At 61.5% G+C, this 113587-nt stretch carries 110 protein-coding genes and 4 pseudogenes (1 of these 114 cut by a window edge); 64 read left to right on the plus strand and 50 right to left on the minus strand.

Going from position 1 to position 113587, the window contains the following annotated elements; genetic code table 11:
- Positions 1-171 (plus strand): transposase (locus BMX92_RS14920; protein ID WP_143066796.1); only part of this gene is annotated, 171 nt, incomplete at its 5' end.
- Between the two features lie 72 nt (positions 172-243).
- Here the strand turns inward: BMX92_RS14920 and BMX92_RS14925 are convergent.
- Positions 244-1113 carry an AraC family transcriptional regulator gene (locus BMX92_RS14925; RefSeq protein WP_093017898.1) on the minus strand — a complete coding sequence of 290 codons (870 nt, stop codon included), beginning with the start codon at positions 1111-1113 and terminating at the stop codon, positions 244-246.
- Positions 1114-1265: 152 nt separating this feature from the next.
- Between BMX92_RS14925 and BMX92_RS14930 the strand changes: the two genes are divergently transcribed.
- Both BMX92_RS14930 and BMX92_RS14935 read left to right on the plus strand, forming a co-directional pair.
- Positions 1266-1736 (plus strand): nuclear transport factor 2 family protein, encoded by a 471-nt coding sequence (locus BMX92_RS14930; protein ID WP_177185063.1) that lies wholly within the window; start codon positions 1266-1268, stop codon positions 1734-1736.
- 37 nt (positions 1737-1773) lie between these two features.
- Positions 1774-2301 (plus strand): NAD(P)H-binding protein, encoded by a 528-nt coding sequence (locus BMX92_RS14935; RefSeq protein WP_177185064.1) that lies wholly within the window; start codon positions 1774-1776, stop codon positions 2299-2301.
- Here BMX92_RS14935 and BMX92_RS14940 read toward each other — a convergent pair.
- From BMX92_RS14940 to BMX92_RS14950, 3 genes are all read right to left on the minus strand, one after another.
- Positions 2285-4579 carry a TonB-dependent receptor gene (locus tag BMX92_RS14940; protein WP_093017904.1) on the minus strand — a complete coding sequence of 765 codons (2295 nt, stop codon included), beginning with the start codon at positions 4577-4579 and terminating at the stop codon, positions 2285-2287. The two genes, BMX92_RS14935 and BMX92_RS14940, sit on opposite strands and share 17 nt — an antisense overlap.
- 102 nt (positions 4580-4681) lie before the next feature.
- Positions 4682-5146, minus strand: a complete 465-nt coding sequence (locus tag BMX92_RS14945) for a cupin domain-containing protein (RefSeq protein ID WP_177185065.1) — start codon at positions 5144-5146, stop codon at positions 4682-4684.
- 53 nt (positions 5147-5199) lie between these two features.
- Positions 5200-6591: an NAD(P)/FAD-dependent oxidoreductase gene (locus tag BMX92_RS14950; protein WP_143066798.1), complete on the minus strand. Its 1392-nt coding sequence runs from the start codon at positions 6589-6591 to the stop codon at positions 5200-5202.
- 340 nt (positions 6592-6931) lie between these two features.
- Between BMX92_RS14950 and BMX92_RS14955 the strand changes: the two genes are divergently transcribed.
- From BMX92_RS14955 to htpG, 3 genes are all read left to right on the plus strand, one after another.
- The gene (locus BMX92_RS14955; protein WP_177185067.1) at positions 6932-8350 is read left to right on the plus strand and encodes an aminotransferase-like domain-containing protein; all 1419 of its coding nucleotides are present in this window, start codon (positions 6932-6934) and stop codon (positions 8348-8350) included.
- Positions 8351-8589: 239 nt separating this feature from the next.
- The gene (locus tag BMX92_RS27370; RefSeq protein ID WP_177185068.1) at positions 8590-8745 is read left to right on the plus strand and encodes a hypothetical protein; all 156 of its coding nucleotides are present in this window, start codon (positions 8590-8592) and stop codon (positions 8743-8745) included.
- A gap of 280 nt (positions 8746-9025) precedes the next feature.
- Positions 9026-10912 carry a molecular chaperone HtpG gene (gene htpG / locus BMX92_RS14960; protein ID WP_093017912.1) on the plus strand — a complete coding sequence of 629 codons (1887 nt, stop codon included), beginning with the start codon at positions 9026-9028 and terminating at the stop codon, positions 10910-10912.
- Positions 10913-11148: 236 nt separating this feature from the next.
- Here the strand turns inward: htpG and BMX92_RS14965 are convergent, their stop codons facing one another.
- Positions 11149-12210 carry an SDR family oxidoreductase gene (locus BMX92_RS14965; protein WP_093018118.1) on the minus strand — a complete coding sequence of 354 codons (1062 nt, stop codon included), beginning with the start codon at positions 12208-12210 and terminating at the stop codon, positions 11149-11151.
- Between the two features lie 104 nt (positions 12211-12314).
- On the opposite strand from BMX92_RS14965, the gene BMX92_RS14970 reads away from it, so the two are divergent.
- Positions 12315-12695 carry a winged helix-turn-helix transcriptional regulator gene (locus BMX92_RS14970; RefSeq protein WP_093017914.1) on the plus strand — a complete coding sequence of 127 codons (381 nt, stop codon included), beginning with the start codon at positions 12315-12317 and terminating at the stop codon, positions 12693-12695.
- 450 nt (positions 12696-13145) lie between these two features.
- Here the strand turns inward: BMX92_RS14970 and BMX92_RS14975 are convergent, their stop codons facing one another.
- The 3 genes and pseudogenes from BMX92_RS14975 to BMX92_RS28410 all read right to left on the minus strand — a co-directional run.
- Complete coding sequence (locus tag BMX92_RS14975) at positions 13146-14174, minus strand: IS110 family transposase (protein WP_093017916.1); 1029 nt, start codon at positions 14172-14174, stop codon at positions 13146-13148.
- A gap of 105 nt (positions 14175-14279) precedes the next feature.
- Positions 14280-14732 carry a hypothetical protein gene (locus BMX92_RS28040; protein WP_256213444.1) on the minus strand — a complete coding sequence of 151 codons (453 nt, stop codon included), beginning with the start codon at positions 14730-14732 and terminating at the stop codon, positions 14280-14282.
- 300 nt (positions 14733-15032) lie between these two features.
- Positions 15033-15218: pseudogene (locus BMX92_RS28410) on the minus strand (J domain-containing protein); the annotation flags it as partial.
- A 307-nt stretch (positions 15219-15525) separates the two neighbouring features.
- Here BMX92_RS28410 and BMX92_RS14985 point away from each other — a divergent pair.
- Both BMX92_RS14985 and BMX92_RS14990 read left to right on the plus strand, forming a co-directional pair.
- Complete coding sequence (locus tag BMX92_RS14985) at positions 15526-16194, plus strand: hypothetical protein (RefSeq protein WP_143066799.1); 669 nt, start codon at positions 15526-15528, stop codon at positions 16192-16194.
- Between the two features lie 120 nt (positions 16195-16314).
- A complete protein-coding gene (locus tag BMX92_RS14990; RefSeq protein WP_093017922.1) occupies positions 16315-16749 on the plus strand; it encodes a hypothetical protein in 435 nt (144 codons plus the stop codon).
- Positions 16750-16950: 201 nt separating this feature from the next.
- Here BMX92_RS14990 and BMX92_RS14995 read toward each other — a convergent pair whose 3' ends face one another.
- Positions 16951-17505: an SOS response-associated peptidase family protein gene (locus BMX92_RS14995; RefSeq protein WP_256213445.1), complete on the minus strand. Its 555-nt coding sequence runs from the start codon at positions 17503-17505 to the stop codon at positions 16951-16953.
- Between the two features lie 847 nt (positions 17506-18352).
- Here BMX92_RS14995 and BMX92_RS15005 point away from each other — a divergent pair.
- Positions 18353-19134 (plus strand): IS5 family transposase gene (locus BMX92_RS15005; RefSeq protein WP_218145789.1). Its coding sequence is split into 2 segments (ribosomal slippage): positions 18353-18677 and positions 18677-19134, totalling 783 coding nucleotides; the frame shifts between segments, so codons are not numbered across the junction.
- A 148-nt stretch (positions 19135-19282) separates the two neighbouring features.
- Here BMX92_RS15005 and BMX92_RS15010 read toward each other — a convergent pair.
- From BMX92_RS15010 to BMX92_RS15020, 3 genes are all read right to left on the minus strand, one after another.
- Positions 19283-20926, minus strand: coding sequence for an IS66 family transposase (locus BMX92_RS15010; RefSeq protein ID WP_093017927.1), 1644 nt, complete (start codon positions 20924-20926; stop codon positions 19283-19285).
- Positions 20927-20991: 65 nt separating this feature from the next.
- Positions 20992-21345 (minus strand): IS66 family insertion sequence element accessory protein TnpB, encoded by a 354-nt coding sequence (gene tnpB / locus BMX92_RS15015; RefSeq protein WP_093017929.1) that lies wholly within the window; start codon positions 21343-21345, stop codon positions 20992-20994.
- A complete protein-coding gene (locus tag BMX92_RS15020; protein ID WP_093017931.1) occupies positions 21342-21791 on the minus strand; it encodes an IS66-like element accessory protein TnpA in 450 nt (149 codons plus the stop codon). The genes tnpB and BMX92_RS15020 overlap by 4 nt, the downstream gene beginning before the upstream one ends.
- 119 nt (positions 21792-21910) lie before the next feature.
- On the opposite strand from BMX92_RS15020, the gene BMX92_RS15025 reads away from it, so the two are divergent.
- From BMX92_RS15025 to BMX92_RS15085, 13 genes and pseudogenes are all read left to right on the plus strand, one after another.
- Positions 21911-22453 carry an SOS response-associated peptidase family protein gene (locus tag BMX92_RS15025; protein WP_093017933.1) on the plus strand — a complete coding sequence of 181 codons (543 nt, stop codon included), beginning with the start codon at positions 21911-21913 and terminating at the stop codon, positions 22451-22453.
- Positions 22450-22917 (plus strand): DUF1810 domain-containing protein, encoded by a 468-nt coding sequence (locus BMX92_RS15030; RefSeq protein ID WP_093017935.1) that lies wholly within the window; start codon positions 22450-22452, stop codon positions 22915-22917. The genes BMX92_RS15025 and BMX92_RS15030 overlap by 4 nt, the downstream gene beginning before the upstream one ends.
- 52 nt (positions 22918-22969) lie before the next feature.
- Complete coding sequence (locus BMX92_RS15035; protein ID WP_093017937.1) at positions 22970-23764, plus strand: ImuA family protein; 795 nt, start codon at positions 22970-22972, stop codon at positions 23762-23764.
- Positions 23664-25487, plus strand: coding sequence for a Y-family DNA polymerase (locus BMX92_RS15040; RefSeq protein WP_093018120.1), 1824 nt, complete (start codon positions 23664-23666; stop codon positions 25485-25487). The genes BMX92_RS15035 and BMX92_RS15040 overlap by 101 nt, the downstream gene beginning before the upstream one ends.
- The gene (locus tag BMX92_RS15045; RefSeq protein ID WP_093017939.1) at positions 25484-28765 is read left to right on the plus strand and encodes an error-prone DNA polymerase; all 3282 of its coding nucleotides are present in this window, start codon (positions 25484-25486) and stop codon (positions 28763-28765) included. Before BMX92_RS15040 ends, BMX92_RS15045 begins: the two co-directional genes overlap by 4 nt.
- Positions 28766-28793: 28 nt before the next feature.
- Entirely contained in the window at positions 28794-29063 is a 270-nt protein-coding gene (locus BMX92_RS15050; RefSeq protein ID WP_143066800.1) for a hypothetical protein, read from the plus strand.
- A 61-nt stretch (positions 29064-29124) separates the two neighbouring features.
- Entirely contained in the window at positions 29125-29694 is a 570-nt protein-coding gene (locus BMX92_RS15055; RefSeq protein ID WP_218145790.1) for an alpha-ketoglutarate-dependent dioxygenase AlkB, read from the plus strand.
- Positions 29691-30026, plus strand: a complete 336-nt coding sequence (locus BMX92_RS15060) for a hypothetical protein (protein ID WP_093017945.1) — start codon at positions 29691-29693, stop codon at positions 30024-30026. The genes BMX92_RS15055 and BMX92_RS15060 overlap by 4 nt, the downstream gene beginning before the upstream one ends.
- 379 nt (positions 30027-30405) lie before the next feature.
- The gene (locus BMX92_RS15065) at positions 30406-30735 is read left to right on the plus strand and encodes an ArsR/SmtB family transcription factor (protein WP_093017947.1); all 330 of its coding nucleotides are present in this window, start codon (positions 30406-30408) and stop codon (positions 30733-30735) included.
- 10 nt (positions 30736-30745) lie between these two features.
- A complete protein-coding gene (gene arsC / locus BMX92_RS15070) occupies positions 30746-31159 on the plus strand; it encodes an arsenate reductase (glutaredoxin) (RefSeq protein WP_093017949.1) in 414 nt (137 codons plus the stop codon).
- Positions 31156-31692, plus strand: coding sequence for a GNAT family N-acetyltransferase (locus BMX92_RS15075; RefSeq protein WP_093017951.1), 537 nt, complete (start codon positions 31156-31158; stop codon positions 31690-31692). Before arsC ends, BMX92_RS15075 begins: the two co-directional genes overlap by 4 nt.
- Before the next feature lie 5 nt (positions 31693-31697).
- Positions 31698-32726, plus strand: coding sequence for an ACR3 family arsenite efflux transporter (gene arsB, locus BMX92_RS15080; protein ID WP_093017953.1), 1029 nt, complete (start codon positions 31698-31700; stop codon positions 32724-32726).
- Positions 32723-33030 (plus strand): annotated as a pseudogene (locus BMX92_RS15085) (NAD(P)H-dependent oxidoreductase); the annotation flags it as partial. The gene arsB and the pseudogene BMX92_RS15085, both read left to right, overlap by 4 nt.
- Positions 33031-33307: 277 nt before the next feature.
- On the opposite strand, the gene BMX92_RS15090 reads toward BMX92_RS15085, so the two are convergent.
- The 7 genes from BMX92_RS15090 to BMX92_RS15120 all read right to left on the minus strand — a co-directional run bounded on the left by BMX92_RS15090 (position 33308) and on the right by BMX92_RS15120 (position 39579).
- A complete protein-coding gene (locus BMX92_RS15090; protein WP_093017955.1) occupies positions 33308-35005 on the minus strand; it encodes a GMC oxidoreductase in 1698 nt (565 codons plus the stop codon).
- A gap of 9 nt (positions 35006-35014) precedes the next feature.
- The gene (locus tag BMX92_RS15095) at positions 35015-35659 is read right to left on the minus strand and encodes a gluconate 2-dehydrogenase subunit 3 family protein (RefSeq protein ID WP_143066801.1); all 645 of its coding nucleotides are present in this window, start codon (positions 35657-35659) and stop codon (positions 35015-35017) included.
- Positions 35660-35667: 8 nt separating this feature from the next.
- Positions 35668-36036 carry a c-type cytochrome gene (locus BMX92_RS15100; RefSeq protein WP_256213446.1) on the minus strand — a complete coding sequence of 123 codons (369 nt, stop codon included), beginning with the start codon at positions 36034-36036 and terminating at the stop codon, positions 35668-35670.
- Positions 36037-36099: 63 nt separating this feature from the next.
- The gene (locus BMX92_RS15105; RefSeq protein ID WP_093017961.1) at positions 36100-37011 is read right to left on the minus strand and encodes a polysaccharide deacetylase family protein; all 912 of its coding nucleotides are present in this window, start codon (positions 37009-37011) and stop codon (positions 36100-36102) included.
- A complete protein-coding gene (locus BMX92_RS15110; protein WP_093017963.1) occupies positions 37008-37934 on the minus strand; it encodes a polysaccharide deacetylase family protein in 927 nt (308 codons plus the stop codon). Before BMX92_RS15110 ends, BMX92_RS15105 begins: the two co-directional genes overlap by 4 nt.
- On the minus strand, positions 37934-38593 hold the full coding sequence (locus BMX92_RS15115) for an isochorismatase family protein (RefSeq protein ID WP_093017965.1): 660 nt from the start codon (positions 38591-38593) through the stop codon (positions 37934-37936). The genes BMX92_RS15110 and BMX92_RS15115 overlap by 1 nt, the downstream gene beginning before the upstream one ends.
- 20 nt (positions 38594-38613) lie before the next feature.
- Positions 38614-39579, minus strand: a complete 966-nt coding sequence (locus BMX92_RS15120) for a hydroxymethylglutaryl-CoA lyase (RefSeq protein WP_093017967.1) — start codon at positions 39577-39579, stop codon at positions 38614-38616.
- Positions 39580-39667: 88 nt separating this feature from the next.
- Between BMX92_RS15120 and BMX92_RS15125 the strand changes: the two genes are divergently transcribed.
- On the plus strand, positions 39668-40837 hold the full coding sequence (locus BMX92_RS15125; RefSeq protein WP_093017969.1) for a CaiB/BaiF CoA transferase family protein: 1170 nt from the start codon (positions 39668-39670) through the stop codon (positions 40835-40837).
- Positions 40838-40850: 13 nt separating this feature from the next.
- Here the strand turns inward: BMX92_RS15125 and BMX92_RS15130 are convergent, their stop codons facing one another.
- Positions 40851-41639 carry a GntR family transcriptional regulator gene (locus BMX92_RS15130; RefSeq protein ID WP_093017971.1) on the minus strand — a complete coding sequence of 263 codons (789 nt, stop codon included), beginning with the start codon at positions 41637-41639 and terminating at the stop codon, positions 40851-40853.
- Positions 41640-41733: 94 nt separating this feature from the next.
- Here BMX92_RS15130 and BMX92_RS15135 point away from each other — a divergent pair, with 94 nt between their 5' ends.
- A complete protein-coding gene (locus BMX92_RS15135) occupies positions 41734-43146 on the plus strand; it encodes a 3-isopropylmalate dehydratase large subunit (RefSeq protein WP_093017973.1) in 1413 nt (470 codons plus the stop codon).
- On the plus strand, positions 43143-43751 hold the full coding sequence (leuD, locus tag BMX92_RS15140; RefSeq protein ID WP_093017975.1) for a 3-isopropylmalate dehydratase small subunit: 609 nt from the start codon (positions 43143-43145) through the stop codon (positions 43749-43751). The genes BMX92_RS15135 and leuD overlap by 4 nt, the downstream gene beginning before the upstream one ends.
- A gap of 92 nt (positions 43752-43843) precedes the next feature.
- On the opposite strand, the gene BMX92_RS15145 is transcribed toward leuD, so the two are convergent.
- The 5 genes from BMX92_RS15145 to BMX92_RS15165 form a co-directional block, all read right to left on the minus strand.
- Entirely contained in the window at positions 43844-45241 is a 1398-nt protein-coding gene (locus tag BMX92_RS15145) for an FAD-dependent oxidoreductase (protein WP_093017977.1), read from the minus strand.
- A gap of 22 nt (positions 45242-45263) precedes the next feature.
- Positions 45264-46682, minus strand: a complete 1419-nt coding sequence (locus tag BMX92_RS15150; protein ID WP_218145791.1) for an MmgE/PrpD family protein — start codon at positions 46680-46682, stop codon at positions 45264-45266.
- The gene (locus tag BMX92_RS15155) at positions 46675-48006 is read right to left on the minus strand and encodes an MFS transporter (RefSeq protein ID WP_093017981.1); all 1332 of its coding nucleotides are present in this window, start codon (positions 48004-48006) and stop codon (positions 46675-46677) included. The genes BMX92_RS15150 and BMX92_RS15155 overlap by 8 nt, the downstream gene beginning before the upstream one ends.
- 75 nt (positions 48007-48081) lie before the next feature.
- Positions 48082-49020, minus strand: coding sequence for a sugar phosphate isomerase/epimerase family protein (locus tag BMX92_RS15160; RefSeq protein ID WP_143066802.1), 939 nt, complete (start codon positions 49018-49020; stop codon positions 48082-48084).
- A 63-nt stretch (positions 49021-49083) separates the two neighbouring features.
- Positions 49084-51222 carry a TonB-dependent receptor gene (locus BMX92_RS15165; protein ID WP_093017985.1) on the minus strand — a complete coding sequence of 713 codons (2139 nt, stop codon included), beginning with the start codon at positions 51220-51222 and terminating at the stop codon, positions 49084-49086.
- Between the two features lie 324 nt (positions 51223-51546).
- On the opposite strand from BMX92_RS15165, the gene BMX92_RS15170 reads away from it, so the two are divergent.
- The 4 genes and pseudogenes from BMX92_RS15170 (at position 51547) to BMX92_RS15185 (ending at position 55694) form a co-directional block, all read left to right on the plus strand.
- Entirely contained in the window at positions 51547-52800 is a 1254-nt protein-coding gene (locus BMX92_RS15170) for an MFS transporter (RefSeq protein ID WP_093017987.1), read from the plus strand.
- Entirely contained in the window at positions 52797-53849 is a 1053-nt protein-coding gene (locus BMX92_RS15175) for a sugar phosphate isomerase/epimerase family protein (RefSeq protein WP_093017989.1), read from the plus strand. The genes BMX92_RS15170 and BMX92_RS15175 overlap by 4 nt, the downstream gene beginning before the upstream one ends.
- Before the next feature lie 22 nt (positions 53850-53871).
- Positions 53872-55026, plus strand: coding sequence for a Gfo/Idh/MocA family protein (locus tag BMX92_RS15180; RefSeq protein WP_093017991.1), 1155 nt, complete (start codon positions 53872-53874; stop codon positions 55024-55026).
- A 317-nt stretch (positions 55027-55343) separates the two neighbouring features.
- Positions 55344-55694, plus strand: a pseudogene (locus BMX92_RS15185) (glycine zipper 2TM domain-containing protein).
- Between the two features lie 170 nt (positions 55695-55864).
- Here BMX92_RS15185 and BMX92_RS15190 read toward each other — a convergent pair.
- Positions 55865-57385 (minus strand): Y-family DNA polymerase, encoded by a 1521-nt coding sequence (locus tag BMX92_RS15190; RefSeq protein WP_093017993.1) that lies wholly within the window; start codon positions 57383-57385, stop codon positions 55865-55867.
- Complete coding sequence (locus BMX92_RS15195; protein WP_093017995.1) at positions 57300-58061, minus strand: ImuA family protein; 762 nt, start codon at positions 58059-58061, stop codon at positions 57300-57302. Before BMX92_RS15195 ends, BMX92_RS15190 begins: the two co-directional genes overlap by 86 nt.
- Positions 58062-58143: 82 nt before the next feature.
- Here BMX92_RS15195 and BMX92_RS15200 point away from each other — a divergent pair, with 82 nt between their 5' ends.
- The 3 genes from BMX92_RS15200 (at position 58144) to BMX92_RS15210 (ending at position 60205) form a co-directional block, all read left to right on the plus strand.
- Positions 58144-59031 carry an SOS response-associated peptidase family protein gene (locus BMX92_RS15200; RefSeq protein WP_256213447.1) on the plus strand — a complete coding sequence of 296 codons (888 nt, stop codon included), beginning with the start codon at positions 58144-58146 and terminating at the stop codon, positions 59029-59031.
- A gap of 22 nt (positions 59032-59053) precedes the next feature.
- Entirely contained in the window at positions 59054-59611 is a 558-nt protein-coding gene (locus BMX92_RS15205; protein ID WP_093018122.1) for an alpha-ketoglutarate-dependent dioxygenase AlkB, read from the plus strand.
- A gap of 63 nt (positions 59612-59674) precedes the next feature.
- Positions 59675-60205 carry an SOS response-associated peptidase family protein gene (locus BMX92_RS15210; protein ID WP_256213448.1) on the plus strand — a complete coding sequence of 177 codons (531 nt, stop codon included), beginning with the start codon at positions 59675-59677 and terminating at the stop codon, positions 60203-60205.
- A 452-nt stretch (positions 60206-60657) separates the two neighbouring features.
- On the opposite strand, the gene BMX92_RS28310 is transcribed toward BMX92_RS15210, so the two are convergent.
- On the minus strand, positions 60658-61587 hold the full coding sequence (locus tag BMX92_RS28310) for a MucR family transcriptional regulator (protein WP_305728187.1): 930 nt from the start codon (positions 61585-61587) through the stop codon (positions 60658-60660).
- A 211-nt stretch (positions 61588-61798) separates the two neighbouring features.
- Between BMX92_RS28310 and BMX92_RS15220 the strand changes: the two genes are divergently transcribed.
- The gene (locus BMX92_RS15220; RefSeq protein ID WP_093017999.1) at positions 61799-62671 is read left to right on the plus strand and encodes a non-homologous end joining protein Ku; all 873 of its coding nucleotides are present in this window, start codon (positions 61799-61801) and stop codon (positions 62669-62671) included.
- Complete coding sequence (ligD, locus tag BMX92_RS15225; RefSeq protein ID WP_371262388.1) at positions 62668-65175, plus strand: DNA ligase D; 2508 nt, start codon at positions 62668-62670, stop codon at positions 65173-65175. The genes BMX92_RS15220 and ligD overlap by 4 nt, the downstream gene beginning before the upstream one ends.
- A 121-nt stretch (positions 65176-65296) precedes the next feature.
- On the opposite strand, the gene BMX92_RS15230 is transcribed toward ligD, so the two are convergent.
- The 5 genes from BMX92_RS15230 to BMX92_RS15250 form a co-directional block, all read right to left on the minus strand.
- Complete coding sequence (locus tag BMX92_RS15230; protein WP_177185070.1) at positions 65297-65476, minus strand: hypothetical protein; 180 nt, start codon at positions 65474-65476, stop codon at positions 65297-65299.
- 5 nt (positions 65477-65481) lie between these two features.
- Entirely contained in the window at positions 65482-65712 is a 231-nt protein-coding gene (locus tag BMX92_RS28050; protein WP_093018003.1) for a DUF5818 domain-containing protein, read from the minus strand.
- 24 nt (positions 65713-65736) lie between these two features.
- On the minus strand, positions 65737-66549 hold the full coding sequence (locus BMX92_RS15240) for a S1/P1 nuclease (RefSeq protein WP_093018005.1): 813 nt from the start codon (positions 66547-66549) through the stop codon (positions 65737-65739).
- 142 nt (positions 66550-66691) lie between these two features.
- Entirely contained in the window at positions 66692-67204 is a 513-nt protein-coding gene (locus BMX92_RS15245; RefSeq protein WP_218145793.1) for a group II intron maturase-specific domain-containing protein, read from the minus strand.
- Complete coding sequence (locus tag BMX92_RS15250; RefSeq protein ID WP_093018007.1) at positions 67176-67685, minus strand: TonB-dependent receptor plug domain-containing protein; 510 nt, start codon at positions 67683-67685, stop codon at positions 67176-67178. The genes BMX92_RS15245 and BMX92_RS15250 overlap by 29 nt, the downstream gene beginning before the upstream one ends.
- A gap of 346 nt (positions 67686-68031) precedes the next feature.
- Here BMX92_RS15250 and BMX92_RS15255 point away from each other — a divergent pair, with 346 nt between their 5' ends.
- Together BMX92_RS15255 and BMX92_RS15260 are read left to right on the plus strand one after the other, a co-directional pair.
- Positions 68032-69762: a GMC family oxidoreductase gene (locus BMX92_RS15255; RefSeq protein ID WP_218145794.1), complete on the plus strand. Its 1731-nt coding sequence runs from the start codon at positions 68032-68034 to the stop codon at positions 69760-69762.
- A gap of 47 nt (positions 69763-69809) precedes the next feature.
- Positions 69810-70700 (plus strand): transporter, encoded by an 891-nt coding sequence (locus tag BMX92_RS15260; protein ID WP_177185071.1) that lies wholly within the window; start codon positions 69810-69812, stop codon positions 70698-70700.
- 54 nt (positions 70701-70754) lie between these two features.
- Here the strand turns inward: BMX92_RS15260 and BMX92_RS15265 are convergent, their stop codons facing one another.
- The gene (locus BMX92_RS15265) at positions 70755-71690 is read right to left on the minus strand and encodes a LysR family transcriptional regulator (protein WP_093018011.1); all 936 of its coding nucleotides are present in this window, start codon (positions 71688-71690) and stop codon (positions 70755-70757) included.
- A 135-nt stretch (positions 71691-71825) separates the two neighbouring features.
- Between BMX92_RS15265 and BMX92_RS15270 the strand changes: the two genes are divergently transcribed.
- The 3 genes from BMX92_RS15270 (at position 71826) to BMX92_RS15280 (ending at position 76269) form a co-directional block, all read left to right on the plus strand.
- Positions 71826-73307: a benzaldehyde dehydrogenase gene (locus tag BMX92_RS15270; protein ID WP_256213449.1), complete on the plus strand. Its 1482-nt coding sequence runs from the start codon at positions 71826-71828 to the stop codon at positions 73305-73307.
- A gap of 33 nt (positions 73308-73340) precedes the next feature.
- Entirely contained in the window at positions 73341-74945 is a 1605-nt protein-coding gene (locus tag BMX92_RS15275; RefSeq protein ID WP_093018013.1) for a GMC family oxidoreductase, read from the plus strand.
- 259 nt (positions 74946-75204) lie between these two features.
- On the plus strand, positions 75205-76269 hold the full coding sequence (locus BMX92_RS15280; RefSeq protein WP_093018015.1) for an aldo/keto reductase: 1065 nt from the start codon (positions 75205-75207) through the stop codon (positions 76267-76269).
- A 383-nt stretch (positions 76270-76652) separates the two neighbouring features.
- On the opposite strand, the gene BMX92_RS15285 is transcribed toward BMX92_RS15280, so the two are convergent.
- The 4 genes from BMX92_RS15285 to BMX92_RS15300 all read right to left on the minus strand — a co-directional run bounded on the left by BMX92_RS15285 (position 76653) and on the right by BMX92_RS15300 (position 84448).
- Positions 76653-77576, minus strand: coding sequence for an alpha/beta hydrolase (locus BMX92_RS15285; protein WP_256213450.1), 924 nt, complete (start codon positions 77574-77576; stop codon positions 76653-76655).
- A 112-nt stretch (positions 77577-77688) separates the two neighbouring features.
- Positions 77689-80763, minus strand: coding sequence for an alpha-L-rhamnosidase (locus BMX92_RS15290; protein ID WP_093018019.1), 3075 nt, complete (start codon positions 80761-80763; stop codon positions 77689-77691).
- 41 nt (positions 80764-80804) lie between these two features.
- Positions 80805-82109 (minus strand): glycoside hydrolase family 1 protein, encoded by a 1305-nt coding sequence (locus BMX92_RS15295; protein WP_256213451.1) that lies wholly within the window; start codon positions 82107-82109, stop codon positions 80805-80807.
- Between the two features lie 11 nt (positions 82110-82120).
- Positions 82121-84448, minus strand: coding sequence for a TonB-dependent receptor (locus BMX92_RS15300; RefSeq protein ID WP_093018023.1), 2328 nt, complete (start codon positions 84446-84448; stop codon positions 82121-82123).
- 191 nt (positions 84449-84639) lie between these two features.
- On the opposite strand from BMX92_RS15300, the gene BMX92_RS15305 reads away from it, so the two are divergent.
- Positions 84640-85281, plus strand: coding sequence for a TetR/AcrR family transcriptional regulator (locus BMX92_RS15305; protein WP_093018132.1), 642 nt, complete (start codon positions 84640-84642; stop codon positions 85279-85281).
- Positions 85282-85296: 15 nt separating this feature from the next.
- On the opposite strand, the gene BMX92_RS15310 is transcribed toward BMX92_RS15305, so the two are convergent.
- The 8 genes from BMX92_RS15310 to BMX92_RS15340 form a co-directional block, all read right to left on the minus strand.
- Positions 85297-85767, minus strand: a complete 471-nt coding sequence (locus tag BMX92_RS15310) for a hypothetical protein (RefSeq protein WP_371262405.1) — start codon at positions 85765-85767, stop codon at positions 85297-85299.
- Between the two features lie 206 nt (positions 85768-85973).
- Positions 85974-87389: an NAD-dependent succinate-semialdehyde dehydrogenase gene (locus tag BMX92_RS15315; RefSeq protein WP_093018025.1), complete on the minus strand. Its 1416-nt coding sequence runs from the start codon at positions 87387-87389 to the stop codon at positions 85974-85976.
- Positions 87390-87425: 36 nt separating this feature from the next.
- On the minus strand, positions 87426-88166 hold the full coding sequence (locus BMX92_RS15320; RefSeq protein ID WP_093018027.1) for an SDR family oxidoreductase: 741 nt from the start codon (positions 88164-88166) through the stop codon (positions 87426-87428).
- 54 nt (positions 88167-88220) lie between these two features.
- Entirely contained in the window at positions 88221-88988 is a 768-nt protein-coding gene (locus BMX92_RS15325; protein WP_093018029.1) for an alpha/beta fold hydrolase, read from the minus strand.
- Between the two features lie 67 nt (positions 88989-89055).
- Positions 89056-90204 carry an alkene reductase gene (locus tag BMX92_RS15330; protein WP_256213452.1) on the minus strand — a complete coding sequence of 383 codons (1149 nt, stop codon included), beginning with the start codon at positions 90202-90204 and terminating at the stop codon, positions 89056-89058.
- A gap of 122 nt (positions 90205-90326) precedes the next feature.
- Complete coding sequence (locus BMX92_RS28055; RefSeq protein ID WP_256213453.1) at positions 90327-90461, minus strand: hypothetical protein; 135 nt, start codon at positions 90459-90461, stop codon at positions 90327-90329.
- 10 nt (positions 90462-90471) lie between these two features.
- Positions 90472-90765 (minus strand): putative quinol monooxygenase, encoded by a 294-nt coding sequence (locus BMX92_RS15335; RefSeq protein WP_093018031.1) that lies wholly within the window; start codon positions 90763-90765, stop codon positions 90472-90474.
- 71 nt (positions 90766-90836) lie between these two features.
- Complete coding sequence (locus BMX92_RS15340) at positions 90837-91637, minus strand: type 1 glutamine amidotransferase domain-containing protein (protein ID WP_093018136.1); 801 nt, start codon at positions 91635-91637, stop codon at positions 90837-90839.
- A 115-nt stretch (positions 91638-91752) separates the two neighbouring features.
- Here BMX92_RS15340 and BMX92_RS15345 point away from each other — a divergent pair, with 115 nt between their 5' ends.
- The 7 genes and pseudogenes from BMX92_RS15345 (at position 91753) to BMX92_RS27375 (ending at position 95899) form a co-directional block, all read left to right on the plus strand.
- Positions 91753-92655, plus strand: coding sequence for a LysR family transcriptional regulator (locus BMX92_RS15345; RefSeq protein ID WP_093018033.1), 903 nt, complete (start codon positions 91753-91755; stop codon positions 92653-92655).
- A 295-nt stretch (positions 92656-92950) separates the two neighbouring features.
- A pseudogene (locus BMX92_RS28060) lies at positions 92951-93118 on the plus strand (IS110 family transposase); the annotation flags it as partial.
- 291 nt (positions 93119-93409) lie between these two features.
- Positions 93410-93709: an antibiotic biosynthesis monooxygenase family protein gene (locus BMX92_RS15355; RefSeq protein ID WP_093018037.1), complete on the plus strand. Its 300-nt coding sequence runs from the start codon at positions 93410-93412 to the stop codon at positions 93707-93709.
- A 16-nt stretch (positions 93710-93725) separates the two neighbouring features.
- Positions 93726-94625: an NAD-dependent epimerase/dehydratase family protein gene (locus BMX92_RS15360; RefSeq protein ID WP_093018039.1), complete on the plus strand. Its 900-nt coding sequence runs from the start codon at positions 93726-93728 to the stop codon at positions 94623-94625.
- 45 nt (positions 94626-94670) lie between these two features.
- Complete coding sequence (locus BMX92_RS15365) at positions 94671-95255, plus strand: carboxymuconolactone decarboxylase family protein (protein WP_093018041.1); 585 nt, start codon at positions 94671-94673, stop codon at positions 95253-95255.
- A 267-nt stretch (positions 95256-95522) separates the two neighbouring features.
- Positions 95523-95729: an AarF/UbiB family protein gene (locus tag BMX92_RS15370; protein WP_093018043.1), complete on the plus strand. Its 207-nt coding sequence runs from the start codon at positions 95523-95525 to the stop codon at positions 95727-95729.
- Between the two features lie 17 nt (positions 95730-95746).
- Entirely contained in the window at positions 95747-95899 is a 153-nt protein-coding gene (locus BMX92_RS27375) for a hypothetical protein (RefSeq protein WP_177185074.1), read from the plus strand.
- Positions 95900-96167: 268 nt separating this feature from the next.
- Here BMX92_RS27375 and BMX92_RS15375 read toward each other — a convergent pair whose 3' ends face one another.
- Positions 96168-97016, minus strand: a complete 849-nt coding sequence (locus tag BMX92_RS15375; RefSeq protein ID WP_093018045.1) for an oxidoreductase — start codon at positions 97014-97016, stop codon at positions 96168-96170.
- Positions 97017-97065: 49 nt separating this feature from the next.
- Here BMX92_RS15375 and BMX92_RS15380 point away from each other — a divergent pair, with 49 nt between their 5' ends.
- The 10 genes from BMX92_RS15380 to BMX92_RS15425 all read left to right on the plus strand — a co-directional run bounded on the left by BMX92_RS15380 (position 97066) and on the right by BMX92_RS15425 (position 105447).
- Positions 97066-97665: a TetR/AcrR family transcriptional regulator gene (locus BMX92_RS15380; RefSeq protein ID WP_093018047.1), complete on the plus strand. Its 600-nt coding sequence runs from the start codon at positions 97066-97068 to the stop codon at positions 97663-97665.
- A 177-nt stretch (positions 97666-97842) separates the two neighbouring features.
- The gene (locus tag BMX92_RS15385; protein ID WP_093018049.1) at positions 97843-98142 is read left to right on the plus strand and encodes a hypothetical protein; all 300 of its coding nucleotides are present in this window, start codon (positions 97843-97845) and stop codon (positions 98140-98142) included.
- 79 nt (positions 98143-98221) lie between these two features.
- Positions 98222-98935, plus strand: coding sequence for an SDR family oxidoreductase (gene bdcA / locus BMX92_RS15390; protein ID WP_093018051.1), 714 nt, complete (start codon positions 98222-98224; stop codon positions 98933-98935).
- A gap of 269 nt (positions 98936-99204) precedes the next feature.
- Positions 99205-99708: a sigma-70 family RNA polymerase sigma factor gene (locus BMX92_RS15395; RefSeq protein WP_093018053.1), complete on the plus strand. Its 504-nt coding sequence runs from the start codon at positions 99205-99207 to the stop codon at positions 99706-99708.
- Complete coding sequence (locus tag BMX92_RS15400; protein ID WP_093018055.1) at positions 99698-100339, plus strand: NrsF family protein; 642 nt, start codon at positions 99698-99700, stop codon at positions 100337-100339. The genes BMX92_RS15395 and BMX92_RS15400 overlap by 11 nt, the downstream gene beginning before the upstream one ends.
- Positions 100340-100450: 111 nt before the next feature.
- On the plus strand, positions 100451-101032 hold the full coding sequence (locus BMX92_RS15405; protein ID WP_093018057.1) for a DUF308 domain-containing protein: 582 nt from the start codon (positions 100451-100453) through the stop codon (positions 101030-101032).
- Between the two features lie 61 nt (positions 101033-101093).
- Positions 101094-101519: an organic hydroperoxide resistance protein gene (locus BMX92_RS15410; protein WP_093018059.1), complete on the plus strand. Its 426-nt coding sequence runs from the start codon at positions 101094-101096 to the stop codon at positions 101517-101519.
- An 81-nt stretch (positions 101520-101600) separates the two neighbouring features.
- Complete coding sequence (locus tag BMX92_RS15415; protein ID WP_093018061.1) at positions 101601-102986, plus strand: FAD-containing oxidoreductase; 1386 nt, start codon at positions 101601-101603, stop codon at positions 102984-102986.
- Positions 102986-103717: an aspartate/glutamate racemase family protein gene (locus BMX92_RS15420; RefSeq protein WP_093018138.1), complete on the plus strand. Its 732-nt coding sequence runs from the start codon at positions 102986-102988 to the stop codon at positions 103715-103717. The genes BMX92_RS15415 and BMX92_RS15420 overlap by 1 nt, the downstream gene beginning before the upstream one ends.
- Positions 103714-105447 carry an alpha/beta hydrolase gene (locus BMX92_RS15425; RefSeq protein ID WP_256213454.1) on the plus strand — a complete coding sequence of 578 codons (1734 nt, stop codon included), beginning with the start codon at positions 103714-103716 and terminating at the stop codon, positions 105445-105447. The genes BMX92_RS15420 and BMX92_RS15425 overlap by 4 nt, the downstream gene beginning before the upstream one ends.
- Here BMX92_RS15425 and BMX92_RS15430 read toward each other — a convergent pair.
- A complete protein-coding gene (locus BMX92_RS15430; RefSeq protein ID WP_093018063.1) occupies positions 105431-106291 on the minus strand; it encodes a LysR family transcriptional regulator in 861 nt (286 codons plus the stop codon). The two genes, BMX92_RS15425 and BMX92_RS15430, sit on opposite strands and share 17 nt — an antisense overlap.
- A gap of 252 nt (positions 106292-106543) precedes the next feature.
- Here BMX92_RS15430 and BMX92_RS15435 point away from each other — a divergent pair, with 252 nt between their 5' ends.
- The 4 genes from BMX92_RS15435 (at position 106544) to BMX92_RS15450 (ending at position 109266) form a co-directional block, all read left to right on the plus strand.
- Positions 106544-106843 carry an EthD family reductase gene (locus BMX92_RS15435; protein ID WP_093018065.1) on the plus strand — a complete coding sequence of 100 codons (300 nt, stop codon included), beginning with the start codon at positions 106544-106546 and terminating at the stop codon, positions 106841-106843.
- Between the two features lie 106 nt (positions 106844-106949).
- Positions 106950-107774, plus strand: coding sequence for an oxidoreductase (locus BMX92_RS15440; protein ID WP_093018067.1), 825 nt, complete (start codon positions 106950-106952; stop codon positions 107772-107774).
- A gap of 93 nt (positions 107775-107867) precedes the next feature.
- A complete protein-coding gene (locus BMX92_RS15445) occupies positions 107868-108674 on the plus strand; it encodes an alpha/beta fold hydrolase (protein WP_256213455.1) in 807 nt (268 codons plus the stop codon).
- Between the two features lie 61 nt (positions 108675-108735).
- Positions 108736-109266, plus strand: coding sequence for a VOC family protein (locus BMX92_RS15450; protein ID WP_093018071.1), 531 nt, complete (start codon positions 108736-108738; stop codon positions 109264-109266).
- Between the two features lie 284 nt (positions 109267-109550).
- On the opposite strand, the gene BMX92_RS15455 is transcribed toward BMX92_RS15450, so the two are convergent.
- The gene (locus BMX92_RS15455) at positions 109551-109742 is read right to left on the minus strand and encodes a hypothetical protein (RefSeq protein ID WP_093018073.1); all 192 of its coding nucleotides are present in this window, start codon (positions 109740-109742) and stop codon (positions 109551-109553) included.
- Complete coding sequence (locus tag BMX92_RS15460; protein WP_177185076.1) at positions 109739-110491, minus strand: Crp/Fnr family transcriptional regulator; 753 nt, start codon at positions 110489-110491, stop codon at positions 109739-109741. Before BMX92_RS15460 ends, BMX92_RS15455 begins: the two co-directional genes overlap by 4 nt.
- 391 nt (positions 110492-110882) lie before the next feature.
- Here BMX92_RS15460 and BMX92_RS15465 point away from each other — a divergent pair, with 391 nt between their 5' ends.
- Both BMX92_RS15465 and BMX92_RS15470 read left to right on the plus strand, forming a co-directional pair.
- On the plus strand, positions 110883-112985 hold the full coding sequence (locus BMX92_RS15465) for a catalase (protein ID WP_256213456.1): 2103 nt from the start codon (positions 110883-110885) through the stop codon (positions 112983-112985).
- Between the two features lie 72 nt (positions 112986-113057).
- On the plus strand, positions 113058-113587 hold the 5' end (the start) of the coding sequence (locus BMX92_RS15470; RefSeq protein WP_093018075.1) for a glycosyltransferase family 4 protein. It continues 625 nt past the right edge of the window; the window shows 530 of its 1155 coding nt (coding positions 1-530); its start codon is at positions 113058-113060; its stop codon lies beyond the right edge, outside the window.

The following is a 113587-nucleotide window of genomic DNA, read 5'->3' on the forward strand; positions in this document are numbered from 1 at the left end:
CGGAACAAGGCCGTCAAACACGACAAGCGCCGCTACAAACGGCGCAACCGCATCGAGATCATGTTCGGCCGCCTCAAGGACTGGCGACGGGTCGCGACGCGCTACGACCGATGCCCCAACGCCTTCTTCTCGGCCATCGCCCTCGCTGCCACCGTCATCTTCTGGCTTTGATCAGTGAGTCCTGAGCCTAGTGTCGATGGGGGCATGCGGCAGGTCTGACGGTTGGGCGGCCATTAGTGAGTTCTATCGGCGCAACGAAGCGGCATCGCGAACGGGCGCGATGCCGAACGCCCGCTTATACTCGCGACTGAACTGCGAAGCGCTCGCGTAGCCGCTGGCAAAGGCAGTTCCCGTCACATTGTCCAGCCCGGATGCCAGCCGGCGTCGCGCGTCCAGCAGACGGATGTGACGCTGATATGCGAGGGGGGTGTGTGCCGTCACCGCCTTGAAGTGGCGATGGAACGAGGTGACGCTCATGCCCACATGCGCAGAAAGCCATTCCACGCTCATGGACTGATCGGCATTTTCGGCAATCCATTCCGCCGCCATCTTGATCTGTCCGAACCGGGCACTGTGGCCCCCAGCCTGCCGCAGCCTGGACCCGAGCGGCCCGGACAGCAGGCGATAGTAGAGCTCGCGCTCGACCTGCGCGGCGAGCACCGAAATATCCGACGGCGTGTCGAGCAGCCCTAGCAGCCGGCCAAGCGGGTTAATGATCGATTCGTCGATCTGTTCGATCGAAAGCGCGCCAGACTGCCGCTCCTCGCTTACTGGGCCTGCAGGAAGGTCGAGCAGCAGGTTTGCGAGGAGACCCGCATCCAGTTTCATTTCCACACTGAGATAGGGCAGCATCGCGCTCGCTTCGATCACTTCGCTCGTGAACGGCAGTCCAACCGACGCCACCGCGCAGGTGCCCGGCTCGACCTCGAAGCTGGTGCCGCCGATCGTCATACGCTTGGCGCCCTGCAGCAGCAGATAGAATTTGGGCTCGAACAAAGCGGGGATCGGCCCCGTCGGCGCCACGGCTGACCTAACGACTAGCCGTGGGATTGCGCTCGGCGCGCCGGTGGCAGAGCCGTGGCGCGCAGCAATCTCGACAAACTTCGCCAGCATGACCGTCGATCCTTCTTGATCGCTTTATTGCTGGCCGGAATAACGTGATTGGCAGGATCAGGCAAATCTCTGGTGGCATCGAGGATGCGGGACCGTGTCTTTGCGCCGATATGCGGTGTCGAACAAAACGCACGTTAACCGGAGCAAAATCGATGGCCGACCAGCAAGCGCTCTTGCAGCAGTTCATGGACGAAGCGTCCATCCGCAACACGATCGCACGCTTCGCCGACGCCGCGACGCGCGCCGATGCCGCGATGTTCCATTCGGTATGGGCAGCGGACGGCGAATTCATCATTGGCGCAGGAACACACTCGACGGGCGCCGACGAGAATGTTGCGCTGCTGCGCAAGCTGCGCGCGGGAAAAGAGTTCTTTGTGCAGTTCGCGCTGCCCGGCGTGATCGAGATCGATGGCGACGAGGCCACCACGCGCACCTTCGTCCACGAATCCGCGCGCGGTCCCGGCGAGAAATATTACCGCAACCATTGCATTGCGTTCGACCGGTTGCAGCGCTCGGGCGATGGTTGGGTCTTCAAGAGCCGCTCGTTCCAGTATCTCTGGCTGGACACGGACCCCTTTGCCGGAAACGGCTTCCCGCTCTTCCCGGATGGCTCGGCAGCGTAAAGCGCACCGCGCGGCACGCTTTCAAATCGGAGTAGCTATGTTCTTCCTATCGGGAATCACCGGTCAGATCGGCGGCGCTGCGGCGAATGGGCTGCTCGCTTGGGGCAAACCGGTCAGAGCGTTGGTGCGGGACCGGGCCAAGGCGCAGCACTGGGCTGATCGGGGCGTGGACCTGCACGAAGGCGATCTTCGCGATCCGGACGCGCTGGCAGCGGCGCTCGACGGCGTCGCCGGGGCCTTCCTGATGCAGCCCACCCCGATGGGCGTCATCCGCGACTTTCCCGAAGCGCATGCGATTACCGATGCGCTGGTCACGGCGCTCAACCGGGCGCCGCCGCCGCGTGCTGTCGTTCTGTCCTCGGTGGGCTCCGAGCAGGCGAGCGGGCTCGGCAACATCACCCAGACCCACCTGCTTGAGCAGTCGCTCGCCGCTTTCGACCTGCCGCTCGCGATAGTTCGCGCCGCCGCGCTGCTGGAAAACACTTTGCACAGCCTGCAGCGCGCGGCGAAGACGGGCGTCCCGCGAACAACGCGCGGGACGCCATTACTCAGAACCCGGCCTTGAGATTCAGGCCGATGTTACGCGGGCGGTTGATAGCCAAGGCCCGATTGGTCGGAAGGCTCACGCCTGTCGAGGAGAATGCGTTGCCAGTCGTCGCATGCTCATTGAATAGATTGTCCGCAAACAGCGCCAGGCTCCAGTTGCCGGTCGCATGTCGCACACCAATCCTCATATCGACGATTTCGTAGGCCTTACGCTTTTCCCACATGCTGGTGTCGTCATATTCGGCCAAGACGTTCGACACATGGCTCGCATCGGCAATGAAGAAGCCGGTGAGGGCGTCGTTGATAGGATGGCTATAGTCGATCGACGCGGAAACGGTGAATTTGGGAACATTGAGAAGCCTGTCGCCTTTCTCCCCCGGCGTACCAGGAACGCTCTCTTTTAGGTAGGCATCGGTGTAACCGGCGTTGATGCCCAAAGTCAGGTCGTCGATGGGACGAAAGCGGGTCTCCAGTTCCAGGCCTCGACTAACGGCACTGCCGAAATTGCCCGTAAAGCTGAAGCCACATTGCAGGGAGACCTGCTGTTGAATACGGGACCAGTCGATATGATAAGCCGACGCATTTACAGTAATGCGGCGGTTAGCAAATTGCGATTTTACGCCAGCCTCATAGCTCCACAACGAGTCAGGTTCATATTGCGTGGGAGACGCGGAAAGCCCAAGTGCGGCCAGATAGGTGCCGCATACCGATTGTGGAACTGGATTAACTGAACCGCCGGAGCGAAAGCCTTTCGTGGCGCTAGCGTAGAGCATCACGTCCTTGCTGACATCAAAATCGGCACCAAATTTGGGTGTTACGCCGCTTGCGGACGATTTGCCGCTGCTACGCGTCTGACCGCCATTATAGACACCATCGGCAATCGAGTTGAAGCTCTCCTTGATGTTGAATTGGCGAAGGCCGCCGGTCAGGCGCAACCTGTCATTGACGTGCCAGATAAGCTGTCCGAACGCGGAAATCTCCTCCGTGCGATTACGTCTATTGCCGCTGAAGAGGACATCGAAACCAGGAAACGGAGTATCGAAAGCCTCATTGTAGGCGTCGGTCAGAGGCATCTGATTGCGCCGATGCCTCTTTGTCTCCTGATAAAAGCCGCCGACGACGAAGTCGAATGCGCCGACCGTCCCGCCCAGACGCAATTCCTGTGTGAATACCTTCGTCCTGATGCGCTGCGTCTCGGAACTCGGAAATGCTGTGGGCTGCACACCTGACGACTGGTTAAGGATATAGACGACACGCGATGTGTCCTCGGTATCGAGAAAATTGCGAATGAAATAAGAGGATGAAGAGGTCAGTTCCAGATCGCTGCCGAACTTGTTAGTGGCTGTCAGATTGTAAATCTGCACATCGTCGCGGGCCGTATCAGGGACGAAGCGCGCCTGAATAGGGTTGGAGTAGGAGCCGGGCGGATCGTCGAAGGAAAAGGCCCCATCCTGGGTTAGCTTCTGATAGTAGACGGACGGCGTGATCCGTAGGTTGTCGGTCGGCGTGATGCCAAGCGCTGCGCGGACACCCCAGAGCTGATATGAGTTGACGTTCTTCTCGGGTTCCTTGGTCGGATCGATCGCCAGATAGTTGTCTGGGTCAATTGCATAGCGGTCTATGTATCCGTCTTCCGACTTGTAGAAGCCTACTACGCGCAGAGCCGCCAGGTCGCTCACGAGCGGGAGGTTGATGACAGCATTGCCAGCATAGTTCGTACCGCCACCCTTGGTATCCGACAAAGTGAGGTCAGCTCGCCCTTCCGTCTTCGTCGTGTCGGGCTGATTAGAAATATATTTGACCGCACCGCCCATCGATGCCGATCCATAGAGTGTGCCCTGCGGTCCGCGCAGCACCTCGACGCGATTGAGATCGAACAGCGATCCCTCGATATTGTCCGATACCGCCGAGATCGGCACCTCATCAAGGTAGTAGCCCGTGGTGGGCTGCGAACCGGTTACCGATGAGATGCCACGAATGATGATCTGGGTGCGGCCCGGCCCGGTCGACGAGACTGCTACGCCCGGTGTAAGCCGAGCGATATCGCTGGTGCTTTCAATGCCATGAGTTTCGAGGGTATCACCGGCTATGGCGGCTACGCTCAAGGGTACATCCTGAATGCTGGCGGCTCTCTTCTGAGCCGTGACGATGATCTCGTCCCCAGGGCCCGCACGATCGGTGGAGACAGCGTCCTGATTGGTTTGGGCCGCGACTGGAATGGCCGTCGAGAATGCACCGCAAAGTGCGATGGTCATCGCGCCGCGGCTGAGCTGAACATGTAGGCGATTGGTCTCCATCTAGTTTCCCCCTGGTATGAATTCTTACGGGCAAACGTATCCCGCGTGCGTAAGCACGCTCGAGACGCTGGCGTTAAACTGGTGTGGATTGGCCGAGCGAACTCAGCAGTTCTTGGGATCTTTGTCGCCGATTGGGCACCGTGAGACATCGACCCAGGACACCTTCTTAAGCGGCTGCTCGACCGTGATCTCCGCCGGCGTGGCAGCAGGCGTGGTGATAATCACGCCGGGTTCGAGTACATGCTCTCCATAGCCCTGAATCCAGACCTTGCCCCTGCCCTCGAGCACGACGAAAACCTCTGGTCGTGCACCTTCGCTCCGATAGACCCCCGGTCCCGCTTTCCAGATGCCGTAATACATGCCCGTTATGCCCGGAGGGGCCTTGAGCGGCCGGCCGAAGGACTGCGAAGCGCCATCTTTCGATTTCATCCGCGGTATGAAGCCCTCTTCCCCCTTGGCCGATACATAAGGCTCGAAGTCCGGCTTCGTGCTCTGGTCCTGCGCGATTGCAGCAGCTCCCAGAAGACTCGAAGCCATGACAGCAATTGCAATAGGCGTGATACGCATGTTCATTCCCCTTTTGTGTATGTAATCTCTGAACGCGGCAGCCTGTTTTGAGGCTACATGATGCGATCCTTTATGTCGTAATAGGCAACCGCGCCCGGCACGAACCAGTCGCTGCCGTTGACATATCCCGGGAAATTGGGCGGCGGCCCTTCAAGCGCGAAGACCGTTTCAGCGCCAGGCAACCCCATCATCTTGAGCGCGACCTTATTGCCGCACCAATGCATCTTGCCGATGCCCGAGCCATTGTCTCCAGAGAGGTAATGGACGCCCTCCTCGTCCCGGAAGATATGTTTGCGCCCGTCGTACGTCATTCCAAACGTGCCCTCCCAGACATGGGTGGCGCGGATTTCGCCCAATTGTGGAAGCAGTTCCATCGCGACGCGGCACAGATCGACCGCCATGGCCTCATGCGAAGCATAGCGCACGCCGGTCCGACCATTGATTAGCAACTGGGTCTCATCAGGCGTGGGAATGACGATGTTGAAGTTGGTCTTAGAATTATGCAGCGAGAGCGGCCGTTCCCAGACTGACTGCATCTGTGCTTTGGTCAGCTTCTGTGTCGCAATGAGGTAGGACTTGACCGGAAGCACGTCGCCAAGAGCGGAGAAACCCGGCGCGCCATAGCCGCCGACCGCGACCAATACCTGCCTGGCATGGACCTTCCCGCGATTGGTTGAGACCAGATATCGGCCGTCGGCCTGCTTCTCAATGTCCACAACCCGCGTCCGCCCGACAAAATGCGCGCCTTTGCGTACAGCGGCCAGATAGTTGCCATGAGCAAGCCTTGCAGGTTGCAGATAGGGAGAGTCGGGGAGAAATATCCCGCCATGGACCGCGGTGGGCGAATTGAAATATCTTCTCTCTTCCCCCGGTGCCACCACCTCATAACGGTAGTCGAACGAGGCCTTTGTCGCTTTGGCATCGGCCACCATCTTCTCGAAATGCCCCTTGTGCGAAGCGGCACGGAAGCGGCCATGACGGATGACGGCGTTGATCCCGTCTTCCTTGACGAGTTGCGTGAGGAAATGGTTGCTCGCCAGATACTCATCAAAATAAGCTGCATGTTCGGGCGTCGAGCGGTCGCCGCCATTTTCAAACGCCTGCCCGAAAAATCCGCAATTGCGAGAACTGGCTCCAAAAAATGGTTTCTCAGCATCCACGATCATTACCTTGCCGCCATGCTGTGCCAATGTGCGGGCCGCCGTCAGCCCGGAGAAGCCGGCACCCACAACGAGAAAATCGACATTGTCGATGAGCTCGGCCTGTGGCGGAGCGGCAACGCCCAGTTCGTCCCACCAGAAGGGCACATCGCGGAAATTCTCGGCCAGCGAGGCCTCGATATCGGCCTGGGAAGCAGATTTGGGGATGCTCAGTGCGCCATAGCCACCCGCCGCTGTGGCGACGAGTGCCGCTCCTCCGCCCATGAGAAGCTTGCGGCGGCTCATCCGGGTTGCGCTGCCCGCTTGGCTTTCTTCACTTTTGGCTGTCACCTGATCTCACCCCCGGTTGCGATGCGGACGCATGGAAGGCTCCGGGCAAAGCTGTCCGGTTCATTCATGGTCACAGATCGCTTGATGTGGCGGAGCCTCGGCAAAACTAAAAAACGGCTTTATGAACCATAGTTTAGCTTTGTTTGACTTCCCCCTGTTCGTCATGAAAACTATCTTGCACGGGTCCCAACTCGGCAAGTGACAGTTTTTTGCGTTTTCTATAGGCACAGTTGAAGGCGGCGGACGCAGAGGACAAGACATTGGGATCATCTGCTGAGCAATGCAGGGCAATCATATGAGCCGGGAAGCAGCGCTGCCCAAATATCTCGCGCTTGCAGAGACTCTGCAGAAGCTCATCCTAGGAGGCGATTTCGCGCCTGGGGCCAAACTACCTAGTGTCAGATCCGCGATGCGTCGCTTTGGCGTCAGCAAGAACACGCTGATCGCCGCCTACGCCTATCTCGAGATGAACGGCGCCATCCACGCGAAAGATCGCTCAGGTTACTATGTATCCCAGGAGCGGGAGGACGAGACTGTACGGCTTCCCTACCTTATCGATCACCCGCTTTCCCTTGTCGAGCAGAAGGGGCAGGATATCCTCACTGATCTGGAGGCTCTGCGTAGCCGTCAGGGGTATGACTTGCTCTCACCGATGCTAGACCCGAAGCTACTGCCGCAGGGAATTGTGGCCCGATTAGCACGCAAGATCCTGGCGGAGGATCTGCGCGCCTGTCTCACCCCGGATTTTGGACCCGGCTATCGTCCGCTGCGTCACGCGCTGGCAGGATATTATCGGGCGCGAGAGATCGCCGCCGACGATCGCGACTTCGTAACGACGCTAGGCTGCACACATGCGCTTGTCGCTGCAGTCGAAGCTTCGACGGCACCGGGCGATACCATCGCGATCCGGACGCCTACATTCTATCCCCTGCTCAGAATCATCCACAGCCTCAACCGCAGGATCATCGAGATTCCAAGCACAGCCAACAGGTCACGAGATCTCGAACGTCTTGAAGAGGCGATAGAGCGTTTCAGCGTCCGCGCCTGCTTCATCTCGGTCTCCCTGCCCGATCCTTACGGCGCCGGTCTCTCTGACGACGCCAAGCGGCACCTCCTCAACCTGGCGGAACGGTACGATCTGGCGATGATTGAGGATGACGTATTTGGACATGTGTCGCTGAGAAACCATGCGATGCGCCCGTTGAAGGCCTTCGACCAGACCGGCCGAGTGCTGCACTGCTCCTCCCTTTCCAAGACCCTTGGCAGTGGATTGCGGGTCGGCTGGTGCATGCCAGGCCGATACGCAAAGGCAATGCAGAATGTCCGCAGCATCGTCGCGCCGGCGATGCCGGTGTTCGAACAGGCGCTCGTCGCAAGATTGTTGGAGAGCGCCTCTTTCGCAAGACATGTCGGGGACCTCAAGCTCAACGTTCGCCAGAACCTCCAGACATTGCAGCACGCCCTTGGTGAGGGTCTTCTGGCCGGATCGAGTCTGACGTCGAGGGATGGCGGTCTGCTAGCGTGGGTGCGGCTGCCAGAGGGAACCTCCGCAAACACGGTCTACAAAGCTGCGCTCGAAAGGAACGTCGCCGTAGCACCTGGGGGCATATACTCTCTCGCCGATCGGTTCGACGATCATATCAGACTGTTCCTGGGGATCGAAACGCACAACTTCCGCCGCGCAATATCGATCCTGGCCCGTAATCCCAGCTAGAAGTACATTGTGTAGCACCCAGCAGCCGCAACGCTGCCGACGATCCATCCAGTGTGATAAACGGCAGGTTTATCCGAAACCTGACACGAACGGTCGTGCACATGAATGGCGGCTTTGTCCCAGGTCCCGCCCATCACAATCGACCCTGATCGGACGCTCAGCCTGAAATTTTTGCTCCTCAGCTGCGGTCGGTCCGGTTTGTTCTGCGTTTCACTCCAAGACATGGCGCAATGCGGACGATGGCGATTTGGGAAGCGACGGGCACCCGCCATGGTTTGATGAAGGATACGGGATATTTGATTGGAACGGACAGCGCAGGCGTGGCCGATATCGTGACTTCGACCTTATGGACCACAATGGCGGAACGCTTTTCCGGACGTCGCCAACACCTTTGACAAGGGAGCGCAGCACGTCGCGTCCATCGCAAGAAATCCTGCGCTGGGGTAACTGAACAGGGCGTCCATCCGGGAGTATGGCGATGCCTATTGTGGCGGTGAGATCGAGAAATCCCTACGCAGGGTTGCTGTGAAACAAAGGTAGCGAGGAAATGCCGGCCGGCACCGCTGTTGACAGGCAGGGCTAAGAAGGGGGGCTTTCAAACCCACCTCTTGAATAGAAATCGCATTCGATCCATCTGACCGTCGCACAGTCTGCCAAATGAGAGAGCGAAGACCCATGACGACCGACACCGTGAGCGCCCCTGAAACTCATGCCTTTGAGGCGGATGTTTCCAAGTTGCTACACATGATGGTGCATTCGGTCTATTCCGACAAGGACGTATTCCTGCGCGAGTTGATCTCCAACGCGGCCGACGCGTGCGAGAAACTGCGCTATGAGGCCATTTCCAATCCGGCCCTGTTCGGCGAAGATCCGCAGCTGCGCATCACGCTGACACTCGACAAGGAAGCCGGTACAATCGTCGTCGAGGACAACGGTATCGGCATGAGCGCCGCCGACATGGGGGAAACGCTGGGTACCATCGCGCGGTCGGGGACCAAGGCCTTCATGGATAAGCTGACCGCTGACAAGAATGGTGAGGGCCAGCAATTGATCGGCCAGTTCGGCGTCGGCTTCTATTCCGCTTTCATGGTGGCGGGGAATGTCGATGTCGTGTCTCGGCGTGCGGGAACTGATGAGGCCGCCAGATGGTCGTCAGATGGCCTCGGAACGTACACGATCGCGCCCGTCGACACCGCAGAGGCGCCAGCGCGCGGCACGCGGGTGACCCTCCATATGCTGGACGACACGAAGACCTATGCTGAGCGCTTCACGGTCGAGCGGATCGTGAAGGCGCAGTCGGGCCATGTCCCCGTGCCCATCTTCATCAGAGAGGTGGGCAGCGAGGAGGAAGAGCGCCAGGTCGCTGATGGGGCGGCGCTCTGGACCAAGGCGAAGTCGGATATCAGCGAAGAGGATTATGCCGACTTCTACCGCAGCGTCGCGGGCCAACTCGACAAGCCGGCGCTGACCCTCCACTATCGCGCGGAGGGGCGGCACGAATATTCCGTGCTTACCTTCATCCCCGAAACCAAGCCGTTCGACCTGTTCGATCCCGATCGCAAGGGACGGATCAAGCTCTATGTCCGCCGCGTCTTCATCACGGACGAGGCGGAAATCCTGCCTCGCTACCTGCGCTTCGTGCGGGGTCTTGTCGACTCCGCCGACCTGCCGCTCAACATGTCGCGCGAAATGATCCAGGACAGCCCCGTTTTGTCTGCGATTCAGAAGGGCGTGAGCAATCGTATCCTGTCGGAACTGGACAAGATCGCAACCAGCGATGTTGACCGCTATGGCGCGATCTGGGAAAATTTTGGGGCGGTGCTCAAGGAAGGCCTCTACGAGGATTTCGAGCGGCGCGCGCAGTTGCTGGGCCTTGCCCGGTTCAAGACCAGCACGTCGAACGGCGATTGGCGCTCGCTCAAGGACTATGTGGCCTCCCTCAAGGACAATCAGACCGCGATCTATTATGCGACTGGGACCGATCTCGATCGCATCGCCCAATCGCCGCAGCTCGAAGGTTTCAAGGCGCGCGGGATCGAAGTTCTGTTGCTGCCCGACCAGGTCGACAGCTTCTGGACGACCGTTGGTGTGGATTATGACGGCAAGCCTTTCAAGTCAGTGACTCAGGGCGCGACCGACCTCAGCCTGATTCCGTTGGCTGAAGGCAGCGCAGCGGCGGATGCTCCCAACGAGGATGTGAACAGCTTCATCAGCTTTGCCAAGGAAGCTTTGGCCGACCAAGTGTCCGACGTTAGGGTTTCTGACCGTTTGACGACCAGCGCCGTGTGCATCGTCGCATCGGAAAGCGCGATGGACCTGCAACTCGAGCGGATGCTGGCAGCGGCCGGACAGGCGCCCGAACGGGCAAAGCCTATACTGGAGGTTAATGCAGGCCATGCGCTCATCGCCAAGCTGGGACAGACCGGAGCCAGCGACGAAGAGCGGAGCGACCTCGCCTTCCTGCTCCTCGACGAAGCGCGCATCGCCGAAGGTCAGCCGCCCGCCGATCCTCGCGCTTTTACAGAGCGACTGGAGCGGTTGATGGCGAAATCGCTGACCTGACGCATCATGTCTCGACAGCGCGCTTAGTAGTTGTTCAGTGCCAGGCCATGGAAAGCTCGGCCGGAGGCGAAAATAGGGTGCCGATCGTTTGGCCCGTGAATGGGGACGGTCGGCACCGGCAGTCATGGCAGCGTCAAATGCCAGACCTGACCCTCTGACGACCCTCATCGGCTGTTCAGTATACGATTTCGACTTCTTGAGTGCGGAACGTTCGCTCCTCCTTCACGCGTGCAGCACTACGGAATGAGACGATCCGCGCGGAGCCGTTCGAATAGCGCGTAAAAAGCCTCGTCGGTCGACTGATATGCTGTAAAACCGAGCCGCCGGCTTTTTGACATGTCCGTAACCACCTCGATCGGTCGGCCAAGATCAGCATCAGTATGCCAGGGAGATGCAAGACGTGAGAAATTCGGTTCGATCAGACCTTCACGCTCGGCTATCTCCCGCCAGATCTTAAAATCATCCGCCATCTGCTCGTCCAATGGGCGGACGGTTCCATCAAATGGCTCTGCCTCGATGTTAAACCAGTCTGCTATCCGGCTCCACATCCACTGCCAACGGAATATATCGCCATCCACAACATTAAAGTCTTCGTTATGGGCAGCTTCCGTCTCCGTCGCCCACAGCAAATGGCGCGCCAGCTGCCGGGCGTCGGTCATATCGGTCAGACCGTTCCATTGTGTAGCCGAACCAGGAAAGGTGAACGGCCGACCGGTATCTCGGCATAAGGAGGCATAAACCGCCAAGGTCGTTCCCATGTTCATGGCATTGCCGACCGCCTTGCCGATGACCGTATGGGGGCGATGAACGCTCCAGGTAAAACCATCGCGCTGAGCCGCGGCGAACAGTTCATCTTCCTGAGCATAGTAGAAGTTCTGGATATCAAGCCGACCTAGCTCCTCACGGAAGGGCGTCTGGGGCAAGGTACCTTTTCCATATGCCTCGAACGGACCCAGATAATGTTTGAGCCCGGTGACCAGCGCGACATGGCGGGGGCCTGAAGCCTTCGGCAAGCCGGCGAGCAGGTTGCGAACCATCGCGGCATTGACCCGGATGTTCTCCGCTTCGCTGTCTTGGCGTAGCCATGTGGTGATGAAGATTGCCCCAAGATCGATATCCGCGAGTGCTGCAGAGGTAGCCTCCGCATCCTGCAGGTCAGCAACGATGGGTAGTACGCCTTCCTGCTCGACCGGACGTCGGGACAGCCCATAAACCGTCCAGCCCTCCTCGACCAGCAATGCGGCCGTCGCGCTTCCCACTATGCCGCTCGCGCCTACTACCAACGCTGTCTTCGCCATGATCATTGCCTTTGTCTCTTCTGGGAGCAACTCAACTAGGCACGACACGCGTTCGATTCTAGACGGCACCAAATAGGTCACTAGGCACCAAAAGGTAACCAGTCATGCTCCCCGGTACCGCCGAACAAGAATGGCGAGAGGATTGCGCGCCCCGTCGGGTTCTTTCGCTTTTTGCAACCAAATGGACCAGCATGGTTCTGCATACCTTGCATGCGCGCCATGGTGGCGCATGCCGCACCGGCGCGTTGCAACGTAGCCTTCCCGGCATCTCAAAGAAAATGTTGACGCAGACTCTGCGCGATATGGAAAAGATGGGTTTGATCAGCCGTCATGTCCAAAGCAATATTCCACCCGCTGTCGAATACCGCCTAACCGGGCTGGGCGTGCGTTTCGTTGAGCCGGTCGAATTGCTCTATGCATGGGGACGGGACAATCCCGATGCGCTGGATCAGCTTGGCACCAGATCAACGAGCAGAAGATCCTGACAACCTCAGTTGCGGATTGTCCGAAGTCGTGACGGTGGCCGCAGATCGGAAATCATCGTAGTGCGACAGGCCGACTTCCTTGCCAGGACCGCTGAACACCTTTGCTATGCGGTTCCTGCGAGCCATCGGGTATCGACCCATGCCAGACGCTCAGCGCCTGATTTTCGATCCCCAGCAGCGGACGTTCCTCTGTGGATGGCTCCCGCGTTGCAAGTGAAAAGTGATGATCTAACGTTCCGTCGGGTGCAGTCGTCTGTCCGGCCTGTTGATGCAGTCGGTGTAGACTGCTGGCCCTGATGGTGTCCGCGAACAAGGTCCTATCGGCTTTACAGGCTACTACGCCTAGGAACGTCCTTGGGTTGTCCTTGCTCCCGGTCCGACCGGTTTTGCCATCACATCCTTCGCTCTCACAACCTCGTGAAGCTGATCTCCTCAGCTAAGCTCTTGGTCCTATGCTGCCGCCAGCATTGGCGCATGCCCGCGTTCGAAGACGCCGCCGCGCGCCATGACCGCCCATGCGATCCGCGCCATCTTGTTGGCGATGGCGACCGAGGCGACGCGCGCGGGCTTTCTGGCAAGCAGAGCGACAAAGCGCGGATCGACCGTGCCGGGCTTCTCCTTGGCGTATCGGACCAGCGCGGTGGCGCCGATGACCAGAAGCTGCCGCAGATATCTGTCGCCCATCTTCGTAATGCGCCCCAAGCGTTCCTTGCCGCCACTCGAACTTTGCCGCGGGGTTAGCCCGAGCCAAGCGGCGAACTGGCGCCCTGACGAGAACTGGCTTGGATCGGTCACCGATGCGGCGAGCGCGGTCGCGCCGATCGGCCCGATACCAGGGATCGTCGCCAGGCGCCGGGCCCGCTCGTCGCTCCGTTGCAAAGCGGCGAGCCGCAGATCAAGCCTGCGCAACTGCGCGTGAAGCTGGAGCAGTTGCCCTGCGAGCGTTTCGACAACGTTCGCCGCTTCGGCTGGCAAGTCGAGCTGGGCCTCCCCGTCGACGATCTCCCGTGCCATCTGCAGTGCCTTCACGATCCCGACCGGGATGGCAATACCCAGCTCGGCAAGCACGCTGCGCATCATGTTGACCAGCTGCGTGCGCTGTTTGATCAACAGCTGGCGCACGCGGTGCAGTGACAACGCCGCCTGCTGCTCGCGCGACTTGATGGGCACGAACCGCATCGTCTGACGTGTGATCGCTTCAGCGTCGGCGGCATCGTTCTTACCGCGCTTCACATAAGGCTTTACGTAAGCCGCCGGCATCAGCCGCACCTCATGACCCAGCTTCGTCAGTTCGCGTGCCCAGTGATGCGACGTCCCGCAGGCTTCGGCGCCGACAAGGCATGGCGGCAGCTTCTCGAAGAACGGCAACATCTGCGATCGCCGCAGCGCCTTGCGAATGACGACCTCTCCGGTCGCGCTGATACCGTGAACCTGAAAAACGTTCTTGGCCAAATCGAGGCCGATCGTGCTAATCTCCATGGCGGGTGGCTCCTTCTCGGGTTGCATGACAGCAAACCCATCTTGGCACTTAGATGCCGTGAGCGGGAGCCATCCACCTCATCCGCTTTATGGCAGGGTGTTCGGCTAGAGACAGCCTTCGCCATATTCGATGCTGGGCGAACCCACCGAGATGCCAGTGACTTTCCCACCGTTGATCGAGAATTTGATGCCGCGTTCTCCGCCTGGTTCATAGTAGAAGAGCTTTTTATCAGGCGGCTCGGAGTAGATGTCCGGCAGCTGGTTGAGTCCGGCATAGGCCTTGCGCACCGCCGCCTCAGGATCGCCGAGCTTCACTCCACGGTCAGTCGTGAAGATCGGTGCGTGAGGATCGAGATAGGCCTCGACCGTCGTCACCACCCCGCTTTCGACTAGCATCTGCAGATTCTTGGGTCCTCCGATCACCTCATAGGCAAGGCATGTCCCGTCGCCCGCATCGGTGTAATGGCCGTCGTCGCGGATTTTAAGGCCTGATGCAGCCTGCGCGCTGTCTGTCGTTACTCCGGCCTCAATCCCGCCCCAGCCAAACGGCGTCAGCACGCGGCAGGTCATGCCTTTGCAAGCTGCGAGCGTCGTAGGTGATGCCGATGGCGACGGCGCTATCTTCGCAACTGGCGAAGGCGCGGGCGCGCGGGCGACCGTTGGCGTGGGGGCGGTGGCTATGGGAGCCGGTGGCGGCTGTCGGTTCGCATAAGCGAGAACCGCTATAACAGCAGTTATAGCCAATCCACCGATGAGCAAGCCCCGGTGCCGGGCCGAGGGCGGGTTTGGATTCGCTAATGCCTGTCTAACTGGCGCAGTTTTTGGCGCTGCCGGCCCGAGCGTCTCGTCGTAGGCGTGGCGACGCCCAGCATCGCGCAATGTAGCATACGCTTCGTTAAGTTGCTTTGCGCGGCGCTCTCCCTCAGCCTTCGACCCGGAAAAGGTGTCAGGATGATATCGCCGCATCATCGCCCGGTAGGCGGCGTCGATGACCTCCTGCTCGGCGCTCCGATCGACCCCTAGAATCTCGTAATAGTTTGGCACTCCGCCCCCCCATTCAAGAAGATGAAACGAGAGGCACGGTCGAAGCAAGGCAAAGCTCAATCATACGGTGCTATTTCGACCGAGAAGCCGATGACGCTAGCACCCAAAACAGGCTTCTTGGGAGCCGCCGGCGTGGTAGCAGCCGTTGCTGCGGTCGACCCTTATGAGACGCTCAGGGATCAAATTTCACCCCTTAGGTGCTGACCGTCCGCTATTTAGGCAGCGGTCGACCCAGGAGCGAGCGTCTGCCAATCGCCCCCGGCGTAACCCACTCGACAGCCCGAGCCGGAAGCGCGAAGACAAGCGCATGGATTTCATGAAGGTCATAGAGTCGCTTGATGAGGCGCTTTACAGCGTCATGAGCTGGCTGGTTTTCTATCCGATGACCCTTTGGCGAACGGTCGTTCAACCTCAGAAGATGATGGACTATGCCGATCGCGAAGTCTCCGATCGGCCGGACGAGCAATATGACGACGCGATCCGCCCACCTCTTTTCCTGTTCCTGACGTTGCTCATTTCACACGGCCTCGAAGTCGCGACGGTTGCGCGCAATCCGCTGCTGTCTGACACTCACGGCCTGGCGGCTCTGGTCGACAGCGACCTGGCGCTGCTGGCACTCAGGATGCTGCTGTTCAGCCTATTTCCCTTAATGATGGCGGTCCGCCTGTTGCGTCGCCAGCGCACACGCTTGACCCACGCCAGCCTGCGCCGCCCCTTTTATGCCCAGTGCTACACGGCCGCCCCTTTCGCCTTGATGTTGGGGATAGGGACCCTGGCTCCGAATATGCCGTTCGCAGGCGCACGCACCATTTCGGCCGTAATAATCGGTGCGGGCATGCTATGGTATTTCGCCGCTCTGGCCCGCTGGTTTGCGCGTAAATTGCATGTGTCCCTTCTTGTCGGCGTCGGCGACGCGTGCGTTGCCTCCTTCTACAGCATCACCTTGTTCGTGTTCGCCGCAATCATCGTCCACTAGGCGAAGGCTGGCCTATCGTGGGCAGTTCTGACATCATCCTGGCAGGGAAGCGGGAGAATTGCGATGTATGTGATAATCTTAGCGGCGTCCGCATTGGCCGTTATGAGTGCGGCGCCGGCTATGGCGCAGTCCGATTCCGGCGACACGATCAACCTGATCTGTTCGGGTCAGGGCGAGAAGCTCGGCTCCGGCTATGTGAATACTCTGGAGTGGGATCGGTACGATCACAAGTATCGGACGCGCAGTGGCGTGCAAACAGAGATGCAGAGCTTCTCATCAGCGGTGACCCTCCAAATCTATGGCAATGACGGCCGCATCCGCTTGCCAGAGAAGTTGATTCCCCCGCTCAATTCGGGCGGCGATCATCAGCACTGGTGGCAGCTGAACGATCTGATTGTTGGCGCCGACCAGATTCGCGCCAGCTATCGGCTGAACGGGCTGAACAAGCCGAAGCTAAAGATCGACCGCCGGACCGGAGAGATCAGTATCAAGGGCACGGGGCAGGACTTTTCCGGCACTTGCGACAAGGTCGATCCCGGACAGAAACGATTTTGATGGTCCTCGCTGGGCTTGCCTGGACCGACCCATTCTTGACGTTTAGCCGTGGAATTCCGATGCCAAGCTGCGGTCCGTCCGCTATCCGGCAGGTCGCGACCAACTCAAGCGGTTCTCCGAGGAGTGCCTGAACGGCCGCTCCTGCCGGAACCTGCCATTTCATCCATTGAGTCCGGTGTCGCCAAAACCCACCATTGCGGCTCATGCTCGTGAATGACGGGTTTTTCCCACAGACAGACTAAAGGGCGAAGCTCGCTTGCTTCGGCAAGTCGGCATCTCTTCGACGTGGAACCTCCCAAAGGGCGGCGTTACGATCAGGTCCTTTTCTGGCACGGTATGGCTCAGCCACTTCTGTGCATCCCGACGTTCGATCATTGCTCCATGCCGCGCTTGATAGCGGATGATCTCGGGATTGGCGTCGACCGTGATGATCCGGTAGCTGACCGGCCAGTCGCCCATGGCTGGTTCCCAAATCGCGGCGAGATAGAAGAAATTGCCGTCCTCGCGAAACGCGCGAAATTTCTTCTCGCCATTCCGGATATGAACCTCCGACGCTGCAACGAGACAGCGGTTGGTGGGAAAGTTTTTGCCCTCTGCCCTGATAAATTCGTAGGTCACCCCGTCACTGAAGTGCGGATTGGAACCCCAGGCCGCTTCGATCATCTCGATCTCTTGTAGATTATCCGGGTTGCGCCGAATGATGGCGCGGCGGCTGGAAACAGCGTTTGTGTCAAAGGGTATGGGTTTCGAGTCCATGTCCAGAACATACAGGGAACGATTGGTAGGAGCAAGCAATGTGCAATGACTACCGGCTACTGGTCGATCTCGCCTCCATTGCCGAAGACTTCGACAATCTATGTAAGCGTCCGATGGATCACGTCTGACGGATTTCGCTCGGTCGTTTACAGAGAGGCGACCGGAGGATGTTTTTTAGGATCTAAGCGCTTTCCATAGATGCCATCATAGCGATCTGTCCGCGATCGCCCTTTATGATCGACGATGGTGACTTCGAACGCTCTTCCGGCGGCCGTTTTGATGTACTTTGTCCTCAATTCCGCAAATAACCCGGAGGACGCGTCGTGTCTGGCGCAGAGGTCGGCGAGCACACTTGGCGACATAGAGACAAATTTTTCTATATCAGTTGACGCGATGCCGGATATGACGGCACCTCTTAGGCGGCGTGGACAAATTCGTTTCACGGTGACGGCCAAGCCAGCTATGTTGTCATGATGAATGATAAGCGACCCGAAAGCGCGTATGTCACCGGCCAACGACACATGCTTTGGACGATCGTCGCAATGTTTGCGATCATTTGGGGTATTCCGCTGGCGCTCAGCGCGTTCGGCGCGTCGTCTCAGACGATGTTTGCGGTGATTGTTCCGCTCGGGCTTGCGTGGGTGCTGATAGGGGGTATCCGCTCATTTATGATCGCCTGTCCGTCCTGTGGTAAATCCCTATTTATGAGGGGTTTCATCAGTGTGCCGTGGCCAGCGAAGCGGTGCAGCCGATGCGGGGTTGATCTTACGACTCCCGCTCGCTGATGCCGGTTCTCCATTGACGCGATGAACTCGGATTGATTCAAGGCTGCCTTTTGGAGGTAGACTTGAGTAGAGGCGATCTTACCGAAGCGGAATGGCGCGTTCTGAAAGGCTTACTACCCATCGAGCCTGAGAACCGGGGGCGCGGGAGGCGCCCAGAACAGAACCGTTCGATCATCAACGGCATACTCTGGCGGCTTCGTTGCGGCGCTCCATGGCGAGACGTTCCGCCGAAATACGGCAGTTGGAACACCATCTATCGCCGCTTTCGGCGATGGAGCGAGGCCGGGGTCTGGGAAAGCGTGGCAGTGACGCTGGCCGAGATCATGGCGGATAGCGGTCACTACAGCATCGACAGTACCACCGTTCGCGCCCACGTATCGGCAGCGGGCGGAAAAGGGGGACTCATCGACGCGCTCTTGGCCGCTCGCGGGGCGGGTTCACCAGTAAACTTCACTGTCTGGCTGATGCCCTCGGACGACCGCTCGCGTTCCATCTGACGGTCGGTGAGGCCGCAGACTGCAAAGCCTATGACGCCCTGATCGGCCTGCCCGAGCGCGCACCTGACGCTCTGCTCGCAGACAAGGGCTACGACGCCGACGCAATCCGCGCCGACCTTGCCGAACGGAATATCGAGGCCGTCATTCCTGGCCGGTCAAACCGCCGCGTGCAGATCGAACATGATCGGGCGCTCTACAAACAGCGCAACCGCATCGAACGCATGTTCGGCCATCTCAAGATCAACCGGGCCATCGCCACCCGCTACGACCAACTTGCCAATAGCTTCCTTGGCATGGTCCATCTCGCCACCGCTCGATACTGGCTCAAATTTGTCCACGCCGCCTAGGAAATCAATTTCAAGTATCCCGTCAGCACTTCGCTCGGCATCGTCATATGGGTAAAAACCGTAGCTGTTAAATAGCAAGCTCGCGCCGCTCCCAAACGAATCCGCGAAGTTATGGGCAATGGAGCATAGGTCGTCGAATTTCATCCCGTTATCTTATGTGGGCGCCGCTCTCGAATCCATCATCAATGTGTATCGACCAGTTCCATGGCAGCAGTTTATCTATCTGGTTGATGGGATGGCCTTTGCCGATCCGGTCGAGCACGTCGGCGAGCCAAGCCTGCGGGTTCACATCATTGAGCTTGGCCGTCTCCAGCAGTGAATAGATGGCGGCAGCGCGCTCCCCGCCACAGTCAGCACCGGCAAAGAGCCAGTTCTTCCGGCCCACGGCGATGCCGCGCAGGGCGTTCTCCGCGAGGTTGTTGTCGATCTCAAGCCGCCCGTCCTCGGTATAGGCCAGTAACTGGGGCTTGAGCTTGACGGCATAGCGCAACGCCTCGGCCAGCGGTGATCGCGCGGAAATCTGCCCCAGCACACCATCGGCCCATGCGAAGAAATCCAGCGCCCGCAGACGGGACAGCTTCCGCGCCTTCCGGCGGTCATCGGCAGGATCACAGATGATACCGCGCTCGACATCGTAAAGCTCGCGGATGAGCTTCAACCCTTCGGCAGCTACGGAATGCGGGTCGGCCTTGTAGACATCGTGCAGTTTGCGCCGCGCATGCGCCCAGCAGGCGACAGGCATTATCAGCCTCGGATGACGGTCGGGCGCATAGAGGCGCTCGAACCCGGCATAGGCGTCGGCCTGCAGGAAACCCGCAAATGTTCTGAGATGCTCGCGTGGCCGCTCACCCTTCCGATCCGGGCTGTAGCGGAACAACGCCGCTGGTCTATCGCTCGGTCGCCATCGTCGGTTATCGCGCAGATAGACCCATAATCGCCCCGTCGCCGTCTTGCCGGTGCCCGGCGCCAGAACGGGGACTGGCGTGTCGTCGGCATGGAGCTTGGTACTGGCCATGACATGATCGGCGATGCGATCGACCAGCGGCTGCAACAGCCAACTGACCTGTCCCAGCCAGTCGGCCAGGGTGGAACGGCTGAGATCGACGCCCTCGCGAGCATAGATGCGCGACTGCCGATAGAGCGGCAGATGGTCGGCAAACTTGGACACGACGACATGCGCAAGCAGGTTGGGACCAGCCCGACCACGCGGGATCGGCAAGGATGGAGCCGGTGCCTGGCTGATCGCGTCGCAGCGACCACAGGCCAGCTTGGGCCGAACGTGGCGCACGACGCGGAAACGGCCCGGCACATACTCCAGCACCTCGGTCACGTCCTCGCCCAGCTTGCCCATGGTGCCGCCACAGGCGGAACAGCCATCGGTATCGGGAGGGACGTGCACCGTATCGTCGCGCGGCAGATGATCGGGCAGTGGCAGGCGCTTGGGCTTGCGGGTCGTCGAGGGGCGTTCCTCGGTCGGAGCCGGTTCGCCGAGGACACATGCGGCATGGGCATGTTCGGCTTCGAGATCCTCCAGCGTCAACTCAAGCTGATCCGCCATCTCGGCGATCCGCTCGGACGACTGACCGAACTTCATCCGTCGCAGCCGGGATAGCTGGACCTTGAGCTTCTCTATCTGGAGCGTGGTCAGCTTGACCGCGTTGCGGGTCGTCTCATGGGCTGCCCGCTCGGCTTCCAACGCCTGTTCCGAGGCGGCGATACGCGCCTGCATATCGGCAAAAAGCGCGCGCAATGCATCGGGATCGGCAGGAAGGTTGATCTCGTCGGCGGACACGGTCCCCCATAGCAAAATGGCCGGTACGAACCAAGGAAAATGCCCGGTTTTACGCTACTTTATGCCTACATCTGAACCGGCAGGCGGGGTGCTTCCGGGGCGATGGTGCGCCGCCAGTCCATCGCCTCGATCAGTAGCGCAAACTGTGCCGGGGTCAGCACCACGCCGCCCTCGACCAGCGGCGGCCATACGAAGCGATGCCGCTCCAGGCGCTTGGCGAACAGGCACATGCCGGAGCCATCCCAATGCAGCGCCTTGAGATAGTTGCCGCTCCGGCTGCGGAACAGGAAGACATGGCCGCAATAGGGCTCGACCGCGAACAGCGGACGCACCAGCGCCGCCAGACCATCGAACCCCAAACGCATGCTGACCGGCTTGCTTGCGAGATAGACCTTGGTGCCCGGCGCCAGTGAGATCATGAAATATCCCGCAAGGTCCGCAACACGCGGGCAAGCGCCTTCTCGTTCACATAGCTGTCCACTGACAAGCGAACGCCGCTGGGCAGATCAATGCCTATCTCGCCGGGGCGCACGCCGGGATGCGGACGGACCAGCTCTTCCGCTATGGCTGGGATGGCAGGGACGGCATCAGATCGTGCCGGCGGTGGCGCAGGAGGAACGGTAGCCACGGCGCCCTGCGGCACTGTCCCATATGAGATGAAGGTCAGCGGCTCACTGGCGATCTTCTCCGCCTGCCGTCGCGCTGTCCGCCAGCTATAGATCAGGCTCTCCGCTATATCATGCCGCTTCGCCACCTCCCGCACAGTGACATCCGGAGCATCTGCCTCTCGCATGATGGCGTCCCGCTCGGCGGGCGAATATTTACGGCGGCGCTCCGTGCGGGTGATGACCTCGATCCGGCCCATCTCCTGATCTCCTTATGGAGTCCAGAAGGAGACTCCTATCAGCTCTCCCTCGCTAACAGGCAAATATCACGCAACACGACCGAGGCCGGACGCTTACCAATCTATCGATCAAGATCAAGATGCCGGAAGGCGCGCCTAATGTCGCCGCCCGCGAAGATATCCGCATCACTGACATGGCGCCGATCGTACGGGGGACCCAAGGCCCACGCGGATCAGCCGAGTTAATCAATCGCCGCTGGGGATGGCCAGGACCCAAGGGCAAGCCGGTCTATAATTTTCGTAGTGAAGGCCGGGACTTCTCGTCACACCGCTGCCTGATTCTTGCCGATGGCTTCTACGAGTTCACCGACCCGATCGAGCCAAAGCAGAAGCGGCTGGACAAATGGCTCTTCACGATGGCCGACCACCGCTGGTTCTGTATTGCCGGCATCTGGCGTGAGAGCCCGGCAGGTGAGGCCTTCACCATGCTCACCATGGATGCAGGCCCAGATGTTGCCCCCTATCATCACCGGCAGATCATTCCCTTGACGCGCGACCAATGGGCTGACTGGCTCGATCCGACCGTGCCGGCCAGGCAAGTGCTACGCTGGCTGCCCCAACATAGCCTACCGGTCACCCAGGTGTATGGCACGCCGCCAGCCCAGGGAACGCTGGTCCTGTGAGCGCGCATGATCTCAATCGCTTCGTCGATGCGCAGGCCGGCGTCTTCGATACTGCGCTTGCCGAGATCCGCGCCGGTCACAAGCGCTCGCACTGGATGTGGTTTATCTTCCCCCAACTGCGCGGGCTTGGCTATAGTGTGATGGCCCGGCATTATGGCATCGCCTCGCTTGATGAGGCGCAGGCCTATCTCGCCCATCCTCTACTCGGGTCCCGCTATCAGACCTGTGTCGAAGCCGTGGCCGTGCTCAAGGCGCGTGATCCTGTCGCTATTTTCGGACCTACAGACGCGATGAAGCTGCGGTCATCCCTCACCCTGTTCGAGGCGGCAGAGGCTTCATCTGTAATCGACCAGATTCTGCAATGCTTCTTTGCAGGTGAGCGAGACCACGCGACTCAGCACATGCTGGCGGCTTCCACCAAGGCAACTAACCAAAGGCGCATGAGCGCAAAATTGTCGTCTTGACGAATCTGGCGAGTAAGTAGAACATAAAGGGAACAGATGAGTCGATGTTCCCATGCTTGCGCCCTCTCCCCTCCTCGCCTCGCCGGCGATCGACACTGTTGCCAGGCTGCGCGAAGCGGTGGTGCAGACGCGCACCCTGTCGATCCCAAGCCTGTCCTTCGGCATCGGCAGCATGGATGACCGATTGGCAAGCGGCGGCTTGGATGGCGGGGGGCTGCATGAGATCGCCGCTGGATCATCGAGCCTTACTGACGATGCCGCCGCCACGCTGTTCCTCGCCGGTATAGCTGCCCGCTTCGCGGCTGAAGTCGGCCAGACCGTGTGTTGGGCCATGACAGACTTCGATCTTTATGCGCCGGGACTGGAGCAGGTTGGTATCGGGCCTGCAAAGCTACTCTACGCTCAGGGCCGCAAGGATGTGGACGTGCTTGCCATCGCTGAGGATGCGCTGCGCGATGGATCACTTGCATGCGTGATTGCTGAGGTGAAGTCCGCAGACATGACCGCAACCCGGCGGCTGCAGTTGGCCGCGTCGGACGGGCAGACCCCTATGCTGCTCTACCGCCGTTACCGGACGCGCGACCGTTGCCCCCTCTCCTCGCCATCCTCCGCCATGACACGCTGGCGGATCAGCTGCATGCCATCGGAGCGCCTGCCTTGGCCGGGCGTCGGCCGTGCGCGCTGGCAGGTCGAACTAGTGCGACAGCGCAATGGCGATCCCTTTTCTCTCGAACTGGAGGCGTGCGATGCCCAGGGTCGCCTCGCTCTTCCTGCCCCATCTCGCGATCGAGCGGCTCCGCCGCGTCGAACGGATGCGCGGGATGACGCGATCAGCCGCGCCGCCTGAGGCGGCCCTGCAGCCGCGCTTTGTCGGCACCATCGACGATGATCCAGGCGCCTGCTCGGTACCGCATGGTGGCGGATGGCGGCCGGGCGCACGATGGGCACGCGACGGGGCCATCAGCGGGCATTCGAGCCAGGCGGAACTCGACGCGCTGCCCGCGCATCAGCGGCCTACCATGCGCGAGATGGGGCGCCGCAACGAACATGCCGAGCATCCCTTCAAGGCGATGCCTTCCGATGAAGGGGGTGGCACGACATCCACGCCGTCGCTGAGCTGGGCAACGCTCTGGAGACGCCCCACCGTGCTCGTCCTGCGGACGGGACAGCGCGATGTCATTACCGCAGCCTGCCCCGTAGCGATCGATCTTGGGCTGCGCCCCGCTATGGCCGCGGCGCACGCCCGCGCGCTGGTGGCCGATCTTGACGTGCAGGACGCAGATCTGGACGCGGACCGGGCGCTTCTCGACCGGCTGGCGCTCCACGCCGTCCGGCACTGGACGCCCACCGCCAGCGTGTCTGGCGAGGATGGCCTTTGGCTCGACCTCACCGGTACTACGCACCTGTTTGGTGGCGAAGAGCGCTTTTGTCGCCGCTTGTTGGCGTTCCTCAAACGCTTCGGCCTGACCGCTCGGATTGCCATTGCCGCAACGCCTGGCGCCGCGCATGCGCTGGCGCGGTTTGGCAGCAGCGATATGGTGCTCCTTCCAGCAGGACAGGAAGCGCAGGCTCTCGCCGATCTGCCGCTTGCAGCTTTGCGCCTCGAGCCAGAAGCCCTGGTCTCGGCAGCCCGGTTCGGTCTGGAGCGCATCGCCGATCTCTACCCCATGCCGCGTGGGCCGCTTGCCCGGCGGCTCGGCCTCAGGACGGTCGAGCGGCTGGATCAGGCGCGCGGCCTGATTGCCGAACCCATCATTCCGGTCGTGCCGACGGACACACCGCTTGTAACCCGTCATCTGCTCGAGCCAATCGGAACGCCTGAAAGCATCACCCAGGTCATTTCCGACCTTGTCGATGATCTCGTGGTCGTGCTCCTTCAGCGCGGCATCGGTGCGCGCACGGTCCTGCTCACAGCGGTCCGTGTGGATGGCGAGCCCCAGCGTCTGGTGGTCGGCGCGTCGCGCGCAACAAGGGACGCCCGGCACTTGAAGCGCATGCTCGGCCTCCGGCTTGCGCAACTGGAGCTCGGCCTCGGCATCGAGACGATGCATATGGTTGTGGCCCATCACGAGCCGCTTGGCGCAGAAGCGGTCGGCGCATTGCTGGAAACGTCGCGCAAGGGACGTGATCTTGCCCCGCTTGTCGACCAGCTGAGCGCGCGCGCCGGAGAAGCGGCGATGTTTCGTCTCACTTCCCATGAGAGCGATGTGCCCGAACGCGCCATAATGCGCATTGCACCATTGCACGCGCCGACAGGCTGGCCGGGTTGGAAGCGCCCGGTCCGGCTGCTGCGCCGGCCCGAACCGCTATCCAATGTCGTCGCCCTCATGCCGGATCACCCGCCGCGCCGCTTCACCTGGCGGTGGCAGGCTTATCGGGTTGTGGCAGGTGATGGCCCCGAGCGCATCCATGGCGAATGGTGGCGCACCGATCGGGAAAAATGGACGGTGCGGGACTATTTCCGGGTTGAGGCGCAAGGCGGCGAGCGCTTCTGGCTGTTCCGGCGTGGCGATGGCGTCGATCCCGACACCGGGGACTTAAGCTGGCACATGCACGGGTTGTTCGGATGAGCGCGCCCCTGATTCCTGCGACCAGCTATGTCGAACTGCAGGTGACCAGCCACTTCTCCTTCCTGCGTGGCGCGTCGTCGCCAGAGGAGCTGTTCTCGGCGGCGGCGCTCCTGGGGCACAGGGCCATGGCTTTGGCCGATCGCAGTTCGGTGGCAGGTGTTGTGCGCGGCTGGGCGGGTCAAAAGGCAACGGGCGTCCGCATGATCCCGGGCAGCCGCGTCGATCTGGCCGAGGGACATGCACTGCTGCTCTACCCACAAAACCGTCTTGCCTGGTCGCGGTTGACGCGCCTGCTCTCGATCGGCAAGGCGCGCGGCGGCAAGGGCTGCTGCATCCTCGACTGGGCGGACGTCACGGCCCATGCCGAGGATATGGTCGCGATCCTCGTGCCCGACATGCCGGACGCAGTGACAGCAGGCCAGCTGCGCGATGTGCATGCCGCCTTCGGTCCGCGAGGCTTCTGCGCGCTATCGCTGCGCCGCCGCTCCGATGATGCCGATCGCCTGCACCGGCTGGATGCACTGGCCCACAAACATGGTGTTCGCGCCGTCGCTACCGGCGACATCCTCTACCACAGTAGCGAGCGACGACCGCTGCAGGACGTGGTGAGCGCGATCCGCGAGCGCTGCACCATAGATGAACTAGGTTTCCGGCGCGAGCGGTTCATGGACCGGGATCTCAAATCCCCCGCCGAGATGGAGCGCCGCTTCGCCGCCTTCCCCGACGCTATCCAGGCGAGCGCCGATATCGCCGCTCAATGTACGTTCAACCTCGGCGAAATCCAGTATCAATATCCCTACGAGCAGGTGATGCAGGGTCGCACTGCCCAGGAAGCCCTGGCCGCGCTTACGGAGCAGGCGGCAATGGCCAAATTCCCCGATGGCGTGCCCTGGCGATACCGCAAGCAGATCGACCATGAGCTAAAGCTCATCGCTGAGCTTGAATATGCCCCCTATTTCCTGACCGTGTATTCGATCGTTGCCGAGAGCCGACGGCGCGGCATCCTGTGCCAAGGGCGCGGTTCGGCCGCCAATAGCTGCGTCTGCTATCTGCTTGGCGTCACATCCATTGATCCGATCCAGCATGAGCTTCTGTTCGAGCGCTTCGTCTCGGGCGAGCGGCGCGAACCGCCCGACATCGACGTCGATTTCGAGCATGAGCGACGCGAACAGATCATCCAGTGGATTTACGATAGCTACGGCCGCGACCGCTCGGCGTTAACGGCTGTCGTCACCCGCTACCGCACGCGCGGTGCGGTCGCCGAGGTGGGCAAGGCGCTCGGCCTGCCGCGTGATCTCACCAAGATGCTGACCGGCCTCGTCTGGGGTTGGTCTATGGACGGCATTCCCCAAGAGCAGATCGAGAGCCTCAACTTGAATGCGCAGGATCATCGCCTCAAGCTCACCCTCGATCTTGCTCGCAAGCTGATCGGGACGCCGCGCCATCTCTCCCAGCATCCCGGCGGCTTTGTCCTGACACAGGACCGGCTCGACGATCTGGTGCCGATCGAGCCTGCGCGCATGGAAGACCGGCAGATCATCGAATGGGACAAGGATGATATCGATGCCTTGAAGTTCATGAAGGTCGATGTGCTGGGCCTGGGGATGCTCGGCTGCATGAACCGCGCCTTTAACCTGCTGGACCAGGACAAAGGCATCAGGAAGACCATGTCGGATCTTCAGGATGATGATCCCCTGGTCTTCGGCATGATTCAGAAGGCCGATACGCTGGGCACCTTCCAGATCGAGAGTCGGGCACAGATGTCGATGCTGCCGCGCATGAAGCCGCGCGAATTCTATGATCTTGTCATCCAGGTCGCGATCGTTCGCCCCGGACCGATCCAGGGTGATATGGTCCATCCCTATCTGCGCCGACGCGAAGGCAAGGAGAAGCCCGAATATCCCAAGCCGCAGCTTCGCGCCGTGCTCGAAAAGACGCTGGGTGTCCCGCTCTTCCAGGAACAGGCGATGAAAGTCGCGATCGTGGGCGCAGGATTCACGCCGGTCGAGGCCGATCAACTGCGCCGCGCAATGGCGACGTTCAAGCTTACCGGCGGGGTCAGCCATTTCTACGACAAGCTCGTCGGCGGGATGATCGCCAACGGCTATTCGAAGGACTTTGCCGAGCGCACTTTCAAGCAGATTGAGGGGTTCGGCAGCTACGGCTTTCCTGAAAGCCACGCCGCGTCCTTTGCCAAGATCGCCTATGCTTCCTGCTGGATGAAATATCATCATCCCGACGTGTTCTGCGCCGCGCTGCTCAATGCCCAGCCCATGGGCTTTTATGCGCCCGCGCAGATTGTTCGGGACGCGCGCAATCATGGGGTCGAAGTGCGGCCGGTTTCGATCAACCACAGCCATTGGGATTGCACGCTCGAGAAGACACGCGGGCGCTATATGGCGGTGCGTCTGGGACTGCGTAGTGTGCGCGGGCTCGCCAATGGTCATGGCGCCAGCATCGCCGCCGTCCGCGGCCCTGCACCTTATGAAAGCGTCGAGGATGTCTGGCGCCGCGCCAGAGTGCCGCGCGCCGCGATCGAGCGCCTGGCCGAAGCTGACGCATTTCATTGCCTGGCGCAGGATCGGCGGCAGGGGCTGTGGAAGGTGAAGGGTCTGGGCGAAACGCCCCTGCCCCTGTTCGCCGCGGCCGATGCCCGCGCCGGTCACTTCTCGGCCGAGGGACAGGAACCCGATGTCGCATTGACCCCGATGAGCGCTGGCCGCGAAGTGGTGGAGGACTATCGCTCGACCCAACTTTCGCTGCGCGGCCATCCGCTGCAATTCCTGCGCGCCGAACTCGACGCCATGCGGATCGTACGCTGCGGCGACCTTCATTCGATCCGCGACGGGTGCAACATCGAGGTGGCGGGCGTCATCCTTGTGCGCCAGCGGCCCGGCTCCGCCAAGGGCGTGCTGTTCGTCACCATCGAGGACGAGACCGGCGTCGCGCAGGGGATCCTCTGGCCTGATCGGTTCGAGACCTATCGCCGCCAGGTCATGTCGGCCTCGATGATCGCCATGCGCGGGCGGCTGCAGAAAGAAGGCGAGGTCATTCACATCATCTGCGACCGCATCGTCGATCATGATGCGATGCTGCGCTCGATCGGACGGATGGACTTTACCGTTGCACCGGGCCGGGGCGACGGCGCCTCGCATGGGGGTGGTCCCGATCCGCGCGACCCGGCGTTCCCCAGCGGTCGCACATTGTCCTCACCGCTGTTCACGACACGTGGCTCACAGGATGATGTCCTGCCCATCCGCAGCCATGATTTCCGCTGATATGACGGCAAGTCCTGCAGGAACGATCTTGCGCGCACTCGATGTCCTGCGCGAGGCAGCGGCCATGAAAGACCAGGCGCGCACGCGTGGGGTCGCACTCGCGCTCTGGGTGCTGCGCGGTTATTGCCCGGACGAGTGGCTGGTGGCCTTTTGGGATGCGGCAGGGTCCGATCATGAGATCGGCCGGAGCCAGGGCATGCACGCGGCCTATAACGGGATTGTCCGGCAGGTGCGGACCCGAGGCGGCCTGCCGCAAACGGCTGCGCCCCTGCAATCGGTGGCAGCTGACCCTATATGACTAGGAGAGACATGAACCCGATCGCCCCCTGCGCCGCCATGCGATGGCTTGGATGAACCCGATGTTCGATCTGTTCGACACAGCTGCCGTTCCTGGCCTGGCGATGCGTGAAGACATGCTGACCAAAGCGCAGGAAGCTGCCCTCATAGCGCAAATCGACGACACCGACCTCACACCCTTCCGTTTTCAGCAATGGACCGGCAAGCGCCTAACCTATTCCTACGGCTGGAATTACGACTTCGAGCATGTCCGCTTCGCGCCCGCCGAGCCGATGCCCCGTTGGCTCCTTGACGTGCGAGGGCGCGCGGCTGCCTTTGCGGGTCTTGCAGCAGATGATCTCGTCCAGGCACTGCTGATCCGCTATGATCCGGGTGCGGGCATCGGCTGGCATAAGGACAGGCCGGTGTTCGAGCATGTCGTGGGGATCTCGCTGGGCAGCGAGGCTGTCCTGCGCCTGCGGCAGCGGACCGCCGCCGGGTTCGAGCGCGCGAAGGTCTTGCTGCCGCCGCGCTCGATCTATCGTCTCTCGGGTGAAGTGCGCCACGCCTGGGAACATTGCATCGCGCCTATGGAGGTGCCGCGCTGGTCGATCACTTTCCGCAGCTTGTCGGACCAGGGCCGCCTGGCATGAGCGACCGCTCCTATCCGACCACGCCCGACGGACGTTATTTCGTAGTGCGCGGGCGGCTTTGGCGCACCACCAACCCGGCGCTGGAGCCAGAGCTGCGCGAACGCCTGGTCAAGGACCTGATGGATGCGCGCCGCGCCGTCGGCGCAGCCAGGCGCAAAACCGATCATGCTGCCGAAACAGCCGCGCATGAGGCCGTCGATCGCGCGAAGGTTGCGCTTGGCGAACGCGGTCCGGTCTGGTGGGACGATGGCGCGCCCGATCTCAATCGCCATCTCGCGCGCACAGGCTGCTATGCCGATTGGTATGCGAGCCTTCATGGAAACGAGTGCTAAGCCTTCCGTTTGCGCGGGGGCCTGTCGGCCAGTTCGAAGATGACCGATACATGATCGCTGGCCTTCAGCGTCGAAAGATGATTGTTTAGTTTGCCGTACCGTCGGAGCTTCTGGTGGAGCTTAGAAACGCGGCGCGGACTGCCGTAAACACGGTCGATGCCCGTCGAAATCGACCCTTTGCGGCCGTTCACGGGGCAATTTTTGCTTCCCAGGAGCAGACGGTCAGGTTTTCCGTTTCAGCTGCGCGCTCCGAGCCAATCTCGCAAAGCCAGCATCCACTTGCAGTTGGTCCCTGCCTGCCTTCAAGCAAGACCATTAAAGAATCGGGAATTGTCGATGATTTGTTGACGAGGTAATTTGCATCGGATAATTCCGATGGATGGACACTGATGATGCACTCTCGATTCTCTCAGCTCTCAGCCATCCGACACGGCTCGATGCGTTTCGGCTGTTGATCCGACATGAGCCTGATGGCCTGTCGACCGGCGAATTGGTTGAGGCATCAGGGCTGACCCAGAGCACATTTTCGACGCATCTGGCCGTGATGACGAAGGCCGGGCTAGTGCTTTCCCAAAAGCGTGGCCGCCAACAGATCCAGCGCGCCAACCTCGACGTGCTGCGCGGACTGATGATCTATCTGGCCAAGGATTGCTGCCAGGGGCGCGCCGAACTGTGCGAGCCGCTGCTGGCCGAACTGACCTGCTGCTGAAGAGGCGATAATGATCGATATTGTGATCTACCATAACTCGCTTTGCGGGACCTCTCGCAATGCCTTGGCCATGATCCGCAATGCGGGCATCGAACCCCACGTTGTCGAATATCTGAAGACGCCGCCAAGTCGTGCGCTGCTGGTTGAGCTCATCGAGCGGGCCGGCATTACTCCGCGCGCTCTGCTGCGCGAGAAGGGAACGCCTTATGCCGAACTGGGCCTCGGCGACGAGACCTTGACGGACGAGGCATTGGTCGACGCGATGATGGAGCATCCCATCCTCATCAACCGACCGCTTGTGGTGTCGCCGCTGGGCGTGAAGCTCTGCCGTCCTTCCGAAGAAGTGTTGGATTTGCTGCCGACCGAGCAGCGCAGCACGTTCGTCAAGGAAGACGGCGAAGTCGTGGAAACGACCCGGCGATGACCCTTTCGGTTCGCAGCGCAACGATCGGCGATGCTAAGGCCATTGCCGCCATCTATGCGCATCATGTCCTGAATGGCACGGCGACATACGAGGTGGTGCCACCGACCGAGTCCGAGACCGTACATAAGATACAGATGGTGACCAGGCGGGGCTGGCCGTTTCTTAATACCTGTGATGGATCTGCGATGGTGGGCTACGCTTACGCCACGCAGTTCCGCGATCGACCAGCTTACGCCTATGCCTGCGAGAACAGCATCTACGTGGCGCACGACCGGCGCGGCGGCGGCATCGGCAAGCTGCTGCTCAAGGCTTTGCTGCAGGCAGCTGAAGCCTATGGCTTTCGGCAGATGGTCGCCGTTATCGGCGGCGGCGAACCTGGCTCGGTAGCGCTCCACGAATCCTGCGGTTTCGAGCATGTCGGCCGCCTGACCGGCATGGGCTGGAAGGCCGGGCGTTGGCTCGACACGGTTTACATGCAGGTCGCCTTGGGCGGCGGCACAGCGACCGCGCCTGTCGCTTCCGGGAAGGACTGACGGCCATGTCACTGTTCGAACGCTACCTCTCGCTGTGGGTGGCTCTGTGCATCGCAGTAGGGATCGGTCTCGGCCACTTGCTTCCGGGCACCTTCGAGGCGATCGCAGCGCTGGAGATCGCCAACGTCAACCTCGTGGTGGCGGGCCTGATCTGGCTGATGATTATCCCAATGCTGCTGCGGGTCGATTTCGGCGCGCTCCAAAGTTTCCGGCAGCACTGGCGCGGCATCGGCGTCACCCTCGTAGTGAACTGGGCGATCAAGCCATTCTCCATGGCGCTGCTTGCCACGTTTTTCCTCAGCTATCTGTTCGCATCGATGCTGCCTGAAGGCGCATCGTCGTCCTACATCGCCGGGCTAATCCTGTTGGCTGCAGCGCCTTGCACCGCGATGGTCTTCGTCTGGTCCAACCTCGTCGACGGCGAACCGAACTACACCTTGAGCCAGGTCGCGCTGAACGACCTGATCATGGTCTTTGCCTTCGCGCCGCTGGTGGCTCTGCTGCTGGGTGTGGCATCGATCACCGTGCCGTGGAACACGCTGGCGCTGTCGGTGGGGCTCTACATCGTCGTCCCGGTGGTCATCTCTCAACTGCTCCGCCGCGCGCTCCTTTGCGGCGATGAGAAGCGGCTCCAGCATTTCCTGTCCGCCATCGGCCCAGTCAGCCTTGCCAGCCTGCTGCTGACACTGGTGCTGCTCTTCGGCTTTCAGGGCGAGCAGATCATCCGGCAGCCCTTGGTGATCGCGCTGATTGCCGTGCCGATCCTGTTTCAGGTCTATCTCAATGCGGGCATCGCCTACTGGCTCAGCCGTCGTTTCGGTGTGGCATGGTGCGTCGCCGGTCCTTCGGCGCTGATCGGTGCCTCCAACTTCTTCGAACTGGCTGTGGCCGCCGCCATCAGTCTCTTTGGCCTCAGTTCCGGCGCCGCGCTAGCGACGGTCGTGGGCGTGCTGGTCGAAGTGCCGGTGATGCTGTCGATCGTCGCCTTGGTGAAGCGGACCCGTCCCTGGTACGAGAAAGGTATTCCCGCATGAGACTGCGCGAACTCGCCGCCCCCGATCATCTTCCTGATTTGAACAAGACCTTCGCGCTTGCACGTCCCGCCAGCGGTCTTGGCCCGGATCAACCGGCTCCGCGCATCCTGCTGCTCTACGGCTCGCTACGGGAACGCTCTTTCTCGCGCCTCGCCGTGGAAGAGGCCACCCGCCTGCTGCAGTTCTTCAGCGCCGAGACACGAATCTTCGATCCGACCTGCCGCTGCCCGATCAGGTAGCCGGAGACGATCATCCTTCCGTTCATGATCTGCGCGAGCACGCGCTGTGGTCGGAAGGCATGATGCCAAGAGGCGGTGACAAGAGTGCAGCAGGCCAGTGACGATAAAAAACGTCAGAGATGTCGCCAATTAAAATAGATCCCCTTTTAAATAGATCCCTTCGTTCGGTTAGTTGGTTGCCCTAATTGGGGCTTCATGACCACTATGACCATCCCCAAACCATGAGATAGCAGAGAGGACTTTCGCGGCTCAACCAACGGCAGGTTTCTGCGTGTCCGGCCGTTCCACGTAGTAAGCGCGATCGGCAGAAATGTCCCATTAACAACTTCAGAAATTTCCGATTTACCGAGCCTTTAAACCAGTATTATCCAACTGCGCCACTGCATGTTCGACAGCTCGCGCGGTCAACGCCATATAGGTGAGCGAAGGATTGACGTTGCCGGTGGCCGTCATGCAGGCGCCGTCGGTCACATAGAGATTATCGATACCGTGGACCTGATTATGTGCGTTTGTGACGGACGTGGCAGGATCGCTACCCATCCGCGCGCCGCCCATCTCATGCACCGCCAAACCGCCCGGTGTCGGCTTGTCGGCATATTGCACGATCTCTCCACCACAAGCCTTAAGCATCTCCGCCGCCTGCGCCGCTGCTTCCCGCACGATCGCCATTTCATTGTCCGACCAGTGATGGCGGATGTCGGGTAAAGGCAGGCCCCATTGATCGACCTTGGATGACAGGGTCACACGATTATCGGCTCTGGGCAGCGCCTCGCCAAAGCCGACCAGCATCATATGCCACGGGCCGGGCATGCGCATCGCCTGCTTGAGGTCCGCGCCCAGTTCCATGCCCTCCGCCCCGCGCGCCCAGGTCGAGCGCCAGGCCGATCCCTGAAAGCCGAAGCCGCGCTGGAATGCCGGATTTTTCCGGTCGCCCAGATTTTCATAGCGTGGAATATAGATGCCGACCGGTCGGTTGCCGACCGGCTGCTGGTCGAGGAAACCGGGCATGCGCGCGGTCACGACCGCGCCCATCGCATGGTCCATCAGATAGCGGCCGAGCATGTCGTTGTTATTGCCAAGGCCGTTGGGAAATGCCTCGCTGCGCGATTGCAGCAGCACCATGATCGACCCGATGGTCGACGCATTGAGAAAAATAGTCCGTGCCGTATAGGTGCGCCGCTCCTTCGTCTTCGCATCGATCACGCGCACGCCGGTCACCCGCTTCGTTGCGGGGTCATAATCCACGCCCGCCACGATCGCGTCGGTGACGGTGGTCAGGCGTCCGGTCGCTTCTGCCGCGGGCAGGCTGACGCCGTTGGAACTGAAATAGCTGGCGGTCGAGCATCCCTTGTAGCAGGGGCCACAATAATGACAGGGCGGCCGGCCATTATGCTCCTGCGACAATACCGCAGACCGCTCCGGGATCAGGGTGCGACCGGGGAATTTCGCCTCGATCACCGACTTGGCATGTTCCTCCACGCAGTTGAGCGGCATGGGCGGCAGGAATTCGCCATCGGGCAGGATATCGAGACCGTCACGTTGCCCCGTGACGCCGATGAATTTTTCGACATGGGAATACCATGGCGCGATATCGTCATAGGAAATCGGCCAAGCGCTGCCATGGCCGTCCTGCCCCGGCTCGTTGAAATTGGTCGGCGACAGGCGGAAGGTCGCCCGCCCCCATGTCAGCGACCGGCCGCCCAGATGATAGCCGCGGATCCACGAAAAGGGCGCATCCGCGTCGGTTTCATAGGGATGTTCACTATCGTTGACGAAGAATTGCGTGGACCCTTCGCCAAAGGCGCGCGCCTTGCTCTGGACCGGATAATCCTTCGCATAGGCCTGCCGGTCTCCAAGGCCGTGGAAGCGCCAGTCCCATGGCGGCCGGTCTTCACCGACATAATCCTCGCCATGGGTGACATGGCGGCCACGATCGAGCAACAACACCTTGAGGCCGCGCTCGGTCAATTCCTTGGCGGCCATGCCGCCGGAAATGCCGGAACCGACGACGATCGCGTCGAACAGGGGAGTATCGGTCATGGGCAAGCCTCAGAGCGTCGCAGGATCATTGCCGACGGGGAAGACGAACCCGCTGCGGTTGATCGAAAAGGCATGATCCGCGCCGACATGGGCGCAGGGCTGATATTCGCCGGGAACGAGATTGAAGGTCAGTTCCTCGGTCGCGCCGGTTTCCGACGTATAATAGCCGAACACCGTCAACCGCTTGATCCACAGGAAGAAGGGCGGCGCGACGCCCTTGGCCCGTTTCGACCATGCGTCCGTCTGAACCGCCTTCAGCCAGTCCAGCCGCTGCGCGGGCAGGAGCATGTCGAAGCTGGTGCCCTGCCTGCGGATCGTGTCCTGCGCGAAAGCGTCCAGCCCGGAGAGGAAGGCTGAACGCTCCGCCGGGTCGAGCCAATAGCTGACCATCAGGTCGATGAAGTCGGGCACGCCCGCCTTCACCGCGCCCGGCGTATCGGTATCGGGCAGGATCGTGTCTGCAATGGCGAACACCAGCTTGCGCTGGCGCGCGTCGAGTGCGGATGCGCTCTCTTCCGCCATGGCCTGCGTCAACTGATAGCCGCCCGCGCCCAGTCCATAGGCTGTCGCAGCCATCATACAGAGGCGCAGCAGGCCCCGCCTGTCCATATGGGTGCCGCCTTCTGCGGCATCCTGCCCTTCAGGCGTCCCCATGGCGCGGCTCACTTGGCCGGCAGCGTTTTGAGATAGGCGATAATGGCCTTGCGCTTTTCGGGCTGCGGCACGCCGCCGAACGCCATCTTCGTGCCGGGCACGACGCCCCTGGGGTTGGCCATATAGGCGTCCAGCTTCGCCTCGTTCCACACGATGCCGCTCTTGGCCATGGCGGGGCTATAGGCATAGCCGCTCACGCCGCCAGCCTTGCGGCCGACGACGCCAGCCATGGTCGGCCCCATGCGCTTGTCCGTCGGCTTGGTGCCGTGACAGGCCATGCAGGCGGCAAAGGCGACCTTGCCGTTCGGCGCGGTCTGGGCCTGCGCAGCGACAGGCACCGCCAGCAAGGCGGCTGCGATGATATACCCTGGGCGCATTATTTTCTCCGTTTATTTGTATCTAATATAATACAATTCGGCAACGCAAGTGCTTTTGTCCAATCAGAGGCTGGCGGCAATCTCGCCCGTCGACAGGAAGGCCAGCCCTTCCCTACCGGCCAGTCCCTTTAGCAAGGTTTCCAGCGCCCCGATGCGATAGGGCAAGCCCATGATATAAGGCGTGATGTGCAGCGGCAGCATTCGGCCGCCATGACTCTGCGCCTCCGTCATCAGCCAGTCGGCGGCATCCTCTATCTGGATGCGATAGCTGTCGGCCGAATGCTGCTGCGTGGTGATGATCTGGCGATCGGACAGTTCATGGTTCAGCGGCACGTTGACGATGCCGCCGGCCGGCATGGTCATCGCATAGGGCAGTTCGTCATTCACCCAATCCAGCATGTAGCCGACGCCCTCCTCCGCCAGCAGGCGCGGCGTGTTCCAGCTTTGCGATCGGGCGATGGAGAGCCATCCCGCAGGGCGCTGGCCGGTCGCCTTCTCCATCATGTTGAGCGAGGTGCGGATGATCGCCCGCTCCTCCTCCTCGGCAAGCCCCGTGGCGATGGTCGCGTTCATGTCGGTCGCATGGGCGACAATCTCATGCCCGGCGGCCACTATGTCCCGCACCAGCGCGGGATAGCGCTCGGCTATGACGCTGTTGACCGCCACGCTGGCCTTCGCCCCGACCGCCGCCAGCGCGTCGAGCATACGATAAAAGCCGATGCGCGTGCCATATTCGCGCGACGTATAATGGCGATAGTCGGGATAGGCCGTCTGCATATGGCCGGGCGCGCGAAACGGCTTGTCCGACGGCGTGATCGGAAACCATTCGAGCGAGATGACGACGCTGACGGCCAGCTTCGCGTCACCGGGCCAGGTGATCGGCGCGCGATCGAACAGGTTCGACCAGGGATAGAGGTCATGGTCCATGCCCTGCGCACGGCGGGGATAGGTGAGATAGGCGGGGTCCAGGCTCATCGTGCATCCTCTCTCTGATGGGCGGTGTCGGCCAGCAGCCGGTCATAGCCCTGCCCGATGAAATGGTCGGCGATATCGCCGCTGCGCGTGATCCAGGCGCGGCCATCCTGCGCGATATGGCGCAGCACTTCCTCGAACGGGCCGATGCGGTGCGGCTGTCCGATCAGATAGCTGTGCAGCGGAATGCACATGACCGTGCCGGACTCGTCGCCCTCCGCCGCCAGCCGCTCATACTGGCGGATCAGCGTGTCGGCATAGTCGCGTGGCGACATATTGTAGACGAAGAAGCCATAATGATCGTTGACCTCCAGGCTGTAGGGCATGGAGATCAGCTTGCCGTTCGCGACATGGATCGGCGTCGGCTGATCGTCATGATAGAGGTCGCAGGTATAGCTCAGCCCATATTCGGCGATCAGGTCGAGCGTGCGGGTGGTGTGGGTCAGCGCCGGGGCCAGCCAGCCCTTGATCGTCTGTCCCGTGGCATCGCGCACGGTGCGGATCGAATCCTCGATAATGGCGCGTTCCTGCGCCTCATCCATGCCGTAGCTATAGCGGGTGTTGTAGATGCCATGGCTGAAAAATTCCCAACCGCGCGCATTGGCGTCCGCCACCACTTCGGGGACATGCTGGCACAGCGCGACGGACAGCGAGACTGAGCCGGGAAAGCCATGTTTGCTCATGACGTCCGCCATGCGCCAATGGCCGACCCGATTGGCATAGTCGCGATGGCCATAGCCTACCACATCGGGATGCGGCTTGGTCCAGCTCTTGCGATACGGATTGGCCGCCGGATCGATCTCGTAAAATTCCAGGTTCGGCGACACCCATACCGCGACCTTCTTGCCGTCAGGCCATTCGATCTTCGGTCGCCCGCGATAGGGCAGGAAATCGTAAAGCCCCGGATCCTTTTCGCCTTCCCGCATCAGCGCGCCTCCAGCCAGTCGATCACGGTCTGAACCGGCTCGACATCGGCATATTTGAGCTGAAGGTCGGTCAGGTTCGCGAAATGATAGCTTTCATGCTTGTCCGCGCAGGTTTCGATCGGGACGATGGTGCGATAGCCGCGCGACAGCGAATCGACGGCGGTCGCGCGAATGCAGCCCGACGTGCTGCCGCCGGTCACGACCACGGTATCGACCTTGTGCCAGACCAGCAGGCTTTGCAGCGGCGTTTCGAAAAAGGCCGACGGCATGCGCTTGTCATAGATGATGTCGCTGGGGTCGATCCGGCAGCGATCGTCGAAGGTGTGCCGGTCGCTGCCATATTTGATGTTCTGGAGCGAATCGGGCGTATTGGTCCGCGTGCCCCACACCCCGGCATCCGCCGCATCCTCGACATAGGCGACATGGGTCCAGATGACCGGCATGCCCCTGGCGCGGGCCAAATCGGATATGATGTTCACATAGTCGATCTGGCGCGGATCGGTTTCGTACGCGGTCTTATATTGGTCGATCCGCGTATAGGCGTTCTGGAAGTCGACATTCACGATGGCGAGCTTTTCCCCGAAGCCGAATTTCGTGCGGGCGGGATTGGCCATCACCTCTTCGAAAATCTGCCGCGCCGTGCGTCCGTCGGACAGCATCCGGGTTCCCACTATGTCGCTCACGCCATTTCTTCCTTTCTTTCCAGAGATATGCTGCCACCTTTAGAAACGAAGCCAAGCGGCAATCCCGCCTCCGCAACGAAACCGTAAAGCGGTTCATCGGGCAGAGCGCCTGTCAGAATGTCACGCACCGCGACCAGCCGATCGATGTCGATGCCGGTCGACAGACCCAGCGATTCGAGCATGAATACCAGATCCTCTGTCACGATGTTGCCGCTGGCGCCCGGCGCGAAAGGACAACCGCCAAGGCCCCCAAGCGAACTGTCGAACGTGGTCAGCCCGACCTCTAGCCCGGCCAGCACATTGGCAAGGCCCAGCCCGCGCGTATTGTGCAGATGGATTCCGGTCACGGCCGCATCACCCACGACTCCCCGCACGAAGCGGACCATGTGGCGGACGCTGGCCGGATTGGCATAGCCGGTCGTATCGGCCAGCCCGATTTCGTCGCAGCCAGACGCCATCAGCGCCTCGGCCAGCATGCCGATCTGCCCGTCGGCAATATTGCCCTCCAGCGTGCAGCCGAAGACCGTCGACAGGCTGCCTTCGAAATGCGGACGCCCTTCCGGCGGCAGCGCGGCGATCATCGCGCCGATCTGGCGTGCTTCCTCCAGCACCTGCGCATGGTTACGGCGCAGATTCGCGAGGCTGTGGGCTTCGGAAACGGACAAGGGCAGCGTGATCTTGTGCGCCCCGGCCGCGATCGCGGCGGCCGCGCCCTTCGCATTAGGCACCAGCGCCGCCACCGTCAGTCCGGGAATCGTGCGCGCATAGGCGGTGATCTCCGCCGTGTCGGCCAGTTGCGGCAGCAATTTGGCGGGCACGAAACTGCCCACCTCGATTTCCGTCACGCCCGCCGCCGCTTCCGCCGCGATCCAGGCCTTTTTCACGTCGGTCGGCAATATGGGCCTGATGCTTTGCAGCCCGTCCCGTGGCCCGACTTCACTAATCAATATGCGTTCCGACATTCCGATCCCTCGCGCTATTGTATTATTTCTATAACAATTTATGAGGGGCTGTCGATAGGCGTTTATCGCATGATTTGCAGGGGAAGATATGAACGCGGATGCATTGCCGCTCGCCGGCATCCGGCTGGTTGAATTCACGCATATGGTCATGGGGCCATCGGTCGGCGTGATCCTGGGCGATCTGGGCGCGGAAGTGATCAAGGTGGAGCCCAAGGGCGGTGATCAGACCCGCAACCTGCTGGGATCGGGCGCGGGCTATTTCCCGATGTTCAACCGCAACAAGCGCAGCATCTGCCTTGACCTCAAGAGCGATGCCGGGCGCGAGGCCGCCTTCGCGCTGGCGCAATCGGCGGACATTGTGGTCGAAAATTTCCGTCCCGGCACACTGGAGCGGCTGGGTCTGGGTTATGAAGCGCTGCGCCGTGACAATCCCGGCCTCATCTACTGCTCGGCCAAGGGTTTCCTGACCGGCCCCTATGAACAGCGTACGGCCCTGGACGAAGTGACCCAGATGATGGGCGGCCTTGCCTATATGACCGGTCCGTCCGGCCGCCCGCTGCGGGCAGGGTCGTCCGTCGTGGATATTACCGGCGGCATGTTCGGCGTCATCGCGATTCTCGCCGCGCTGGAACGGCGCCACCGCACCGGTGAGGGGGCTGAGGTCAAATGCGCCCTGTTCGAAACCACCGCCTTTCTGGTCGGCCAGCATATGGCGCAGGAAGCCGTCACCGGTGCGGCGCCCCGGCCCATGCCCGAACGGCTGTCGGCCTGGGCCATTTATGACGTGTTTCAGACGCGCGAAGCCGACGAGCAGCTCTTCGTCGGCGTCGTGAGCGATGGCCAGTGGCTCAGCTTCTGCGAGGCATTCGGGCTGGACGCGTTGCTGAACGATCTGTCGCTGCGCGCCAACAATGCCCGCGTCGAGGCGCGCGAGCAGATATTGCCGGTCGTGCGCGCCCTGTTCGCGTCGATGTCCCGCGCGGAGCTGGTCGTGCGACTGGAGGCCACCGGCCTGCCCTTCGCCCCGATCGCCCGCCCCACCGACCTGTTCGACGACCCCCATCTGGTGGAGGGCGGCGGGCTGGTCGACCTGACCTTGCCGAACGGCACGCAAACCCGCCTTCCCGGCCTGCCCATCGAAATCGACGGAGAGCGCCTTCCGCTTCGTCGCGACCTGCCCGTGGCCGGTGCGGATGGCGCGGCACTGCTGCGCGAAATGGGGATGGGCGAGACGGCGATCGCTGCCGCTCTGTCCTGACCCTTTGCGCCGGCTATCCCAGTTGCGGTTTCGTCACGCCATGCAAATCCAGGCTCAGCCTGTAGCGATCGGCCCGATAGTCCGCGATTGTGTAAAGGATCGCGCCTTCATTGGCGTCGAAAATCACACGTTCAACGCGCAGCAACGCAGCCCGCGGTTCCAGATTGAGCATGACTGCGGTTTCTGGGTCGGCATGGCGAGACGATATCGTCTGACGCCCGCTACCTGGAACAAACCCCGCCTCGCGCATCAGGTCCAGGATTGGCTGCTTGGTCAGCAAGGTTTTCGTCAGCTTGACGCCAAGGTCCGCCGGCACCCAACTGGTCGTCAGGCCCAGCGGCTCCTTGTCAAGGTGACGGATACGACGCCCGCGCAGCATCATGGCGCCTTCGGGGCGCTCCAACATGTCGGCAACCTGCCGGGGTGCGGGTTCCTCGACAATGTCGATCACCTTGACCGGCGTGTTGCGGCCAAAGGCGATCAGCGATTCGACCGCCTGATCCACATTCGCTTCCAGCGGAACGGCGGACGTCCGGTACACCACCCGCGTCCCCACGCGGCGCTTGCGTTCGACCAGACCGCTTTCGGCCAGCTCATGCAGAGCGCGTCGCGCCGTAATGCGCGACACGCCATGCTGCGCCACCAGTTCCAGTTCGGTCGGGACCGGTGCCCCGAATGTCAGCTGGCCGTGCATGATCTGATCCCGCAGGCCCAGGAATATCTGATGATAGAGCGGAACCGCGTTCGATCTGGAAACCAGTTGGGACGTGGCAATGTCGGGCGAGGGTGCGGTTTTTGTCATCGCCGCCAGCCTAGCCGATGAATGCAGGAGGGGGAACCGGGTTAATTGTTATGTTTACATATCATTTGAACAGCGCAGCAGATAGTCGTCCCGCATGAGCAAGACCCTGTTCGAAAAATTATGGGACATCCATGTCGTCATGGATATTGACGGCGATGCCGCCTTGCTGGCGATCGACCGTGTCCTGATGCACGAACGGACTGGCGGGGTTGCGCTGGAAAGTCTGGCGCTGGCCGGGCGTCCGGTGCTGGCACCAGAACGCGCCTTCGCCACCATGGACCATATCGTCGACACGCGGCCGGGTCGCGGCGACGCGACGCTGATGCCGACCGGCACCGCCTTCATTCAGGCCACCCGTCAGGGCGCGCGCGCCGCCGGCATCCACCTGTTCGACATAACCGATCCGCGGCAGGGCATCGTCCATGTCATGTCGCCCGAACAGGGCATATTGATCCCCGGCATCACGCTCGTCTGCCCCGACAGCCACACCTGCACCCAAGGCGCGTTTGGCGCGCTGGCGTGGGGCATTGGGTCCAGCGAGGCGGAGCATGCGCTCGCCACCGGCACCTTGCGGGTGCAGCGGCCGGGCACGATGCGGATCATGATTGATTCGCAACTGAAGCCCAATGTCAGCGCAAAGGATCTCGCGCTGCATATCTTGTCACGGATCGGATCAGCCGGCGCGCGCGGCAAGGTGCTGGAATATGCCGGCAGCGCGATATCGGCACTGGATGCGGAGGGCCGCATGACCCTGTGCAACATGGCGACCGAACTGGGCGCCTTCACCGCCATCATCGCCCCCGACCAGAAGATATTCGATTATGTGAAGGGTCGCCCCTTCGCGCCGCAGGGGGTGGACTGGGACGCAGCACTAGCAAGCTGGCAGTCGCTCTACAGCGATCCCGATGCCCGCTTCGACACCGACCTGCGCTTCGACGCGGCCGATGTGGTTCCCATGGTAAGCTGGGGCACCAGCCCGCAGCAGTCGCTTGCCTTGGGCGCCCCCGTCCCGACCGCACAGGCCGTCGCCGGGCGCGACACCGCCGAAGCCCATGCCCGCGCGCGCGACTATATGGATGTGACGCCGGGTCAGCCGGTGACGGGCCTGCGCATCGACGGCGCCTTCATCGGCTCCTGCACCAACAGCCGCCTGTCCGATTTGCGCCGCGCCGCCGCGATCCTGAAGGGCCAGCATGTCGCCGACCATGTGCGCGCGATCTGCGTCCCCGGCTCCAGCCAGGTGAAGGCGCAGGCCGAGGCCGAAGGGCTGGACCGCATCTTCCTGGACGCCGGGTTCGAATGGCGCGAAGCGGGCTGTTCCATGTGCTTCTTCGCCGGGGGGGAAAGTTTTGGCCCGCAGCAGCGGGTCATTTCCTCCACCAATCGCAACTTCGAAAGCCGGCAGGGCCCGTCCACCCGGACCCATATCGCCTCGCCCGAAACCGTTGCCGCTTCGGCCCTTGCCGGCGTTATCGCAGCAGCCCCTGTCAGGGAAATCAGCCTATGACGCCTTTCACCAGCATGACGGCCATCGCCGCGCCCCTGATCCGCGACAATATCGATACTGATGCGATCATCCCCTCGCGCGAGATGAAGACGGTGGGGAAGACAGGCCTAAAGGAAGGGTTGTTCGCGGGATGGCGCTATCTGGCTATGGGCAGCCGCGATCTGACGCCCGATTTCATCCTCAACCAGCCCGCCTATCGCGACGCGAAATTCCTGCTGTCCGGTGCCAATTTCGGCTGCGGCTCCAGCCGCGAACATGCCGCCTGGGCGCTGGCGGAATATGGCTTCCGGGCGATTGTGGCCCCGTCCTTCAACCCGATCTTCCATGGCAATTGCATCCGCAACGGCATCGTGCCGGTGACGCTGGCGATCGATGACATCACGGAACTGGCGGATGCGATGCCAGCGCCGATCCATATCAGTCTGGAAGAGATGCAGGTGACGGGCGCCGACGGCATCGCCCTGCCCTTCCACCTGCCAGAGGAAGCCCGGCGCGCCTTGCTACTGGGCCTGGACCCGATCGGCCAGACGCTGCTGGAAGCTGATCGTATCAAGGCGTTTCTGGCGAAGGACGCCCTTAGCCGCCCGTGGATCTATCCCAACTGAAAAAGGAAGGCGGGCTGTCTCCAGCTCGCCTTCCCTTCCCGAAACGACGGCGCGCCAGCGTGCAGTTTGGCGCCCCGTCGATCAGGAATCCGTCAATTGCCGTTGATTTGGCTAGCCGCAGCGCGCCCGGCCAGCTTGCCCAGCGTCGTCGCCGTCAGCAAGCCATTGCCCGCCATATAGCCATCGGCACCGGGGCCGGAAATGCCCCGCGCCGCGCCACCACCGGCGAACAGGTTGGGCATCGGCTTGCCGTCGCTCGTCAGCACGCGCGCATCGCCATCGATCATCAGCCCGCCCTGCGTATGGAACAAGGCGCCCGTCACCTTCGCCGCACGATAGGGCGCTGCCAGCACCGGCTTTCCGACAAAATCGCGGCCAAATGGATCGACCTGCTCGCCCATCACCATGGCGGCAACGCCCTCCAAGGTCTGCGACAGCGCGTCGAGCGGCAAGCCTGTGGCGGCGGCCAGCGCAGCCACATCGGGCGCTTCAATAACCGCGCCAGCCTCCAGCGCGTCGCGATAATCCTCGAACTGGCACATCAGCTGGTGCAACCGATCGTCGAAGATCGACCAGGCGACATGATCGGGCTGGGCGTTGACCTTGGCCGCCTGCTCGGAATAGCCGGCCGCTTCGTTCGAGAAACGCTCGCCCGCCTTGTTGACCTGAAAACCGCCTTCCATGATAAGCGGCCACAGGATCGGCACGCCATGCCCCGCGGCCAGCCCACCATGGCCCTGATAGGCGGACAGATCGGCCATGCCCGCCCCCATCGCCTCACCCCAGGCCAGCGCATCGCCCTTGTTGCCGGGATGGCCATGGAAGACGGCGCCCGCCATTTCGGGAATCCAGCGTTCGATCAGATCGGCATTGCCGCCAAAGCCCGAACAGGCAAGGATCAACGCATCGCAGCCAATATCCTCCAGCGCGCCATCGGGCCGCCGGATACGGACGCCGTTGATGGCCTGTCTCGCGACATGCAGCGTTTCGACCGATGCGTCGGTCAGCACGATCACGCCCGCTTGTTCCGCTGCGGACTCCATCGCCGCCATCAACTGCCCGCCCGATCGCGCCGGCGTGCCATACATGCGCCGGGCGCTGTGCCCCGGATAGAGGAAGCCATCCACCAACGTCAGCGGTACGTCATGGCTATCGCGGAGCCAGGCCACCGTATCGGCCGATTCCTCCGCCAGACGCAGCGCCATGGCGCGATCAGTCTTGCCCTTGGTCTTGGCCATGATGTCGTCGGCGAACTGCGCCGCGCTGTCCGCAATCCCGGCTGCCGCCTGTTCGGGCGTACCGGCCGCCGGGATCAGGCCGGTCGACATGGCGGTCGATCCCAGCGGCGTGGGATCACGTTCGATCACCAGCACATCGACGCCCGCATCACGCAACGCCAGCGCAGCGGCAAGGCCGGTGCCGCCCGCCCCCACGACGATGGCAGGAAAGGAAAGGTCGAAGGCGATCTCGTCAGTCAGCAAAAGGGTCATGATGCAATCTGCTTCTTTATAATCAGGCGCGGTGCGAAAGAGGCGGCGTCGACAGCAGCAACAACAGGCCCTCCAGACTGTCCGCCTGATCGATCGCCATCACCGCATCCCGAATGCGTCCAGCCCCTTCGCTGCCCCAGACCGGATCAGCCAGGCTATGGAACTTGGCGAAAATCTCGTCCGTGCCATAGGGATGCTCGGTATCGCCCCGATTGACCCGCGCGGTGCCAGACAATAGCTGGCCATCCTTCATGCTGATGGTCACGCGGGCAGGCCTTTCGGCCGGCAGGGCGGCAGTCATACCCACATCCTCGCGTACCTGCACCCGGCTGGCGAGGTCGGCGATGACCGGATTGCTGCGCGCGGGCAAGCGGAAGGCGTCGGGCGTCGCCGCGCCATGGACCAAAGTCGTCGCCACGGCGAAGGGAATGGAGAATTTCGCCGCCAGCATCGTACCCGGCGCGGGATGGTCGAGTTGCGCCGCCCAGCAGTAGGTATCGACCTGTATGTCGGATACATGCGCGGGATCGATGGCATGCTCGGCCATCAGGCCGGTCACGACATCCAGCGCAGCATGAGTATAGCGGCAGGCCGCGTGCATCTTGAAATAGTTGCGCGCGATTTCCCAGCGCTCGCCCAGTTCCGCCACCATCTCGTCCGGCTGGAAATCATCGGCGACGATGCTGTCATAAACGGTTGCTACCGCATCCCGCTCGCCCACGAAGCCCGACCGGTGCAGCGTGTTCGCCATCAGACCCAGCTGGTTGGACAGGCCCGAGAAGCAGTTGCGGACGGTCGCGCCCTCCAGCATCGTGCGCCGGCTGGTCGCCAGCGACAGATTGGCGGCGATATTGATGATATTGGCGACCGCACCCTCATCAGCGCCCGCCAGACTGGCCGCGCCGACCGACGCACCGACCGTGCCCCATGTGCCATGCGGGTGCATGGTGACGCGCAGCTTCGACGCGATGCCGATCCGCGATCCGATCTCATAGCCCAGCACCAGCGCGCGCAGCAGCGTCTCGCCGCTCTGATCCCCACGCGCCGCCGCCAGCAATGCCGGGACGACATGGATGCCGGGATGGCCGCGCGCAAACTGATTGCCCTCGTCCAGTTCCAGCGTCGTTCCGGCCACGCCGTTGACGAAGGCCGCCATCGTCTGTGGTGCCTTGCGGCCGGTCCCGATCAGCGTCACGCCTTCAGCTGTTGCTTCTGCCTCGACCAGCGCCTGCACTTCGGGTTCCTGCATGCCACCGGCCATGGCGCCGATGGAATCCAGCAGCACCAGCTTTGCCCGGTCGATCACGCCATCGGGCAAGGCCATGGACCGGGCCTCCACGGCAAAGCGGCTCCACTGTCCCAGCCATGCGCTTTGGGGACCGGCCAGCAATGCGCTGGCGGGCACGACGGTTGGCGTCGACAGGACAGCCATGTCAGTCATGGATGATATTTCCTCCGATACGCAGCGTGATGGCGGCCAGCACGCCGGCGATGCACAGCGGCACCGCGAAACAGGTGAAGACCAGCCACAGCGGCAATTTCGCGCCCAGCAGCAGGCCGCCGGCCATCGGGCCGATCACCGCGCCGCCCCGGCCGATGCCGACCGCCCAGCCGATCCCCGCACCGCGCACCGATGTCGGATAGACTTGCGCCGCCAGCGAATAGAAACCGCTGAACCCGCCCTGCAACGTCATGCCCAGCAGACAGGCGACGCACAGCAGCAGCGCCAGCGGCAGCGACGCCGTGAACAGGATCATCAGCGCCGCACAGGCAAGGAAGAACAGCCCGATCAGTGCCCCGATCGGCCGACGGATCGCCAGCCACCCGATCAGCAGGCCACCGGCCACGCCACCCAGGTTGAATATGCTGCCTGCCCAGATCGCGTCGCCCTGATCGAGGCCCCGCTCCACCGCCAGCTTGGGAATCCAGCTGGTGATGAAATAGAGCACGGCGAAGCTCAGGAAGGTCGCGCTCCAGAGAGTCAGCGTCGATCGCCAGCGCCCCTGCGTCAGCAGATCACCCATGCGCGGCAGGGCAGAAGTCGCGGGCCGTTCGGCAAGATAGGGCAGAGCCGGTCGCCCCAGCTTGCCGCGCAGATCGTTGATCCGCTCCAGTGCCCCTGCGGGCTGGCGCGTCTCCAGAAAATTGACGGATTCCGGCAGGCATATCCACACCAGCGGGATCAGGATCGCGCTGATGATACCGGCGCCCAGCATGGTTTCCTGCCAGCCGAAGGCGGGGATGGAAAGGATCGCAACAAGGCCCGTCAGCACCGCACCGACCGGATAACCGGCCTGAAAGATACCGATGGCCAGCGATCGGCGACCGGCCGGCGCATATTCGCTCACCAGCGCCGCGATGCTCGCCAACAGCGTGCCGATGCCGATGCCGGTCACGACCCGCATCAGGGCGAAACTCCATAATCCGCCGACAAGGCCGCAGCCCAGAGCGCCGACGGTCATCAGCACCAGCGCCAGCAAAATGGTGGGTCGCCGGCCCCAGATATCGGCGAAGGGCGCCACGACGATACAGCCGATCATCATGCCGACAAGGCCCGCGCTGAACAGCACGCCCAGCGCCTGCACGCTCACCTGCCAGTCGGTGGCGAGCGCCGGTGCCACATAGGCGATGATCATCACGTCCATGCCGTCCAGCGCATTGATCAGCGCGCAGAGCAGCACGACCAAGATCTGCAACCGCGACCACCCGGCCGCCCCCGCATCGCCCCCCGACGATGCAGGGGTCATCGCGATACCCCCGCTCATATTGCCATTCCCTGCTGTGTCCCTGCCATGCGCCTTAGTCCTTCATGCCTGTATCGCCGGTGGGCACGGAATATGTCAGCTGGCCAGCAAGGGCTTGAGATATTCGGCCGCGATGCGGATCTCCCGCTCCGGGTCGGTCGGGCGATCAAATTCCAGATAGAAATGTTCGATCCCGGCCGCCTTACCTGCATCGATCAGCAGCTTGAAATCCTCTATGCCTTCGCCGACCGTCACGATATTACCGGCCGCATCACGGTCTTTGAGGTGGCACAGGCGGAAGCGGCCCGGATATTGGCGGAACAGCGCGATCGGTTCGGCCCCCGCCTTGGTCGCCCACATGAAGTCGATTTCGACCTTCACCGTCTTGGGATCGCTATGCCCGACCAATATGTCGAACGGTCGCGTCCCATCGACGGGTGCAAATTCCCAGTCATGATTATGATATGCGAACCCGAGGCCCTGATCAGCGCATAACTGACCGGCTCGATTAAATGCACGCGCATACCGCTCTGCCTCGGCCAGCGTGTAACTTTGGCGCCATGCCAGTTGCCAGACGATCCAGGACTGGTTCATCAGCTTGGCGCGCTGAATGGCTTCCAATATAAAGCTGTCGACACTTTCGGGTTGAAACGCCTCGTCGAACTGGGCGCTCATAGCCGCCTTTTCGGCAGGCGTCGTCGGCGGCTTCTGGAAATAATTATAGAGATTGCCCGGCATCAGATGCTGTGACGGGCTGACAAGGCCATGACGTGCAAAGGCATCGCGCACTTCGATCGGATCACGGCTGAAGCTACCGAGCGTCTCGACTTCCTTGTAACCCAGCCCGGCGACCAGAGCGAGCGTGCCGTCGAAATCCTTCTCCAGCATCTTGAGAACCGTGAAGAGCTGTAGTCCCAGCGGCTTCGCGCGGGCTGGTGCCCCCGCCCCGCCGATCGACTGATTGGCACAGCCCGACATGCTTGCCGCCACCGCGCCCAGACCCACAGCCTTCAAAATATCTCTACGCTCGATCACGTCCGCAACCCCTTGTCATCTTATCAGTCCGGCCGGTGACACCGCCACCGACCGGTTCGTTCGTCAGAACTTGTAGGTCAGGCGCGCGCCATAGGTGCGCGGTTCGGAGAACTGGAAGCGATAGACCGAGGTCGACGCATATTCGGTCACGTCCGTAATCACGCGCTTATTCTCGATGTTCCGCAGATAGACCAGCACCGACCAGCTTGCATCATTGGGCGCATAATTGAGCGTGAAGTCGGTCTTGGTGAAGGCCCCTTCGGATTCGCTCTTATAGTTGCGGTACGAGAAATAGGAGCGGGTCTGATAGTGGCTCTGAACCCGCGCAGTCAGCTCCGCATTGCCTAGATCGAAGACATGCTGATAACCGCCTGCCAGCGACCAGTCGGGCGACTGGATCATCTTGTTGCCCTGATAGGACACGTTGACCCCGCCGCTCGCCACCGCAAAGTCGGTATAGCGGGCATGCAGCCAGTTGGCGCTGAAATCGATGCGGTCGTTGCTGGTTGGCTCGAAGATGCTTTCCATTTCCAGACCATAGATTTCCGCCTTGCCGGCATTCAGGATGACCGTGCGGGCATCTTCCCGATACTGGCTAACCTGCAAATCCTTATAGTCATAATAGAAACCGGTCAGGTTGAACTGCAACTGATTGTTGAGGAAGCGGTTCTTCGACCCGATTTCATAGGCGGTCACGCTTTCCGGCCCATATTCGTTCAGGTCGGTGAAGCCGCCCGACTTATAACCGGTGTCGATCTTTGCGTAGAGAAGGTTGCGCGGGGTGATCTGCGCATTGACGCCGACATGCCACGTCACCTTGTCGATCTTGGTCTGGCTGTCCTGATTGGTGCGAACACCGTTCACGATGTTATAGCCGACACGATATTTGGTATCGTCGCTGTACCGGATGCCGCCTTCGAACTGCAACTGGTCGGTCAGCTTGTAGCCGACCTGAGCGAAGGCCGCCTTCGATTCCGCGCCGACGTCATAGGAGAAGGTCCGCGAATAGGTGGCGGGCACCGTGTTGGACGATCCGAAGAAGGACAGAAGGTCGTTCTGTTCCTTGAAATAATAGAAGCCGCCCTGCCAGGTGAAAGCACCGTCATCGCTCGACGTGATGCGCAGCTCGTGGTTCTGCGTATCTTCATTCTCATTCTGCGGGAAGGTCAGATAACCGGCATTGCTGTTGATCGCCGTCCCATCTGTGTCGTTGACGCGGTGGAAGATGAATTTGCGATAGCCGCCGAAATAGCTGATCGTCGCGAAATCGAGATCATAGCTGATCTGGCCACGAATGGATTTGGCCTCGATGTCCACACTGCCCGGCGTATTGAGCGCCCAGTTGCGGCGAGTATTCAGATCGACTTCACCATGGTTGACGGTGCCGGCGCTGGTATAGCTGTAGGGCTGGCCATAGGCGACCGGACCAACGCCGCCGACCTTGGTATATTCACCGGTCAGCAGGATGCTCAGGCGGTCGACAGGCTTGTACAGCACATGCAGACGCGCGGCCTGCGTATCGTCATCATCGCCATCGCGCGGGACGCCGCTGTTGTTGGAATAGCCATCATGGCTGGAGCTGAGGAAAGACGCACGCACCGCGATCTTGTCACCGATGGGCAGGTTGATCGCCCCTTCGGCGCGCAGCGTGTTGTAATTGCCATATTCCAGCGACCCGAAACCCGAAACCTTGCCCAGTTCCGGCTTCACCGAATTGATGTTGATCGCACCGGCAGTGGCGTTGCGGCCATAAAGCGTGCCCTGCGGCCCGCGCAGCACTTCAACACGCTCGACGTCGAACACGCTGGCGTTCAGAGCCGCGGCGCGCTGGATGTAGAAATTGTCGACGCTGACGGCGACGGCCGGATCGCCGATTTCGGTGAAGTCTCGGCTGGAAATGCCGCGAATGGTCAGCAGCGTATTGGTACCCGACATGCCGATCTGAAGCGTCGGGGCGACATTCTGGAGCGAACGCAAGTCGGTGGCACCATTTGCAGCCAGCGTCGCCTGGTCGAAGGCGCTCAGGGCGATGGGGGTAGACTGCGCGGACGTTTCGCGCTTGCTGGCGGTGACGACGATATCGCCCAGACCGCCACTATTATTTTCTTGGGCGCTTTCCTGCGCATAGGCTGCGGTCGAGCCGACAACCATCGCAAAAGCCAGAGACAGGCGCGGCAGCCGCGCAAACGAACCCTTTTTCATATGCTCCCCAATTCCCTTTACGCGCCACATTTTAGTGACGGTCCGGCAAGGCGCATTGCCGTCCTGTCCACGCCCTTGAAAGGACGCTGTTGTCGCCATTCATCGTATAGGGGAGCGGGAACCAGTCAAGGCTTTTTTGTCATAGATATATAACATTTAAAAATTGCGACAAATGTCTGTTTTGTATAACAAATTAATCCGATAGACTCAGAATTAATGAGAAATATCGGGCATTTGCCGATACATAGCAAATCTATCCTATCGTCGAATCAGGATGGCGATGCTAAGCGACAAGCGGATGAACCGTCGCGACAGAGGATAGCCATGGCCCATTTTGACCCCAGTTCACATGCCGGTGCTACAGCACCGCAGGGGGCGGTTCTGACGCCCCGATTGAGCGCGATGATGTTCATGCAATTCTTCATCTGGGGGGCATGGAATGTGACGCTGGGTCTGGTCATGCAGACGGTCGGCATGGGCAACATGATCGGCAATGCCTTTTCCGTCGGCCCGATCGCCTCAATCGTGGGCTCCTTCCTGATCGGCATGGCGGCAACCCGTTATCTGTCCCCCCGCACGCTGATGGCCGTGCTGCATCTGGCCGGCGGCCTGCTGCTGTTCCTGCTGCCCGCACTGCTGACGCCGCAGACGGGCGACCGCTTCGTCTGGCTGCTGCTGGCCTATATGATCATCTACATGCCCTCGGTCGGGCTGGCGAACACGATCGCACTCAAGAGCTTCGGCGACCGCGGCGATCGCTTTCCCTTCGTGCGCGCCTTTGGCACGCTCGGCTGGATCGTCGCCGGACTGATCATCGGATGGGCGGGCCTGTCCGCCAGCCCGCACATCTTCCAGGTCGCGGCGGTCGTGTCGCTGGCGCTGGGCATCTACAGTCTGACATTGCCCGCCGTCGCGGCCGATGCGCCACGCGACGAAAGCCTGATCCGCCAGATATTGTGCGTCGAGGCTTTCAGCTTGCTCAAACAGCGCTCGTTCCAGCTGTTCATCCTGTGCGCGACGCTGATCTCGATACCGCTCGCCATGTATTATGCCTATGCCTCACCCTATCTGGGCGCGGTCGGCGTCAGCAATGTCAGCGGCACGCTCGCCATCGGGCAGATGTCCGAACTGGTCTTCATGTTCTCCATGCCCTGGCTCTATCGCCGGTTCGGCGTGAAGCCATTGTTGCTGACCGGGATGATCGCCTGGGCGCTGCGCTATGCGCTGTTCGCCATTGCCGATGGTCAGGGGTCGGCATGGGCGATCTATCTGGGCGTCGCCCTGCACGGCGTCTGTTATGATTTCTTCTTCGTCGCCGGCGCCATCTATACCGGCAAGATCGCGACGCCCAGGGGCGTGAATGCGCAGGCGCAGGGCATGCTGACCCTCTTCACCTATGGCCTTGGGATGCTGCTCGGTTCGCAGATCGGCGCATGGCTCTATGCGCAGATGCCTACCACGCCCGACATCGCCGATTGGCATCATATGTGGTGGTATCCCGCCATTGCGGCGGCAGTCATAGCCCTCCTTTTCCAGATCGCGTTTCGCGACGACAGCCAGACAGAGACAAAGCCATGAAAACGATCAAGGGACCAGCCATTTTCCTGGCCCAGTTTCTGGGTGACGAGGCGCCTTTCGACACGCTGGAAAATCTGGCTCGCTGGGCGGCCGGACTTGGCTATAAGGGCATCCAGATTCCCTGCGATCCCCGCCTGATCGATCTGGCCACCGCCGCTGACAGTCAGGCCTATTGCGACGACCTGCGCGCCATGCTGGCCGGTTTCGGTATCGAGCCGACCGAATTGTCGACTCATTTGCAAGGGCAACTTGTCGCCGTCCACCCGGCATACGACACGTTGTTCGACGGCTTTGCCCCGCCCGCCCTGCGCGGCAATCCGCAGGCGCGTCAGGCCTGGGCCGTCGATCAGGTGAAACTGGCGGCAAAGGCCAGCGCCAATCTGGGCCTGTCGGCCCATGCCACATTCTCCGGCGCGCTGGCATGGCCCTATGTCTATCCCTGGCCGCAACGGCCGGCAGGTCTGATCGAGGAAGCCTTTGCCGAACTGGCCCGGCGCTGGCGCCCGATCCTCGATGCCTTCGATGAGGCCGGGGTCGATTGCGCCTATGAAATCCATCCGGGCGAGGACATTCATGATGGCGCGACATGGGAACGTTTCCTGACTGCCGTCGACCATCATCCGCGCGCGAAAATCCTGTTCGATCCGTCGCATTATGTGCTGCAACAGCTCGACTATCTCGACTTTATCGACCGCTATCATGACCGGATCGCCTGCTTCCACGTCAAGGATGCCGAATTCAACCCGACCGGGCGCAGCGGTGTCTATGGCGGCTATGAAGGCTGGGCCGATCGCGCCGGACGCTTCCGCTCGCTGGGCGACGGACAGGTCGATTTCAGCGCCATCTTCTCGAAAATGGCGCAATATGATTTCCCCGGCTGGGCCGTGCTCGAATGGGAATGCGCGATCAAACATGCCGAGGATGGCGCGCGCGAAGGCGCCCTCTTCATCCGCGATCATATCATCCGCGTGACCGAACGCGCCTTCGACGATTTCGCCGCGAGCGCGATGGATCAGGGCGCCAATCGCCGCCTGCTCGGCCTCGACTGATCGAACCAGAGGAACAGGAACTATGACTGCAAGACGATTGCGCTACGCCATGATCGGCGGCGGACCCGGTGCCATGATCGGGCCGATCCACCGCATCGCCGCCCGGCTGGACGATCGATGGGAACTGGTGGCCGGCGCGCTGTCCTCTGATCCTCAACGGGCCGCGCAGGGGGCGGCGGACTGTCGCATCGCCCCGGACCGCAGCTATGCCGACTGGCAAAGCCTGATCGCGGCGGAAGCGGCCCGCGATCAGGACCGGATCGACGCGATCGTCATCGTCACGCCCAACCATCTGCATGCAGCGCCCGCCATCGCCGCGCTGGAGGCCGGCTTCCACGTCATCTGCGACAAGCCCATGGCGTCCAGCCTGGACGAAGCACAGGCGATGGCACGCGCGGCGCAGGCGTCCGGCCGCGCCTTCATCCTGACCCATACCTATGCGGGCTACCCGATGGTGCGTCAGATGCGGGCGATGGTGCAGTCCGGCCTGCTGGGCAAGCTGCGGATCATTCAGGCACACTATGCGCAGGACTGGCTCGCCACCCCTCTGGAGCAGCAGGATAACAAGCAGGCCGCATGGCGGACCGATCCGGCCCGCTCAGGCGGCGGAGGCGCGCTGGGCGACATCGGCACCCATGCCTATCATCTCGCCAGCTTCGTTACCGGCTTGCAGGTCGAAGCACTATGTGCCGACCTCTCCGCCTTCGGAGAAGGACGCCGGCTGGATGACAATATCCATATGCTGCTGCGCTATCCCGACGGCGTCAGGGGCATGCTCTGGGCCACGCAGGTCGCCCCCGGCAAGGGCAACCAACTCCGCCTCAGCCTGTTCGGCAGCGCGGGCGGCGTGGAATGGGATCAGGAATTCCCCAATCAGTTGCGCTACACCCCCATCGGCGAACCGAGCCGCATGCTGGAGCGCGGCAATGATCTGATGGGGATTGGCGGCTACACCACGCGCCTCCCCGGCCATCATCCAGAAGGCTATCTTGAAGCCTTCGCCCAACTTTACAGCGATGCCGCAGAACAAATTCTGGCGTTGGATGCGGCAGCCCCCTCTTCCACGCCTGCATTGCCGGGAATCGAGGATGGCGTTGAGGGAATGCGCTTCATCACCGCCGCCCTTGTTTCAAATCGGCGTAGAGCGTGGCTTCCTCGATCATTGTGGCCAAACTGATCACAAGATACACCTCTTCCCGTATGATCGCTATATCCCGATCGCGGACGCAAAGTCGACTTTCTTCAAAGCCCAGATCCAGTTGAAATCTGGATGTCCGGTTCTAGATTCGACAGTATCGCCATTAAACGGATTGGATGGGTGCGTAGCACGCCAAGCCGCCCCTGCATCAATGAAAAACCCACCCCATCGAGAGTCGAAGGGACAGCGGTTGGCGAGCTCGATCGGCTTAACCGCTAATAACACAGAGGTTCAGGATCACGCCACTTCTTCCCGGGTATAAGGTCATCCAACGACACGCTGTGAGGAGACAAGATATGTCCATTCGCAAATCCGTTCTTGCCATGACCATGGCAGCCGCGACCCTTTCGGCGGGGATGCCTGCAACCTCTTTTGCCCGCGATGGCGGCTGGAACCGGTATGACCGCTACTAGCGGGTCCGCTATTCGGATCGCCGCGACTATCGCGACGACCGTGGCTATCGCAATGATCGCGGCTATAGCTGCCGCAAGTCTGGCGGCACCACCGGTCTCCTTCTGGGTGGTGTTGCGGGGGCCCTTCTTGGCCGCGCGATCGACACACGCGGTGACCGTGCGCCCGGCACAATTATCGGCGCAGGCACCGGCGCTCTTGCCGGCCGGGCGATCGATCGCAATTCGAACTGCTAATTTACAAAATGCCCGGCCGTCCTTCAGGATAGCCGGGCCAGGTAGAAGCCTCTCTGGCTCAAAGCCAAGAGCCTTCGGGTCGCATGGAAAACTTACCACGTCTGCGATGCGGATATTGTACAGGTTGGCCATTCTGAACCGAACTACGTAACTATTTCGCTTCAAAAAATTCAGCCAAAGAGGCCATGCAGGAACCAGCCCTGTCCACCGGTCGCGCTGTCCATGCCGTCGCCCTGCCGAAAAACCCAGTAGCGCGCTCCGGTCTCGTCTTCGACGAGGAAATAGTCCCTGACGCTGAGCCATTCCGCGTCGCTCACATGCCACTCGCCATAGATGCGTTCCGGCCCGTCAGCACGCTTCACGCGGCGCCGCGAACCACGCCAGATGAAATGGACAGGCGGATGATCGGGAAGCAGGGCCATCGTATCAATCGGCTCTGGGCGTGCAAACAAGCGCGAGGGTCTGGGCCATCGCTTGGGCCAGCGCAGAAGCGTCCGGTCCGCCATAGGCGCAATACGGGTGACCGACCGTTCGGGAATATCGCTCTCGCGAGCCGCGAGGCGAAACAGGCGGTCCTCCCCTACCCTGTTGCCCAATATGTCTACCAGCGCGGCGACGTCCGGCAAAGGCACCTCGCCAAGATTGGAGATGGTGCGATAGCCAAGTGGCTCAACCGAAGGCGCAGCCAGCAAAATTCGCTCAACCCCAAAGCCCGGATCGATAGTTTCCAGCCGATCGCAAAGGAGACGCCCCATCTGTTTCCTATCGCGGCTAGGCTTTGCAAGGCCCGCACGAATGGCTTCGATCCGATTGTCGACTCGGTGGAAGCGCAGATCGAGCCGCCTCGCGCCCACGCCAGCTTCCTCCAGTTGCTGGCATAGCTGCGCCACCAGCTTATGCGTGTAGCGAGCCAAGGTTTCGGGCGCGCCGATCGGCTCGGCAAAACAGCGCTCGATTTCGATGCGGTCTGGCGCTGCGACCGGTTCGAAGGGCTCAGCAACCCGGCCATATGCCTGGTCAAGCCGCAGGCCTGGCATCGAGCCGAAACGAAGGGCAAGGGAAGCGCGCGGCATCGCTTCAAGGTCTGCGATCGTCTCCATGCCCAGCTTGCCCAGAGCCGAAACGATGCCGACATCGAGCCGCAGGGCTGCGATAGGCAGGCCGCCAATGGCTACGTTCAGGTCAAGCGGATCGACAACGCGCACCGGATCGGCGCCATAACGTGCCAAAGCATGCGCTGCGCCGAAGGTAGGCGCACAGACCGCGCGGCCAGCCGTCTCCACCTGCCCCAAGCGCGTCAGCATGTCCTTGAGCAACCCATCGGCGCCGCCGTGCCTGTGGGTGGCGCCGGTGATGTCCAGCATCAGCCCGTCGGGTAGATCAACCGCGATGATCGGCGCGTATCGCCGGAGCGACCAGACCGCCAGCCGCTCAAGCCCTTCAAGATCAGCCTCGGGCTCGGCATCCATGATCTGAAGATCGGGCACCAGCGCTTGCGCCTTGGTGATGGCCATTCCTGCATGCAGGCCGATCAAGCGAGCAGCGGCATTCGCCGCGGTCACGACGCGGCGTTGCCCATCCATCCCAGCCAGGATCAGTGGCGCGTCAGGAGGCGGCGCGCTCTGCCCAAGCCTGCGACGCAGCCGATCGGTCGGCCAGGTCGGCAGGAAGAGCGAGACAACCAGTCGCATCGCAGGCTTCCACAAGAAAATCGGCGCTCTCGCCTGCCCGGCACCGGATGAGCTCAACGAACCAGCGGTGTCGGCCAACCCCCGGCACCGGAAGCGGATCGGATGGAACAGCCGTCACTCGCCACCGCGTCGAGGACGCGGTCGGCTGACCGAAATCAGCGGCTTCAGCCAGGCGCCGCCACCGCCGGATCGCGAACCCGATCGTGCCGCTGTCCTCAGCGGCCAGTTGAAGGCGTCGCGAGGCGGTCATCGATAATCGCGCGACCTCAGCGACGACACCACCAAGGCCACCATGACGCAGCCCCTCTTCGAAACAGCTCAAAATGGCGGTTTCATCGCGCGCTTCGACATAGATGATCCGGTCAGGATCAAGCCCAGCCTGGGCAATCGCAGGCGCGAACAGATCCGCCTGCGTCATGCACCAGAGGATCGAGCCGCTTACCCGTGCCAGGATGCCGGCGGCAAACAGCGCGGGTGCAGCGCCATCGGTCACGCCTTGCGCGCCGCCGGCAATCTCATGCAATGCTCCAAGTGTGAGGCCGCCGCCTGGCAGCTTCGAGTCGATGGCGTCGATCCCAAATGGCAACACTTGCCTGGCTTTGCGCTCAGCGCCTTCGATCTCGGCAATCCGGGCGCGCAAAGCAGCAACATGGGGGCGCGCCCCTCTGTCCGTCATCGAAGGGCCTCCTTGGATCGGCGGTTGGATTCGTTCTTATTTTGTTCTATTGGAAGAAAGAGTCAACGGGCGGAGTCGGCGCATGGCGGTCGACACTCCCGACGGCTGCGAAACAAGTGAGGAATATCATGGCGAATGCGCCACGAAAGAAATTGAGCCTACGCCACGAAGGCAAGCAGGAACAGGCGCTCGAAACGCCGTCGGCTCCACCAAGCCCCCCCTCCGACTCGGCCGGCCCCCATTATCATCCGAGCCACGATCCGGCACTCGTCAACGACGACGAGATCCCCTGGTAAGCAGCGAGCAGCCCATGTCCCGGCTTCATTGCATGGCCGCAGGCCTTTCCCAGGTCGCCGATCATTTCAAAGCGGAGATGCCCGCACCGATCGAGTTGCCTTCTGAAACTACGGAGGGCGCGCTTGGCCTCGTTATCTTCGAGAACCACGGCAGGCGGCTGATGCGGGCGGTCACCTGGGGCTTTCAGAGGCTGACCCGTGATATGCGCGAACGCGGTGAGGAGCCTGGCCGGATCGGGCTCGTAGCCGATCTCACCAATCCGAAGTGGGACCAGATGGCTGCCGATCCGCGCTATCGGTGCCTGATTGTCATGACCCATTTCGCGAACCCTGACGGCGTGCCTGGCGAGCGTGTCCGAACCTGGTTCTCCCTGAAGCGCGAACCGATCATGGTCTGGGCCGGCTTCTGCCGAAACATACCCGATCAGGGGCCGCTCTATGCCGGCATGACCATGGATGCGAATGAGGCGATCCAGCCGACCAACGACCGGATGCCGGTGCTGCTCGACCCTCACGAATATGAGCCATGGCTGCATGGGTCGATCCGGGATGTGATTGGTTTCCAGTTTCGACCGCCCTTTGCGGCCGAGCGCTTCAGGGTCGAGCAGACCGAGGATCTCTGGCGCAGCGGCAAGGGGCCGCCATCGGCCAGCTCCCAGCTGGCGCTCATCTGATATGGGCAGCGCTGCATTTCAGATGGACATGTTTGCTGAGCCGCTGCTTCCGGGGCTCGACTATGCCCGAGATTTCCTCACGCAAGCGGAAGAGGCCGCGCTGATCGCCCGGATCGACACTGAGCCTCTGGCCCCTTTCCGTTATCAGCAGTGGACCGGCAAGCGGCTCACGCATAGCTTTGGCTGGAGCTATGATTTCGAGACGGGGCATTTCGGACCGACCGATCCCCTGCCCGATTGGCTGCTCCCGACCCGAGACCGCGCTGCAGGCTTCGCCGGCCTTGAACCAGACGCTCTCGTTCAGGCGCTGCTGATCCGTTACGACGCGGGCGCCGGGATCGGCTGGCACAAGGATCGACCGGTTTTCGAGGACGTCATCGGTGTTTCGCTCGGGTCATCCGCGCCCATGCGGTTTCGCAGGCGCCAGGCGACCGGCTTCGAACGGCGAACGGCGCCGCTCGAACCACGGTCGATCTATAAAATGGCTGGCGAGGCCCGAAATGATTGGGAGCATAGTATTGCCGAGATGGAAGCACCGCGCTGGTCGATCACCTTCAGGACCATGCGGCCCGCTCGATAGCCCCACTCAAATGCCAAGCCCCCTTCCCATTGCGCCGGCGCCGTTTGATGCTAGCCTCGCGGCATGTGCAATCTGTACACGGTCCGCAAGTCGGCAGCAGAAGTGGCCGCGCACTTTGGTGTGTCGGCCCCCGTCACGCAGTTCAATGTCCCCGAGGATGTCTATCCGGGCTACCCCGGCATGGTGGTCCGCGAACAGGACGGCGAACGGCAGCTTCAATCCATGGTCTGGGGCTGGCCCCTGCGCCTGAAGGGCATGAAACCTGAATCCAAGCCCAAGCCGGTCAACAATATCGCAGACCTCAAAAAGTCCATGTGGGTGGGCTTTGCGCGAAAGCCGCAGTGGCGCTGCATCATTCCGCTGACAGGGTTCGCCGAAGCCGAAGGCGCGAAGGGAAGCAAGACCCGGACCTGGTTCTCGCTCAATGATCGACCAATCTTTGGATGGGCAGCGCTCTGGCGCGACAGCGCCGAATGGGGACCGGCCTATTCAGGGGTGATGACCGACTGCAATGAGGCCATGACCGAATGCCGGTGCTGCTTCTCGCCGACGAATATGATCGCTGGCTCCATGGCGATTTCGACGAGATCATAGGCTTTCAGGAGCGCTCCTTCCCTGACGCGATGATCGCCATCGATCGAACGACGGATCCGTGGGTAAAAGCGCGCTCGCCCCAACCTGAAAATCCGATGTTGCTCTAGAAGCTCGGACTCAGCGCCGCCAACGCAGGTCGATCAAGTACATATCTATGGCTGCAGCGCGCGGTTGAGCAAAGTTGACATGCAACTGCGTGGACATACCCATTCTGATTTTGTGCAGGTTTAGCGATCATAAGACAGAAAGCGTCATCTCCTCAGGCTCGAAACCCTTCTGGATCGCGAACCGCAAGGGCCTTGTTCTTGCATGAGCGACACTGCACGCCATTGTATCGGCGAAATCAGTGTCGCTCATCGGCATTGCACAATTTGAGCGAGCCGAGTTCCTAAAAGCGATGCCATCGCAAAAGTCGGCCAATGCTGATTGGGACTACGCCCGCCTGACCAATGTCAGCCTGCAGCTGCCGGTTCGGTTTCAACCTTCTTCTCAACCGGCTTGATGTCTTTTACAGGACGTCCGCCCTTTCCGCTTCTGGCTGTTTTCGCCTTTGTTGCGGGCTCAGCTTTGATGGCAGTCTTACGCGCGGCCTTCGGCTTTTGCGGAGCGGGAGCATCGGCCGGAACAGAAGGTGTCGCGGCTTCGACCACCTGCTTGGCGGCGGCGGCTGCTGCGGGTTTGCGCGCCGGCTTTGCAGCCTTCACTTTCGCAGTCGCAGGCACTTTTGCTGCGGATCGGGTCGGCTTGATCGCAGGTTCATCCTCGACGGCCGTGGGTGCGGCGGCTGGAGCTTCCACACTCTTGCCTGGTTCAGGCACGGCCTTGGCAGGCTTTGCCCGATCGACCTTGGCCTTCGTGGCAACCGACTTCTTCTGGGTGGCGACCTTTTTGGCAGGAGGCGTTGTGACCAGGAGTTCGGATTCAGATGCTGCCAGCGGCTGAACAGCTTGCCGACGGCCAAGCCCGATCTTCGCCGCGATAGCACGTCGCTGTTCAGTAAAGGCCGGCGCCACCATCGGATAATCGATCGGGAGCTTGTAGCGTTCACGATACTGTGCCGGCGTCAAACCGTGGGTCGAGAGATGACGCTTGAGCGTCTTGTATGGCTTGCCGTCAATCAGGCTTAGGATGTGTTCAGAGGACGCAAGACTTTTACGGACCGATACAGCAGGCGTTAACTCAGGTTCGGCCGTAATTTCAGGAACCGTATCCCCTTGCAACGCAGTACGCGTCGCGATGATCAATGCGGCCAGATCTTCACTCGCAACGCTATTGTTGGATACATAAGCGCTGAGCAACTGAACGGTGAGTGTCGTGAGATCTGCTTCGTTGGCTTGCGACATGGTCTTTTCCTTCTTCGGGCCTGGTTCGCTCACAGTCATGTTTCATCCGCGTTAAATCAACATGAATCAAGCGGACTCTCCACTCTGCCGGATTACAGGATGACTTTTCCTCCAAGCACTTCTCGCGCTCTATCGGCCCAAATCGGCCGCTCTGCTGTAATCCACGTCAATTCAATAGCGGATAGTCTTCTATTCGAACTTTTGGAACCAAGCCTGCATCCGCTCGCTCTTGTCGAGGAGGTTCCTCGCTATGGCAACGCGTGCATATTGGCAGGGTCAGATCAAGCTTGCGCTGGTGTCGATCCCGGTCGAAATCCATCCCGCAACCAAGTCCGGTGCGGCCGTGTCTTTCCGTCAGATCCACGAACCGACCGGCAAGCCCATCCAGTATGAGAAGGTGGTGAGCGGGGTCGGCCCAGTCGATCGCGACGAGATTCTCAAAGGCTTCGAGCTGTCCAAGGGCAATTATGTCCTGCTGGAGCAGGAGGAGATCGAGGCGGTCAAGATCGAGAGCCGCAAGACGCTCGATCTTGTCCAGTTCGTGGAGGCTGACGCTATCGACGTACTCTATTATGAGAAACCCTATTTCGTGGTGCCCGCCGACGACCTGGCCGAGGAAGCCTATGGCGTGCTGCGCGACGCGCTGCGCCAGACGAAGAAGGTGGGGCTTGGCCAGCTCTCGGTTCGCGGCCGCGAACAGCTTGTGTCCTTGAAGCCCTGCGGAAGAGGTCTGGTGCTCGAAGTGCTGCGCTATGCCGATGAGGTGAACAAGGCGCAGAGCTATTTCAAGGGACTGCCGGCCGATACGGCGGATGAAGATATGCTCGATCTCGCCGTGAGCATCATCGACAAGAAGACCGCGCCATTCAAGCCAGACGAGTTTCACGATCGCTATGTCGATGCGCTCCACCGTTTGATCGAGAAAAAGAAAAAGGCGAAAGGCAAGCGGATCATCGAGGATGTCGATGACGAACCGACAGGACGCAAGGGTGGCAATGTCATCGACCTGATGGCAGCGCTCAAAAAGTCCGCCGGCGGGGCAAAGAGCGCGCCAGCGAAGAAAACGCCGGCCAAATCAAAAGCCACGGCAAAGAAGGCCGCGCCCAAGCGCAAGAGCGCATGATGGCAACAAAGGACGCCCTCTCCACCTATAACGCCAGGCGCGACTTCGCCCGGACCCGGGAGCCGAAGGGCAAAGTCGCCAAGACCGGCGGCAACAGCTTCGTCGTACAGAAACATGCCGCGACCCGGCTGCACTGGGACTTCCGACTGGAGATGGACGGGGTGCTCAAAAGCTGGGCCGTGACCAGGGGCCCCAGCATCGACCCCGCCGACAAGCGGCTGGCGGTGCGGACCGAAGATCATCCGCTCGACTATGGGACATTCGAAGGCTCCATCCCCAAGGGCGAATATGGCGGCGGCACCGTGATGCTGTGGGATCACGGGACCTGGGAGCCAATCCTGGGCAAGAGCGCCGACGACATCAAAGACGGCCATCTGCATTTCATTCTCCACGGGCGACGAATGAAGGGCGAGTGGCTGCTGGTGCGGATGAAGGGACGCCCCAAGGAGAAGCGCGAAAACTGGCTGCTGCGCAAGATCGACGATCAGGAGGCGGGATCAGGCGATGCACTGGTAGAGCGCGAGCTGACGAGCGTGCTGACCGAGCGCTCCATGGCACAGATCGAAGCAGACAGGGGCGGCGAGCAATCGCTTGCGGGTGCTAAGGGCAAAGCCTTCGCCGCGAAGATGCAGGCGGCGCAGAAGCATAACGCAAAGGTTGCGCCAAAGCGAAAGACGCGCACCGCCGCCCTGCCCAGCTTCGTGAAGCCGCAGCTTGCGACGCTGGTCGATGCCGTGCCGACCGGCAACGACTGGCTGCACGAGATCAAATATGACGGCTATCGCGCGCTGATCGCGGTGAGTGGGGAGAAGGTGCGGCTCTACACCCGAAACGGCCTAGACTGGACCGGTAAGTTCGCGTCGCTGGTTGCATCCATCTCCGCACTCGACTTGCCATCTTGCCTGATCGACGGCGAAGTGGTCGCACTGGACGGCAACGGCAATCCGGATTTCTCGACGCTACAGAATGCACTGAAGCGTGGGCATGGCCAGGAGGATGCCGATCATCCACTACATCTGTTCGCCTTCGACCTCCTGTCGCTCGACGGCCAGGATCTGAAGAACCTGACGACGATCGAGCGCAAGGAGCGGCTGGAAGCGCTATTGGCTGACGCCGAATCCCCCATCCATGTCTCCGATCATGTTCTGGGCCTGGGGGAGAGGCTGCACCGGTCGCTATGCGATGCGGGGCAGGAAGGCATCATCTCCAAACGGGCCGAAGCCCCCTATCGCAGTGCGCGAACCAGCAATTGGGTGAAGGTCAAATGCACACGGCGACAGGAGTTCGTGATCATCGGCTGGTCGAAGAGCAAGGCGAAGGGGCGACCATTCGCGTCCCTTCTGCTCGCCCAGCATGAAGGCAAGACACTGGTGTACAAGGGAAAGGTCGGTACCGGCTTCGACAGCGCGACGATGGACGACCTCGTCAGGGCGATGGATCCGCTCACCACCGACGAGACGGCAGTCGAGGTGCCCCGCGTCGAAGCGCGCGGCGCGAGCTGGATCAAGCCGAAGCTTGTCGCGGAAGTCGCCTTTGCGGAATTCACTGGCGACGGGCGCGTTCGCCATGGCAGTTTTCTGGGTTTGCGCGCCGATAAGCCCGCCAAGGCGGTGAGACCTGAGAATCCGACGCCCGCTCCTCTCGCGAAGAGCAACGTCAAGATCAGCAGCCGCGAGCGGGTCATCTTTCCCGACAGCGGACAGACCAAGGGCGCACTGGCAGACTATTATGCCCGCATCGCGCCACTGATGTTGCCCTTCGCGGCAAATAGGCCGATCAGTCTGGTGCGCTGCCCGCAAGGGCGCGCCAAGAAATGCTTCTTCCAGAAGCATGACAGCGGCGCCCTGGGCGATGCCGTGCGGCAGGTGCCGATCCGCGAGAAGGATGGCGGGTCGGAGGATTATATCTATGTCGGGGATGCCGACGGCCTTCTCGCTTGCGTCCAGATGGGGACGATCGAGTTTCATGGCTGGGCAAGCCGGGCGGACGGCGTCGAGAAACCCGACCGGATGATCTTCGATCTCGATCCCGATGAAGGGCTCGATTTCGACATCGTGAAGCAGGCGGCTGCTGACATACGCAATCATCTGACCGATATAGGCCTCGTCTCCTTCGCCATGCTTTCGGGCGGCAAGGGGGTGCATGTCGTCGCCCCGCTGACGCCAGGCCATGACTGGGACACGCATAAGGATTTCGCCTCCCGCTTCGCCCAGGCGCTGAGCGCAGCGGAGCCAGATCGTTTCACCGCCACGATGAGCAAGGCCAAGCGTAAAGACCGCATCTTCATCGACTGGCTGCGCAACCAGCGCGGCAGCACGGCAATCCTGCCCTACTCCGCCCGCGCACGCCCCGGTGCCCCGGTTGCCGTGCCAATCGACTGGAGCGAACTTGAGGGCTTGAAGGATGCCCATCCCTTTTCGATCGATGATGGTGATGCGCTGCTGAAGCGGGCCGCACAGCTCAAGGGCTGGGGCTTCGCGGCTCAAAGTCTGCCGGAAATTTGATTAGATCGCCCCTGATGCGGCGGCCAGATCTTGGCGTCCGATCCCAACCCTGGTCCGTAAGCTTCGCGCGAACTTGATACGCGGCACTGTGGCACCGCACATCGATGATAACTGGTGCCAATCAAGCAGACTTCGCGCCGGGCGATCCGCATTTGGCGAACTTGCCCTTGGCATCCTTGCAGCGCTTGGGAGCGGCTTTCTTCTCCGGGCATTTGGTAAACTTGCCCTTGGCGTCCTTGCAGGGGGCGGCGCTGGCGACAACGGGTAAGGCGGCGGCCAGAAACGACAACAGGATTTTCATCGGCCTCATGCCTTGAGACGGCTCTGAAATGAGTCGCCGGCACAGGATAGCCGCCTGTCCCAGGCAGGCTCAATGCATTTGACGTCCAGCATGTCGAATTCCGACCTCGTGCCAGAAACGCGGACCCGGCGCCCCAGCAGATGATGATGGCGGCCGCTGATGTCGAGACGCCATTCCCCACCATCATCCACGCGCAGGACGGGATAAGGTCCGTCCCCGAGCAGGATGCCGGTCAGCTCATGCCGGGAGCTCTGGGCAGCTCACTTCGCCTTTGCGGCTTTGGCTTCGGTAGGTTCGAACACCCAATTGAGATAGGCTGCGATACGGACGCCCGCATGCTTGAGCCTGTCGTCGATCTCGGCGCGATGTTGATAGGCATAGTCCCAGGAGAGGTTGGCATCGGTCGGATAGATCGTCTTGCGCAACGCAATGCTTTCATGGAGCCAGACCAAAGGATCACGGTTACTCCACTCGACTGTCTGGGCAGGCGTGATCGAACGCGAGAGCCAGCCTGCCAGTTCGGAATAGGAGAGTGATCGTTGCTCGATCATGCCTGAGTCCCACACCGAATGCAGATTGGTTGGACGGCCGAACCAGTTCACTTTTACGTCATTGCCACCACGGTCATTGCCGCCGCCTGCATGGAGCGGCTGATGCAGATCACCAATTATGTGGACGATGAAGCGGAGGGCGAGGCGTTTGTCGTCGGGCGACGCCTTTGGATCGCGCAGCGCGGCCGTAAACCGCGTGAGGGCCGTCATCGCATCGCCTTCTGCGGGCGCGTCTGAACCCTTATAGTCATCCCCTTCGCGGACAGTTACATAATGCCAGGGGCTTGCAGTCTTCTGCCAGAAATCGGTCGGATCGGATTTCATGTCGTCAGGCCAGGTCGCAGCTTCAGCCAGATCTTCTGTCCCCAACAGGATCTTCACATTCGCGCGGGCAACACCGCTGAGGTTTTCATAGGCGATGGCGCCGGTGACCCGGTGGCCTACAGGCCCCCAGGCATGGGCGGGTGAGGTGACAGCCCCGAAGCTGAGGGCGATGGCGAGAAAGATACCTGTATTCCGCATGGCTCCCCATGGCCCGATTGCTCGCGCAAAGAAAGCGGGCATCGCAATTTGGGCTTTGGATAGTCCGGTAGAGTCAGGAAGTGGCGCGGTGTCGTGCGGCGCGCCTGTGGGGCTTGCCAGACGGTCCGTTTCCACTCCCTGCTCATCGAACCGGACGTGCAGATCTCCCGCATCCGGCTCTCGGACAAGACATCACGCCTTCACCCACGGCGGGCCGCGGCCAAGTCCGCCAGACGCACAAGGCCGAAGCGCTCGTAGAGCCGGGGGTGTGATAGGCTCCCTCTCGCCGTCGTCTGGTTTTGTATTTGGCGCGCAGCCACTGACGCAACCGCACCGCTGTGTAGCTGTCGACGGCCCGATATGCTCTGCTCGTAGTGCCCACCGAAAAGTAGTTGGCCCATTCGCGCAGCACCCGGTTCATCTTGGCCACCAGATATGTGGTATCCTGCCATGTATGCGCTCGGTCCGTAAGCTCGTGGATCGTTGCGACCACGCGCTGGATGCTTTTCTTTGATGGCCGGTGGCCCATGTAGGCTTTGCCGGTTTTCGCGGAGTACATCGTACCGAACGTGTATCCCAGAAAATCGAACGTTTCGTCCGGCACCTTGCAGATGCGTGTCTTCTCCTCATTCACCGTCAGCTTCAGCTTCTCCATGAGCCGTCACGACATTAATCAAGCCGCCCGGCTCGAGCCGCCCATAGAGCAGCGACGCCGGACCTTTCAGGACCTCGACCCGCTCGGTTGAAGCATTGAGCGCCCGCACCTGCACGCTAATATAGCCATCGCGCAGGATGGAGCCGAGGCCGGTTTCAAAGCCGCGGATCATGAAATTGTCGCCAGTATTGCCAAAACTATTGGCCTCGGTGATGCCGCTCACATTGCGCAGCGCATCGGTCAGCGTATCGACCGACTGTTCCTGCAATACCTGACTGGAGACGGCCGTCACCGACCGCGGCACTTTAAGCAATGGCACGTCCATCTTCATGCCGGTGATCGCCGACGTTACGCCATAGCCGCTTTCGGTCTGGCCATTGACGATGATCGTGTCCGTCTCGTCGTCTGCCATTGAGACCGTTGGTAACAATGAGCAGGCTGCTGCGGATGCAAGAACAAAAGATGACGTATTTTTAAGCATATGCCCCGACCCACCCTCTGATTTGTTGCGACGCAGCTAGCTAGTTCGCATATGCAATTAATATCATTTGTCGGATGACAGTTCAGTCCCAAAACCCCATCATATTATACCTGTTTTGGTATGAACGCATATCCCGATAGTCTTGGACGCTCGACCCTTCCGCCAATTACAGAATGACCATTCTCGGGGTTTTTCCTCTCAGAATGCATAAAATGAACAGACCGCGCAATGACAGCGAGGGCGGAGAGTTGATGCAAAAGGGTATGGACATCCTGTCTGGATGGCCTTCATCTTGCCTCATGATCATGTCCCCCGCCGCATAAGCGACAGGATGGGGAGTGATCGATTGACCAAATTTATCCAATCGCCTGATGCATCGGCGTCACATATTGCTCAAGCCGAGGCAGCACTGCTGCATGGTACGATTGAACGGCGCGATTTCATGCGCCTTGCCCTATCAGCTGGCCTGAGCATCGCTACCGCTGCCGGGATGGCGGGCTTTGCCCAGCGGGCGCGGGCCAATCAGTTGCAGCTAGGCGCCAATCTACGCAAAAGCTACGACTATATCGTCTGTGGATCGGGATCGTCCGGCGCAGTCGTGGCACGGCGCCTGGCGGAAAATCCCGCCGTCAATGTGCTGTTGCTTGAAGCTGGCGGCAGCGATGAGGTGCCCAGCGTCGAAAAGCCCGGGCAGTGGTTCACCAATTTAGGCGGCGAGCGCGACTGGGCCTTTGCTGCCGAACCCAATCCGCACATCAATAATCGTCGCATGCCGCTCTCCATGGGCAAGGTGCTGGGCGGAGGATCGTCGATTAACGTCATGATCTGGGCACGGGGGCACAGAAATGACTGGGACTATTTCGCCTCAGAGGCAGGCGACGATCGATGGAATTACGAGAATGTGCTGAAAATCTATCGCAGGATCGAAGACTGGCAAGGCGAACCAGACGCGCTGCGTCGTGGCAAAGGCGGCATCGTGCATGTCCAGGCGCCCGACAATCCGTTACCGATCGCGCCGGCGATGCTGGAATCCTGCAAAGGGGTCGGCATTCCCATCTTCAGCGACATGAACGGTGCGATGATGGAGGGGTCGGGCGGCGCTGCCATTCCTAATGTCCGCATCAAGGAAGGGCAGCGTCTATCGGTATTCCACACATATGTCCGGCCAATATTGGATCGCCCCAACATCACCGTCCTGACGCAGGCGATGGTGCAGAAGATACGCTTCAAGGGTAAGCGCGCAACCGGTGTCGATATCCTACTCGCTGGAAAGCCGCTCTCGATCGGCGCGGCGCGGGAAGTCATATTGTCGACGGGCGCGATCAACACGCCCAAGATATTGATGCAGTCCGGCATCGGCGATGCCGCCCAACTCAAGCGCCACGGCATATCGGTGGTGCATCATCTGCCTGGCGTGGGCAAAAATTATCAGGATCATTTCATGATCGCGGGGTGCGTTTGGGAGTATAAGGAACCGCTCGCCTTTCGCAATAATGCGGCGGAGGCGACCTTCTTCTGGAAAAGCGATGCGCGGCTGGACACGCCCGACCTTCAGCCCTTTCAGATCGAACTACCCTATACCAGCCAGGAAACCGGCAAGCAGTTCGCGCCGCCGCCCAGCTGCTGGTCTTTGGCCCCCGCCGTTGTGCGGCCGCAAAGTCGTGGTGAAGTGAAGATCACCGGGGCCGACCCGAACGCACCGGTTCAGATCTTTGCCAACACCATGGCCGAAGAAGCCGATCGCAAAGCCATCCTTCGCTGCATCGAACTATGCCGGGAGATCGGCAATTCTGGGCCACTGGCCGCCTATAACAAGCGTGAAGTGATGCCAGGACCAATGAAGGGCGCCCTGCTCGACAATTTCTGCCGCGATGCCGCCGTCACCTACTGGCACGAAAGCTGTACCGCAAAGATGGGGCGTGACGAGATGGCGGTCGTAGATGGCCAGTTGCGGGTCCACGGCATTGAGGGCCTGCGCATCGCCGACGCTTCCATCATGCCGCGCGTCACAACGGGCAATACGATGGCCGGCTGCGTCATCATCGGGGAACAGGCAGGCACCCTTCTGGCGGCCTGAGGGATCACAACATAATCTTTATGGGAGTTTTTATGGTTGGAATGCCAATGATGTCGCGCGTCTTGCGCCTGGCTGCCGCGCTGGCCGGTCTTGCCGGAATTTCGGGTACGGCTCATGCAGTCGATGTCGATCCGGGCGATTATACCGCGCTGCCTGAGGGCACCAATCTGGCTCTGCTCTACGGCATCTATACTGACCGCGACCAGTTGCAGGTGCCAGATGTCGGGACATTGAAGGACGGGACCAGGCTTCGATCCGCAATCGGCCTCGCCCGGTTTGTGCATTTCATGAAGATCGGCCCGTTCATCGTCGATCCGCAGGTCATCGTGCCATTCGGATCCATTTATGATGGCAAGGTCAATGGGCAGCGCCTGAACAAATCCAGCGGCATTGGCGATATAACGCCCTTTGCGACCGTGTGGCTGGTGAACAAGCCCGACCCTGACCATGCGACCTATCTGGGCGTATCGCCGATCCTGACTTTCCCCACCGGAACCTACAACCACAAAAAAGCGGTAAATCTGGGCGGGAACCGGATGACTTATGACCTTCAGGTCGGCCTGATCAAAGGATTGGGCAAGGGCATTACCCTCGATCTGACGGGGGATGTGATCTGGTATGGCGACAATGACAAATATGGCGCGGCCAAACAGACCCTGTCGCAAGACAAGAGCGCATCGGTGCAGCTGTGGGGCCGATATGCGTTGAACCCCAAGACATCGCTATCCTTGGGCTATGCAGGCTACTGGGGCGGCAAGCAGCAGGTCGACGGCCTCTACAATGGCACTAAGACCGAAAATCAGCAGATCCGCGCCGCTGTGCAGACCATGGTCTCGAAAAGCGTACAGCTTGAGGCCATTGCGGGCCGGATGGTGCATGTCGAAGGGGGCTTTCGCGAAGCGGGTCGCGTACAGCTACGCGTCCTTAAAATCTTCTGACACACCGGCACATGCGCAGGAACGGTATCTTACCGTTCCTGCGCATGGGTGGGTTCAGTCGATCTGCTTCTGGCTTGCCTGAAGCAGGCGCGGTGAGAGCGGATAGCCCCACTCTGCAAACAAGGAGGCAAATGTCCGAAGCAGCGTCATGAACTGAAGAGACATTTCGCCGGGCCGGTGATAGAGGAAAATGGGGGACGCGGCCTTCGGTCGAACGGGGCGGCAGACGACTTCGGGATGGGCGAGCCATTGCGACGTTGCCGGGATGAGGCAGGCACCAACGCCTGCCGAAACCATGATCAACGCCGTTTCCAGCTCTCGCACCTCGATGACCTCGTCAGGCGTGAGGCCTGAATCGCGAAAGATGGATAATATGACGTCGGCGTGGCTCGGCCGGGGTTCACGGGGATAGAGCAGCAGGGGCATGCGCGCGAGTTGGGCCAGATCGATGGGATCGTGCGGGCTTCCCCAGCCTGCGGGTACGGCAGCGACCAGCCTTTCTTCCCGCAGCAATTCGCGCGAAATCGCCGGATCGTCGATACGCACCCGACCGAGCCCGGCATCGATGCGCCCAGCCTTCAACGCCTCAATCTGTTCTGAGCTGCTCATTTCACTCAGGATGAGGTCGGTATCGGGCGCCTGCGTTCGAAAACGGCGCACGATCTGAGGCAGGCGAACGTAAAATTCGGAAGGAAGCAGGCCCAGCGTAAAACGAGGGCGCTGGGCGGTGATATATCCCTCCATCGCGCGCTCCATGACATCGTGGCGATCCAGAACCTGAAGCGCGTGAACATAGAAAAGCTGGCCCGCAGGCGTCAGTACCAACGGACGGGAACTCCGCTCGATCAGCGTCGTGCCGACCTCTTCTTCCAATTCCTGGATGCGTCGGCTGAGCGGTGGCTGCGCCATGTTCAGCCGGGCAGCGGCACGTGTGAAGCTGCGTTCGGACGCTACCGTGACGAAATAGCGCAAGCGTCGAATGTCGGCCATAGGTCCTCTTCGGTTATGCCAGATGATTATACCCCCAGGATATAATCGGCAACCAAGTTGGTCTTTGCAAAGCAAAGTGGGGGTCTCCATCTGAAGGGCAGCACGATTGTTTGAAACCATAATAAGGAGATGGCCATGCCCAATAGCAGCGCACAGACAGCCGCTACGTTTCTGCCCGAAAATTATCTTTCCGGTATGTTTTACGGCAATGGCTGGTCAAGCGGCGACGATCTGGTAGCGGCCGTCGAGCCGGCGACCGGCGCACGGCTGGGTACGATTGCGCTGGCCAATGCAGATACGGTTGCGATCGCTGCCAAATCAGCGCGCAAAGCACAACGCGAATGGGCTGCAAACAGCCCGGACGACCGCGCGGCGGTTTTCCTGCGTGCCCTGTCTGTGGGCGAACAATATCGCGAAGACATTATAGATTGGCTGGTGCGCGAAAGCGGTTCGGCCCGTGGCAAGGCAGCCTTTGAGTTGAAGGTCACGCTCAAGGCGATCCAGTTGGCCGCAGCCATGCCACATCAGGCGCAGGGGTTGGTCCTGCCGACAAGCCCGGGCCGCATCAATCTGGCCCGGCGTCGCCCGATCGGGGTTGTCGGCATCATCGCACCGTTCAATTTTCCGCTATATTTAGCGATGCGGGCGGTCGCACCCGCGCTGGCCGTGGGCAATGCCGTTATCCTAAAGCCTGATCCGCGCACGGCAATCTGCGGCGGGCTGGTGATCGCGCGCCTGTTTGAGCTCGCTGGCCTCCCCTCCGGCGTGCTGCATGTGCTCCCGGGTGGCAGCGAAGCGGGTGAAGCGCTGTGCAGCGATCCTGAAATCGGCATGATCCAGTTTACAGGATCGACAGGCGCCGGACGCATGGTCGGGCAAAATGCCAGTCGCCACCTCAAGAAGGTGTCGCTCGAACTGGGTGGCAAAAATTCGATCATCGTTCTGGATGACGCGGATATCGACCTGGCGTTGCGGAACGTGGCGTGGGGCGTGTTCCTGCACCAGGGGCAGATTTGCATGTCAGCGGGCCGGGTGCTGGTGCATGAGGCTATCGCCGAGGATTTCGTGAAAGCGCTGGCGCAGAAGGCTCAGGCTTTGCCGATGGGCGATCCGACCGACGAGACCATCGCCATCGGGCCGCTCATCAATCAGCGGCAGGCCGATCATGTCGTCAAGGTCGTGCGCGAAACGGTCGATGCCGGTGCAACCCTGGCCACAGGCGGCACGTCGGACGGGCTCTTCTATGCGCCAACTGTCCTGTCTGGTGTTACCCCTGACATGAGCGCATTTCGCGAAGAGATTTTCGGTCCGGTGGCCGTCGTCACAACCTTTGCCAATGACGCCGAGGCAGTAAAGCTGGCCAACCAGACGGAATATGGCCTGTCGGCCGCCATATTGTCACGCAATGTATCGCGTGCGTTGGCGCTGGGTGAACAGCTCCAGACCGGCTTGCTGCATATCAACGATCAGACGGTCAATGACGAAGTGGTCAATCCCTTCGGCGGGGTCGGCGCATCGGGTAATGGCAGCGCGATCGGCGGCCCGGCAAACTGGGAAGAATTCACCGAATGGCAGTGGGTTACGATCAAGGGCGAAGCACCGGCCTATCCATTCTGAACCTACCCGACAGCATAAGGACTGCGACATACCATGTCGGACAAATATTATGACATCGTCATTGTTGGAAGCGGCGCGGCCGGATGTGTCGTGGCGGATTATCTTGCCAGACACACAGACAAGAGCATCGCGGTGATCGAGGCGGGGCCGATGGATCGCAATCCGATGATCCATATCCCTGCCGGCTATTCCAAGATGCTGGCCAAGGACACGAATGTCTGGGCCTATAATACGGTTTCTGTAAACGGGCAGGAGCGGCGCTATCGCATGGGCAAGGTCGTGGGCGGCGGCACGTCCGTCAACGCCATGTGCTATGTACGCGGGCAGAAGCAGGATTTCGACGCCTGGCAGGAAGCGGTCGGTGACAGCGGCGACTGGTCGTGGGAAACGATGCGCCGGACCTATATCGAGCAGGAGCGCAACGACACCTTCCATAATGAGCATCATGGCATCGATGGTCCGCTATCGGTCGAACTGCCGCAGGGGATCAACGAACTCAATCAGCGATGTATGCGGGCGTTCCAGGAATATGGCCTGCAATATAATGCCGACTATAACGGCGCTCGGCAGACCGGCGTCTCGCCTGTTCAGGCCAATACCAACAAGGGCAAGCGTGCGAGCGCTGCTGTCGCCTATCTCCACCCCCACGTCCGCAAAGGACGAGTGGATTTGCTGACGTCACGGACGGTGAGCAAGGTTCTGATCGAGGGCAAGCGTGCAGTCGGAGTTGAACTTCACTGGGGCAGCCGGGTCGAAACTATCCGGGCAGGTCTTGTGATCCTGTCAGCCGGCGCGGTGCAGTCCCCCAAGATATTGATGTATTCGGGCATCGGACCGCGCGCGCATCTGGAAGACCATGGCATATCGGTGGTCGCAGACCTCAAAGGGGTTGGTGAAAATCTGCACGATCATCCCATCATTCCCATCGCTGCCTTCGTAAAGGGCAAGATGGGGTATCAGGCAGCGGCACAGGGTGTTGGCATGCTGGCTTCAGGCATGCGCTATCTTGTGACCGGCGATGGACCTGCGTCGGGCAATGGTATCGAAACGGTCTCCTATTGGGATCCGGATAATCTTTCCAACGATGAGCCGACCGTCCAATGCTATCATGAGCCGATTATTTCAGAAGATGGCCTCAATCCGTCGGGCGCGCGTTCAGGGGTCACCTTCGCAACGGTCGTACTTCAGCCGCGAAGCCGTGGCACGGTGCGACTGGCAGACGCCGATCCATTATCGATGCCGTTGATTGATCCCAATTTCATTGGCGACGCCTATGACCTAAGCGTCGGGATCGCGGCGGTGAAAGCGGTACGCAAGGTGATGGAACAGCGGTCGCTCGCCGACATAATCGAAGAGGAATTCGTCCCTGGTGCGCAGGTCCAGAGCGATGAGGACATCGGCGCCTTTGTCAAAAAGGCGGCAACCACCATGTGGCACCCCGTGGGCACCTGCCGGATGGGACGGGAGGAAGACCTCGATGCGGTCGTCGACGCCCGGCTCAAGGTGAAGGGGATCGATGCCCTGCATGTTATCGATGCGTCTATCATGCCGCAGATCATCAGTGGCAATACCAACGCCCCTACCCAGGCATTGGCGCGGCACGCTTCAAAAATGCTGCTCGAAACATATTTCGCCTGACAGCTGCACGAGGGACATTACCTTAGCGCAACCTAAGGTGTTCGAGCCGGGCCTAAAGGGCGGTATCGAGATGAGATGGAGCGTCCGGCTCACGTCGTCGCAGCAGCCGCCATAACAGGTCCGCGTTGGGCAAGAGATGACGGTATATTTTTCTGATCACAGCGCGAGACCTAGATATGAAGGTGCAACTCGCCGCCTAACCTCCCCTACCCTTGCCATGCGGCTTGGGTCTATCTCGCGTGCATAGAAAGAGGATTTCATGGACTATCGCATTCTTGGCCGCTCAGGCCTTAAGCTGTCGACGCTGACGCTTGGTACCATGACTTTTGGCGGCGCCGGTGCCTTTGCCAAGACCGGCAATACCGACATGAGCGGTGCGCAGCGCCAGATCGACCTGTGCATCGATGCGGGCGTCAACAGTATCGACACCGCCGACATCTATTCGGCCGGTCTGTCAGAGGAGATTATTGGCGAGGCGCTCGCCGGCGGCCGCCGCGAAAAGCTGATCGTAGGGACCAAGGTCCGGTTTCCCACCGGCGCCAAGGGCCCGAACGAACGCGGACTGTCGCGTCACCATATCGTGCGCGCTTGCGAAGCGAGCCTCAAGCGCCTGCGCACTGACCATATCGACTTGTACTGGTGCCACGAATGGGATGGGCTGACCCCAGTCGAGGAAATTCTGGCTGCGTTCGACATGCTGACCCGTAGCGGCAAGATCGGCTATGTCGGCGTCTCTAATTTCTCTGGCTGGCACATCATGAAGATGATTGCCGCAGCAGAGCGCGAGGGGACGATCCGCCCGATCGCACAGCAGATCCATTATACGCTTCAGGCGCGCGAAGCAGAATATGAGTTGCTTCCAATCGGGGTCGATCAGGGTGTAGGCGGGGTGATCTGGTCTCCCCTTGCTGGCGGGCTGCTATCGGGCAAATATCGGCGCGGTAAGCCCGAGCCCGAAGGCACGCGTAAGGCGGCAAACTGGAACGAGCCGCCGGTTCGCGATATCGAGGCGCTCTATGATATTGTCGAGATTCTGGTCGAAATCGCAGCAACGCGCGGCGAAGGCGTAAGCCCGGCGCAGGTCGCACTCGCCTGGCTGCTGGGACGGCCCGGCGTTACAAGCCTGGTGATCGGCGCGCGCACCGATGCGCAACTCACCGACAATCTAAGAGCCGCAGAACTGCAGCTGACGGCGGAGGAAGCGGCCAGGCTGGAACAGGTCAGTCGCCTGCCCTTGCTCTACCCCTATTGGCACCAGCGGGACACTGCAGCCGATCGGCTTTCGCCCGCCGATATGGTGCTAATAGGCCCACATCTGGCCTGACACCGCAACGAGGCCTAGCGCCCCCCCTCTGCCCGATAATATTTCAGATCCCACGGAAATGAAAAAATATGGGTGGGCGCAATCAGCTACCCACCCAGCAAGGACTAGACTTTCTGCGTCTGTAGCTTTGCAGATAGGGTGTCAGTGACCGCTCCAACTCATCTATAGGCCGTCGGTGTCGATCCTTCCCAGGCTCTTCGGACTAAGTCGCGATCCTCGGCTGAAAACGGTTCTTTTCCCGTCAGATGCCGACCATTTTAAAACGCTCTGGAGTCATGACGTCAAAGTCTGTTTCTGACGAAAGCTGCCGTGGGCCGTTAACCCGAGATGTTGCATGGGCGTCAGCCTACGGTGGCAGGATCGTTGCTACCTGTTATCGCAGATCATGGCGCGGGTGCGGGGCGGTCCTGCATGTCGAGCCAAGCGAGAAGCTCGCTCATGATGAGCGACGTGGTCGAGCCTGGGAATCCCATGCTGAATCCGTGTCCCCCCGATTGATAGGCGTGCAGTTCAACCGCCTTGCCGGCGCGATGCCAAGCCTGAGTTAGCGGAAATCCCCCTGTAGGAAAAAGAGGGTCGTCAAATGCGATCGCGGCGAACATCGGTGGCGCGTTGGTCGGCACAACGACTGCAGCCTGTGGGCCATAGACATAAACAAGATAATTTGGCCCCTCGCCCGGCGCAGCGGAAATCACCGTATTCAGGGACAACATCGCCCCGGCGGAAAAGCCCAACATGCCGACTTTCTTGGGATCGATGTGATATTTTTGGGCGTGCGCGCGTACGAAGCGCAGGGCGGCCAGGCCGTCTTGCGTCGCGTCCGGGTTCTGGAGAGTGGGCATCTTGCCCTCTCCCAGAAGGCCAGCGTTCATTTTCCCAAGGACATAGGGACCGGCCTCATCCTCGGATTTGGGAGTCGGCAGCAGCCGATATTTGAGTACGAACGCGGTATATCCGTGGTCGGCAAGCGTCCTTGCGACATTCCAGCCTTCCCATCCAAGGGACAGCATCATGAACGCACCGCCTGGCGCCACAATGATCGCCTTGCCGTTCGCCTTCGCAGGGTCAGGCAGCACGGGCGTTATCGTCGGCTGGGTTACGTTTCTGACAACATAATTGTTCATGATCTTGGCCCAGACTTCTGAAGAGGTCTTGCCGCGCACAGGGTCAAGAACGATAGCGTCAGGTTCGCTCGGCGCCATCGTCGGCACTGCGGGAGGCATGCCGGTAGGCTGTGCCGACAATTCGACTTCTCTTCCGAAGATAGCAATTGTCAGTAGCAAAGCTCCAAGTCTGCGTGTCATCATTTTTCTGTTCCTCGCTTAAATGCCGGATCGAACTAAAGGAAAGTCAGGTCTTAAGGGTCGAAGGCCGCGCTCATCCCGGTCTTATCCGTTCGCCCAACCGGGAAGGCTTCTGTCAAAAGCTGAGTCTGTGCTTGCCCGGACCGACCGTCCGGTGATCCTGGGCCAAGAGAACTTCCGCGGAAGAATTTGGTGGAACGGTCAATTCCAGTTGCACGCGTCCCTCCAGATAGGACCATTGCGTCTCAATGCACCCTCTGACGCTGTCCACACGGGCACCGAACCGGACGATGCGACTATCGAGCACCGGCGCGACGCGGAATTTGGCAAAACCCGGTTCGATCGGATCGATGCCCGCAACACGGCGGTAAAGAAATCCGCAAACCGCGCCGAGCGCATAATGGTTAAATGAGTTCATCGCGACGTCGCCGGTATCGCCGTTCCACCGCTCCCAGATCGTCGTCGCGCCGCGCTTGACCATATAACCCCATGAGGGGAAATCGGTGCGCAGCAGCAGATCCCAGGCAAGGCCGGTTTCGCCGACATCGGCCAGCGCGTCCAGCGCCAGGGGCGTGCCAAGGAAGCCCGTCGATAGCAAGGTGCCGCGCCGACGAATGTCTGCCGCAAGCAGACCGCCTGCCTTGGCGCGCAAGGCGATGGGAACGAGGCCCAGGCGCAATGCCAAGATATAGCTGCAATGGCTGCCATTGCCAACGGTGCCGTCCGCCCTGACGAAGGCTTTGGCGAAGGCGTCGCGCACGCGGCCGTGCTGCGTGCGCCATCGCGCTGCGTCGGCGGTGCGACCCGTCCATGCAGCCATCTGTGCCACCTGATCCAGCGACCGTGCGAGCATGGCCGTGCCGATCAACGCCTTGGGCGTGGTTTCGTCCATCGGCGATTGCGCATCGAGCGCCAGCCAGTCGCCCAGATCTGCGCCTCGCTTGTTATTCCACAATCCGTCGGGATTGGCCGCCAATATGCCCCCCACATAGGCCGTCATCGCGTCCCAATTCTCATCGACCACCTTGCGATCGCCGCTGTGAAGATAGGCGATATAGGGCAGCATTACGCCGGCATCGGCCCACCCCGGCGTGGCGCTGTCTGTGCCCCAGCCCAGTCCTTCGGAAGAGGGCGCCCAGAGCGGATACGCGCCGTTCGCGCCCTGCGCCGCGCGCAGGATCCGGCTGTAGGATCGGGTGAAGGCGCCGACATCCATATTGAAGCTCGCCGCGTCCCAGAATATCTGCGCGTCCCCGGTCCAGCCCAGCCGCTCGTCGCGCTGGGGGCAATCGGTGGGGATGCCCGTGAAGTTGGAGCGCTGGCTCCACAGCGTGTTGAGCCATAATTTCTGAACGGTGGGAGCGTCGATCCGAAACGTGCCTGTTTCCGGCATAGCGCTGGAAAGCTGGATACCCGCGATCATCGAGTTCGTCAGGGCGGCGACGCCATCCACTTCCACATAGCGAAAGCCCTGATAGCTGAATACCGGTTCGAGCGTTTCAACGTCGGCCGTCCCGCTGAGCTGGTAGCGATCCTCGGCGCGCGCGGCGCGCAGGTTGCTGCGGTCCAGCTCGCCCTCTGCAGAGAGCACTTCAGCATGTCGAACACTGACCAGTTGCCCAGCTTTACCCTTGACCCGCAACCGAACGCGGCCCGCGAAATTCTGGCCGAAATCCACGATATGGCGCGACTGGCCCATGCTGCGAATGGATAGGGGCCCCAATGATCGGGTCGCGCGGACAGGGTCTGCGAGCGCGGCGACACAGGGTGCGGTCGGCGCGGGGGCATTCCAGACGCGGTCCCAACGAGCATCGTCAAACCCCGGCTGGTTCCAACCCTTCGGCCACAAGCGCAGATCCTGGTCCTCGCCGGCATAGATTTCGGACATCAGCACAGGCGCGCGGGTGTGGCGCCAGTCGTCATCGCTCGTGACATGATCTATCCGCCCGTCAAGCCGCGTGATTTCCAGCATCAGTCGCAGGCGGCGCGGCGCTTCGCCAAAGGCATAGCGGCCGTTGGGCGCCTGATAGCTGGCATAGTAACCGTCGCCGACCATCGCCCCGATGACATTGTCGCCATCCTGTACCAGCGACGTGACGTCATGCACGCGATAGGGGATGTGGGCGGCGTAATTGGCCGGTTCGCCCTGCAATTCATCTTCATCGACCCGGCGGCCGTTGAGCCACAGCCGATAGCCGCCCAAGGCCGCGACATAGATGCGCGCGCGGGTGACCCCACCCCTGTTGGCAAAGGCGCGTCGCAGCAACCGGGCCGGTGTGGGCGGCCATGGAAAGACCGGCTGTTTATCGAGCGGACTGGCGGCTACCCAGTCGCCCTTGTCACCCAACCGGGTTTCCCAGCCCGTGCTGATCCGAGCGCCCGCCGCCCCGTCGAGGCGGATCTGCGCTGCAAGCGACACAAAGGGTTTGACGAAAAAGCCCGGTGTCGGTGCAATATCGACTCTTAGAACATGGTCCCCAGCACTGAGTCGCAGCGACATGCGCGTCGCGGGTGCGCCGCCAAATGCATTGGGATCGCGGGTCGGCAACGTGATAGGCGCTCCATCCAGCATCAGTCGCGACATCACGCCATCGCCGTGGATCGTCAGCAGCGCTTCACCGGAGCCGCTGCGAAAAGCGAGGCGAAACGAACGCTGCGCGGCGGGAGACGGGGCTGCGCCACCGACCCATTGCGTGCCTGCGACGCGATCGTCGCGCTCGGTCGCGTCCTCGACCGCCAGCCAGTCGCCCAACCAGTCACCCGGCTCCAGCAGGCCCATGTCCCAGGTGGCGGGCGTGCTCCAGCAGGGCTTACCGGCCTGATCCCACATCTGGACCTTCCAATGACAGGTCTGGCCCGAATGCAGCGGCGATCCGGCGTAGAGAATGCCGGTGCAATTGGCGCTTTCCGTCCGCCCGCTATCCCACAGGTCGCCGCGATCCTGCTTCAGTGTCGCTGCGCTGGAGGCTACCAGCACGCGATAGGCGGCCTGCATCGCCCCCTCCCCGCCCTCAACGCGCCAGGACAGCGCCGGTTGCCGATCGCCGATTCCGATCGGCGCGTCACGCATCGCGGTGCGCAGGCCAGTGACCACTGCAGACGTCGCTATGTCCGCAGCCAGGGCGTGCGGAGCGGCCCACCCAACGATGGCGCCTGTAGCCAGGAACGAACGGCGATCAACAGCGGGCATGGGACGGTCCTTGGCGAGGCGTGAGGAAAGTAAAGTGCGCGCTAGAGGCTATTGTCGCGCGCGTAGCGCCCCAGATGCAATCCGCTAGGCTTCATGGTGCGGCGGAAGGTCGTTCGATCGACCGCGACCAGCCCGAATTGCGCGGTATAGGCACGGTTCCATTCGAAATTGTCGAGCAGCGACCAGTGGATATAGCCCCGCACATCGATGCCATCGGCGATCGCGCGGCCAAGGCCGGCAAGGCTGCCGTCGATGAAGGCGACGCGGCGGCTGTCGTCGGTGGTCGCCACGCCATTTTCCGACACGATCACCGGGCGACCCGTCGCCTTCGCGACCCAGCGGACGGTCGCTTCGAGCGCTTGCGGGTAGAATTCCGTATCGGCCTGGGTCAATTCCACGCCCTTTGGCGGTTGCAGGTCCATATCCTTGCCGACGACGGCCCGGCCATAGGTCTGGACGCCGACGAAATCATCCTTCGCCACTGCCTCGAACCAGGGGGCATAGACATGGGCGATCTTGCGCTGAAGACCGCTCGGGTCAGGCCCGGCCTGCTCATCGGCAACGGCCAGGCTAAGGCCAAGTTGCAGGTCTGGCCGCACCGCCTTGATCGCGTCCACCGCGCGGCGATGCGCCTCAGCCTGGATCGGGGCGGCAAGCGCAGCATCGAAGACGGGCGTGGAGGAGAAGCGATCGCTGCCCACCGCCTTGGCGGCGGCGGCATTGCCCTGGGCGAAATAGGGCATCGTCGCGCGGAAGGCGGGTTGCCAGGACAATTGTGCCGCCAGATTGGGCTCGTTGAATGTCAGACCATGGCTGTAATTGGTCCCCAGCGCCTTGGCCGCCCGCTCGCAAAAACGCAGGAAATGGTCGATATTGGCGGTTTCTTCCCATCCGCCCTTCGCCGCGAACCATCGCGGCACGGTGAAATGGGAATAGGTGACGAAGGGCTTTAGCCCCAAATCCGCGCAACCTTCCACCATGCGACGATAATGATCGAGCGCTGCTATCGAAAATTCGCCGGGTGCAGGCTCGATCCGCGACCATTCGATGCCGAACCGATAGCAGTTGAGCCCCATCTGCTTGACCAGCGCCATGTCCTCGCGCCAGCGATGATAGCTGTCGCAGGCATCGCCCGAAGGCGCGGCGAAGGCATTGGGCTGGAGATGCTCCATGACCCAGCTGTCGCTGTTGACGTTACCGCCCTCCACCTGGTGACCGGCGGTCGCCGCGCCCCAAAGAAAATCGGGGCGCAGCTTTCGCCTGGCGGCCAGCGCTGGTCCCGCCAGCGTTGCAGCCAGGCTGCTGCCTGCCAGATGGATCATCGTTCGACGGGATATGGAAAGCATCTGGGTCGCCTTTAAAAACGGAACTGAATGTTGGCGCCGATGGTGCGCACGGAATCAAACCCGAATTGCTGCTGATAGGAGGCGACGCCCGCGATAGCGTCGCCCGCGTCCAGTCCGATGAAATTAGGATTATATTCGTTCGTGCAATTCTTGCAGAAGATCGAAAGCAGCATCCCGTTGTCCAGCCGCACGCCCGCGCTGGCCCCGATCAGGTCCAGCGTCGGTACGGTAGCGCCGGGCGCGCCGTTAATCAGATAGTTGATCGCCGTGCGATGATACCAGTTGCCCTCGATAAAGGGATGCACCGTCCCTGACGTCTGCACTTCATACATCGCCTGCACGGACGACGTGAATTTCGGCGCTGTGGGCGTACGGCGGCCGCGCGCGTTGAACGATCCCGTGGCCGCGCAACTGGGTGTCGCCTGGCCAGGATAACATTCTGCGCCGGCAAAATCGTCGAACTTGGAATTGAGGAACGTCGCCGACCCGTTGATCGAGAGCCCCCGCAGCGGGTTGGTGTTCACGGTCAGTTCGACGCCCTTGCTCGTCACCGACGCCGCGTTCTGGACGATGAAACTTTGCAGCTGGGTGTCGAGCGACTGGGTCTGATAATTGTCGAACTTGGTGTGGAAGGCGGACGCATTGACGATCAGGCGGCGATTGAACCAGCTCGTCTTGAACCCGATTTCAGCGGTGTTCGACTTTTCCGGTTGCACCACCAACGGCGCATTGGCGGTCGCGCCGGTATCGTTGAAGCCTGGCCCCTTGTAACCACGGCCGTAGGAACCGTAGATCATGGCGTCGCGGGTCACCTGATACTGGCCGCCGGCGCGCCAGCTGAAGTCGGTATTGCCGAAACTCTCCGATATGGCGCCCGGCACGCCCAGCGTGACGAAATAAGCGCCCCGATTTTGATCCAGGTCGATGCTGATCTCATCGCGCGTCACGCGGCCGCCGGCGAACAGCTTGAACTGGTCGGTGACGGCGAATGTCAGCTGGCCAAAGGCGGCATAGCTGTCGGTCTTCATGCTATAGACATTGTCGCGACCCAGAAAATAGCTGTTGCTGGTCGAACAGGTGGGTGGGAAGGCGCCAGGCACGGCGGCCGCGCCGACGCAGAAGGGGAAGCTGGGCAGCAGGAAATCGGGCAGGTAGTTATTGCCCGCAATCTGGCTGCTCTGCTTGATGGTGGAATGGAAATAATAGAGGCCAGCCTGGCCTGACAGACGATTGTCCACCGGCAGGGCTACGCGCAGTTCGTTGGAAAACTGGTCGTAATCGGCATTGGATCGATTGATGTTCGCGCCATTGCTGTTGGTGAAATCGACATCCAGCTGCGAATCGAAATTATAGAATTTCCACGCGGCGATGTTGCTGACGACCAGCCCGCTGTCGGCCGTATAGGTCAGCGCAGCCTGAGCCCCACCCAGTTTCAGGTCGCGCCAGAAGCCGCCATCGCCTGCAACGGTGAAATTGCGGTCGCCTGCGACGATGCCAGAAGCGGCCAAGGGGCCGGCATTGATGCTACCAGCGCCTAGCTGTCGATAGCTACGGTCGAAAACACCCGCAACACCATGGGATTCGGCATATTCACCGATCACATAGAATTCCAGCGCGGGCGTGATCTCCTGCAAATATTTGGCGCGGATGCCATATTGTTTGCGATCCAGATCGTTGCGCACGCCGCCGGCGCCGACAAAATTGGTGCCTGGCTCTTCGATGGAATAGGTGCCGTTGACGCGCAGCGCGCCGGTGTCGCCAACCGGGATATTGACCGTCTGGCGTGCGATGGCGGACCATGACGCATCGCTGCTACCCGGCGTGTCGCGATTGTTCAGTTCGAGGTTCGTTTCGCTGGCGAACGTGCCGATCTTTGGGCGGGTCGATACGACGTTGAGCAGGCCGGCCGACGCATTCTTGCCGAACAACAGACCCTGCGGCCCGTTGAGCACTTCGACGCGCTCTACATCGTTGAACAGGCCCTGGGTCAGGAACGGTCGGCCCAGATTGACGTCGTCCAGCGCGGTTGCGACGCTCGAATCGATCGTCGTAGCGAAGGCCTGGGTGCCCACGCCGCGGATCGCGAAACTATTGTCGCTGCCAACCTGCAGGCTGGGGGCGGCGAGCGCGACCTGGGTAAGGTCGTTGAGGTTGCGGGACTTGAGCGTATCGCCGCCAAGCGCGGTCACGCTGACGGGGACATCCTGCAACCGTTCGGCCCGGCGCTGGGCCGTGACGACGATTTCGGCGACGCCTTCGCTGGACTGGGCGGTTTGCGCCTGGACCGGCTGAACCACCGCGATCAGGCTGGCGCCCGCGAACAATATTGCTTTCCGCATCCTATCCCCCCTCGATGTGCAGATCCTCTGCACTTGCTCCCCGCATAAATCTTTGACATACAAACCGTCAATCCTGATTGTTGTTATGGATATCGATCCATTTTCGTTATACATCCCGACGAGCGGGAAAAGCTGAGAAAGCAGGATCGGTGGGTGCGGCATAAGCCGTGGGCACCAGGAAGGAAGATCAGATGCAGGACCTTGCCGCACCCCAGCCCCGTCGGACCCAGGAGGAGCGTACCGCCACCACCCGCATGGCGCTAATCGACGCCACGATCGCCGTGATCGGAAAATGGGGCTATGCGGGCGCCAGCACCACGCTCATCGCGCAGACAGCGGGCGTCAGCCGCGGCGCCATGCTGCATCATTTCCCGACGCGGGCGGTATTGATGGCCGATGTCGTGCGCTATGTCTTCGATCATGAAATGGCAGAATATGAGGATATCCGCGTGCGCACGGGACTTGGCGATCATCTTTACGACTGGCCTCGCATGCTGTGGTCCGTGCTGGGCCGCACGTCGGGCATGGCCGTACTGGAGATATTGCAGGCAACACGCAGCGATCCCGAACTGGCGGCGCTGGTCGTGCCGATGCAGGAGGCGGTCGAACGATCGGCGCTGGCCGTGATGCGGGGCGCCTTTGGCGGAGACGAGGCGCAGGCCCTGGCGGTCATGCGCCTGATGGTGTGGTCGGTTCGCGGCCTGTCCATCGCGGAGCGCTATCTGCCCCACCGCGCGGAGACCGAGGACGCCATCGAGTTGCTCGGCCGCCTGTTGCAACAGGCGGCGCCCGGCGGGCAGATAGCGGAACTGGGGCCGTTGCTGGCAAGATGATGGCGCTGGCTCCGGTCACACAGCGGCGGTCTCTTCCTCCCGCTGTACCCGGAACAGGCGCTGGATGAACTGGCGGGTCTGTCGTCCGCCCACGTCGCTGGCGATGTCCAGCATCGGCCGCCCCGGTTCCCGCGCGATCCGCCGCTGCTGCATCTCCAAGACGATCTGGTCTTCCTTGAAGGTGCGCGCAGTCTGTTCAAAGACGAGGTCGGGAATGTCCCCCTGGGTGATGTTGGTCGCCATCGACCAGAAATAATGCGTGGTGCTTACAGTTTCCGGCGTGATGCCGTGGAAACCCAGTGGCGACAGGGCATGCGATCGATCGCCGTCATAGGCGCCCATGCCTTCGTCGCAGGCGCCGGTGTGGATGCGGATGAACGTCGGATGGAATTCGATTTCCTGCCAGCGATCGACCAGCCCGAAAAAGCCGGCCGCAGCGACATAGGTTTTCAGCGCTCCAGGTGCAGACGGTCCGCAATCAGGCAGGTGTCCACCAAGTTTGGCCGCTTTCCGTTATCGCCGCGAAGGTCCGACTTTCCCGGGACCTTCCGTCCGGTAGCATCCCGCATTTCTCGAACGGTTTGAATCGCTTGAAGATCAATTAGGGTTGGAATTCGCGGCGAGAACTGCATTTGCTGTCTCGGCAAGGATCGATGCTGAACCGGCTGATGAGCCGGTTCGGCGTGAAGTCGTCAGTGATGGGCTTTGGCCCAAACGGATTGGGCGTTGGTGAACTCGCGCAAACCGAAGTGCGAAAGTTCGCGTCCGTATCCGCTTTTCTTGACACCGCCGACCGGGATGCGGGCATTGGAAGCGCTGAAGCCGTTGATGAACACGCCGCCGGTTTCGAGCCGACGGGCGATCTGCCGCGCCTTGGCAACATCGGCCGTCCACAGATTGCCGCCCAGGCCATAGTCGCTGGTGTTGGCGAGCCGGATCGCATGCTCAAGGTCATCGGCGATCGTCAGCGCCGCGACCGGGCCGAACGTCTCCTCGTCGAACGCTGCCATTCCGGGAGCAACGTCGGCGAGGACGGTCGGGGCGTAGAAGTTCCCCGGTCCCTCGATCTCGTACCCGCCCAATAGCAGCGTCGCGCCTTGCGCAAGGGTGCGCTGGACCTGGCCGTGAAGTTCTGCGCGAAGATCCTTGCGCGCCATGGGGCCGATCTTCGTGGCAGGATCGCGCGGGTCGTCAATCTTCAGGTCGCGCGCGGCTGCCACGAACTTCGCCGTGAAGGCTTCGGCGATAGGTCGCTCCAGGATGAAGCGCTTGGCCGCGAGGCAGACTTGGCCCGTGTTCTGGAACCGCGCCTCGATCGCCGCCTCCACCGCCAGGTCGATGTTGGCGTCCGCCAGCACTATGAAGGCGTCGCTGCCGCCCAGTTCGAGCAGGCTTTTCTTGAGCGCCTTCGCGGCGGTGGCGGCCACGGCTGCACCTGCCCGCATGCTGCCGGTCAGCGTGACGGCGGCGATGCGCGGATCCTCGATCACGCGGGCGACCGTCTCGTTGTCGGTGCTGAGGTTGGCGAACAGCCCCTTCGGAAAGCCCGCCGCTTCATAGGCCTGCTGCAAGGCAAAGGCGGATCCCATCACGTTGGGCGCGTGCTTGAGCAGGAACCCGTTGCCCGAGAGCATGATCGGCCCGGACGCCCGGATCACCTGCCATAGGGGAAAATTCCAGGGCATGACGGCCAGGATCGTGCCAATTGGCAGATAGGACACGTGGACCTGATCGCTTCCTTCGATCGACACGGGCTCGTCGCCCAGAATGGCGGGCCCGTTGTCCGCGATCCATTCGATCGTCGCGGCGCACTTCTCGACTTCCGCGTGGGCCGCCTCGATCGGCTTGCCCATTTCGGACGTGATGAGGGCAGCCAGCGTCTCCGAGCGTACGCGCAGTGTCGTAGCAAGCCGGTGATAGGCGGCGACGCGTTCCGTCATCGGGGTGTCCCGCCACAGCCGGTAAGCGGCGGCACCGGCCTGGAGGACAGCTTCGACCTCTTCAGGGTTCTGATAGGGATAGCGCGCGATCAGCGCGTCGTTGGCCGGGTCGCGCGATACGGCTTGGGATGCGAAGATCTCGGCGGGGTTGGTCAGTATGTCGGTCATCGTGGGCTCCTGAGGACGGGGGGTGTGACTGGGCTGTCAGAAAGTCTGGCGAGTGGGGCGGATGACGATGGCGTTGATGTCGACATCGGCGGGCTGCTCGATCGCATAGGCAATGGCGCGCGCGACCGAACTGGCCGGGATCGCCTGCCGATAGAAGTCTATGACCGTGTCGGTCGCAGTGCCCGAGGTCCCGAGTTTGAGGTCGCTTTCCACAGCACCCGGCTCGATGGCGGTGACGCGCACCGTTTCGCCCACTTCCTGCCGCAGGCCTTCCGTGATCGCGCTGACTGCGAACTTAGTGCCGGAATAGACGGTGCCGCCCGGCGCGAAGACCTTGATGCCCGCCACCGAGCTCAGGTTGATAATGTGCCCGCTGTTCTGGGCAAGGAAGCGCGGGAGTGCCGCCGCGATCCCGTAGAGCGTGCCCTTGAGATTGACGTCGATCATCGCGTCCCACTCGTCGGTGTTGGCCTCGGCCATGGGGCGGATCGGCATCAGCCCGGCGTTGTTGATGAGCACGTCCAGCCGGCCGAAATCGGCGACAACATCGGCCACTACCGCTGCCACTTGCGCCTTGTCGGTGACGTCGAGCGTGTAGGCGCGGGCCTCGCCGCCGTCCGCCGCGATTTCGGCGACAACCTTGTCGAGCTTGTCCTTGCGGCGCGCGGCGATCGCCACCTTGGCGCCCCGGCTTGCGAGCAGGCGGGCGGTCTCGGCGCCGATCCCGGTGTTGCCACCAGTGATGAGAATGACCTTGTTTGCGATACCCTCAGTCATGTCGTCTTCCTTTTGCATGGAGTTGCGGGCGGCTTCCGGCCGCCCGCGGTTTGCTCAGCGGCTTGCGCGCGCTGCCTGCTCGATCACGTTGGCCACGGCGCGCGGCTGCGAGATGAAGACGGCGTGGCTGCCCTTGATCTCGGTCACGCTGGCACCGGCGTGGCGGTACATCGCGCGCTCGAGGTCGGGATTGATCATGCGGTCCTGCTGCGCGACGATCCCGTAGGCCGGCTTCGACTTCCACGCCGGAGCGGTGATGGGCGTGGACAGGATCGCCTTGTTCCACGGTACTTGCGAGATTGCCATGAACCGGGCCTGGGCAGGCGGCAGGTCGGCGGCGAAGTCGGCGGCAAAGCGGGCCGGGTCGATAAGCAGATAGCCGTCAGAGGTCGGGGCGATGCTCGTAGCGGCGGGCGGGTTCTTCTCGATCTGCGAGAGGATCGTATCGCCCTCGTCGGGCACGAAGCCAGCGACATAGACCAGGCTCGCGACGTGCAGGTTGTTTCCCGCCTCGGTGATGATCGCCCCGCCATAGCTGTGACCAACGAGCACGGCGCGGCCCTGAACACGGTCCAAGATACGGTTGGTCGCGGTGACGTCATCAACGAAGGAGGTTTCGGGCTCCTGGACGATGCTGACGGTGTAGCCGTCCTTCTCCAGGATCTCGGCGACCGGCTGCCAGCCCGACCCGTCCGCAAAGGCGCCATGGACGAGGACCACGTTGCGCACAGCGGGGGAAGCAGGCGCGGCAGGCGCGGCGGCGGCGAGGCCCGGGAATGCGATCAACGCAGCGGCTCCCAGGAAGGCATGGATAGTCTTCATCGTACATCTCCTGTGCAACCGACCTTGCGGGTGGCTGACTGTGGTGGGGATCAGGTGTTGGGAAGGATCAGGCGGCGGCCGAACGGACGTCTCTCGGAACGTAGGCGGGATAGTCGGTGAGGCCTTCCGCCCCGCCGCCATAGAGCGTCTCGGGACGCAGCGGATTGAGCGGCCAGTCATGGGCGATCCGCGCAGGCAAGTCGGGATTGGCGATGAACGGTCGGCCGAAGGCGACGAGATCGGCAAGACCGCTGGCGATCAGATCCTCGGCACGCTGCGCGGTGTAGCGGCCCGCATAGAGGATGCGCCCGCTGAAGGCCGCGCGAACCGCCTCTCGGAAGGAGGAGGGGAGGTCCGGCGCGTTGTCCCAATCGGCTTCCGCAATCGAGAGATAGGCGACGCCGAACTCTTCCAGCAGCTTGATCGCGGCGATGTAGGTCTGATGCGGATCGGGCTCGACCAACCCGATGTAGACGCGATCGACATCGGTGCTTTCGAACAGCGGGGTGAAGCGCACGCCTAGCCGATCCGCGCCGATGGCATCGGAGACCGCGGCGACGATCTCGCGCAGGAAACGCAAGCGGTTCTCGATCGAGCCGCCATAAGCGTCCTCGCGTCGGTTGGCGTGCGCCGAGATGAACTGGTTGACCAGATAGCCGTTGGCGGCGTGGATCTCGACGCCGTCGAAGCCGGCCGCGATTGCGTTGCGGGCTCCTTGGACGTAGAGCGACACCAGTTCGCAGATTTCGGCAACCTCGAGCGCGCGGGGCGGAGATGGCGCGACCAGTTCGCCGGTGCCGGGCGCTGTTTCGATGAAGGCCTTGACCTTCTCGGCCGGGATGGCCGACGGGGCGACCGGCGCGCCGCCGTGCAACTGGGCGTGCGAAACACGTCCGACATGCCAGAGTTGGGCGAAGATTACGCCACCTTCGGCATGGACGGCATTGGTCACTTCGCGCCACCCTGCGATCTGGGCTTCGCTGTAGATGCCGGGCGTCCAGGCATAGCCCTGGCCGCGCGGTTCGATCTGCGTGCCTTCGCTGACCATAAAGCCCGCACCGGCGCGCTGGGCATAATAGCGCGCCATCAGGGCGGTCGGAACGTCTCCGGGCTGGGCGGCGCGCTGGCGAGTCAGAGGCGGCAGCACGATGCGGTTGCGCAAGGTGTGCCGGCCGAGCGGGACAGGAGTGAACAGAGCGGGGTGGCGGGTCATCATGATCTCCTGGGAATACGTGGATCAACCGGTGCCTTTCGCAGGCGCGCGGCATTGCTCCTTCCGGTCCGGCGGCGCGGGACGGAGGCGATGGTCTGTTGCGGTCTCGTTGGATGGTGGCGGGGTTAACGCCCTGATCGCAGGCGTTGCGGCAACCCGAAGCGCCATGTCTGCGCCAGAAATCCGATCATCTGGATTTCTTCTGCGTAGAAGGGCTGCGCGAGCAACGCGGCGCCGATCCAGTGCTTCAGGCTGCGCATCGCGACCTCCTTAGGCCGAAACGGGATCGAGGACGAAGGCAGTCCGCTCGGCAAGATCGCCGATCGCAGCGAGATAGTCCTGGAAGTGCGGGGTCGCGCGGTGCGCGGCGACCGCGTCAGAGTTGGTGTAGAGCTCGTCCAGCACGAAGCGCGTGGGCTCACTCTGATCCTGCCAGAGATCATAGCGCAAGTTGCCCGCTTCCGCCCGGCTCGGGACGAGCATGCCGTCGAGCAGAGTACGGAGCTGATCGGCCGCGCCAGCACGTGCGGTCAGTACGGCAACGATCTTCACAGGGTTGGTCATAGAGGTAATCCTTGATGAATAGGTGGGCTTGGTGGCGCGCATCCGCAGCGCGCCACTTGTCATGCGTGTGCTCATGCCGCCGGCGGCGGGCCGCCGAGCGCCGCGATCATGGCCTTCGCGACCGCGTGATCGGAGGCGGGGTTCTGACCGGTGATCAGTTCGCGATCGACGACCACGTTGGCGGCGAAATCTTCAGGAGCAGCCGAAACCTCGCCACCTGCCAGCCGCAGGGCCTTGGGCATGTCGAAGTACAGTTCGCCCTTCAGCAGGTGCTCTTCGGCAATCTTTTCCTCGCTCGCCGAGAAGACCGTCATGCGGTAGCCCGCATAGATCCAGTCCTTGGCAAGGTCGGCCGCCTTGGCGTCGTCGCCCTCGATCAGGGCCGCCCTGTACGCTGCCGGGTCGGCCAGGGCGGCAACGACCGCGACAGGGCCATGGCAGAGCAGCCCGGTCGGCTTGGCCGCCGCATGGAAGTGGCGCAGGATGGCGCCAGCCTCGCTGCTCTGCATCAGGTCGACCGCCGGAGCATGGCCGCCGGGGACGAACACGCCTGCAAACTTGTCCAGACCCTGTTCGATGACCAAGGCCAAGGTGTGAACCTCGTTCATGGCCGGGTGCTCGGCAAAGAAGTCCCGGGCGCGCTCATAGGCGGCCTGGTCGTCCCCGAAATGCTGCACCGTATCCGATGCTTCGTCGATGTGCGGCTTGGTGCCGTCGAGCGTGGCGAGCACGACATCGTAGCCCGCCTCGATCAGCGCCATTGCGGGCACCACCGTCTCGTTCAGATACTGGCCGATCGTGGCCGAGCCGCCGCCGCGCAGTTCAATCTGCGTAGCGTTGGATCCGAGGAAGAGCACTTTCGTATTGATCATCTGAGCCTCCATTGTCTCACCGCATTCGCTGCGGACGAGTGGAAAATGGCCCATTCCGACATATTCCAGAAGTTTATTGTCTTGATGTCAGATATACGCTCTAGAGCATGTCTGTATGCGATACGACCTTAACCTGCTCCCGATCTTTGTCGCCCTGATGGACGAGCGCAGCGTTACGCGCGCGGCCGAGCGCGTCGGGATGACGCAACCGGCGCTATCCAACGCGCTCTCGCGGCTGCGATTGATGCTGCAGGATCAACTGTTTATCCGTGAGCGGTACGGGATTCAGCCTACTGCCGTCGCCCTGGAACTCGCACCCGCGATCGCCGATGCGCTGGCGAAGCTGGATGATACGGTGCTGGGCCAGCAGGGCTTCGATCCCGCCAAGGCGGAGCGGGTTTTTACGATAGCGCCCAACGGCTACGTCGAGTTCGTGCTCATCCCCGCCATCGTCGCTAGGCTCCAGCAAGTCGCGCCCGGCATCAAGCTGCGGCTGACGCCCTATGGCAACGATCTGGTCGAGACCGGCGTCGTCTCGGGCACCACCGCGCTGGTACTCGGTCGCATCGTCGATCCGCCCGACAATCTTGTCGTCCAGCACCTGATGGACGAGAGCCTCGCCTGTGCTGTGCGGGCGGATCATCCCACTGTCGGCGATGCGATGACCCGCGTGCAGTTCGAGGCGCTCAAGCACGTCAATATCATACCGCCAGGGCGGATGCGCGCGGGGCTGTTCCAGGCGCTCGCACAGCAGGAAGTCAAGCGTGAGGTGGCGATCTCGGTGACCAATTTCTTCGCGGTCGCCGAGATGGTGGCCGTCACCGACTATTGTGCAACGCTTCCGTCTTTGATCTGCAGGCGGCTGCAACAGGATCATCGCCTGAAGATCCTTGCCGCACCGGTAGATCTGGGCACGTTCCCGGTCGAGATGGCTTGGCATGTGCGATACCGACAGGACCCGGCTCATCGCTGGTTGAGAGGGCTGGTCGCAGAGGTCGCGCGAGAGTTGTCGGCCTAGAGTTACCCCCTCCGAGCACTCCCCTTCAGTCTGGTCAATGAGACGGCTAATCGTGCGGGTGTCGGCTCTTCGCGGAAGCCGACATCCGCCGATCATGGTGGGAACGACGGCCCTTTCCCACGACGCGGCGTTCGGCTTTCGGCAGCACGCGACCAGAGCACGAACATGACGTAATCGCGGGAGCGCCGGCCGTTGGCCAGATGCACGGGATTACTGGAAGGTTGGTTGCACCCCGATAAGATGAAGAACGGGCTCACGATTTTGGACCGGGCCCAGCATCATATGGAGGACAACCGTGCAACAGCATATAGGACTCGACGTCTCCCTAAAAGACACTTCAGTATCGTTTCGTCAGAACGGCAAGCGCATTTGGCGTGGCAAGTGTGCATCCGACCCGAAGCTTGTCGCAGAAGTGATCCGAAAGCGCACACCGAAAGCAAAGCAAGTGGTATTTGAGACCGGACGCGGCAAAGCCACCTAACGTGCTGGGCAGGCGCTGGCTGAATCGGTCAACAATGTGCACCGCGGCGTAACAGGCAAAGACCCCGTAGTCGTTATCGTCACATATGCCGGCGCGCACGGGCAGCCGCTATCAGTTCTGGTAGGTGCCCAAGGCAAACCCGGTCACTGAGCCGAAGCTGTAGACAAGGAGATAGTGTCCTCCTTGTCTACAAATAGTAGAATGATGGCGTCTTTTGTCGGCTCTCGACGGCCCCCATATCCTCCTTGGCCCCCACCGGGCAAAGGAGCTTGAATGATTTACGAAGTTGCCAACGTCCTGATTAAGAGCGGCATGGGCCAGCAATTTGAGCAGAGCTTTTTGCAAGCGCTACCGCTGTTCAAGCGTGCAGCCGGTTGCAAGAGCGCGCGCCTTGAGCGGTCAGTCGAAGACCTTGATCGGTATCTGATCGTCATCGGTTGGCAAACCCTGGACGACCATGTCGTCGGATTTCGGACGTCTGACGATTACGCTCTTTGGCGCGCGTTGGTCGGCGACTTTTTTGCGGCCCCGCCGCTCGTGGATCATACCGAAGTCATCGTCTCAGGCTTTTGACAGATAAGGATCGAGCGTGAAGATTTTCGTTACCGGCGCCAGCGGCTTTATCGGCGGATCCTTTGCGGCAGAAGCCGTGCGACGTGGCCACCAGGTTCGCGGCCTAGTGCGTTCGCAGCAAAAGGCCGAGGCCTGCGAGGCATTCGGCATCGTACCAGTCCATGGCACGCTGACCGATCACGAGCTGCTGGCTGCGGAGGCATCCGCTGCAGACGCGGTGGTCAATGCTGCAAGCAGCGACGATCGCCCCGCCATCGACGCTTTGCTGAAGGCGCTTGCCGGGTCCGGCAAGGCTCTCCTCCACACCAGCGGCAGCAGCATCGTGGCGGACGACGCCAATGGCGAGCCGAACGATATCGTGATCGACGAGGATCATCTCCCCGCTCCTACGAAGGACAAGGCCGCGCGCGTGGCATTGGATCAGACGATCCTGTCGCAACCTGGCATCCGCTCCATCGTCCTTTGCAATTCGCTGATATTCGGCGATGCGCTGGGACCAGATGCACGGAGCGTTCAGCTTCCGCTGCTGATCGACTTTGCGCGAGAAACAGGGCAAGCCGCTTATGTCGGACGCGGCCTGAACCGTTGGTCCACCGTGCATATCGCCGACGTGGTCGATCTCTATCTACTCGCCTTGGAACACGCGTCTGTAGGTACGTTTGCTTTTGTGGAAAGCGGCGAAGCATCTTTTGCGGACATGGCACGTTCCATCGCAGCCGGGTTTGGCCTGGGCGATCCTGTATCCATAACGCTTGACGTAGCGGAGGCCCGCTGGGGGCGCGCACGCGCCCGATATTCGCTGGCGTCGAACAGCCGCGTTCGCAGCCTGCGGACGCCGGGGCTGGGGTGGGTGCCTGGCAGAACGTCCGTCCACCAGTGGATAACGGACCATCTCGCGACCGCGCCGATGGGCTGAGGTTGGATCTGGCATTCTTCTGCTTTATTTTTCAAGGAAATCGATATGACTAAATCATCGCAAGTGAACGACATGATCAGCTCGAAGGTAGAGATCGAATTCCCCGATTTTTCGACACTTCCCGATGCCGTTCAAAAGAAGTTCGAAGACCAACCAACGAAGGTGAATTTCTTTCGCATGTTGGGTCATAGCGCAGGCGCCTTTATCCCGGTCATGGATCTCACCAACGCAATCTTCCGCGACCTGACGATTTCCGATTATCACAAGGAGCTGTTGGTCCTCATGGTCGGTGCCCATGCAAGCGTGGCCTATGAATGGGAACAGCATGTCTCCATCGCCCAGGCCGCAGGCGTCCGCCCCGAACAGTTCATCGCGATCGCCGAAGATCAACTCAATGATACCGGAGCATTTAGCGACGATGAGCGCGTGCTTCTGCGCTTCGGCAAAGCCGTTCTTGAAAAGGGCAAGGCGCCCGGCGTGCTACTCAAGCATGCGTTGCGGCACTTCTCGATTCAGGAACTCAGCGATGCCATCATCGTCCTGGGCTATTATCGGATGATCGCCGCGCATATCCAGACCTTCGACATCCCGATTGACGCCCAAACAGACGGTGACTGGATCAAGGGATGAACGTGGGAAGGTAAGTAGATGATCAAGACCGTTCTTGTCCGCGCTCGCGACCGACATCGGTTAGCGGAGATCCTTTAGGTCGCATCGAAGTTCGGTTTAGGCGCATTGCTCGTCCGTCTCGGGATCGGGCACCTAGAGGTAGCGGGGACAGTTGTTGCGGCCCCTTGATCATTGCCGACGCGCACGCGCCTCGTGCTGGAGGCGCTGGGTCCGACCTTCATACAGTTCGGACATCATCGACACGTGCGGTGATTTGCTCTCGCCCCAGTGGACAGCCGAACTGGACAACTTCAGAGTAGGGCGCCGACGCTGCCCTTCGTCGAGTTCCGTCTGGCGGTGAAAGAGGGCTTCGGGCAATCGCCGGAATCGGCGTTTGCCCATTTCGATCCCGAGCCGCTGGCCGCGGCGTCGATGGCGCAGGTCCACCGCGTGATGCTGGCCGATGGTCACGCAGTCGTGCTGAAGATCCGTTGACGGGATCTCGCCGCGCGATGGCGACATGTTGTCGCGCCGCCGGGATCAACCCGGCGACGATCGCCCAGCTCGGCGCCGACGTGGTGTTGAGCAACGGACAATTCCATGCCGATCCCACGCCACAGGAATGCCCGGTATCGGTTAAGAAGCCGCCGTTCGCGGAGGCTTAGTGAACAGCGGCTTTGTCCCACTTGCCGCCTACTAATGTCGACCCATCCTTGCCGTTCAGCCGCCAAAATTCGACACCTAGGTGCGGACCGGCAGCTAACCCGGCAGATGTCGACCAGATTACGACGTTCTGTAACGGCGATCTGAATGGCAGATTTTGCCAAACCCCGTCGCCTACTTCATGAAAATCATTCTGGCGGCGACGCGACTGAAATCTAACCTACTCAGGACACAAATGATCGTTAGGGATACCGAAGCTTCGTCGCCATCTCAGTTGGCCTCGAAGCCGGTCGACCGGGAAAGCGCCTCCCAGCGAGCAACCTCTGCCCGCATATCGTCCAGCTTCTGATCAACCAATCTGAGGGCATCTTCGCCCAGGAACAATCGAACCGGCGGGTTCTTGTCCTCGACGATCCTCAGCAATGCTTGCGCCGCCTTGGCCGGATCGTTCGGCTGGTTGCCGCTCTTGGCCTGTCGCGCAGCCCGTATAGGGTTCATCACCGCGTCATAATCCGCGATGCTGCGCGGCGTTCGATCCATCGAGCGGCCAGCCCAGTCGGTGCGAAACTGCCCGGGTGCCAGCGTCGTAACTTTTATGCCGAACGCTGCGACCTCCTTGCCCAGCGCTTCGGAAATCCCCTCCAGCGCAAACTTACTGCCGCAATAGAAGCTGATCCCGGGCATCGTGATGAACCCGCCCATCGAGGTCACGTTAACGATATGCCCGCGACGACGCGTACGCATACTAGGCAACACCGCCTGCATCATTGCCACCGGGCCAAACACATTCGCGGCAAACTGCCGCTGGAGATCATCCATCGACGATTCTTCAAGCACGCCTTCATGGCCGTAGCCCGCGTTGTTCACCAATACATCGACAGGACCGACATCGCGCTCGGCTGCGGCTATCGCCAACGGAATGGAAGCGAAGTCTGTCACGTCCAGCAGCAGCGGGCTCGCGCGGTCCGGTGCGAGAGAAACGAAAGCATCCGCGTCTTCCTGGCGCCGCACCGTCCCGATGACTCGGTGACCGGCCTCCAAGGCGCCTTGAGCAAATGCTCGGCCCAGCCCAGAGCTGACGCCGCTTATGAGAAAGATTTTTTGGCTATCGTCGGTCACGCGTACACTCCTGCAGGACAAAATAATTATATCATGATATAGATGTGCGATGAGTGAAGACAAGATGGAAACAGGTACGAAGCGTCGGGGCGAGCCCGTGCGCCAGGGCGTGCTCGATGCGGCAGAGCGTCTACTGCGTGACGGCAAGGCAGAGTTCTCGATGCGTGAGCTCGCCTCGGAAGCGCGGGTCAGCTTCGCGACGCCATTCAATCAGTTCGGCAGCAAGCCGGCGATCATGCACGCGCTGTCGGGGCGACGGATCGACTCGATGATGACGCGCTTCGATGCGGCGCCGCAGCCGGCGCTTGCCGCCGATCGTGTAGCGCTCGCCATCAACATTGCGGTCGCGGTCATGCTCGACGAGCCGATCGTGAACCGCGCGGTCATGGCCTGGATCGGGACTGGCAGCACGGCGTCGGGCGAAGTCAGATCGAATTCCACCGCCCTATGGGCCCACGCGCTAGGCGACGGAACAGGCCTAGCTTCGCTCCGCCGGGATGAGGCATGCCGCATCCTGCCTGGACAACTCGCGCTCGCTTTCCGAGGAGCGCTGTCCTTCTGGACCGCTGGCGAACTCGCCGATGAGGAACTCGGCCCAGCTGCGCGGCAGATCGCCGACACCCTGCTTCGAGCATATTATTGCGACTAGAAAGCGGAGTTGAAGCGCTGGAGGCGTGCGTGCAACGGAAAACTCCGCTTCTTGTGTGACGCCGCCGTTCGCGCCGCGGGCCGAACGAACGGTCTGGCGAACTACTTACAATGTTGAACAGAGACAATTCAATCCTGTCAGTTCACGATCATTTGCGATCAGCCCATATGCTCGCCGATGACACATGCAACACTCATCGTCACCTGCAGCGGCGGCACCTATTTCGATCGCGACCATTATGTCGATGTCCACCTGCCGCTGGCGCTTGCCTGCTGGCAGCGGCACGGGCTGGAGAGCGCCTCCGCCTTCTTCCCACGTGATGCCAACGCCGCGGATGTTTCCGTGGGCATCTATCGGTTCCGCGACGAGAACGCGCTGCACGCCGCACTCGCTTCAGCCGAGACGGAGGCCGTGACGGCCGACGTTCCCCGCTTCACGGACGCAACGGTGTCGCGGATCGTCGGCACTCCACTCTGATCGCGCCGGTTGCGCTAAACGCAAAGCGGACCGCAACGACACTGGCACATTACTTCCTTTCTCCAATCTTGGGACAAGCATGATGACATTCTCCAATCGCAAGATATTTGTCGTCGGCGGCAGCCGCGGCATCGGTGCCGCGATCGTGCGGCGTTTCGCTGCTGCCGGCGCAACGGTGGTATTCACTTATGCCGCCTCCGCTAGCGCGGCCGACCAACTCGCAGTCGAAACCGGCGCGCAGGCACTCCGTGCGGATGCGGGGGTGCGCGACGAGATCATTGCGGCAATCCGTGACGCCGGCCCGATCGACATCTTCGTTTACAATGCCGGTCTGCTGGTGTTCGGCGATCCGCTGACACTCAATGCCGACGAGGTCGACCGCATGATCGACGTTAATGTACGCGGTGCCTATTTCGGCAGTGTGGAGGCGTCGCGCCTGATGCCCGAAGGTGGGCGCATTCTCGTCATCGGATCCGACACCGCTGACAGCATGCCGTTCCCCGGACTTGCCGCCTATGTACTAACCAAGGCGGCGATGCAGGGCATGACGAGCGGTCTGGCACGCGACCTGGGTCCGCGCGACATCACGGTCAACGTGATCCAGCCAGGCCCTACCGATACCGACATGAACCCGGCGGATGGTCCGCGTGCGGCCGACATGCTCGGGCCGATGGCAATAAAGCGCTATGGCACCGCCGACGAGGTCGCGAGCCTGACGCTCTATCTCGCTGGCACGCAAGCACGCGGAATCACGGGTGCCATGCATACGATCGACGGCGGCTTCGCAGCCTGACTTCGGGCATTCACCCACGCGGCCAAGTAGAGGACGCCGACATGAACATTAAGCCCGCCAGCGTCAGCGTCTACGTTCCCTATCGGGGCACGATCAGGACCCGCATCGAAAAAAGTTCGACATGGAGTGACCGAGATCAGGAAGCAGGCGAATAAGAGATCATGCGCTCGGACTTCCTCTCGAGATTGATCTCAAAGCCTGCGTCGGACAAGGCACCGGCCAGTCGCGAGCGTCCGTCCAGAAACGCGCCAGACGGCTGGAGCAGTCTGATGGTGGCTGCGCAGGATGGCCACGGCGGCGCCTATCGGCGGCTGCTCGGAGAGATGTCCGACTGGCTCACGCGCTACTTCCAGCGGCGGCTGCCACCAGGCGACGTGGACGACGCGGTGCAGGAGACTTTGCTCGCGATACATAGGCGGCGTCACACTTATGATCCGCAATACCCAGTGGGCCCGTGGCTGGCGGCCATTGCCAAGAACAAATGGGTCGACGAACTGCGCAGCCTGGCGCGACGCCCCGTGGACGAACTGCCCGAGGACGTAGCCGTCGGCGACCACGAGGCTTCGGTGGTCAGCAGCTCGGTTCTGGCAAGCCTGCTCGACGAGCTCCGGCCCGCGCAGGCCCAGGCGATCCTGCTGGTCAAGGTGCAGGGCTACAGCGTCGAGGAGGCATCGGGCCAGATCGGCCTCTCCGTCTCCGCCGTGAAGATGAACATCCACCGCGGGCTCGCACGCCTGACGACAATCATTGAGAAGACCCCCGATGTCGAGTGAATCCCTAATCTCCAACCTTTCGTCCGACCTCGGGCCCGTACAGCGCCGCAGCATGATGCGTGAAGGTGGGCTCGTCCTCGCGCTGGGCGCCGCGGAGCTCGCGCTGTTCCTGGGCTTGGGCGTAATGCGCCCGGACATGAGCCACATGGTTGGCTCTCCGTATCTGATGTGGCGGGTGGGAAGCCTCGGTTTACTCGCGGTGATCGCCTGCGTGCTGGCGATCCGGTCTTTTTCGCCGACGGCGCGGCCGCGTCAGGGGCTAATGCTCGCTTGCGCGCTTGCGGTCGCGGCGATCGTTGGAGGCGCGTTTGTTACACCCGACGGCGCGAGCGAGCGTGCGCTGCTTGATCGCATCGATCCGGCCCACGGCATGCTGTGCGCCATGTCGATCTTCGTCCTCTCGCTGCCGATCGTCGCGCTGCTCGGCGCCTTGATGCGGCGGGCTGCGCCGACCCAGCCACGACTGAGCGCTCTTGCCTCCGGCATAGCCGCTGGCGCGTGCGGAGCCTTCGTCTTCGCCTTCTGTTGCCCCTTCAACGATCCGCTCTACGTGGTGGTCTGGTATACCATCGGGTGCGCCGCAGTGGCGGGCGCAGCACGATGGCGCCTGCCGCGACGCTTCCGCCTCTAACCAGCACCAACGCGGCGATTCCGAGCCGCACACCGCTTGAACCGCAGACCACCAGCCCACCCGGTTTTCGGGACGGAAGAAGTGCGCCTGTATGACAGAAAGGAAAATGCCATGAAGACCATCTCCGACGCGAAGGCCGCAGATCGGGACTGGCTCAAGACCTACTATTATCTTCGCTTCGCGGTGTCCGCCATCTGGGTCGCGCTCGCCTTCACGGTCGCAAAGGCTATGCCGCCGCTGGCTGCGGTGATGCTAGTCGTCTATCCCGCCTGGGACGCGCTGGCGAACTATCTCGACGCCAGTCGGAGCGGTGGCCTGACGCGCAACAAGACCCAGATGCTGAACTTCGTCGTCAGCATCGCGACTGCGGTCGCCGTCGCCGCAACCCTGCCGCAGGGCATGCATGCGGTCCTCCAGATCTTTGGCGTATGGGCGGTCCTCTCAGGCCTGTTCCAGCTCCTGACCGGGGCACGCCGCTGGAAGTCCTATGGCGCGCAGTGGGCCATGATCCTGAGCGGTGCCCAGTCGGGACTCGCCGGGGCGCATATGCTCAGCAAGGCCGCTGGCACGGCGTCGGTCAGCATCGCCGACATCGCGCCCTACGCCGCCTTCGGCGCCTTCTACTTCCTCATCTCGGCAGTCTCACTGACCATCAGCGACGCGCGCCGGCGCTCGAAGGCCTTCGCGGCCTGACGCGAGTCCCCATCACCTTCGGCGCAGGACTGCCTGCGCCGACCCATGACAGGATTGAACCATGTCTCTCGACGTAAAGTATCGGACCTCCGCCACCGCGAATGGGGGCCGCGACGGCCGGACCCGTACCGAGGATCGGAAGCTCGACCTCCAGCTTTCCACGCCGACGGAACTCGGCGGCCCGGGCGGCGAAGGGACCAACCCGGAACAGCTGTTCGCGTCAGGTTACGCCGCATGTTTCCTCAGCGCCCTGAAGTTCGCCGCGCACCAGCTCAAGCTGCGGGTGCCGACGGGTGCGGCGGTGACGGCGACCGTGGGGATCGGCATGCGTAGTGAAGGCGGCTTCGGTCTGGATGTCGAGCTTGCCGTTGCGCTGCCGGGCGTGGAGCGTGCTGACACCCGGCGTCTGGTTGAGGCGGCTCACCAGACCTGTCCCTACTCCAACGCCACGCGAGGCAACATCGACGTGCGTCTCAGCGTCATCTGACCTTGACGCGCCTGCCCAAGAGCAGGCCTGTTTCCTTACCGGACGGCGCTTCGCCTTACGGACATTACGAGGTGGACCCACATGCGCAGTTTCGACGCAATCATTATCGGCGCCGGCCAGGCGGGTCCCGCGCTCGCCGGCCGCCTGAGCGATGCCGGACTCTCAGTCGCCATCATCGAGCGCCATCATGTTGGCGGCACATGCGTCAACACCGGCTGCAGGCCGACCAAAGCGCTCGTGGCGAGTGCTTATGCGGTCCACACCGCTCGTCGGGGCGCTGACTACGGTTTCAGCGTTTCTGGGCCGATCGACGTCGATATGAAGGCGGTGGCGGCGCGGGCGGATAGGATCATTCGCGATGGGCGGGCGGGTAACGAGAGCTGGCTGTTCGGCATGGCCAACGTCGAGCTTATCAGAGGACATGCGCGCTTCGATAGTTCCGGCGTCGTCACCGTCGATGGGGAACGACTGACCGCACCGCGCATCTTCATCAACGTCGGCGGCAGGGCCGTGGTGCCGGACATGCCCGGCGCGGACCAAGTGCCGATGCTCACCAACACCGACATCGTCGCGCTCGACACGCTTCCCCGGCATCTGGTGGTGATCGGCGGAAGCTACATAGGGCTGGAGTTCGCCCAGATGTATCGGCGCTTCGGCGCCGAGGTCACGATCGTGGAGCGGATGGACCGGCTCATTGCGCGGGAGGACCCCGACGTGTCGGATGCCGTCCGACAAATCCTCGAGGCCGAGGGCATTACGGTCCGGACCGGTGCGGACTGCATCGGCTTCGCCCGCAGCGGGGATGATGTCGAGGTGCGGGTGGACTGCGCGGAGGACGCGCAGCCCGTCGTCGCAAGCCACGTCCTGGTGGCGGTCGGGCGACGGCCGAACACCGACGGCCTCGGGCTCGAGGCCGCCGGCGTGGCAGTGGATGCACGCGGCTATATCACCGTGGACGACAGGCTGGAGACCAGCGTCCCGGGCATCTGGGCACTGGGCGACTGCAACGGCCGGGGCGCCTTCACGCACACCGCCTACAACGATTTCGAGATCGTCGCGGCCAACCTTCTGGACGGCGAGGATCGCCGTGTCAGCCAGCGTCTGCCGGGCTACGCGCTTTACATCGATCCTCCGCTCGCGCGGGTGGGCATGACCGATGCCGAGGCGGCCAGGAGCGGACGACGGCTACTCCATTCCAAGCGGCCGATGTCCCGCGTCGGCCGCGCGTTGGAGAAAGGCGAGACCCAGGGGTTTATGAAGGTGGTGGCTGACGCCGACACCCGCCGCATCCTCGGCGCGGCGATATTGGGAACGAGCGGCGACGAGGCGATCCACGGCATCCTCGACATGATGAATGCCGACCAGCCCGTCGATCAGCTTCGTTGGGCGGTGCCAATCCATCCCACCGTGTCGGAACTGATCCCGACCTTGCTACTCGATCTTCAGCCCTGGACGGGAGAGGCATGATGCGCATGATCGGTCTGATCGGAGGCATGAGCTGGGAGAGCTCGGCGGAATATTATCGCCTCCTCAACGAAGGCGTTCGTGCGCGCCTGGGCGCGACCGCTTCGGCCCGTTGCCTGCTATGGTCGTTCGACTTTGCGGAAATCGAGGCGCTGCAACATGCCGGCGACTGGAGCCGCCTTACCGAGCAGATGGTGGACGCCGCACGGCGGTTGGAGGCGGCCGGAGCGGACCTGCTGCTGATCTGCACTAATACCATGCACCAGATGGCGCCTGACGTGCAAAGCGCGGTTCGCATTCCGCTGATCCACATCGCCGATCCCACTGCGGAACGGATCGTGGCCGCCGGTTTGCGAAAGGTTGGGCTGCTCGGCACGGCGTTCACGATGGAGCAGGACTTCTACAGGGGACGCCTGACCGAACGCTACGGTCTGGACGTGATCGTTCCCGATGAGGACGACCGCGCGACCGTACACCGGATCATCTATGAGGAACTTGTCGCTGGACGCATCGAGTCCTCGTCGCGCGAGGCCTTCCGGGCAGTGATCGCGCGTCTTGTCGGGGCTGGCGCCCAGGCAGTGATCCTTGGCTGCACCGAATTCATGCTGCTTGTCGGGCAGGAGGACAGCTCCGTGCCGATCTTCGACACTACGGCCATCCATGCGGCAGCGGCGCTCGATCAAGCGCTGGTGACCGTCCAAGATATTAATGAAGCGCAGCGAACGGCAGAATGAAGAGCGAGAATATGGTCGAGATCAAGCCGCGCGGCGGGGCATTGTCGAAGGCGACCCGCCTTACCCTCGCGTCGGCACTGGCGTCGCTCCTCATCGGCGCTGGGGAGCCCGAAACTCGCTTCGCCGTGACGCTCCAGCCGGACCTCGTCAAAGATGCGAGCGGCCGGCTGCTGGTGTTCGCCGTGCCGGCGACGCGCGAGAACATGGCAAGCAACGCAGTCGACTTAGAGCGCGAAGGAGGCGTCTCGGTCGTGGCGCGCGACGTGCCGAGCTTCGGTGCCAGCCGCTCAGTGACGATCGATACGCTGACAGGGGCCTTTCCCAAAAGCTTTGCGACGCTGGCGCCGGGCAGCTACCGCGTGCAGGCGGTGCTTGATCGCAACGGGGACTACAACTTTGCCGGCCGGGGACCGGGCGACCTTATCTCCAAGGTCGTCACCGTACACTTCCCGCTTCCCTCGATGCCGATCATACAGCTCGATCACGCGATGCCAGCGGAGACCGGCCAGTTCGACACGACCGGGCTGCCGCCCGTCGCTGCGGAGCAGATCGCCGCATCCCGTCCGCATCTTCACGATGAGGAAATAGCATCCAAAGTGCTGACGCGCTTCGGTGGTAAGAACGAGGCCGTCGCTGCGTGGGTGCTGACCCCGCCGGGATACGATCCCACGTCGCGAACGACCTATCCTACCGTCTATACGGCAGGTACGTTCGGCGCGGGGCACAAGCTGGCCGGCCAGCAGCTTTCCCGCATGTGGCACCTGATGGAGACCGGGGCCATGCCGCCGATGATCTGGGTCGCTCTCGACCATTCCTCCCCGACTGGCACGACCGAGTTTGCCGACAGCGTAAATAACGGCCCTTGGGGAGAGGCGCTGGTCGAGGAGGTTATTCCCGCGCTCGAGGCCAAATACAGGATGGACGCCAAACCTTCCGGCCGCTTTCTGACCGGGCACAGCTCTGGCGGCTGGTTCGCACTCTGGGCCATCGTCCGCCATCCGCAACTTTTCGGCGGCAGCTGGACTACGGCGCCTGATCCGGTCGACTTCCACGACTTCCTGGGTGTTAATCTCTACGCGCCAAACGCGAACATGTACCACGCCGCGGACGGCAAGCCGCGCCCGCTTGAACGCGATCATGACAAGGTGCTTGGCAAGATTGAGGAAGCTGCTCGGCTGGAGAGCGTTCTCGGTCACAGCGGCGGACAGCTCCGCTCGTTCGAATGGGTTTTCTCTCCACGTGGCCGGGACGGCGAGCCCGCCTTTCTGTTCGACCGGGAAACCGGCGCTGTCGATCCCGCCGTCGCGGCCTATTGGCGTGAGCGATACGACATCGGGCACTGGATCGAAGCCGACTGGCCGCGCTTGGGCAGGCACCTGGACGGAAAGGTTCATGTCGTGGTCGGAACCGCCGATTCCTATTACCTCGACGGTCCAGTGCGTCGGCTCGATGCCGCGTTTCGCAAGGTCGGCGGCCGCGCCGACTTCCGCTACGTGCCAGGCGCGACGCACAGCATGGCGATGCTCTACGCGAATGACGGCGACCGCAACGCATTGTGGAAGGAAATGTCGCGCGCGATGTATGCGGTAGCCAGACCCGGCCAGTTCTGGGGCGCGCTTTCTCCCGCCGCCGTCACCGCGAAACCGTCCGCGCAAGCGCCAGCACTGAAATTGGAGTTTACTCCGAAAGCTTCGGGCATTTCCGGGCCGGACATCATGCGGTCGCGTTGACGAGATGGTCCGATACCGTCGAGATGAAGGCGCGAAGACGCTTAAGTCGCCGCAGGTCCCGGTGATATCCCATCCAGATGTCTCGTGAAGGCGGCGGCGTCGGCACTTCCAGTCTGCGGATACCCGGGATCTGATTGCCGACCACGTGGGGCAGGACGGCAATGCCGACGCCTTGCCTGCACATGCGCCCCTGCACGTTTCGGTTGTTCGATCTCAGCACCGGTCTTGCGTTGGGGTAACTCTCGATAAGCCACGCGATGTCAGGGAAATGGCCTGTGGAAGTGTCATGGGTGATCAGCCGGCAATTTGTCCCATTGCCATATTCGGGATCGGGCGCCTCCTCCGCGATGTAGACGCCATATTCGAGCCTAAAGAGCCGTCGCTGAACGACATCAGCCGTGTTGAATGGAACGATGCGAAAGGCGATGTCGGCTTCCCGCTGAGCGAGGCTGAATTGGCGCGTGCCGGTGAGAACCTCCACATCGACATTGGGATAGGCTTTCGAGAAATCCGCCAGGATAGGCGGAAGAACATAGGCTCCAAACCAGTCCGCCGATGAGATGCGCAGACTGCCCTTGAGATCCTGCTCCTGCCCCGCGAGCCGGCGCTGCATGGCCAGCGCACCTTCTTCCATCTGCTCGGCCAGCGCGATGATCCCATGGCCCTCTTCGGTCAGAACAAAACCGTCTGCCGTGCGCTGAAAGAGCGTGTGACCGATCGCCTGCTCAAGTGCGCGGAGCCGCCTACCAACGGTTGGATGGCTTGTCTGAAGCGAACGCGCTGCACCGCCGAGCGTGCCGGACCGCGCAATGGCAAGAAAGATTCTGACGTCACTCCATTCCATCGCGACCGCTTACACAAAACTGAACGTGGATAGTACAGTTATGTCAGTTCAAGAACAAATCTAAACATCTAGATTCATGCCATCGTCAGGAGGTGCTTCCTTAGCTGGATTTCACCCGCTCCATGAGGGCGGCCGCTTGGATGACCTGGCTGTGAAGCCCGAGGGAAGCTCACCGGGACTAAACAAAAGATTTTCGGAGCAGCGGCAGAACGCAGCGGCCCGCTCCGATGCTTTTAAATGAGGACTTCGATAATGATCACGATGCTGGTGACCTATGCGGGCGATGAACAAACGCCGTTCGACCGAGATCATTGGATCAATGTGCACTTCCCGCTCGTGCGAGACAGCTGGGGACCGTACGGGCTGGTCAGCGCCGGCGGGTTTTTTCCGCAAGGTGATGGCGCCGGGCTCATCGCGATTGGCGTCGTCAACTTTCTTGACGCGGCCGCCATGGAAGCGGCGCTCAATTCGCCTGAGACCGCCCGGGTCATGGCTGACGTCAACATCGTTACCGCCCTTAAACCGCAGCGCAGCCTCTTGAAGCCGCTCTAAGCAGCGCGTCGGTGCGTGTCGATTGCGTCAATTACTGGCCTCTCGAGGTCTGCGCCGGACGCCCCGGTCCGCGACTGCAACGTTTGAAAACAAGGGAGAAGAAGTTATGAAAACGTGGCTTATCACAGGCTGCTCAAGTGGCTTTGGCCAGCGGCTCGCCCTCACTGCAGCACAACGCGGCGATCGGGTCATCGCGACGGCGCGCAATGTCAGGACGATCGAGGAAATGGCCGAGCCTTTTGACGGGCGCATGGCCACCTTGCCTCTCGACGTGACCGATCCGGCGGCGGTCAAGGCAGCAGTCGAAAAGGCAATCGAGACCTTTGGCGGGTTTGACGTGCTCGTGAACAATGCCGGCTACGCACTGTTCGGGGCGATCGAGGAGGGCTTGCCCGAGGAATATCGGCCGATGTTCGAGGTAAACGTCTTCGGCCTGATCGAAACCACAAGAGCCGCGCTGCCCGTCCTGCGACGTTCGGGAGGCACAATCGTCAACATGTCGTCCGGTGCCGGCATCGAGGGCCGCGGCGGCGGAGGCTATTACCACGCCGCCAAGTTTGCGGTGGAAGGGATTTCCGAGGCGCTCGCCGACGAGCTCAAACCGTTCGGCATTCGCGTGCTGATCGTCGAGCCTGGGCCGTTTCGCACCGATTTTCTTGGCCGTTCGATCAGTATGGTAGCCAACGAGATGCCGGAATACGCCGCTAGCTCGCGCAAGCACTATCGCGAAACAAGCAATGGCAATCAGGCGGGCGATCCCGATAAGGCGATCGCGGTGATCCTGCAGGCCGTCGACGCCGATGACGCCCCGCTCCATCTGCCGCTCGGACCGGCCGCGCACGCGATCGCCGAGCGAAAATTGGCGGCCTTCCGCAGCGATATCGACGCCTGGCGCGAGATCACGATCGCCACCGACTTCGACCAGCCCTGAACGCTGGCAGCGAGCTCTCTTTGTACGCCAACATCTGACTGGAAAGCGACCGTGATCGCAGCTTTGAAGGGATTTACCCAGCAGCTGGTGCCGGTGAATGGCATCAAGATCAACGCTGTCACCGGAGGCTCAGGCCCGCCAATCCTGTTGCTTCACGGCTGGCCAGAAACATGGTGGGAATGGCACCATGTGATGCCGTTGCTGGCCGAGCATTTCAGCGTGGTGGCCATCGATCTGCGCGGCGCGGGCTTTTCCGACTGTCCGCAGGGCGGCTATGACAAGGCGACGATGGCGCGCGACGCGCACGAAGTCATGGTTGCCTTTGCGCATGAGCGCTACGCGGTGTGCGGGCATGACATCGGCGGAATGGTCGCCTTGCCGCAGGCCGCCATCTATCGGCAGGCTGTTACTCACCTGGCTGTCCTCGACGTTCCGCTTCCCGGCTGGACTGGATGGGAGGCGACGATCGCCAAGCTCTGGCACTTCAGCTTCCATATGAACCGCGATCTGCCCGAGCGCCTGATCCACGGCCGGGAATATGACTATGTTTCGACCTTCATGGCAGAGCGGTTCTTCGATCACAGCACCTTCAATTCGACGAACATCGAGATCTACGCCAAGGCGATGGCGCTTCCTGGCCGCACGCGCGGCAGCCTGGAATGGTATCGCACCCTAAACGTCGACCATGCGGCTGCGCTCGAGTACAAGAGGCAACCGCTCGAGATACCGGTGCTTGGCCTAGGTGGGGATCAGCGCTTCGGCACGCAGATGGTGCCGATGTTAAAGGAGTTCGCCACCAATGTGACGGGCGGCTCAATCGCGCGGTGCAGCCACTATGTCGCGGACGAGAGGCCGAACGAAGTCGCGGCCGCTCTGATCGATTTCCTCAAGGCCAGTTGAAACTCTGCGCCCTCGCCGTCGTGGGCCGGGCCGACCCAATAAACTAAGAATGGAGACTGTCATGACCACACCCGTCATTCGCGGCGTCAATCATATCGGCATCACGGTGCCCGACATCGAAGCAGCAAAATCGTTCTTGGTGAAAGCTTTTGGTGGCCAGGTGATCTACCAGTCCTTCGGACCGCAGGATCCGCCACGGCAGGGACCCGAATTGGAGCGGGCCGTCGGCGCTTTCCCCGGAACGGTCGTGCGCGCGCAGGCGATGGTCAAGATAGGAACCGGACCGGACATCGAGCTCTTCGAAATGCACGGCCCCGAGCAAGCCCAGCCGATTCGTGCGAGCGATTTCGGCATCACGCACTTCGCGCTCTACACCGATGATATCGACGCGGCGGTCGCGCGCTTCGAGAAAGCGGGCGGTACCCCGCTAACGGCGCCGCGCGGCATCCCCTATGCGACCGAAAAAGGTCCCGGTAACAAGGTCTGCTATTGCCGCATGCCATGGGGTACGACGATGGAATTCATCACCACGCCAGACCGCATGGGCTATCATGACCAGACGGATCTGCGCAGGTGGCAGGACGAGGACTGAGCAAGGCGCAAAAAGGGATCCGCATGAATTCAATGGCGGTGATTTGGCGTTATTGCAGCAGTCTGCACCTCGTTTGCGCGTTCGCGATCAGTGATACGTTTCTGGCGAATGTCCGCTGTCCGCGCGAGCCGCCATTCGGGGTGGTTCCGTTGTACGCCGGCTTTGTTCCGAAGGACGGCCTTCTCAAGACGACCCTTTGTTGCCACTTAGCCGAGGCTTTTTGATCTCCAGTTACGGACGGTCAGCTCTCGCGGAGCAATTCCTCAAGGTACCTGACGTTACGATCATGCCATATTATCGGCCTGCCGGTCCGCGATCTCGGCAGCCGAAATCAGACTATCTCCGGTTTTTCGCGCCGCGTCTGCCGTCATTGTAATCGCAACGCCATTTGGACCGTCCAAAATGACCAGGCCATCTTCTGCGCTCGCATTTCCCGGCTCACTTAAAGGCTGGGGAGTATTGGAAATTTCTATCATGTAATGGGCCTTGGGCATGAGGATGGAACTTCGGCGGATTGCAGATCGATATAAAGATAGGCCGGATTGAACTGACCCACAGCAGCCAATTTTTCAGGGTCCAAAATCTCCACCAGAGACGAACGAAAAACACATAGTCTCTCCTCGCGCAGCTGGCGCAGAACGCGGTTGATATGCACATTTGTCAGTCCACAGATTTCAGCCAGATCAGACTGGATAAGACCAAGCGCGAAGCGTCGACCGTCGCTCAGGCCTGCCGACATAAGGCGGACGTTCGTCTCGCTAATGAAATGCGCGACCCGACCTACCGCATCAAGCCGGCCGAGCCGAAATAGCCACGCACGATGGATCGCGGCATCGATCAATGTGGAAAACCATAATTTGCGTGACAATGCAGGCAGGTCTTGCGTGATCGTTTCCAACGCGGAATGCGGCACTATCGCGACGGTAGCAGCCGTCATCGTAGCCACATCATGGTCGAGTATCTTCAACGGGAATGCATGAAGATCGACAAAATCGCCCGGCACATGAACCGCAACGAGCTGCCGCAAGCCGTTGCGATCGTCGATATAGCGGGACATGAAACCTTCAAGCAGCAATATGCTTTGGCTCAACTCCTCACCTGCCACCACGACATTGGTCCGCGGCGGCAACGTCTTGATCTCACCGATGGCCGTTTCGAGCCGCGCCCGCTCCTCAATCTCAAGGTGCACGCCGCGCCTGTGTCTGAGAAACCGCTCGGTGAACATGAAGGCCTGATCCTGTCAAAATGAAGAAATCGCTCCAGCGGATGCCAGTGCGAAGCTATAACGGGCCGCGCGCCTGGCCGTTGCTTCGCTGATCCCCACAATCGTGATGACACAGGTTAATTTACGATCCGACCTGGCAACTTCGCGCAGCGCTGCCTGTTCCTGACTGCATCTCTACCGTCGTCAGGGCTGCCATCGTCCGATCCATTCGGCTCCAGCCCTCATCGCGATAATCGCCAATTAGATGAGGATGATCATGGCCAAAACTCCACCGCCGTCGAAATCCAGCAAAGCCAAGGTAAGCGTCAAAGCGAAAGCCACAGCTGCCGACTTGTCTTCTTCAGACATCGGTGGAGAAAGTCCTGAGAAGGCCCCTGCACTGCCCGCCGATGTGGCGATAACGCCCACCTATAGCGAGGCTCAGGGCAGCGGTGGGGAAACCCATCAGGTCGCGGGCGGCGACATCGCAACCCTCACGACCCAACATGGCATACCGGTGGCCGATGATCAGAACAGCCTCAAACAGGGCGCGCGCGGACCTGCCCTGCTTGAGGACGCGCATTTCCGCGAAAAGATGTTCCATTTCGATCATGAACGCATTCCCGAGCGCGTCGTCCACGCGCGCGGATATGGCGCGCACGGTTATTTCGAACTGACTGAGAGCCTGGCTGACGTCACGCGCGCCGATGTGTTTCAACGGGTCGGAGAGCGTACCCCCGCGTTCGTCCGCTTCTCAACGGTTGCAGGTTCAAAGGGATCGCCCGACCTTGCCCGCGATGTTCGCGGCTTTGCAGTCAAGCTCTACACTCAGGAGGGCAATTGGGATCTGGTCGGCAATAATATCCCTGTCTTCTTCATTCAGGATGCCATCAAATTCCCTGACCTCATCCATGCCGCCAAGCCCGAACCGGACCGGGACTTCCCCCAGGCGCAGACCGCCCATGACAATTTCTGGGATTTCATCAGCCTGACCCCCGAGAGCATGCACATGATCATGTGGATCATGTCCGATCGGACCATTCCGCGCTCGCTTCGGACGATCGAAGGCTTTGGCGTCCATACCTTCCGGTTCGTGGACAGTGAAGGCAAGTCCACCTTCGTCAAGTTCCATTGGAAGCCCAAACAGGGGCTGCAATCTGTAGTCTGGAACGAGGCGGTGAAGATCAACGGCGCCGACCCCGATTTTCATCGTCGCGACCTTTGGGATGCGATCAATGCTGGCGATTTTCCTGAATGGGAATTGGGTGTCCAGCTTTTCGATGACGCTTTTGCGGATAGTTTCGACTTCGACATTCTCGATGCGACCAAGCTCATTCCGGAGGAACTGGTGCCGGTTCGTATCGTCGGACGGCTGGTGCTCGATCGTGTCGTCGACAATTTCTTCGCCGAGACAGAGCAGGTTGCATTCATGACGCAGAATGTTCCGCCGGGCATCGATTTCTCGAACGATCCGCTCCTGCAGGGACGCAACTTCTCCTATCTCGATACGCAGATCAAACGCCTGGGCAGCACCAACTTCACCCACCTGCCCATCAATGCCCCCAAATGTCCGATGGCCCATTTCCAGCAGGACGGTCATATGGCCATGCACAACCCCAAGGGCCGCGTGAACTATGAGCCCAATAGCTGGGGGGCTACCCAAGGTGGCCCCCGCGAAGACCCGACGCGCGGCTTCACCAGCTTTGCCGAAACGGCCGATGGGCCGAAACAGCGTGTGCGGTCGGAGAGTTTTGCTGATCATTATAGCCAGGCTCGGCAATTCTTCATCAGCCAGGCTCCGAGCGAACAGAAGCATATCGGCGATGCCCTGGTGTTCGAACTATCGAAGGTCGAGCGGCCCGACATACGCTCGCGCACCGTGTCTCATCTCATCCATGTCGATGCGGCGCTAGCTGAGACGGTCGCCGATGGGCTTGGTATCGGTCTGCCTGAAGCCGCGGTCGCCGCACGCGCCCCTATCAATGATCTGCCACCCTCCAACTCGCTGAGCATCGTCAAAAATGGACCCGACAGCTTCAAGGGTCGCAAGCTTGGTATATTGCTGAGCGATGGCAGCGATGCAGCCATCTTCAAAGCGCTGCTCAAGGCTATCGATGATGAAGGCGCGGTATATGAAGTGATTGCGCCAAAGATCGCAGGCGTGACCTTGTCCGACGGCACTATAGTAGCGGCCAAACATAAGATCGATGGCGGACCTTCCGTCCTGTTCGACGCGGTCGCTATTCTGGTGTCTCCGAAAGGCGCTGCTTCTCTGGCTCTTGACGCAGCTGCCAGGGATTTTGTGACCGACGCCTTTGCCCACTGCAAATATATCGGCATCGGCAAGGACGCCGAGGCCATATTCGTCAAGGCCGGCATAGCGGAAGATCTGGACGAGGCCTGCCTTCCGATCGCGAAACCATCCGACGCCAAGGCGTTCATCCAGGCTTGCAGGGCCCTGCGTCACTGGCCCCGCGAAGCCGCCGTCGATCTGGATGCTCAGCCGGAAAGCTGAGCTTTTCGTCCATTTCTATCGAAGGCCGGCTACATGCCGGCCCTCCTTGCCAACCTGTAAGGACGACGCCAGATGCGGATCGGCATTATCGCACACCTCAAATATCCGATTGCCGAGCCATTTGCGGGTGGATTAGAAATGCACACGCATCTCCTCGCCCGGTCGCTACGGGATCGGGGACATGCCGTAACCATATTCGCCTCTTCGCGATCGGAGCCTGGTCTGGGCCTGGAAGCGATCTGTTCGGAGACGGCAATCAGCACGGTGGGCACGGCAGAGGCGCCGGACGTGGCCTTCTTCAAGGAGCATCATGCCTATCTCAGTCTCATGAGTGAGCTTCGCCATCGGCGTTTCGACGTCATCCACAATAATAGCCTGCATTATATCCCGGTAACGATGGCCGACAGTCTGCCGATGCCGATGGTGACCACGCTGCACACACCGCCTTTTTGCTGGCTCGAGAGCGGCATTCGCCTGTGCCGGGCGCGCAACAGCGCATTCGTCGCTGTTTCCAATGCCGTTGGCACATTATGGAACCATGTTCTGCCGGCCGACTCGGTCATCATGAACGGCATCGACCTTGATCGCTTCTCTTTTCACCC

Source organism: Sphingobium sp. YR768 (assembly GCF_900111125.1).
Lineage (GTDB): Bacteria > Pseudomonadota > Alphaproteobacteria > Sphingomonadales > Sphingomonadaceae > Sphingobium.

Coding starts and splice junctions, on each gene's coding strand:
- BMX92_RS14925 (WP_093017898.1), bottom strand. CDS start 1,113: ATGCTGGCGAAGTTTGTCGAGATTGCTGCGCGCCACGGCTCTGCCACC.
- BMX92_RS14930 (WP_177185063.1), top strand. CDS start 1,266: ATGGCCGACCAGCAAGCGCTCTTGCAGCAGTTCATGGACGAAGCGTCC.
- BMX92_RS14935 (WP_177185064.1), top strand. CDS start 1,774: ATGTTCTTCCTATCGGGAATCACCGGTCAGATCGGCGGCGCTGCGGCG.
- BMX92_RS14940 (WP_093017904.1), bottom strand. CDS start 4,579: ATGGAGACCAATCGCCTACATGTTCAGCTCAGCCGCGGCGCGATGACC.
- BMX92_RS14945 (WP_177185065.1), bottom strand. CDS start 5,146: ATGCGTATCACGCCTATTGCAATTGCTGTCATGGCTTCGAGTCTTCTG.
- BMX92_RS14950 (WP_143066798.1), bottom strand. CDS start 6,591: ATGAGCCGCCGCAAGCTTCTCATGGGCGGAGGAGCGGCACTCGTCGCC.
- BMX92_RS14955 (WP_177185067.1), top strand. CDS start 6,932: ATGAGCCGGGAAGCAGCGCTGCCCAAATATCTCGCGCTTGCAGAGACT.
- BMX92_RS27370 (WP_177185068.1), top strand. CDS start 8,590: ATGGCGATTTGGGAAGCGACGGGCACCCGCCATGGTTTGATGAAGGAT.
- htpG (WP_093017912.1), top strand. CDS start 9,026: ATGACGACCGACACCGTGAGCGCCCCTGAAACTCATGCCTTTGAGGCG.
- BMX92_RS14965 (WP_093018118.1), bottom strand. CDS start 12,210: ATGGCGAAGACAGCGTTGGTAGTAGGCGCGAGCGGCATAGTGGGAAGC.
- BMX92_RS14970 (WP_093017914.1), top strand. CDS start 12,315: ATGCTCCCCGGTACCGCCGAACAAGAATGGCGAGAGGATTGCGCGCCC.
- BMX92_RS14975 (WP_093017916.1), bottom strand. CDS start 14,174: ATGGAGATTAGCACGATCGGCCTCGATTTGGCCAAGAACGTTTTTCAG.
- BMX92_RS14985 (WP_143066799.1), top strand. CDS start 15,526: ATGGATTTCATGAAGGTCATAGAGTCGCTTGATGAGGCGCTTTACAGC.
- BMX92_RS14990 (WP_093017922.1), top strand. CDS start 16,315: ATGGCGCAGTCCGATTCCGGCGACACGATCAACCTGATCTGTTCGGGT.
- BMX92_RS14995 (WP_256213445.1), bottom strand. CDS start 17,505: ATGGACTCGAAACCCATACCCTTTGACACAAACGCTGTTTCCAGCCGC.
- tnpB (WP_093017929.1), bottom strand. CDS start 21,345: ATGATCTCACTGGCGCCGGGCACCAAGGTCTATCTCGCAAGCAAGCCG.
- BMX92_RS15020 (WP_093017931.1), bottom strand. CDS start 21,791: ATGGGCCGGATCGAGGTCATCACCCGCACGGAGCGCCGCCGTAAATAT.
- BMX92_RS15025 (WP_093017933.1), top strand. CDS start 21,911: ATGCCGGAAGGCGCGCCTAATGTCGCCGCCCGCGAAGATATCCGCATC.
- BMX92_RS15035 (WP_093017937.1), top strand. CDS start 22,970: ATGCTTGCGCCCTCTCCCCTCCTCGCCTCGCCGGCGATCGACACTGTT.
- BMX92_RS15040 (WP_093018120.1), top strand. CDS start 23,664: ATGCCCAGGGTCGCCTCGCTCTTCCTGCCCCATCTCGCGATCGAGCGG.
- BMX92_RS15045 (WP_093017939.1), top strand. CDS start 25,484: ATGAGCGCGCCCCTGATTCCTGCGACCAGCTATGTCGAACTGCAGGTG.
- BMX92_RS15055 (WP_218145790.1), top strand. CDS start 29,125: ATGTTCGATCTGTTCGACACAGCTGCCGTTCCTGGCCTGGCGATGCGT.
- BMX92_RS15060 (WP_093017945.1), top strand. CDS start 29,691: ATGAGCGACCGCTCCTATCCGACCACGCCCGACGGACGTTATTTCGTA.
- BMX92_RS15065 (WP_093017947.1), top strand. CDS start 30,406: ATGGACACTGATGATGCACTCTCGATTCTCTCAGCTCTCAGCCATCCG.
- arsC (WP_093017949.1), top strand. CDS start 30,746: ATGATCGATATTGTGATCTACCATAACTCGCTTTGCGGGACCTCTCGC.
- BMX92_RS15075 (WP_093017951.1), top strand. CDS start 31,156: ATGACCCTTTCGGTTCGCAGCGCAACGATCGGCGATGCTAAGGCCATT.
- arsB (WP_093017953.1), top strand. CDS start 31,698: ATGTCACTGTTCGAACGCTACCTCTCGCTGTGGGTGGCTCTGTGCATC.
- BMX92_RS15090 (WP_093017955.1), bottom strand. CDS start 35,005: ATGACCGATACTCCCCTGTTCGACGCGATCGTCGTCGGTTCCGGCATT.
- BMX92_RS15095 (WP_143066801.1), bottom strand. CDS start 35,659: ATGGGGACGCCTGAAGGGCAGGATGCCGCAGAAGGCGGCACCCATATG.
- BMX92_RS15100 (WP_256213446.1), bottom strand. CDS start 36,036: ATGCGCCCAGGGTATATCATCGCAGCCGCCTTGCTGGCGGTGCCTGTC.
- BMX92_RS15105 (WP_093017961.1), bottom strand. CDS start 37,011: ATGAGCCTGGACCCCGCCTATCTCACCTATCCCCGCCGTGCGCAGGGC.
- BMX92_RS15110 (WP_093017963.1), bottom strand. CDS start 37,934: ATGCGGGAAGGCGAAAAGGATCCGGGGCTTTACGATTTCCTGCCCTAT.
- BMX92_RS15115 (WP_093017965.1), bottom strand. CDS start 38,593: ATGCTGTCCGACGGACGCACGGCGCGGCAGATTTTCGAAGAGGTGATG.
- BMX92_RS15120 (WP_093017967.1), bottom strand. CDS start 39,579: ATGTCGGAACGCATATTGATTAGTGAAGTCGGGCCACGGGACGGGCTG.
- BMX92_RS15125 (WP_093017969.1), top strand. CDS start 39,668: ATGAACGCGGATGCATTGCCGCTCGCCGGCATCCGGCTGGTTGAATTC.
- BMX92_RS15130 (WP_093017971.1), bottom strand. CDS start 41,639: ATGACAAAAACCGCACCCTCGCCCGACATTGCCACGTCCCAACTGGTT.
- BMX92_RS15135 (WP_093017973.1), top strand. CDS start 41,734: ATGAGCAAGACCCTGTTCGAAAAATTATGGGACATCCATGTCGTCATG.
- leuD (WP_093017975.1), top strand. CDS start 43,143: ATGACGCCTTTCACCAGCATGACGGCCATCGCCGCGCCCCTGATCCGC.
- BMX92_RS15145 (WP_093017977.1), bottom strand. CDS start 45,241: ATGACCCTTTTGCTGACTGACGAGATCGCCTTCGACCTTTCCTTTCCT.
- BMX92_RS15150 (WP_218145791.1), bottom strand. CDS start 46,682: ATGACTGACATGGCTGTCCTGTCGACGCCAACCGTCGTGCCCGCCAGC.
- BMX92_RS15155 (WP_093017981.1), bottom strand. CDS start 48,006: ATGAGCGGGGGTATCGCGATGACCCCTGCATCGTCGGGGGGCGATGCG.
- BMX92_RS15165 (WP_093017985.1), bottom strand. CDS start 51,222: ATGAAAAAGGGTTCGTTTGCGCGGCTGCCGCGCCTGTCTCTGGCTTTT.
- BMX92_RS15170 (WP_093017987.1), top strand. CDS start 51,547: ATGGCCCATTTTGACCCCAGTTCACATGCCGGTGCTACAGCACCGCAG.
- BMX92_RS15175 (WP_093017989.1), top strand. CDS start 52,797: ATGAAAACGATCAAGGGACCAGCCATTTTCCTGGCCCAGTTTCTGGGT.
- BMX92_RS15180 (WP_093017991.1), top strand. CDS start 53,872: ATGACTGCAAGACGATTGCGCTACGCCATGATCGGCGGCGGACCCGGT.
- BMX92_RS15190 (WP_093017993.1), bottom strand. CDS start 57,385: ATGCGACTGGTTGTCTCGCTCTTCCTGCCGACCTGGCCGACCGATCGG.
- BMX92_RS15195 (WP_093017995.1), bottom strand. CDS start 58,061: ATGACGGACAGAGGGGCGCGCCCCCATGTTGCTGCTTTGCGCGCCCGG.
- BMX92_RS15200 (WP_256213447.1), top strand. CDS start 58,144: ATGGCGGTCGACACTCCCGACGGCTGCGAAACAAGTGAGGAATATCAT.
- BMX92_RS15205 (WP_093018122.1), top strand. CDS start 59,054: ATGGACATGTTTGCTGAGCCGCTGCTTCCGGGGCTCGACTATGCCCGA.
- BMX92_RS15210 (WP_256213448.1), top strand. CDS start 59,675: ATGTGCAATCTGTACACGGTCCGCAAGTCGGCAGCAGAAGTGGCCGCG.
- BMX92_RS28310 (WP_305728187.1), bottom strand. CDS start 61,587: ATGACTGTGAGCGAACCAGGCCCGAAGAAGGAAAAGACCATGTCGCAA.
- BMX92_RS15220 (WP_093017999.1), top strand. CDS start 61,799: ATGGCAACGCGTGCATATTGGCAGGGTCAGATCAAGCTTGCGCTGGTG.
- ligD (WP_371262388.1), top strand. CDS start 62,668: ATGATGGCAACAAAGGACGCCCTCTCCACCTATAACGCCAGGCGCGAC.
- BMX92_RS15230 (WP_177185070.1), bottom strand. CDS start 65,476: ATGAAAATCCTGTTGTCGTTTCTGGCCGCCGCCTTACCCGTTGTCGCC.
- BMX92_RS15240 (WP_093018005.1), bottom strand. CDS start 66,549: ATGCGGAATACAGGTATCTTTCTCGCCATCGCCCTCAGCTTCGGGGCT.
- BMX92_RS15245 (WP_218145793.1), bottom strand. CDS start 67,204: ATGGAGAAGCTGAAGCTGACGGTGAATGAGGAGAAGACACGCATCTGC.
- BMX92_RS15250 (WP_093018007.1), bottom strand. CDS start 67,685: ATGCTTAAAAATACGTCATCTTTTGTTCTTGCATCCGCAGCAGCCTGC.
- BMX92_RS15260 (WP_177185071.1), top strand. CDS start 69,810: ATGATGTCGCGCGTCTTGCGCCTGGCTGCCGCGCTGGCCGGTCTTGCC.
- BMX92_RS15265 (WP_093018011.1), bottom strand. CDS start 71,690: ATGGCCGACATTCGACGCTTGCGCTATTTCGTCACGGTAGCGTCCGAA.
- BMX92_RS15270 (WP_256213449.1), top strand. CDS start 71,826: ATGCCCAATAGCAGCGCACAGACAGCCGCTACGTTTCTGCCCGAAAAT.
- BMX92_RS15275 (WP_093018013.1), top strand. CDS start 73,341: ATGTCGGACAAATATTATGACATCGTCATTGTTGGAAGCGGCGCGGCC.
- BMX92_RS15280 (WP_093018015.1), top strand. CDS start 75,205: ATGGACTATCGCATTCTTGGCCGCTCAGGCCTTAAGCTGTCGACGCTG.
- BMX92_RS15285 (WP_256213450.1), bottom strand. CDS start 77,576: ATGATGACACGCAGACTTGGAGCTTTGCTACTGACAATTGCTATCTTC.
- BMX92_RS15290 (WP_093018019.1), bottom strand. CDS start 80,763: ATGCCCGCTGTTGATCGCCGTTCGTTCCTGGCTACAGGCGCCATCGTT.
- BMX92_RS15295 (WP_256213451.1), bottom strand. CDS start 82,109: ATGCTTTCCATATCCCGTCGAACGATGATCCATCTGGCAGGCAGCAGC.
- BMX92_RS15300 (WP_093018023.1), bottom strand. CDS start 84,448: ATGCGGAAAGCAATATTGTTCGCGGGCGCCAGCCTGATCGCGGTGGTT.
- BMX92_RS15305 (WP_093018132.1), top strand. CDS start 84,640: ATGCAGGACCTTGCCGCACCCCAGCCCCGTCGGACCCAGGAGGAGCGT.
- BMX92_RS15315 (WP_093018025.1), bottom strand. CDS start 87,389: ATGACCGACATACTGACCAACCCCGCCGAGATCTTCGCATCCCAAGCC.
- BMX92_RS15320 (WP_093018027.1), bottom strand. CDS start 88,166: ATGACTGAGGGTATCGCAAACAAGGTCATTCTCATCACTGGTGGCAAC.
- BMX92_RS15325 (WP_093018029.1), bottom strand. CDS start 88,988: ATGAAGACTATCCATGCCTTCCTGGGAGCCGCTGCGTTGATCGCATTC.
- BMX92_RS15330 (WP_256213452.1), bottom strand. CDS start 90,204: ATGATGACCCGCCACCCCGCTCTGTTCACTCCTGTCCCGCTCGGCCGG.
- BMX92_RS28055 (WP_256213453.1), bottom strand. CDS start 90,461: ATGCGCAGCCTGAAGCACTGGATCGGCGCCGCGTTGCTCGCGCAGCCC.
- BMX92_RS15335 (WP_093018031.1), bottom strand. CDS start 90,765: ATGACCAACCCTGTGAAGATCGTTGCCGTACTGACCGCACGTGCTGGC.
- BMX92_RS15340 (WP_093018136.1), bottom strand. CDS start 91,637: ATGATCAATACGAAAGTGCTCTTCCTCGGATCCAACGCTACGCAGATT.
- BMX92_RS15345 (WP_093018033.1), top strand. CDS start 91,753: ATGCGATACGACCTTAACCTGCTCCCGATCTTTGTCGCCCTGATGGAC.
- BMX92_RS15355 (WP_093018037.1), top strand. CDS start 93,410: ATGATTTACGAAGTTGCCAACGTCCTGATTAAGAGCGGCATGGGCCAG.
- BMX92_RS15365 (WP_093018041.1), top strand. CDS start 94,671: ATGACTAAATCATCGCAAGTGAACGACATGATCAGCTCGAAGGTAGAG.
- BMX92_RS27375 (WP_177185074.1), top strand. CDS start 95,747: ATGGCGACATGTTGTCGCGCCGCCGGGATCAACCCGGCGACGATCGCC.
- BMX92_RS15380 (WP_093018047.1), top strand. CDS start 97,066: ATGAGTGAAGACAAGATGGAAACAGGTACGAAGCGTCGGGGCGAGCCC.
- BMX92_RS15385 (WP_093018049.1), top strand. CDS start 97,843: ATGACACATGCAACACTCATCGTCACCTGCAGCGGCGGCACCTATTTC.
- bdcA (WP_093018051.1), top strand. CDS start 98,222: ATGATGACATTCTCCAATCGCAAGATATTTGTCGTCGGCGGCAGCCGC.
- BMX92_RS15395 (WP_093018053.1), top strand. CDS start 99,205: ATGGTGGCTGCGCAGGATGGCCACGGCGGCGCCTATCGGCGGCTGCTC.
- BMX92_RS15400 (WP_093018055.1), top strand. CDS start 99,698: ATGTCGAGTGAATCCCTAATCTCCAACCTTTCGTCCGACCTCGGGCCC.
- BMX92_RS15405 (WP_093018057.1), top strand. CDS start 100,451: ATGAAGACCATCTCCGACGCGAAGGCCGCAGATCGGGACTGGCTCAAG.
- BMX92_RS15410 (WP_093018059.1), top strand. CDS start 101,094: ATGTCTCTCGACGTAAAGTATCGGACCTCCGCCACCGCGAATGGGGGC.
- BMX92_RS15415 (WP_093018061.1), top strand. CDS start 101,601: ATGCGCAGTTTCGACGCAATCATTATCGGCGCCGGCCAGGCGGGTCCC.
- BMX92_RS15420 (WP_093018138.1), top strand. CDS start 102,986: ATGCGCATGATCGGTCTGATCGGAGGCATGAGCTGGGAGAGCTCGGCG.
- BMX92_RS15425 (WP_256213454.1), top strand. CDS start 103,714: ATGAAGAGCGAGAATATGGTCGAGATCAAGCCGCGCGGCGGGGCATTG.
- BMX92_RS15430 (WP_093018063.1), bottom strand. CDS start 106,291: ATGGAATGGAGTGACGTCAGAATCTTTCTTGCCATTGCGCGGTCCGGC.
- BMX92_RS15435 (WP_093018065.1), top strand. CDS start 106,544: ATGATCACGATGCTGGTGACCTATGCGGGCGATGAACAAACGCCGTTC.
- BMX92_RS15440 (WP_093018067.1), top strand. CDS start 106,950: ATGAAAACGTGGCTTATCACAGGCTGCTCAAGTGGCTTTGGCCAGCGG.
- BMX92_RS15450 (WP_093018071.1), top strand. CDS start 108,736: ATGACCACACCCGTCATTCGCGGCGTCAATCATATCGGCATCACGGTG.
- BMX92_RS15455 (WP_093018073.1), bottom strand. CDS start 109,742: ATGATAGAAATTTCCAATACTCCCCAGCCTTTAAGTGAGCCGGGAAAT.
- BMX92_RS15460 (WP_177185076.1), bottom strand. CDS start 110,491: ATGTTCACCGAGCGGTTTCTCAGACACAGGCGCGGCGTGCACCTTGAG.